Annotated in this window: 112 protein-coding genes (1 of these 112 only partly in view); 43 read left to right on the top strand and 69 right to left on the bottom strand. The window is 66.5% G+C overall.

The window, feature by feature from the left end:
* The 4 genes from DWV11_RS19685 to leuS form a co-directional block, all read right to left on the bottom strand.
* Positions 1-165, bottom strand: the beginning of a protein-coding gene (locus DWV11_RS19685) for a ComEC/Rec2 family competence protein (protein WP_168404775.1). The gene continues 1,482 nt to the left of window position 1, outside the view; 165 of the gene's 1,647 nt are visible here — the first part of the coding sequence; its start codon is at positions 163-165; the stop codon falls past the left edge of the window.
* An 89-nt stretch (positions 166-254) separates the two neighbouring features.
* Positions 255-902, bottom strand: coding sequence for a ComEA family DNA-binding protein (locus DWV11_RS19680; protein ID WP_245953811.1), 648 nt, complete (start codon positions 900-902; stop codon positions 255-257).
* A gap of 301 nt (positions 903-1,203) precedes the next feature.
* Complete coding sequence (locus DWV11_RS19675) at positions 1,204-2,199, bottom strand: DegV family protein (RefSeq protein WP_210725800.1); 996 nt, start codon at positions 2,197-2,199, stop codon at positions 1,204-1,206.
* An 86-nt stretch (positions 2,200-2,285) separates the two neighbouring features.
* On the bottom strand, positions 2,286-4,817 hold the full coding sequence (gene leuS / locus DWV11_RS19670) for a leucine--tRNA ligase (RefSeq protein ID WP_115790581.1): 2,532 nt from the start codon (positions 4,815-4,817) through the stop codon (positions 2,286-2,288).
* Positions 4,818-5,280: 463 nt separating this feature from the next.
* Here leuS and DWV11_RS19665 point away from each other — a divergent pair, with 463 nt between their 5' ends.
* The 4 genes from DWV11_RS19665 to DWV11_RS19650 are packed head-to-tail and all read left to right on the top strand — an operon-like array spanning position 5,281 to position 13,000.
* Entirely contained in the window at positions 5,281-8,448 is a 3,168-nt protein-coding gene (locus tag DWV11_RS19665) for an efflux RND transporter permease subunit (protein WP_115790580.1), read from the top strand.
* On the top strand, positions 8,445-8,921 hold the full coding sequence (locus DWV11_RS19660) for an efflux RND transporter periplasmic adaptor subunit (protein ID WP_115790579.1): 477 nt from the start codon (positions 8,445-8,447) through the stop codon (positions 8,919-8,921). The genes DWV11_RS19665 and DWV11_RS19660 overlap by 4 nt, the downstream gene beginning before the upstream one ends.
* A gap of 1 nt (position 8,922) precedes the next feature.
* On the top strand, positions 8,923-12,066 hold the full coding sequence (locus DWV11_RS19655) for an efflux RND transporter permease subunit (protein WP_115790578.1): 3,144 nt from the start codon (positions 8,923-8,925) through the stop codon (positions 12,064-12,066).
* A gap of 34 nt (positions 12,067-12,100) precedes the next feature.
* Positions 12,101-13,000 carry a hypothetical protein gene (locus DWV11_RS19650; RefSeq protein ID WP_115790577.1) on the top strand — a complete coding sequence of 300 codons (900 nt, stop codon included), beginning with the start codon at positions 12,101-12,103 and terminating at the stop codon, positions 12,998-13,000.
* Between the two features lie 115 nt (positions 13,001-13,115).
* Here the strand turns inward: DWV11_RS19650 and glpK are convergent, their stop codons facing one another.
* The 3 genes from glpK to DWV11_RS19635 all read right to left on the bottom strand — a co-directional run bounded on the left by glpK (position 13,116) and on the right by DWV11_RS19635 (position 17,394).
* Positions 13,116-14,630, bottom strand: a complete 1,515-nt coding sequence (glpK, locus tag DWV11_RS19645; RefSeq protein WP_115790576.1) for a glycerol kinase GlpK — start codon at positions 14,628-14,630, stop codon at positions 13,116-13,118.
* A gap of 49 nt (positions 14,631-14,679) precedes the next feature.
* Positions 14,680-15,429 (bottom strand): MIP/aquaporin family protein, encoded by a 750-nt coding sequence (locus DWV11_RS19640; RefSeq protein ID WP_115790575.1) that lies wholly within the window; start codon positions 15,427-15,429, stop codon positions 14,680-14,682.
* A 174-nt stretch (positions 15,430-15,603) separates the two neighbouring features.
* Positions 15,604-17,394 (bottom strand): glycerol-3-phosphate dehydrogenase/oxidase, encoded by a 1,791-nt coding sequence (locus DWV11_RS19635; RefSeq protein WP_115790574.1) that lies wholly within the window; start codon positions 17,392-17,394, stop codon positions 15,604-15,606.
* 88 nt (positions 17,395-17,482) lie between these two features.
* On the opposite strand from DWV11_RS19635, the gene DWV11_RS19630 reads away from it, so the two are divergent.
* From DWV11_RS19630 to DWV11_RS19615, 4 genes are read left to right on the top strand one after another with little or no spacing between them, the layout of a single operon-like run.
* Positions 17,483-18,445 carry a sugar-binding transcriptional regulator gene (locus tag DWV11_RS19630; protein ID WP_115790573.1) on the top strand — a complete coding sequence of 321 codons (963 nt, stop codon included), beginning with the start codon at positions 17,483-17,485 and terminating at the stop codon, positions 18,443-18,445.
* Positions 18,446-18,472: 27 nt separating this feature from the next.
* Entirely contained in the window at positions 18,473-19,351 is an 879-nt protein-coding gene (locus tag DWV11_RS19625) for an aldo/keto reductase (protein WP_115790572.1), read from the top strand.
* Between the two features lie 58 nt (positions 19,352-19,409).
* A complete protein-coding gene (locus tag DWV11_RS19620) occupies positions 19,410-20,354 on the top strand; it encodes an alpha/beta fold hydrolase (protein ID WP_115790571.1) in 945 nt (314 codons plus the stop codon).
* On the top strand, positions 20,351-21,436 hold the full coding sequence (locus tag DWV11_RS19615; RefSeq protein ID WP_115790570.1) for a glycosyltransferase family 4 protein: 1,086 nt from the start codon (positions 20,351-20,353) through the stop codon (positions 21,434-21,436). The genes DWV11_RS19620 and DWV11_RS19615 overlap by 4 nt, the downstream gene beginning before the upstream one ends.
* A gap of 55 nt (positions 21,437-21,491) precedes the next feature.
* On the opposite strand, the gene DWV11_RS19610 is transcribed toward DWV11_RS19615, so the two are convergent.
* From DWV11_RS19610 to pyrR, 13 genes are all read right to left on the bottom strand, one after another.
* The gene (locus DWV11_RS19610) at positions 21,492-23,663 is read right to left on the bottom strand and encodes a primosomal protein N' family DNA-binding protein (RefSeq protein WP_425452089.1); all 2,172 of its coding nucleotides are present in this window, start codon (positions 23,661-23,663) and stop codon (positions 21,492-21,494) included.
* A gap of 143 nt (positions 23,664-23,806) precedes the next feature.
* Positions 23,807-25,033 carry a methionine adenosyltransferase gene (gene metK / locus DWV11_RS19605; protein WP_115790569.1) on the bottom strand — a complete coding sequence of 409 codons (1,227 nt, stop codon included), beginning with the start codon at positions 25,031-25,033 and terminating at the stop codon, positions 23,807-23,809.
* 75 nt (positions 25,034-25,108) lie between these two features.
* Positions 25,109-26,371: a bifunctional phosphopantothenoylcysteine decarboxylase/phosphopantothenate--cysteine ligase CoaBC gene (gene coaBC, locus DWV11_RS19600; RefSeq protein WP_115790568.1), complete on the bottom strand. Its 1,263-nt coding sequence runs from the start codon at positions 26,369-26,371 to the stop codon at positions 25,109-25,111.
* Positions 26,372-26,397: 26 nt separating this feature from the next.
* Positions 26,398-26,658 (bottom strand): DNA-directed RNA polymerase subunit omega, encoded by a 261-nt coding sequence (gene rpoZ / locus DWV11_RS19595; RefSeq protein WP_074591496.1) that lies wholly within the window; start codon positions 26,656-26,658, stop codon positions 26,398-26,400.
* Between the two features lie 39 nt (positions 26,659-26,697).
* Complete coding sequence (gmk, locus tag DWV11_RS19590; RefSeq protein ID WP_115790567.1) at positions 26,698-27,270, bottom strand: guanylate kinase; 573 nt, start codon at positions 27,268-27,270, stop codon at positions 26,698-26,700.
* Between the two features lie 21 nt (positions 27,271-27,291).
* The gene (gene mihF, locus DWV11_RS19585; protein WP_115790566.1) at positions 27,292-27,618 is read right to left on the bottom strand and encodes an integration host factor, actinobacterial type; all 327 of its coding nucleotides are present in this window, start codon (positions 27,616-27,618) and stop codon (positions 27,292-27,294) included.
* 166 nt (positions 27,619-27,784) lie between these two features.
* Entirely contained in the window at positions 27,785-28,666 is an 882-nt protein-coding gene (pyrF, locus tag DWV11_RS19580; protein WP_115790565.1) for an orotidine-5'-phosphate decarboxylase, read from the bottom strand.
* On the bottom strand, positions 28,659-31,967 hold the full coding sequence (carB, locus tag DWV11_RS19575; RefSeq protein WP_115790564.1) for a carbamoyl-phosphate synthase large subunit: 3,309 nt from the start codon (positions 31,965-31,967) through the stop codon (positions 28,659-28,661). The genes pyrF and carB overlap by 8 nt, the downstream gene beginning before the upstream one ends.
* Positions 31,967-33,226, bottom strand: a complete 1,260-nt coding sequence (gene carA / locus DWV11_RS19570; protein WP_115790563.1) for a glutamine-hydrolyzing carbamoyl-phosphate synthase small subunit — start codon at positions 33,224-33,226, stop codon at positions 31,967-31,969. The genes carB and carA overlap by 1 nt, the downstream gene beginning before the upstream one ends.
* A 4-nt stretch (positions 33,227-33,230) precedes the next feature.
* On the bottom strand, positions 33,231-33,749 hold the full coding sequence (locus DWV11_RS19565; RefSeq protein ID WP_115790562.1) for a PH-like domain-containing protein: 519 nt from the start codon (positions 33,747-33,749) through the stop codon (positions 33,231-33,233).
* A complete protein-coding gene (locus tag DWV11_RS19560; RefSeq protein WP_115790561.1) occupies positions 33,749-35,098 on the bottom strand; it encodes a dihydroorotase in 1,350 nt (449 codons plus the stop codon). Before DWV11_RS19560 ends, DWV11_RS19565 begins: the two co-directional genes overlap by 1 nt.
* Positions 35,098-36,105 (bottom strand): aspartate carbamoyltransferase catalytic subunit, encoded by a 1,008-nt coding sequence (locus DWV11_RS19555; RefSeq protein WP_115790560.1) that lies wholly within the window; start codon positions 36,103-36,105, stop codon positions 35,098-35,100. Before DWV11_RS19555 ends, DWV11_RS19560 begins: the two co-directional genes overlap by 1 nt.
* A complete protein-coding gene (gene pyrR / locus DWV11_RS19550; RefSeq protein WP_115790559.1) occupies positions 36,102-36,683 on the bottom strand; it encodes a bifunctional pyr operon transcriptional regulator/uracil phosphoribosyltransferase PyrR in 582 nt (193 codons plus the stop codon). Before pyrR ends, DWV11_RS19555 begins: the two co-directional genes overlap by 4 nt.
* 189 nt (positions 36,684-36,872) lie before the next feature.
* Between pyrR and DWV11_RS19545 the strand changes: the two genes are divergently transcribed.
* Complete coding sequence (locus DWV11_RS19545) at positions 36,873-38,126, top strand: PrsW family intramembrane metalloprotease (RefSeq protein ID WP_115790558.1); 1,254 nt, start codon at positions 36,873-36,875, stop codon at positions 38,124-38,126.
* Between the two features lie 95 nt (positions 38,127-38,221).
* On the opposite strand, the gene nusB is transcribed toward DWV11_RS19545, so the two are convergent.
* The 14 genes from nusB to DWV11_RS19475 form a co-directional block, all read right to left on the bottom strand.
* Positions 38,222-38,632 (bottom strand): transcription antitermination factor NusB, encoded by a 411-nt coding sequence (gene nusB / locus DWV11_RS19540; RefSeq protein ID WP_074591478.1) that lies wholly within the window; start codon positions 38,630-38,632, stop codon positions 38,222-38,224.
* Positions 38,632-39,195: an elongation factor P gene (gene efp, locus DWV11_RS19535; RefSeq protein ID WP_070349360.1), complete on the bottom strand. Its 564-nt coding sequence runs from the start codon at positions 39,193-39,195 to the stop codon at positions 38,632-38,634. Before efp ends, nusB begins: the two co-directional genes overlap by 1 nt.
* A gap of 206 nt (positions 39,196-39,401) precedes the next feature.
* On the bottom strand, positions 39,402-39,923 hold the full coding sequence (locus DWV11_RS19530; RefSeq protein WP_115790557.1) for a tetratricopeptide repeat protein: 522 nt from the start codon (positions 39,921-39,923) through the stop codon (positions 39,402-39,404).
* A complete protein-coding gene (gene aroB, locus DWV11_RS19525; RefSeq protein ID WP_115790556.1) occupies positions 39,920-41,011 on the bottom strand; it encodes a 3-dehydroquinate synthase in 1,092 nt (363 codons plus the stop codon). Before aroB ends, DWV11_RS19530 begins: the two co-directional genes overlap by 4 nt.
* On the bottom strand, positions 41,008-41,526 hold the full coding sequence (locus DWV11_RS19520) for a shikimate kinase (protein WP_115790621.1): 519 nt from the start codon (positions 41,524-41,526) through the stop codon (positions 41,008-41,010). Before DWV11_RS19520 ends, aroB begins: the two co-directional genes overlap by 4 nt.
* A 47-nt stretch (positions 41,527-41,573) precedes the next feature.
* Entirely contained in the window at positions 41,574-42,773 is a 1,200-nt protein-coding gene (gene aroC / locus DWV11_RS19515; protein WP_115790555.1) for a chorismate synthase, read from the bottom strand.
* Positions 42,774-42,799: 26 nt separating this feature from the next.
* The gene (locus tag DWV11_RS19510) at positions 42,800-43,657 is read right to left on the bottom strand and encodes a shikimate dehydrogenase (RefSeq protein ID WP_115790554.1); all 858 of its coding nucleotides are present in this window, start codon (positions 43,655-43,657) and stop codon (positions 42,800-42,802) included.
* Entirely contained in the window at positions 43,654-45,432 is a 1,779-nt protein-coding gene (mltG, locus tag DWV11_RS19505; RefSeq protein ID WP_168404768.1) for an endolytic transglycosylase MltG, read from the bottom strand. Before mltG ends, DWV11_RS19510 begins: the two co-directional genes overlap by 4 nt.
* Positions 45,413-46,018, bottom strand: coding sequence for a Holliday junction resolvase RuvX (gene ruvX / locus DWV11_RS19500; protein ID WP_115790620.1), 606 nt, complete (start codon positions 46,016-46,018; stop codon positions 45,413-45,415). The genes mltG and ruvX overlap by 20 nt, the downstream gene beginning before the upstream one ends.
* Before the next feature lie 11 nt (positions 46,019-46,029).
* The gene (gene alaS / locus DWV11_RS19495) at positions 46,030-48,708 is read right to left on the bottom strand and encodes an alanine--tRNA ligase (RefSeq protein WP_115790552.1); all 2,679 of its coding nucleotides are present in this window, start codon (positions 48,706-48,708) and stop codon (positions 46,030-46,032) included.
* A gap of 109 nt (positions 48,709-48,817) precedes the next feature.
* Positions 48,818-49,048, bottom strand: coding sequence for a DUF6167 family protein (locus tag DWV11_RS19490; protein ID WP_281269642.1), 231 nt, complete (start codon positions 49,046-49,048; stop codon positions 48,818-48,820).
* A 35-nt stretch (positions 49,049-49,083) separates the two neighbouring features.
* Positions 49,084-49,458, bottom strand: a complete 375-nt coding sequence (locus DWV11_RS19485) for a DUF948 domain-containing protein (RefSeq protein ID WP_115790550.1) — start codon at positions 49,456-49,458, stop codon at positions 49,084-49,086.
* A 145-nt stretch (positions 49,459-49,603) separates the two neighbouring features.
* Positions 49,604-50,230: a 30S ribosomal protein S4 gene (rpsD, locus tag DWV11_RS19480; RefSeq protein WP_115790549.1), complete on the bottom strand. Its 627-nt coding sequence runs from the start codon at positions 50,228-50,230 to the stop codon at positions 49,604-49,606.
* A gap of 240 nt (positions 50,231-50,470) precedes the next feature.
* A complete protein-coding gene (locus tag DWV11_RS19475) occupies positions 50,471-51,898 on the bottom strand; it encodes a replication-associated recombination protein A (RefSeq protein WP_425452091.1) in 1,428 nt (475 codons plus the stop codon).
* A 76-nt stretch (positions 51,899-51,974) separates the two neighbouring features.
* Between DWV11_RS19475 and DWV11_RS19470 the strand changes: the two genes are divergently transcribed.
* From DWV11_RS19470 to DWV11_RS19445, 6 genes are all read left to right on the top strand, one after another.
* On the top strand, positions 51,975-52,634 hold the full coding sequence (locus DWV11_RS19470; protein ID WP_115790619.1) for an acVLRF1 family peptidyl-tRNA hydrolase: 660 nt from the start codon (positions 51,975-51,977) through the stop codon (positions 52,632-52,634).
* A gap of 65 nt (positions 52,635-52,699) precedes the next feature.
* Positions 52,700-53,485: an IclR family transcriptional regulator gene (locus DWV11_RS19465; RefSeq protein WP_115790547.1), complete on the top strand. Its 786-nt coding sequence runs from the start codon at positions 52,700-52,702 to the stop codon at positions 53,483-53,485.
* A gap of 123 nt (positions 53,486-53,608) precedes the next feature.
* The gene (locus tag DWV11_RS19460) at positions 53,609-54,370 is read left to right on the top strand and encodes an SDR family NAD(P)-dependent oxidoreductase (protein WP_210725799.1); all 762 of its coding nucleotides are present in this window, start codon (positions 53,609-53,611) and stop codon (positions 54,368-54,370) included.
* Between the two features lie 63 nt (positions 54,371-54,433).
* Entirely contained in the window at positions 54,434-56,119 is a 1,686-nt protein-coding gene (gene chcC1, locus DWV11_RS19455; protein ID WP_115790546.1) for a 4-oxocyclohexanecarboxylate 2-dehydrogenase, read from the top strand.
* Positions 56,119-56,448 (top strand): Dabb family protein, encoded by a 330-nt coding sequence (locus DWV11_RS19450; protein WP_115790545.1) that lies wholly within the window; start codon positions 56,119-56,121, stop codon positions 56,446-56,448. Before chcC1 ends, DWV11_RS19450 begins: the two co-directional genes overlap by 1 nt.
* A 10-nt stretch (positions 56,449-56,458) precedes the next feature.
* Entirely contained in the window at positions 56,459-57,841 is a 1,383-nt protein-coding gene (locus tag DWV11_RS19445) for an MFS transporter (protein ID WP_245953806.1), read from the top strand.
* 85 nt (positions 57,842-57,926) lie between these two features.
* On the opposite strand, the gene DWV11_RS19440 is transcribed toward DWV11_RS19445, so the two are convergent.
* The 4 genes from DWV11_RS19440 to hisS form a co-directional block, all read right to left on the bottom strand.
* Complete coding sequence (locus tag DWV11_RS19440; protein ID WP_115790544.1) at positions 57,927-58,730, bottom strand: GNAT family N-acetyltransferase; 804 nt, start codon at positions 58,728-58,730, stop codon at positions 57,927-57,929.
* A gap of 81 nt (positions 58,731-58,811) precedes the next feature.
* The gene (gene aspS, locus DWV11_RS19435) at positions 58,812-60,593 is read right to left on the bottom strand and encodes an aspartate--tRNA ligase (RefSeq protein ID WP_115790543.1); all 1,782 of its coding nucleotides are present in this window, start codon (positions 60,591-60,593) and stop codon (positions 58,812-58,814) included.
* A 91-nt stretch (positions 60,594-60,684) separates the two neighbouring features.
* Entirely contained in the window at positions 60,685-61,965 is a 1,281-nt protein-coding gene (locus DWV11_RS19430) for an APC family permease (protein ID WP_115790542.1), read from the bottom strand.
* Positions 61,966-61,981: 16 nt separating this feature from the next.
* Positions 61,982-63,325: a histidine--tRNA ligase gene (gene hisS / locus DWV11_RS19425; protein WP_115790541.1), complete on the bottom strand. Its 1,344-nt coding sequence runs from the start codon at positions 63,323-63,325 to the stop codon at positions 61,982-61,984.
* Positions 63,326-63,533: 208 nt separating this feature from the next.
* On the opposite strand from hisS, the gene DWV11_RS19420 reads away from it, so the two are divergent.
* The 3 genes from DWV11_RS19420 (at position 63,534) to DWV11_RS19410 (ending at position 66,559) form a co-directional block, all read left to right on the top strand.
* The gene (locus tag DWV11_RS19420; protein ID WP_115790540.1) at positions 63,534-64,331 is read left to right on the top strand and encodes a peptidylprolyl isomerase; all 798 of its coding nucleotides are present in this window, start codon (positions 63,534-63,536) and stop codon (positions 64,329-64,331) included.
* Between the two features lie 63 nt (positions 64,332-64,394).
* On the top strand, positions 64,395-65,846 hold the full coding sequence (locus tag DWV11_RS19415) for a DUF349 domain-containing protein (protein ID WP_115790539.1): 1,452 nt from the start codon (positions 64,395-64,397) through the stop codon (positions 65,844-65,846).
* A gap of 110 nt (positions 65,847-65,956) precedes the next feature.
* Entirely contained in the window at positions 65,957-66,559 is a 603-nt protein-coding gene (locus tag DWV11_RS19410) for a hypothetical protein (RefSeq protein WP_115790538.1), read from the top strand.
* Positions 66,560-66,573: 14 nt separating this feature from the next.
* On the opposite strand, the gene DWV11_RS19405 is transcribed toward DWV11_RS19410, so the two are convergent.
* The 9 genes from DWV11_RS19405 to pdxT all read right to left on the bottom strand — a co-directional run bounded on the left by DWV11_RS19405 (position 66,574) and on the right by pdxT (position 76,451).
* A complete protein-coding gene (locus DWV11_RS19405) occupies positions 66,574-68,967 on the bottom strand; it encodes a RelA/SpoT family protein (protein WP_115790537.1) in 2,394 nt (797 codons plus the stop codon).
* A gap of 140 nt (positions 68,968-69,107) precedes the next feature.
* Complete coding sequence (secF, locus tag DWV11_RS19400) at positions 69,108-70,121, bottom strand: protein translocase subunit SecF (RefSeq protein ID WP_115790536.1); 1,014 nt, start codon at positions 70,119-70,121, stop codon at positions 69,108-69,110.
* Complete coding sequence (secD, locus tag DWV11_RS19395) at positions 70,121-71,893, bottom strand: protein translocase subunit SecD (protein ID WP_115790535.1); 1,773 nt, start codon at positions 71,891-71,893, stop codon at positions 70,121-70,123. Before secD ends, secF begins: the two co-directional genes overlap by 1 nt.
* Before the next feature lie 107 nt (positions 71,894-72,000).
* Positions 72,001-72,390, bottom strand: coding sequence for a preprotein translocase subunit YajC (yajC, locus tag DWV11_RS19390; protein ID WP_115790534.1), 390 nt, complete (start codon positions 72,388-72,390; stop codon positions 72,001-72,003).
* Between the two features lie 187 nt (positions 72,391-72,577).
* Positions 72,578-73,654: a Holliday junction branch migration DNA helicase RuvB gene (gene ruvB / locus DWV11_RS19385; protein ID WP_115790533.1), complete on the bottom strand. Its 1,077-nt coding sequence runs from the start codon at positions 73,652-73,654 to the stop codon at positions 72,578-72,580.
* Complete coding sequence (gene ruvA / locus DWV11_RS19380; protein ID WP_115790532.1) at positions 73,647-74,291, bottom strand: Holliday junction branch migration protein RuvA; 645 nt, start codon at positions 74,289-74,291, stop codon at positions 73,647-73,649. The genes ruvB and ruvA overlap by 8 nt, the downstream gene beginning before the upstream one ends.
* A gap of 92 nt (positions 74,292-74,383) precedes the next feature.
* Positions 74,384-74,962 (bottom strand): crossover junction endodeoxyribonuclease RuvC, encoded by a 579-nt coding sequence (gene ruvC, locus DWV11_RS19375; protein WP_115790531.1) that lies wholly within the window; start codon positions 74,960-74,962, stop codon positions 74,384-74,386.
* Between the two features lie 48 nt (positions 74,963-75,010).
* Positions 75,011-75,766, bottom strand: a complete 756-nt coding sequence (locus DWV11_RS19370; RefSeq protein WP_115790530.1) for a YebC/PmpR family DNA-binding transcriptional regulator — start codon at positions 75,764-75,766, stop codon at positions 75,011-75,013.
* Positions 75,767-75,770: 4 nt separating this feature from the next.
* Positions 75,771-76,451, bottom strand: coding sequence for a pyridoxal 5'-phosphate synthase glutaminase subunit PdxT (gene pdxT, locus DWV11_RS19365; protein WP_245953804.1), 681 nt, complete (start codon positions 76,449-76,451; stop codon positions 75,771-75,773).
* Between the two features lie 109 nt (positions 76,452-76,560).
* Between pdxT and asnB the strand changes: the two genes are divergently transcribed.
* A complete protein-coding gene (gene asnB / locus DWV11_RS19360; protein WP_115790528.1) occupies positions 76,561-79,236 on the top strand; it encodes an asparagine synthase (glutamine-hydrolyzing) in 2,676 nt (891 codons plus the stop codon).
* Between the two features lie 279 nt (positions 79,237-79,515).
* Positions 79,516-81,540 carry a M3 family metallopeptidase gene (locus DWV11_RS19350; protein WP_115790526.1) on the top strand — a complete coding sequence of 675 codons (2,025 nt, stop codon included), beginning with the start codon at positions 79,516-79,518 and terminating at the stop codon, positions 81,538-81,540.
* 219 nt (positions 81,541-81,759) lie between these two features.
* Here the strand turns inward: DWV11_RS19350 and pdxS are convergent, their stop codons facing one another.
* The 4 genes from pdxS to thrS form a co-directional block, all read right to left on the bottom strand.
* Entirely contained in the window at positions 81,760-82,686 is a 927-nt protein-coding gene (pdxS, locus tag DWV11_RS19345; RefSeq protein WP_074590850.1) for a pyridoxal 5'-phosphate synthase lyase subunit PdxS, read from the bottom strand.
* 197 nt (positions 82,687-82,883) lie between these two features.
* Positions 82,884-83,513 carry a phosphatidylinositol phosphate synthase gene (gene pgsA, locus DWV11_RS19340; protein WP_115790525.1) on the bottom strand — a complete coding sequence of 210 codons (630 nt, stop codon included), beginning with the start codon at positions 83,511-83,513 and terminating at the stop codon, positions 82,884-82,886.
* A complete protein-coding gene (locus DWV11_RS19335; protein ID WP_425452087.1) occupies positions 83,503-84,078 on the bottom strand; it encodes an HIT family protein in 576 nt (191 codons plus the stop codon). The genes pgsA and DWV11_RS19335 overlap by 11 nt, the downstream gene beginning before the upstream one ends.
* A 48-nt stretch (positions 84,079-84,126) precedes the next feature.
* A complete protein-coding gene (thrS, locus tag DWV11_RS19330; RefSeq protein ID WP_115790523.1) occupies positions 84,127-86,136 on the bottom strand; it encodes a threonine--tRNA ligase in 2,010 nt (669 codons plus the stop codon).
* 204 nt (positions 86,137-86,340) lie between these two features.
* On the opposite strand from thrS, the gene DWV11_RS19325 reads away from it, so the two are divergent.
* Positions 86,341-86,730, top strand: coding sequence for a hypothetical protein (locus DWV11_RS19325; protein WP_115790522.1), 390 nt, complete (start codon positions 86,341-86,343; stop codon positions 86,728-86,730).
* A gap of 125 nt (positions 86,731-86,855) precedes the next feature.
* Positions 86,856-87,113, top strand: coding sequence for a mycoredoxin (locus DWV11_RS19320; RefSeq protein ID WP_115790521.1), 258 nt, complete (start codon positions 86,856-86,858; stop codon positions 87,111-87,113).
* Here DWV11_RS19320 and DWV11_RS19315 read toward each other — a convergent pair.
* From DWV11_RS19315 to DWV11_RS19300, 4 genes are all read right to left on the bottom strand, one after another.
* Positions 87,110-89,449, bottom strand: coding sequence for an FdhF/YdeP family oxidoreductase (locus DWV11_RS19315; protein WP_115790520.1), 2,340 nt, complete (start codon positions 89,447-89,449; stop codon positions 87,110-87,112). The genes DWV11_RS19320 and DWV11_RS19315 overlap by 4 nt on opposite strands.
* A 116-nt stretch (positions 89,450-89,565) precedes the next feature.
* Positions 89,566-90,318, bottom strand: coding sequence for a lipoate--protein ligase family protein (locus DWV11_RS19310; RefSeq protein ID WP_115790519.1), 753 nt, complete (start codon positions 90,316-90,318; stop codon positions 89,566-89,568).
* Positions 90,318-91,121, bottom strand: a complete 804-nt coding sequence (locus DWV11_RS19305; protein WP_115790518.1) for a thioesterase family protein — start codon at positions 91,119-91,121, stop codon at positions 90,318-90,320. The genes DWV11_RS19310 and DWV11_RS19305 overlap by 1 nt, the downstream gene beginning before the upstream one ends.
* A gap of 48 nt (positions 91,122-91,169) precedes the next feature.
* Complete coding sequence (locus DWV11_RS19300) at positions 91,170-91,673, bottom strand: DedA family protein (RefSeq protein WP_115790517.1); 504 nt, start codon at positions 91,671-91,673, stop codon at positions 91,170-91,172.
* Between the two features lie 106 nt (positions 91,674-91,779).
* On the opposite strand from DWV11_RS19300, the gene DWV11_RS19295 reads away from it, so the two are divergent.
* On the top strand, positions 91,780-92,451 hold the full coding sequence (locus tag DWV11_RS19295; RefSeq protein WP_115790516.1) for a hypothetical protein: 672 nt from the start codon (positions 91,780-91,782) through the stop codon (positions 92,449-92,451).
* 69 nt (positions 92,452-92,520) lie between these two features.
* Positions 92,521-93,213 carry an endonuclease/exonuclease/phosphatase family protein gene (locus DWV11_RS19290; RefSeq protein WP_115790616.1) on the top strand — a complete coding sequence of 231 codons (693 nt, stop codon included), beginning with the start codon at positions 92,521-92,523 and terminating at the stop codon, positions 93,211-93,213.
* A 6-nt stretch (positions 93,214-93,219) separates the two neighbouring features.
* On the opposite strand, the gene DWV11_RS19285 is transcribed toward DWV11_RS19290, so the two are convergent.
* The gene (locus tag DWV11_RS19285; RefSeq protein WP_115790615.1) at positions 93,220-93,411 is read right to left on the bottom strand and encodes a DUF1918 domain-containing protein; all 192 of its coding nucleotides are present in this window, start codon (positions 93,409-93,411) and stop codon (positions 93,220-93,222) included.
* Between the two features lie 267 nt (positions 93,412-93,678).
* Here DWV11_RS19285 and DWV11_RS20460 point away from each other — a divergent pair, with 267 nt between their 5' ends.
* The 13 genes from DWV11_RS20460 (at position 93,679) to DWV11_RS19240 (ending at position 99,613) form a co-directional block, all read left to right on the top strand.
* A complete protein-coding gene (locus tag DWV11_RS20460; protein WP_245953803.1) occupies positions 93,679-93,822 on the top strand; it encodes a DUF1016 N-terminal domain-containing protein in 144 nt (47 codons plus the stop codon).
* Positions 93,806-94,123: a PDDEXK nuclease domain-containing protein gene (locus tag DWV11_RS20525; protein WP_281269641.1), complete on the top strand. Its 318-nt coding sequence runs from the start codon at positions 93,806-93,808 to the stop codon at positions 94,121-94,123. Before DWV11_RS20460 ends, DWV11_RS20525 begins: the two co-directional genes overlap by 17 nt.
* On the top strand, positions 94,113-94,343 hold the full coding sequence (locus tag DWV11_RS20520) for a PDDEXK nuclease domain-containing protein (RefSeq protein ID WP_281269640.1): 231 nt from the start codon (positions 94,113-94,115) through the stop codon (positions 94,341-94,343). The genes DWV11_RS20525 and DWV11_RS20520 overlap by 11 nt, the downstream gene beginning before the upstream one ends.
* Before the next feature lie 140 nt (positions 94,344-94,483).
* Positions 94,484-95,086, top strand: a complete 603-nt coding sequence (locus tag DWV11_RS19275) for a TetR/AcrR family transcriptional regulator (protein WP_115790515.1) — start codon at positions 94,484-94,486, stop codon at positions 95,084-95,086.
* The gene (locus DWV11_RS19270) at positions 95,083-96,063 is read left to right on the top strand and encodes a DMT family transporter (RefSeq protein WP_210725798.1); all 981 of its coding nucleotides are present in this window, start codon (positions 95,083-95,085) and stop codon (positions 96,061-96,063) included. Before DWV11_RS19275 ends, DWV11_RS19270 begins: the two co-directional genes overlap by 4 nt.
* Positions 96,064-96,161: 98 nt before the next feature.
* The gene (locus DWV11_RS20210; protein ID WP_168404773.1) at positions 96,162-96,305 is read left to right on the top strand and encodes a hypothetical protein; all 144 of its coding nucleotides are present in this window, start codon (positions 96,162-96,164) and stop codon (positions 96,303-96,305) included.
* Between the two features lie 121 nt (positions 96,306-96,426).
* A complete protein-coding gene (locus DWV11_RS19265; protein ID WP_115790514.1) occupies positions 96,427-96,624 on the top strand; it encodes a CsbD family protein in 198 nt (65 codons plus the stop codon).
* Between the two features lie 74 nt (positions 96,625-96,698).
* Entirely contained in the window at positions 96,699-96,863 is a 165-nt protein-coding gene (locus tag DWV11_RS19960; RefSeq protein ID WP_136017942.1) for a DUF4175 domain-containing protein, read from the top strand.
* Positions 96,864-96,873: 10 nt separating this feature from the next.
* Positions 96,874-97,083 (top strand): hypothetical protein, encoded by a 210-nt coding sequence (locus DWV11_RS19260; RefSeq protein WP_115790513.1) that lies wholly within the window; start codon positions 96,874-96,876, stop codon positions 97,081-97,083.
* 38 nt (positions 97,084-97,121) lie between these two features.
* Entirely contained in the window at positions 97,122-97,634 is a 513-nt protein-coding gene (locus DWV11_RS19255; RefSeq protein WP_136017941.1) for a hypothetical protein, read from the top strand.
* On the top strand, positions 97,631-98,860 hold the full coding sequence (locus tag DWV11_RS19250) for an NRAMP family divalent metal transporter (RefSeq protein ID WP_115790511.1): 1,230 nt from the start codon (positions 97,631-97,633) through the stop codon (positions 98,858-98,860). The genes DWV11_RS19255 and DWV11_RS19250 overlap by 4 nt, the downstream gene beginning before the upstream one ends.
* Positions 98,857-99,276 (top strand): hypothetical protein, encoded by a 420-nt coding sequence (locus DWV11_RS19245; protein WP_115790510.1) that lies wholly within the window; start codon positions 98,857-98,859, stop codon positions 99,274-99,276. Before DWV11_RS19250 ends, DWV11_RS19245 begins: the two co-directional genes overlap by 4 nt.
* Positions 99,263-99,613, top strand: coding sequence for a PRC-barrel domain containing protein (locus DWV11_RS19240; protein WP_115790509.1), 351 nt, complete (start codon positions 99,263-99,265; stop codon positions 99,611-99,613). Before DWV11_RS19245 ends, DWV11_RS19240 begins: the two co-directional genes overlap by 14 nt.
* Positions 99,614-99,646: 33 nt before the next feature.
* Here DWV11_RS19240 and DWV11_RS19235 read toward each other — a convergent pair whose 3' ends face one another.
* From DWV11_RS19235 to DWV11_RS19205, 7 genes are all read right to left on the bottom strand, one after another.
* Entirely contained in the window at positions 99,647-99,883 is a 237-nt protein-coding gene (locus DWV11_RS19235; RefSeq protein WP_115790508.1) for a hypothetical protein, read from the bottom strand.
* Complete coding sequence (locus DWV11_RS19230) at positions 99,876-100,142, bottom strand: GlsB/YeaQ/YmgE family stress response membrane protein (RefSeq protein WP_115790507.1); 267 nt, start codon at positions 100,140-100,142, stop codon at positions 99,876-99,878. The genes DWV11_RS19235 and DWV11_RS19230 overlap by 8 nt, the downstream gene beginning before the upstream one ends.
* A gap of 118 nt (positions 100,143-100,260) precedes the next feature.
* Positions 100,261-100,527 (bottom strand): DUF7218 family protein, encoded by a 267-nt coding sequence (locus DWV11_RS19225; RefSeq protein WP_115790506.1) that lies wholly within the window; start codon positions 100,525-100,527, stop codon positions 100,261-100,263.
* A gap of 78 nt (positions 100,528-100,605) precedes the next feature.
* Entirely contained in the window at positions 100,606-100,902 is a 297-nt protein-coding gene (locus tag DWV11_RS20205) for a YegP family protein (RefSeq protein ID WP_168404770.1), read from the bottom strand.
* 111 nt (positions 100,903-101,013) lie between these two features.
* Positions 101,014-101,352, bottom strand: a complete 339-nt coding sequence (locus tag DWV11_RS19215; RefSeq protein ID WP_115790505.1) for a hypothetical protein — start codon at positions 101,350-101,352, stop codon at positions 101,014-101,016.
* A 164-nt stretch (positions 101,353-101,516) separates the two neighbouring features.
* Entirely contained in the window at positions 101,517-102,020 is a 504-nt protein-coding gene (locus tag DWV11_RS19210; protein WP_115790504.1) for a helix-turn-helix domain-containing protein, read from the bottom strand.
* Between the two features lie 136 nt (positions 102,021-102,156).
* The gene (locus DWV11_RS19205; protein ID WP_115790503.1) at positions 102,157-102,873 is read right to left on the bottom strand and encodes a FadR/GntR family transcriptional regulator; all 717 of its coding nucleotides are present in this window, start codon (positions 102,871-102,873) and stop codon (positions 102,157-102,159) included.
* Positions 102,874-103,093: 220 nt separating this feature from the next.
* Here DWV11_RS19205 and DWV11_RS19200 point away from each other — a divergent pair, with 220 nt between their 5' ends.
* From DWV11_RS19200 to DWV11_RS20580, 4 genes are all read left to right on the top strand, one after another.
* On the top strand, positions 103,094-103,543 hold the full coding sequence (locus DWV11_RS19200) for a hypothetical protein (protein ID WP_210725797.1): 450 nt from the start codon (positions 103,094-103,096) through the stop codon (positions 103,541-103,543).
* Positions 103,544-103,552: 9 nt separating this feature from the next.
* A complete protein-coding gene (locus DWV11_RS19195; protein WP_115790502.1) occupies positions 103,553-104,086 on the top strand; it encodes a hemerythrin domain-containing protein in 534 nt (177 codons plus the stop codon).
* A gap of 450 nt (positions 104,087-104,536) precedes the next feature.
* Positions 104,537-105,700 carry a PDDEXK nuclease domain-containing protein gene (locus tag DWV11_RS19190; protein WP_115790501.1) on the top strand — a complete coding sequence of 388 codons (1,164 nt, stop codon included), beginning with the start codon at positions 104,537-104,539 and terminating at the stop codon, positions 105,698-105,700.
* Between the two features lie 172 nt (positions 105,701-105,872).
* Positions 105,873-106,025 (top strand): hypothetical protein, encoded by a 153-nt coding sequence (locus tag DWV11_RS20580; protein WP_342767760.1) that lies wholly within the window; start codon positions 105,873-105,875, stop codon positions 106,023-106,025.
* Here the strand turns inward: DWV11_RS20580 and DWV11_RS20575 are convergent.
* The 6 genes from DWV11_RS20575 to nrdH form a co-directional block, all read right to left on the bottom strand.
* Positions 105,966-106,397, bottom strand: coding sequence for a type II toxin-antitoxin system Phd/YefM family antitoxin (locus tag DWV11_RS20575; protein WP_342767756.1), 432 nt, complete (start codon positions 106,395-106,397; stop codon positions 105,966-105,968). The genes DWV11_RS20580 and DWV11_RS20575 overlap by 60 nt on opposite strands.
* Positions 106,398-106,523: 126 nt before the next feature.
* Entirely contained in the window at positions 106,524-107,498 is a 975-nt protein-coding gene (nrdF, locus tag DWV11_RS19175) for a class 1b ribonucleoside-diphosphate reductase subunit beta (protein ID WP_074590806.1), read from the bottom strand.
* Positions 107,498-108,286 carry an NUMOD3 domain-containing DNA-binding protein gene (locus DWV11_RS19170; RefSeq protein WP_115790500.1) on the bottom strand — a complete coding sequence of 263 codons (789 nt, stop codon included), beginning with the start codon at positions 108,284-108,286 and terminating at the stop codon, positions 107,498-107,500. Before DWV11_RS19170 ends, nrdF begins: the two co-directional genes overlap by 1 nt.
* A 35-nt stretch (positions 108,287-108,321) precedes the next feature.
* Positions 108,322-110,469 carry a class 1b ribonucleoside-diphosphate reductase subunit alpha gene (nrdE, locus tag DWV11_RS19165; protein WP_115790499.1) on the bottom strand — a complete coding sequence of 716 codons (2,148 nt, stop codon included), beginning with the start codon at positions 110,467-110,469 and terminating at the stop codon, positions 108,322-108,324.
* A gap of 8 nt (positions 110,470-110,477) precedes the next feature.
* Positions 110,478-110,948: a class Ib ribonucleoside-diphosphate reductase assembly flavoprotein NrdI gene (nrdI, locus tag DWV11_RS19160; protein WP_115790498.1), complete on the bottom strand. Its 471-nt coding sequence runs from the start codon at positions 110,946-110,948 to the stop codon at positions 110,478-110,480.
* A 66-nt stretch (positions 110,949-111,014) separates the two neighbouring features.
* Positions 111,015-111,257, bottom strand: a complete 243-nt coding sequence (gene nrdH / locus DWV11_RS19155) for a glutaredoxin-like protein NrdH (protein WP_115790497.1) — start codon at positions 111,255-111,257, stop codon at positions 111,015-111,017.
* 469 nt (positions 111,258-111,726) lie between these two features.
* Between nrdH and DWV11_RS19150 the strand changes: the two genes are divergently transcribed.
* Complete coding sequence (locus tag DWV11_RS19150) at positions 111,727-112,704, top strand: LysR family transcriptional regulator (RefSeq protein ID WP_115790496.1); 978 nt, start codon at positions 111,727-111,729, stop codon at positions 112,702-112,704.
* Positions 112,705-112,754: 50 nt separating this feature from the next.
* Complete coding sequence (locus DWV11_RS19145; RefSeq protein WP_115790495.1) at positions 112,755-113,261, top strand: DUF2004 domain-containing protein; 507 nt, start codon at positions 112,755-112,757, stop codon at positions 113,259-113,261.
* The last annotated feature ends 46 nt before the right edge of the window (positions 113,262-113,307 follow it).

The following is a 113,307-nucleotide window of genomic DNA, read 5'->3' as shown; positions in this document are numbered from 1 at the left end:
ACCGAGACTGCGGCGCCCCGTACGGCGGGCCGGCGCACGCCGCTTGCCGGCCACGAGCAGCAGCACCGCGCTGCCAAGCAGGAACGCCACGATGCCAGTGGTCCAGGCCGGGGACAAATGGTTACCGGCCAAAGCCCCCGTCCAGGCCAGCACCGCTGAAGGCACGAGCCGAAGGTCCAGCCGCGGCCCCGGATCCCCAGCGCCGTGGGCCCCGTCCGAGGCTGCGGGCCCGTGCGCCGGTCTGCGGCCGGACATCAGACTGTCACCAGTGGAAGGAGCGCCTCGAGCATTTTGGGACCGACGCCGTCCACAGCGTCGAGTTCTTCGACGGCGGCAAAGGGACCATGTTCTTCACGCCAGGCCACGATGCGCTCGGCCAGGACCGGGCCCACCCTGGGCAACTCGTCGAGCTCCGCCGCCGACGCAGTGTTGATGTTGATCCTGGCACCTACCATGCCACCGGCACCCGCCCCGCCGCCCGACGGACTGCCGGAGGCAGTAGTTCCACCGGAGCCGGGCGTTGCGGTTTCTTCGCCCTTCAAGGGAACCTGGATTTTGGCGCCGTCCTGGACCACGGCGGCAAGGTTCAGGCTGTCCAGGGACGACCCCGCGACAGCCCCTCCCGCCGCGTCGATTGCCTCGAAAACCCGGGACCCCACGGGCAGGCTGACGATGCCCGGCTTCCTCACGGCACCTGCCACGTGGACCACCATGCGGGCGCCCCCGGAGCCACCGGAACCGGGTTCAGCTCCTGACGGAACCGGACCCGAGACGTCCGCGGGAGTCCCGTCCGCCGGCTGAAGTTGCTCCGCAGGCGGCCGCCCGGCCCACGCCTGCCAGCCAATCCAGAAGGCCAGCAACAGCGCCGGAACCAGGAGCAAGGCCGGGACCCGCCAGGGCACCCGCCACCTGACGCGGGCGCTCCGGCCGCTTTGCGCGCTTTCACAGTCAATGTCCTGCAGCGCGGAGGTTTCCCCGCCCGGGAGGAGAAGGTCCTCCCCCGGCCCGGAAGACGTCCCCGATTCCGCGACGCCCAAACGGGATGTCAGCCGGCGCCTGGCTGCGCGCGCGGCATCGCCGGCTAACGGGTCCTGGTTCCGGCGCGGCATGAATCCGAGCCTAGGTTCCGCCGGGCTGTGCTGCCGCCGCCTGCGGGCGCTATGTGGAAAGCCGCGCCGGCGCAGGGCCTGTGGAGGAACGGAGTTATTGCCCCGGGAGTGCCGCTCCGGGCGTGCTGCTTTCGCCGACAATCACGGCGAGGACACCGAGGCCGGCGTGGGCGCCGAGCACCGCTGGCAGGGCACTGAGCTGGGCCTTGGGAGTACCGGGGCACCGGGCCGCGAGCCGCCCGGCCAGCCCTTCCGCCTCCGCGAGGTTCCCGAAATGGTGGACGGCGAGCCTGGCTTCGCCAAGCGGACGGGCGGCGACGTCGGCGGCCACGATCTCCTCGAGCCGGGCGACCGCCTTCGCGGCGGAGCGGACCTTTTCGAGCGGCACGATCCGGCCGCCGTCGACCGCCAGGATCGGTTTGATGGCGAGCATGGTGCCCAACAGGGAGGCCGCGGCGCCGATCCGCCCGCCGCGGCGCAGCTGCTCAAGGCTCGGCACATAAAAGTAGACCTTGGTGCGGCGGAGCCGTTCCTCCGCGAAGGCGCGCACTTCCTCGGCGGTCCGGCCGTCCGCCGCGGCCAGGAGCGCGCTTTGCACGCCCATCCCCTGGGCCATGCCAACGGTGCGGGAATCGAGGACTTCCACCGGGATTGGAACCCGGCCGGCGGCCAGCGTGGCGGCCTCGACCGTTCCGGAGAGCTCGGCAGAAATATGGATGGACACCACCGATTCGAATCCGCGCGCCGCCGCGGCCAGGTACGCCTGCTCAAATTGGCCGGGCGACGGCCGGGATGTCTTCACGGCCGAGCCCGAGGCCAGCGCCAGGGCCAGGGTGGTGGTGATGTCATCTTCGCCTTCGCCGAAGATTTCCTCGCCCACCATCACGGGCATCGGAACCACGGCCAGCCGGCCGTCGTCGACAAAGGCCTTCACCCAGTCTGCCGGCAGCGCCGCCGCGGAATCGGTCACGACGGCGGTGCGTACGACGGCGGGCGCCGCACCGGGGGCGCGTGCCGGCGTCGTGGACGGGCGCAGCCGCGAGAGCCGCTGTTTCAGCCACAGCCATGCAGGCGGTTCACGGTCCGGCAAAGGGCACCTCCTGGACTGGTCACTGCCGGGTGCGGCGAGGTCGCTGATGCACAAGGCCGCCGGCCGGGAGCCGGCGGCCTTCCCGGCTAGGCAGGGACGATGTTCACCAGTTTGGGGGCCCGCACGATCACCGTGCGGATGCCACGCCCATCGAGTGCACGTTGCACGTTGTCGCTGGCCAGAGCCAGTTCGCGCAGCGCATCTTCGGCGATGTCCGGCGCGACCTCGAGGCGGTCGCGGACCTTGCCCTGCACCTGGACCACGGCCGTGACGGTTTCCTGGACCAGGAGCGAGTCGTCGTGGACCGGCCAACCGGCGTTCGCCACAGAGGCCGGGTGGCCCAACTGGTTCCAGAGGTCCTCGGCCGTGTACGGGGCGAAGAGGCTCAGGATCACAGCGACAGCCTCGGCGGCTTCGCGGACGGCAGGGTCTGCTCCGCCGGCGCCGGAGGCTGAATCTATGGTTTTGCGGGTGGCGTTCACCAGCTCCATCAGCTTGGCCACGACGACGTTGAACTTGTTGTTGTCCAGCAGTACCGCCGCCTCGGCGATGGTACGGTGCGTGACGGTGCGCAGGGCGCGGTCGCCGCCGGAGAAGTCGACGCCAGGCGCGCTGCTGACGTCCTGGCCGAGCCGCCAGGCGCGGGCCAGGAACTTCGCCGAGCCGGCCGGCGAAACATCCGCCCAGTCGACGTCGTCCTCCGGTGGGGAGGCGAACACCATGGTCAGGCGCACGGCGTCCACGCCGAACTTGTCCAGTTGCTCGCCCAGGTCCACGCCGTTGCCCAGCGACTTGCTCATGGCCTTGCCGCCGTTAAGCACCTGGCCCTGGTTCAGGAGGGCGCTGAACGGTTCGTCCGCGTCCAGCAGGCCCATGTCGTGCACTACCTTCGTGAAGAAACGCGCGTAGAGCAGGTGCAGGATGGCATGCTCGACGCCGCCCACGTACTGGCCGACAGGCATCCACTCATTGATCTTCGCCGGGTCGAAGGGGCCGTCGGTGTAATGCGGAGAGACGAAGCGCAGGAAGTACCAAGAGGAGTCCACGAAGGTGTCCATGGTGTCCGTGTCGCGCTGCGCGGCCCGGCCGCAGTTGGGGCATTCCACATTGACCCATTCCGCAGCGGCGGCCAGCGGGGAGGTGCCCTTCGGGGCGAGGGCTTCTCCGCGCAGGTCCTGCGGCAGCGTGACGGGCAGCTGGTCATCGGGGACCGGAACCTCCCCGCATTCGGCGCAATGGATGATCGGGATCGGGGTGCCCCAGAAACGCTGGCGGCTCAGCAGCCAGTCGCGCAGGCGGAAGTTCACGAACTTCTCGCCCGTGCCGAGCTTCTCGAGGATCTCGATGGCGGCCGGGATGGCCTCGGCCTTGGACAGTCCGTCCAACTCGCCGGAGTTCTTCAGGGTGCCTTCACCGGAGGTGGCGACGCCGCTTTCCGCGGGGTCCTCGGCGCCGGTCTCCAGGACAGCCCGGACCGGCAGCCCGAAGGCCTTCGCGAAGTCGAGGTCGCGCTGGTCGTGCGCCGGAACTGCCATGATGGCGCCGGTGCCGTAGTCCGCGAGGACGTAGTCGGCGGCCCAGACGGGCAGCTTTTCGCCGTTGAGCGGGTTGATGGCGTAACGGCCGGTGAACACACCGGTCTTCTCGCGTTCGGTGGACTGGCGCTCGATTTCGGAGAGGGCCTTGACCTTCTCGCGGTAGGCCATGAGTTCGTCATGCTGTTCCGGGGTGACCAGGTCCAGGGCAAGGTGGGCGTCGGCGGCGACGACGAAGAAGGTTGCCCCGTACAGGGTGTCCGGGCGGGTGGTGAAGACCGTCACTTCCTTCTCGGGACGGCGTCCGGCAGCTTCAATGACGAAACGGACGTGGGCGCCCTCGGAGCGGCCGATCCAGTTCCGCTGCATGGCCAGGACCCGCTCGGGCCAGTGCCCCTGCAGCTCGGACATGTCATCGAGCAGGCGGTCGGCGTATTCGGTGATCTTGAAGTACCACTGGTTCAGGGACTTCTTGGTGACCGGAGTGCCGCAACGTTCACAGGCGCCGTTGACGACCTGCTCGTTCGCCAGCACGGTCAGGTCCTTCGGGCACCAGTTGACCGGGGAATCCTTGCGGTAGGCCAGGCCGCGCTCGTAGAAGCGCTTGAACAGCCACTGGGTCCAGCGGTAGTACTCCGGGTCCGAAGTGTGCAGGCGGCGGGACCAGTCGGCGGAGATCGCGTACCGCTTGAACGACGCCGCCTGGGTGTCGATGTTGGTGTAGGTCCACTCGCTGGGGTGGGCGTTGCGCTTGATGGCGGCATTTTCGGCGGGCAGGCCGAAGGAGTCCCAGCCGATCGGGTGCAGGACGTCATAACCCTTCTGGCGCAGGTAGCGCGCGACGACGTCGCCCATGGCGAACGCTTCGGCGTGGCCCATGTGCAGGTCGCCGGAGGGGTACGGGAACATGTCCAGCACGTAGCGACGCTCGCGGGAGCCGTCGTCCAAGGGGGTGAAGACCTTGAGGTCCTCCCACACCTGGGGCCACTTGGCCTCCATCGCTGCGAAGCTGTACACACCCTCCTCGGGGGTGTTCGCCGTTCCTGCCTGTGCTCCGGTTTCGGTCTCCGGGTGAACGCTCACTGCTGCCCTCTTCTGTTCTTCCTTGGCGGTATGGCCTCCTGCTGCAGCCCCGGCACCTGCCCGGACACACAAAAGCCCCTCGACAAGGAGGGGCGGCCGCTCGGTAGTTCCGGTACCGGGCGGCTAGCTAAGCAGAAGGATCGCACGCATGCCCCTACTCTAGCGCACCAAATGCACGGAGCCCGGCCCGGCTGGCGCAGAGCGCCTGCATTCCACGCAGCGATGGCGGGGCAAGAGCGGGCACACACCACGTAAGTACACGGCCGGTCCAAAAACGAGTACCGGATTTCATTGCCAACTTGCAGAAAGGAGTCCAATATGATACCGAGCCTGGGGGGAATGACAAAAGGTCTCACGATTTGGAGACTGAAATGCGCCTTTTGTCTGCTCGTTTCCCCAACGCCTGCGGGAACAGGAGAGCCGTCCCCCGCCCCGCCCGCAGCGAACAGTCCAGGCGTTAGCGATGTTCGGGTGGATTACGCGGTTCAGCCTGCAATTCCGGATCCTCGTGCTCGCTATTGCTGCCGGCACTATCGCCTTCGGAATCGTCAACATTCCCCGTATGGCCGTCGATGGCCTCCCGGAGTTCGCTCCCGCCCACGTTGAGATCCAGACCGAGGCGCTGGGGCTGTCCGCGGCCGAGGTAGAGCAGCTCATCACCACTCCCATGGAGGCGGACCTGCTCAACGGCGTCCCTTGGCTGGAAGAAATCCGGTCCAAGTCCGTCCCGGGCCTGTCCTCCATCGAACTCGTCTTCCGTCAAGGCACCGACTTGATGCGTGCCCGGCAGATGGTTGCCGAGCGCATGACCCAGGCGCACGCCCTGCCCAATGTGTCGTCGCCGCCGCTGATCATGCAGCCGTTGTCTTCAACCAGCCGGCTGCTCATGGTGCGAATGTCATCCAAGCAGCTGACCGGCATCGATATGTCCGTACTTGCACGGTGGAAGATCAAGCCTCGGCTCATCGGGGTCCCGGGTGTCGCCAACGTGTCCATCTGGGGCCAGCGCGAACAACAGCTCCAGGTGGAGGTCAATCCCAACACGCTGCGGGACAAAGGCGTGACCCTGGAGCAGATCATCCAGTCCACAGGCAACGCCGTGTGGGTTTCGCCGCTCAGCTTCCTGGAGGCGTCTACACCTGGCACCGGCGGTTTCATCGAGTCGTCCAACCAGCGCCTCGGCATTCAGCACGTCCTGCCGATCAGGAATCCACAGGAGCTGGCCCAGATCCACGTGGAGGATTCCAACCCCTCCCTTGTGCTGGGTGACGTGGCCACCCTGAAGGAAGACCACCAGCCCCTCATTGGCGATGCCATCGTCGGGCAGGATCCAGGACTCCTTCTCGTCATCGAAAAGTTCCCTTCCGCCAACACCCTCCAGGTAACCAAAGCAGTCGAATCTGCCCTCAAGGACCTCGAACCGGGCCTCACAGGCGTGGACATCGACACTTCGGTGTTCCGGCCGGCCTCGGCCCTGCAGGAAACCGTCGATCGCCTGGGCATCGCCCTGCTCATCAGCCTGATCCTTCTTGTGGCCCTGTTCTGGTTCCTCTTCAGGTCGTGGCGTGCCGCCCTGGTCGCCTTCGTGGCGCTGTCGACGTCAGTCACTGCGGCTGTGCTGGTCCTGGAACTGCAGGGAAGCACCCTGAACATCAGTGTCCTGGTGGGAATCCTCCTGGCGGTGACACTGATTGTGGGTGACGTGGTTGAGGACATCCATGCCCAGCTCCGCGGCTCCCCGCTGCCCGATGGAAGGCAACAGAACGGCGACTTCAAGTCGTATGTGAGTGCCGCCGTCCGGTGGGTACGCGTACCACTGCTGCTCGTGTCCCTCGCCGTCGTCCTGGCCCTGGTGCCCACCCTCTTCAGCACCGGAATCGACGCGGCCTTCTTCCGTCCCCTCGTCTGGTCGATGGCCCTGGCACTGCTGGCGGCGTTCGTCGTCGGAATCAGCGTCACGCCCGTGATGGCTCACCTGCTGCTGAAGCGCGACGCCGTCCGCAGGCATGAATCGAACCGCTTCCGGAAAGCCCGGAGCTACTATGGCCTGGCCCTGGACAGAGGACGCCGCAGGCTCCCCCTCGGCGCTGCGGCCGTCGCCGTCGTCGGACTCGCCGGCCTGCTGGCCGCGTCGCAACTGCCCGGCAACCGCGCGGTAGTGCCCACGCTGCCCGATCGCACGATCCTGATCCAATGGGACGCGATGGCCGGAACGTCCACGTCCGAAGTCAGCAGGATCGCGGCGAGGGCAGCGGACGAACTGCGTACCGTCTCCGGCGTGTCCGGCGTCGGAGGCCACGTTGGCCGTGCCATCACCTCCGACCAAGTGGTCGGCAACAGCTCGGCCGAGCTGTGGGTTTCGGTCGCGCAGAACGCCGACTACTCCCGGGTTGAAAGCGCAGTCCAGGAGATCGTGGACGGCTACCCCGGAATCGCCCACAACCTTGTGAGCTACTCACAGCAGCAAATCGGTGCCACACGCGACGCAATTCAGCCCGGCTTCGCTGTGCGGGTCTACGGCACGGACTCCGACATCCTGGCGCAGAAAGCCGAGGAGGTCCGCAAGGCCCTGACGGGCATACAAGGACTCAACTCTCCGCGCCTGAACTCCACCACGAAGCTTCCTGTGCTGGAGGTCGAAGTTGACCTCAAGGCGGCCCAGACAGCGGGCATCAAGCCCGGCGACGCAAGGCGCGCAGCCGCAACCCTGATGCAGGGCATCGTTGTCGGCAACCTCTTCGAGCAGCAAAAGGTCTTCGAAGTGGTTGTTCGCGGAACCGCTGACGTCCGTGACGACGTGACGAGCCTGCGTGAGCTTCTCCTGGATACTCCAAGCGGCGGCCACGTGAAGCTCGGTGACGTTGCCAAGGTGCGACTCGCAGCGAACGAAACCGTCATCAACCACCACGCCACGAGCCGGTACCTCGACATCGTCGGCGAAGTCAGCGGCCGCCCGTTGGCCGACGTCGAACGCGACATTCAAGCCGCGATCAACACCGTGCAGTTCCCACTGGAGTACCACGCCGAGATCCCGACAAAGTACGCCGACCAGCAGAACGCCGACATGCTCGTACTCGCTATTGGCGGAGCGGCCCTCATCGGTGTGCTGATTCTGCTGCAGACCGCCGTCCGCAGCTGGAAGACAGCCGTGGCCGCGTTCCTTGGCCTCCCCGCGGCACTCTCCGGTGGTTTCCTGGCGGCCTTCCTCGCCGGCCCGTCCGTCTCCTGGATCAGCTTGACGGCGCTGGCTGTACTGCTCGGCGTTGCCGTCCGCAACATAGCTGTCTTCGCCGCAACCTGTGACCGAGGCTGGCGGGAGCACCCCGGCGCCTCCCGGGCCACAGTGGTTCTGGCAGCCGCGAAGGAACGCGTGGCTCCAGTGCTGAAGGCAGCGGCCATCACCGCCGTAGTCCTCATCCCGCTCTCGCTGCTCGGCGGAGCGGCAGGCTCAGGTGCCTTGGCGCCGATGGCCATCATCATCGTCTGTGGTCTGGTGACCACGACACTTTTCGCACTCCTGGTCGTTCCCCTGGTGCTGCTGTGGTTCGGTCCCGAACACGGCCCGGAGGACTGGGAAGCGATCTACCGTGTGGATGTCCCTGTGACACAGGAAAAGGTGGAAGCAAGATGACACGTCGTCCTTCAACCGGCCGCCAAGCGGCGGCCGGCGTGGCCAGTTCGCTCTGGCTGGTTCTCGGCTTGTTCTTCGTGTCGGGCTGCGGCCAAGCTTCGGTGGCGGCCTCCTCGAGCTCTTCGCAGGCCGAGCAGGCTGCCAAAGTCGAGAAGAACGCCACGACCGGGATTGCCAGGATCACGCTCTCGGAGAAGGCCATCGCCCGACTGGACCTCAAGACCACACCTGTCCGGTCCGGGACGGCAGGCGCCGCGCTGAGATTGCCGTATGACGCGCTGCTCTACGATGCCAAAGGCGCCACCTGGGTCTACACCAACCCTGAGCCGCGCGTGTACCAGCGGCAGGCGGTCACGGTGACCCGCATTGATGACGGCACGGTCTTCGCTTCCGCGGGCCCGCCCGCAGGCACCCTGGTGGTGACCAGAGCAGCGGCCGAGCTCTTCGGCGCCGAATTCGACACGGCCCACTGACATGCGCCGCATTGTTGCCGCCAGCCTGAGGTTCCGCTCGATCATCCTGGCGCTCGCAGCGGTGCTCATGGTGGTGGGCGGCGCCCAGCTGAGCACGGCATCCGTCGACGTGTTCCCGGAATTCGCCCCGCCAAAGGTCGAGGTGCAGACGGCTTGCCTCGGCCTGACGGCCTCTGAGGTCGAACAGCTCGTCACCGTGCCGCTCGAAGAAGCGTTCAACGGCGTCGAAGGGTTGGCTGAACTGCGGTCAAAGTCCGTCTCCCAGCTGTCCTCGATCGTCCTGCTGTTCAAGCCGGGCACGGACCAGCTGACCGCCAGGCAGCTCGTTTCGGAGAGGATGGCGACGGTCATTCCGACGCTGCCGACCTGGGCCGCGCCGCCGCTGATGCTTCAGCCGCTCTCCTCAACGAGCCGCGTGATGAAGATCGGGCTGTCATCGGACACACGCTCGCTCATTGAAATGTCCATGATCTCCTACTGGAACATCCGGGCGCACCTGCTTCGCGTGCCCGGCGTGGCAAACGTGGCGATCTGGGGCGAACGGCTCCAGATGCTCCAAGTCCAGGCAGATCCGGCACGGATGCAGGCCCACAATGTGAGCCTGGAGTCGGTCATGACGGCGACATCGGAAGCCCTCGACTCCGGCTTGCTCAAGTACACCCCGGGTTCCCTCTTTGGAACCGGCGGCGCCATGGAGACTCCCAACCAGAGCCTCGGCATACGGCACGTCCAAGCCATCACCACTCCTGCGGACCTGGCCCAGGTCACCGTGGAGGAACGGCCGGAAGGCGCCCTGAAGCTGGGTGACGTGGCCGACGTCGTCGAAGACCACCAGCAGCTGATTGGCGACGCGGTGATCGACGGCGGACCCGGCCTGATGCTGATCGTGGAAAAGCTCCCCTGGGGCAACACCCTGGAAGTTACCAAGGGCGTTGAGGAAGCACTCAAGCAGCTCCAGCCCGGGCTGACGGACATCAAGGTGGACACCACCATTTTCCGGCCAGCCACCTTCATCGAGGAATCCATCCACAACCTCAGCCTGGCGCTCCTCTTCGGCTGCCTCCTGGTCATCCTGGTGCTGAGCCTCTTCCTGTTCCAGTGGCGCACGGCCTTCGTCAGCGTCGTGGCAATACCCTTGTCCCTCGTGGCTGCCGGGCTTGTGCTCTACTGGACCGGAGGCACGGTCAACACGATGGTGCTTGCCGGGCTGGTGATCGCCGTCGGCGTCGTTGTCGACGACGCCATCATCGACGTCGAAAACATCGTGCGGCGGTTGCGCAAGCACCGGGCCCAGGGCGACGGCTCCGGCACCGCACGGGTGGTGGTCAACGCCTCCATCGAAGTCCGCGGACCCATCGTCTACGCGACGCTCATCATCATCGCAGCAACGGTCCCGATCTTCTTCCTGGACGGCCTGACCGGCGCCTTCTTCCGGCCGTTGGCGATCTCCTACACGCTGGCGGTGCTCGCATCGATGGTCGTTGCCCTCACGGTGACGCCGGCTCTTGCGTACATCTTCCTGCGCAACGCCCCGCTGGAGGACAAAGATCCCCCGGTGGTCCGGGTGCTGAAGCGCTGGTACCACAAGGCGCTTCAGCCCGCTGTCAAGCACCCGGTTCCGGGCTATGCCGCTGTGGGTGTGCTGGCCATCGCCGGGATCGTCACGGCGCCATTGCTGGGCCAGTCCTTGCTTCCGGACTTCAAGGAGCGTGACTTCCTGATGCACTGGGTTACGCAGCCGGGCACGTCCAATGCAGAGGAAGTCAGGGTCAGCCAGGCCGCCTGCAACGAGCTCATGACCATTCCCGGGGTGCGCAACTGCGGCTCCCATATCGGCCAGGCGTTCGCCGCCGACGAAGTGGTGGGCGTGAACTTCGGTGAGAACTGGATCAGCGTGGATCCGGCAGTGGACTACGGCGCGACGCTCGCCTCGATCCAGCAGGTCGTGGAGGGCTACCCGGGCATTCACCGCGACGTGCAGACCTACCTCAAGGAACGCATCCGTGAAGTCCTGACGGGCACCGGCTACGCCGTCGTCGTCCGGGTCTATGGCGACGACTTGACGGAGCTAAGGACCCAGGCAGACAAGGTCAAGGAAGTGCTGGCGGGCATACCGGGCGCGATCGGCGCCAAGGTGTCCCTGCAAGTGAACGTGCCGCAGATCGACGTGCAAGTGGACTTGGCCAAGGCTCGGCAGTACGGCCTCAAGCCCGGTGACGTCCGGCGGGCGGCGGCAACGCTGATCTCGGGGGAGGAAGCCGGCGACATCTTCCACGACAACAAGGCCTACGACGTGCAGGTCTGGAGCCCTCCCGCCACCCGCACCAGCGTGAGCAGCGTCGAAAGCCTCCTGATCGACACACCCTCCGGCAAGAGGATTCGCATCGGTGATGTCGCCTCGGTCCAGGTCAAGCCGACTCCGAACGTCATTGAGCGGAACGGGGGCTCGCGCGAGCTCGATGTCAGCGCCAACGTCAAGGAAGGCGACCTGGCCGCCGTCGTCGACAAGCTCAAGGCCGGGCTGGCGACGATCCAATTCCCCACCGGATACAACGCGGTCGTGCTCGGCGAGTACGTCGAGCGCCAAGCCGCAACGCAGCGGCTGCTGCTCTTCGCCGCTGGCGCTGTGGTCATGATCTACCTGCTCCTGCAGGCCGCATTCCGCAGCTGGCGGCTGGCCACGCTCATCATGCTGACGCTCCCGATTGCGCTGGTGGGAGGTGTCCTTGCAGCCTTCCTGGGCGGCGGCATCCTCTCCCTGGGCTCGCTGGTGGGCTTCCTCACCGTGATGGGTATCGCTGCCCGCAACGGCATCCTGCTGGTCAACCACTGCCAACACCTGGAACAGTACGAGGGCGAGGAGTTCGGCCCCTCCCTGGTGCTGCGCGGCGCGGCGGAAAGGCTCTCGCCCATCCTGATGACCACGCTGGCGACAGGCCTTGCCCTGGTTCCCCTGGTGGTCCTGGGGAATCTCCCCGGCCACGAAATCGAGTACCCGATGGCCATTGTGATCCTGGGTGGGTTGGCCTCGTCGACCCTCGTCAACCTGTTCATCGTCCCCTCCCTGTACCTGCGCTTTGCCAAGTCGCGGCGAACCGGAAAGGGCCGCCGGGGCGCACAGCCCGTGCCGGTCCCGGCCGGGTAGCCACGCGCGGCACCGCACCATCGAAAGGAAGCCCATGTTCCCTCGGTTCCGCCGAAGCACAGCAGGCACGTCGGCCCTGCTGCTGCTTGCGGCCACGCTGTCCGTCGCATCCGCGGCCACCGCTGCGGCGACCCCGGCGCCCGACGAATTGTGCGGACCCGGGTCCGCCATCCACTACAACGCAAGCGACTTCACCCAGCCCACGAAGATCAGCAACAAATGGCTGCCGTTGAAGCCAGGAATGCAGTACACCACCACCGGGACGGTCACCTCCGAGGACGGCGTCCACGCGCACTCCGTCGTCCACACCGTCACCGGACTGAGCAAGGTGATCGACGGAGTCACGACCCGTGTCCTGTGGGACCGCGACTACCAGGACGGCCAGCTGCAGGAATCCGAACTGGCGTTCTTCGCCCAGAGCCGGCAGGGCGCGGTGTGGCTCTTCGGCGAGTACCCCGAAGAGTATGAGAACGGCACACTCGTCGGCGCCCCGAGCACCTTCATCCACGGCCTTGCGAAGGCGCAGGCCGGCACCGCCATGCCGGCCAGGCCGTCCCTGACCGCGCCCGACCATGTCCAGGCGTACGCGCCCAAGGTCGATTTCCTGGATTGCGGCAGCGTCTTCCAGAAACACCAGCGCGTCTGCGTCCCCACCGGCTGCTACGACGACGTCCTCGTCATCGACGAATACAACCCCCTTGAACCGCCCGACGCCGGACACCAACGGAAGTTCTATTCGGCCGGTACCGGCCTGGTCAAGGTGACGGCAGTTGGCGGCCCGGACCAGGAATTCATGGACCTTGTCAGCATCCGGACTTTGACCGCGGCCCAGTTGGACCAGGTCAATGCCCAGGCTCTGGAGATTGACGCGCGCGGCTACAAGGTCAGCAGGAGCGTCTACGCCAAGACCGCGCCGGCCACGGTCGGGCCGTGAGCCGGACCGGACCGTGAACCCATCTGCACGGTGAAGGCCGGGGCGGCATCTGCCACCCCGGCCTTCACTTACTCAGCGGGCCTGCATCAGCGGGCTTGCGTCAAGGCGTCCCGCCTCAGCGGACGTCCTCGTCCACCCAGTCCATGGACTTGGTGACCGCCTTCTTCCAGAGGCGCAGCTGCCGCTCCTGCTCCTCCACGGGAAGCTGCGGCTCCCAGCGCTTGTCCTCGCCCCAGTTCGCGGACAGCTCCCCCAGGTCCTTCCAGAAGCCGACGGCGAGGCCCGCCGCGTAGGCCGCGCCCAGGGCCGTGGTTTCCACGACTTTCGGACGGACGACCGGAACGCCCAGGATGTCCGCCTGGAACTGCATGAGCGCCTCGTTGGCGACCATGCCGCCGTCGACCTTCAGCTCGGTGAGCGGAACGCCGGAGTCCGCGTTGACGGCGTCGAGAACTTCGCGGGTCTGGAAGGCGGTGGCCTCCAGTGCCGCACGGGCGATGTGTCCCTTGTTGGCGAAGCGTGTCAGGCCGACGATGGCACCGCGGGCGTCCGCGCGCCAGTACGGCGCGAACAGGCCGGAGAAGGCTGGGACGATATACACGCCGCCGTTGTCATTGACCGAGGCGGCGAGGGTCTCGACCTCCGGGGCCGTGGAAATCAGGCCCAGGTTGTCGCGCAGCCACTGGATCAGGGAGCCCGTGACGGCGATGGAGCCTTCCAAGGCGTAGTGCGGCTTGTCGTCGCCCAGCTTGTAGCCGAGCGTGGTCAGCAGCCCGTTCTTCGAGTGGACGATTTCCTCGCCCGTGTTGAAGATCAGGAAGCAGCCGGTGCCGTAGGTGTTCTTCGCCTCGCCGGGCTGGAAGGCGGCCTGGCCGAAGGTGGCCGCCTGCTGGTCGCCGAGGATGCCGGCAACCGGCACCTCCCGGAGCAGCTGGGAGCTGTGCACCTGGCCGTACACCTCGGAGGAGGAAAGGATGGCCGGCATCATGGAGGCCGGAACCCCGAAAGCGTCCAGGATCTCCTGGTCCCACTGCAGTGTTTCCAGGTCCATGAACATGGTGCGGGACGCGTTGGTGACGTCCGTGGCGTGGACGCCGCCGTCGGGGCCGCCGGTCAGGTTCCAGAGCACCCAGGCGTCAGTGTTGCCGAAGATCAGGTCCCCGGCTTCGGCCTTGGCGCGGGCGCCTTCGACGTTGTCCAGGATCCATTTGATCTTGGTGCCGGAGAAGTAGGTGGCCAAGGGCAGGCCCACCTTCTGCTTGAAGCGCTCCACTCCGCCGTCGGCGGCCAGTTCGTCCACGATCGGCTGCGTCCGGGTGTCCTGCCAGACGATCGCGTTGTAGACCGGCTCGCCGGTGTTCTTGTCCCAGACGACGGCGGTCTCGCGCTGGTTGGTGATGCCGACGGCGGCGATGTCGTGCCGGGTCAGGCTCGCCTTGGACAGCGCGGAACCGATGACCTCCCGCACGTTGTCCCAGATTTCGACCGGGTTGTGCTCCACCCAGCCGGCCTGCGGGAAGATCTGCTCATGCTCCATCTGGCCAGTTGAGACGATGTTGCCCGTGTGGTCGAACACGATGGCGCGCGAGCTGGTGGTGCCTTGGTCGATGGCGATTACGTACTGGTTCACGATGACGTCCTTGTCTTTCCGGTTCGGTTTTGTCTGGTGTGCTTGCAGGCTACTTGGCAGCGGTGGCAATGATGGGGACCCAGAGAGCCACGAGGCCGGCGAGGGTGCCGCCGATCAGCGGGCCCACCACGGGAACCCAGGAGTAGGCCCAGTCGCTGGAGCCTTTGCCCTTGATCGGCAGGATGGCGTGGGCGATGCGCGGGCCGAGGTCACGGGCCGGGTTGATGGCGTAACCGGTGGGGCCACCGAGCGAAACGCCGATGCCGACCACCAGGAGGGCCACGGCCAACGGACCCAGTCCGGAGGGGGTGCCGCCGAAGGTCAGGATGACGAAGACCAGCACGAAGGTGCCGATGATTTCGGTGACCAGGTTCCACGGCAGGGTGCGGATGGCGGGGCCGGTGGAGAAGACGCCGAGTTTGTTGGCGGCCACGGGTTCGGCGTCGAAGTGCTGCTTGTGGGCCAGCCAGCAGACCACAGCGCCGAGGAAGGCGCCGAGCAGTTCGCCGCCGAAGTACGTCAGGGTGGATGCGAAGTCCACGGCGACGCCCGGGGCGTATTCGGCCTTGCCGTTCACCAGGAGGCCGAGGGTGACGGCAGGGTTCAGGTGGGCACCGGACTTGGCGGCAACGAAAACGCCCGCGAACACGGCGATGCCCCACCCCCAGGTGACCATCAGGAACCCGCCGCTGTTGCCCTTCGTTCCCTTCAGGGCCACGTTGGCCACGACGCCGCAGCCAAGCAGGGTCAGCATCGCTGTGCCGAAGACTTCGGACAGGAAAACAATTCCAAGAGACATCTTTGACTCCTCATTTTCAGTTGTTGCGGCCCCGCGGGTTCTGCGGGCCGCAGCATTTCTCTCATACCGGCCGGAGGGGTGGAACCGGCCGGTGGCGGGGGTGTCCGTGAAGCACGGGCTCCCCCGCCCGGATTCCCGCACCGGGTGGGCGGAAACCGCTTTCCACGCGCGGTGTCAGGACACGAGGCTGTGTACCGTGACCCGGTGGAAGCGCTGGAGCACGTCCTGGGCGTGCTTGATCTCACTGGCCTTGCGGCGGCCGTCCCAGCCCAGCGGTCCCGCCAGGACCTCGGCCACTTCGTTGAGCAGTTCCCCGGTGACGAGTCCGCGGAAGGCCAGGGAGGTGCGCCGGATGAGCACGTCCACGAGGTGGCCGATCTGCTCGTGCCCGGCCATGAACTCCAGTTCCCGCACGCTCAATTCGTGGGTGGAGCGCAGCAATTCGTCGTGGCCGGCCTTCAGGTAGCGAAGGACCTCTTCAGCCCGGGTGCCGTAGCGGGCCAGCAGCCCGGCCACCCGCTCAGCACCGAAACCGGGAGACATGTGGCGTTTGATCCAGTCCTGCACGCCTTCCTCGCTCGAGGGGAAGCCGGCGCCGCCGCCGATGGCGAGTTTCGCCGTCGAGACCTTGCGTTCCACCTTCAGTTCGGCGAGCACCTCGTTGCTGAGGTGCTCGGCCAAGGCCCGGAAGGTGGTCCACTTGCCGCCCACCAGGGAGAGGACGACGGCGGACCCCTCCCCGCCGGGGACGCTCCGCTCGATCCGGTAGTCGCGGGAGACGAAACCCGGCTGGGTGTCGTCGTGGCGGGGCAGCGGCCGGACGCCGGAGAAGCTGTAGACAATCTGGCGCCGGTCGACCGTGATGGCCGGGAACACCTTGCCCACCAGTTCGAAGAAGTAATCGATCTCCTGCTCGGTGCAGACGGCGTCCTCGGCCATGTCCGCGTAGACGTCGGTGGTTCCCACCAGGACCCGGTCGCCCATCGGGTAGATCAGCACGATCCGGCCGTCCGTGTGCTCGAAGAAGATTTCCCGGCCGCCGCACGCGGCCAGGAGCTCCGGGTGGTCCAGCACGATGTGCGAGCCCTTCGTGCCGCCCATGAAGGTGCTGGGCTGGCCGAGGGCGTTGTTCGTCAGGTCCACCCAGGCACCGGTGGTGTTGACGATGACGTCGGCACTGAAGGTGAATTCCTCGCCGGTGAGTTCGTCGCGCAGCCGGGCTTCGCCGTCGGCCATGGACACCAGCGAGACGTAGTTGCTGGCCCGGGCGGAGCCGCCGTCGAAGGCGCTGCCGGCTCCGGCCTTCACGCCGTCCTGCAGCACATCCAAGGTGAGCCGCTCCGGGTTGTGGACCGAGGCGTCGAAGTAGGTGGCGGTGTACTTGACCGCAGGGTCCAGGGCCGGCAATTCGGCCAGCGCGGCATCCCGGCCGCGGAACTGGTGCCGCGGGACACTGCCGCCGTCGCGGGAGAAGGAGTCGTACAGGCTCAGGCCGAGCTTGATGAGGAACGCGCCGCGCTCCTTCGGCTTGCCCTGCTTGTGGGTCAGGAAGCGCATCGGGGCGGACAGGACGCCGGAGAAGGTGCTGAAGATCGGGATGGTGGTCTGCAGCGGCTTGACGTAGTGCGGGGCGATCTTCAGCAGGCGGTTGCGTTCGACGACCGACTCGCGCACCAGCCGGAACTCGCCGTTCTCGAGGTAGCGGATACCGCCGTGGATCATGTGCGAGGAGGCGCCGCTGGCGCCCTGGCAGAAGTCGCCGCGTTCAACGAGGGCAACGTCCACGCCTTGCAGGGCCAGGTCGCGGAAGGTGCCGACGCCGTTGATGCCGCCGCCGATAATCAGGACCCGGGCGTGGGGACGGGCGCGCAACGCTGCTGCCGAGGCCCGCTCGCCTGCTGCGGAAGGGGTGTTCGTGGTGTGTCCCAAAACTGCTCTCCTGGGGCTTGGGGTTGTGCGCCGCATCACGCCGGGCGCATCTTGCACACCCATTCTTTGGAATGATGGAAAATGAAATCAAGCTATTTGCACGAACGTGCAGAATGGAGTTGGGATGCCACGGTCACGACACTCTGACGCCCTCAGGGCGGCCCAGATGTACTATCTTCAGGACCTCACGATGGACGCAATTGCACGGGAGCTGCGGACCTCCCGCTCCACCGTTTCGCGGCTGCTGTCCTCTGCCCGCGACACCGGGCTGGTACAGATCCAGATCCGCAGCCCCCTGGACACAGCCCCGCAACTGGAGCGGCTGATCCGCGAGCAATACAACGTGGATGTCCACGTGGTCCCCGTGCTGGACACCCTGAACGAGGCGGAAACCCTGGACCGGGTGGCGATGCAGGCCGCCCGCACCATCGGCCCGCTGGTCGATTCGAACGCGATCATCGGCGTCGCCTGGGGCGCGACCATCAGCGCCGTGAGCCGGCACCTGACCCGCAAGATCACGCACGACAGCATCGTGGTCCAGCTCAACGGGGCCGGAAACATGCAGACCACCGGCATCACCTACGCCAGCGACATCATGCGCCGCTTCGGCATCGCCTACGGCGCCCGGGTGGAACAATTCCCCGTGCCCGCGTTCTTCGACCATGCCTCCACCAAGACCGCAATGTGGAAGGAGCGCAGTGTGCGGCGGGTGCTGGACCTCCAGGACCGGATGAGCATCGCGATCTTCGGTGTGGGTTCCGTCGATTCCTCCTATCCGAGCCATGTGTACGCCGGCGGCTACCTGGACGAGGACGATCTCAAGCTGCTCGCCGGTTCGGACGTGGTGGGCGACGTCGCCACCGTGTTCTTCCGCGCCGACGGGTCCTCGGACGGAATCACCCTGAACGAAAGGAGCACCGGGCCGAGCCACGAGCAACTGCGCCAGGTACGGCGCCGGATCTGCGTCGTCTCCGGCGCGTCCAAGATCGACGGGCTGCGCGGGGCGCTCGCGGCGCGGCTCGCCACCGAACTCATCGTGGACGAGGCAACGGCGCGGCGCCTGGTGAGCTTCGGTGGCTCCGCGTGAGCCCGGTGGATAGGTAGAGTCTTTGCTATGAAACCCTCGCCCCGCCTCAGCCTCAACAACGGCGTCCTGATCGACCAGTTGGGGTTCGGTCTGTACAAGGTCCCCCCGGCGGACGCCGCGGGGCTGGTGTCCACCGCCATCGCCACCGGATACCGCCACTTTGACACGGCCGCCATGTACGGCAACGAGACCGGCGTGGGCAAGGGAATCGGCCGGGCGCTCGCCCCGACGGACGGCTTTGAAGACACTGGCGGATCCGGTGAAGAGTTCCACTCGCTCACCCGCAACGACATCTTCGTTACCACCAAGCTGTGGAACGACGACCAAGGCTACGACTCCACTCTGCGCGCCTTCGACGAGTCGATGACACGGCTGGGCCTGGACCACGTGGACCTCTACCTGATCCACTGGCCGTGCCCCGAGCGGGGACTGTTCCAGGAAAGCTACAAGGCCATGGAAACCCTCTACCGTGAGGGCCGCGTCCGGGCGATCGGCGTCTCCAACTTCCAGCCCGCGCACCTGGAGACCCTCATGTCGTCCGCGGAAGTGGTGCCGGCGGTCAACCAGATCGAACTCCACCCGTGGCTGCAGCAGGGCAAGCTCCGGGCCTTGCACGAGCAGCTCGGCATCCGCACCGAGGCCTGGAGCCCGCTCGGCCGCGGCCACGTGCTGACCGACCCGGCCATCCTGGCGCTCGCCGAAAAGCACGGCAGGACGCCGGCCCAAATCGTGATCCGCTGGCACCTGCAACTGGGCAACATCGTCATCCCCAAGGCGAGTTCCGGTGCCCGCATCGAGGAAAACTTCAGGGTGTTCGACTTCGAACTGCCGGCCGAGGACATGGACGGCCTGGCCTCCCTTGAACGCCACCACCGCACGGGTTCGCACCCGGACAACGTCAACTAAGAGCGCCGCCCATAAAGAGCGCTGCCAACTGGACCCCAGCCGATTTAGGACCCTACGCATGGAACAACTGGACACCGGCCGCTCCGGCCCCGCACCGGACCCGCAGGCGGCGTTCTTCAGCCCGTCCCTGGCCGGGCGGACCCGCGCCTCGGACCTGGAGCTCGACGGCGGCACAGTCGCCTACTGGTCCTACGAACCGGTCAACGCCACACCCGCCACCCGCACCATCCTGGTGATCCACGGATTCCGCGGCGACCACCACGGACTGCTCCGGGTGGTCGACATGCTGCCGGAAATGCGCGTCATTGTTCCCGATCTGCCCGGGTTCGGCAGTTCCGACGCCTTTGTCCGGGACGAGCACACCGTGGAGCGCTACGGAAAGTTCATCTCCGAGTTCATGGCCGCGCTCGGCCTCGGCCGCGACACTATGCTGCTGGGGCATTCCTTCGGCTCCATCATCGCGAGCCATTTCGTCGCCGCTCACCCCGGCACGGTCACGCCCCTTGTGCTGATCAACCCCATCGCCTCCCCCGCGTTGGAAGGCCCCAAGGGCCTCATGACCAAGCTCGCCGTGTTCTACTACCAGCTGTCGGCGAGGCTGCCGCGGCGGCTGGGCCTGGCGCTGCTGCGGAACCGGCTGATCGTACGCGTCATGAGCGAAACCATGGCCAAGACGCGCGACAAGCCGTTGCGCGGATTCGTGCACGCCCAGCACGATGCGTACTTCTCCGCCTTCGCGGACCGGAACAGCCTGCTCGAATCCTTCAAGGCCTCGGTGTCCAGCCACGTCGCCGAGGCAGCGCCCCGGCTGCAGCTGCCGGTCCTGCTCATCGCCGGCGAAAAAGACGAGATCGCCACCCTGCCGGACCAGCACAAACTGCTGGAAAACCTGCCGGACGGCCGGCTCGTGGTGATTCCCGGCGTCGGACACCTGATCCATTACGAGACGCCGGAACCCGCTGCAGCCGCCATCCGCACCTTCCTGGAGGAACATCCCGCGTGAAAATCGTCATCGACGCCCGTTTTACCCGGACCGACCACCACGACGGGATCAGCCGCTACGGCTCAAGCCTCATCGCAGCCACCGCGAAGATCGCCGACGTGACGATGCTGATCAGCGACACGCGCCAGCTCGCCCTGCTGCCGGACGTGCCCCATGCGCTCGTCAACAGCCCGCTCTCGCCGCTGGAACTCTTCGTGGCCCGGGAGGTCAATAAGCTCGGCGCCGACGTAGTGGTCTGCCCCATGCAGACCATGGGTACCCTGGGCCGCAAATACGGCCTCGTCCTGACCCTGCACGACCTCATCTACTATGAGCACCCCGCCCCACCGGGCTTCCTGCCCGCGCCCGTGCGGCTGCTGTGGCGGCTTTACCACAAGGCCTTCTGGCCGCAGCGGCTCCTGCTGAACAGGGCCGACGTCGTGGCCACCATCAGCCACACCACCGAAGCCCTCATCGCCAAGTACCGCCTGACGAGGCGGCCGGTGCGGATCGTCGGGAACGCACCGCAGCCGGGACAGCAGCCACGGAACCCCGAGGGCGGCGCCGACAAGTCCCTGCTCTACATGGGCTCGTTCATGCCGTACAAGAACGTGGAAACCATGATCCGCGGCATGGCCGGCCTGCCCGGGTTCACCCTGCACCTGCTCAGCCGTATCACCCCGCAGCGCCGGGCCGAGCTGGAGGCCCTGGTGCCCGCCGGCGCGGACGTCCGCTTCCACAATGGCGTGACGGACGAGGAGTACAGCGCCCTGCTGGCCAAGGCGACCGCCCTGGTGAGTCTGTCCCGCGCCGAGGGCTACGGGCTTCCCCTGGTCGAGGCCATGGCCTTGGGCACCCCCGTGATCGCCAGCGACATCCCGATCTTCCGGGAGGTGGGAGCCGACGCCGCCAGCTATGTGGACCCGGACTCGCCCGCCGCGTTCACGTCCGCGGTGCAGGAACTGCAGGACGGGCAGTTCTGGCAGAAGCGATCCCGCCGTTCGGTGGAGCGGGCTGCAGACTTCAGCTGGGAGGATTCGGCCCGGCAGCTGCTCGCGGTGGCGGAAGAAGTCGTGGCCCTGCGGGGCCGGAAACGGCGCTGACGGAAACCGTGCCGACCACAGCGGCCCTGAACGCTTCGGCCAGCCGCCACCTCGCCTAAAGCACGTCCACGCCGTCGAGCCTGAGCTGCACGGGACCCGCGGTCCGCTTCGCCGCACTCGCTGCCTTGACGGCGCGCATCTCCTTGGTGGCCTGCGCCGCCTGCCCATAGGGAATGAACAGCAGGGTGCGCACCTCGCCCTCCCCGGCCTGGCTGCCCTGGCGGGCGGCCGACACCGAGAGGGGGGACGGTCCAACGGCGCGCAGCTCCAGGGAGCGTCCGAGGGCATCGGTGAAGTGCACGACGTCGGCGCGCGGCCCGGTCACGGAGGCGACACGCACCGCAGGCGGCAGCTTCAGTTCCTGCCGCAGGTCCAGCTCCCGGGCGGCGAAGCCGGCGGGATCCCAGCGCAGCAAGGCACCCGTGGCCGTGCTGTCGTCCGCCGTGACCACCACGAGTCCACCCTCCGACGCGGGTCGGACCAGGGCCGCCGCGTTGAACCAGCGCCGCACAGTGTCCTCGCCGGCCCGCAAGTTCTCGCGCCGCAGCAATGAGTCTCCGTCCAGGAGCAGCGCTGCCGCGTAGCCGGCATCGGCCACGGGCTCGGCGCCGATCGTGGCAACCACGAGGGCCGGGGAGGTTCCGACCCGGGCCCTCACTTGGTCGCCCGACGATGTAATGACTGCCTTCCCCGGAAAAGCACGGCCGAGTTCCTCGGCAGTGCGCAGCACCCCGGCAGCTCCACGCCGCAGGCGCCTGCCGCCGCAGTGCCGGCAGTGCCATTCGGGAGCGGGGGTGGAGCACCAGCGGCATTGCGGCGGCGAGGAGGGCCCCGTGATGGCGAGGGGTCCCTGGCAGTTGGTGCAGCGCGCCGGTTCCCTGCAGTCCTCGCACACCAGCGACGGGGCGTACCCGGCGCGGGCCACCTGCACGAGCACCGGTCCGCGTTCCAGCCCTTCCTTCGCGGCACGCCACGCCGCCCCGGGCAGCCTGGCGATGCGGGCCAAGGGGTCCCGCTCCTGCTCGAAACTGTCCGCGGTGTTCAGGACCCGCGGGCTCCTGCTGCGCACCACCGGCCGCGGAGCTTCGACCGCCACGGCCCAGCCGGTGCCGGCCAGGCGCTGCAGTTCGGTGCTCCTGCTGTGCGCGGCCATGAGGCAGGCCGCCGATTCCTGCTCGCTGCGCAGGAGCAGGACTTCGCGGCTGTGGGCATAGGGTGCGCGCTGGTCGATGTGGAGGTCGTCGCCGTCGTCCCAGCACACCACCAGGCCGAGAGCCTGAACGGGTGCATAGGCCGCCGAACGGGTGCCGACCGCCACCCCGGCGTCGCCTCGGAGCAGCCTCAGGTAGCTCCGGTAGCGGGGCGTCTGGCCGTCGTCCGCAGTGAGCCGTGCGACGTCTGCGGCCGGGAGGACCTCCAGGAGGGCCTGTTCCATGCGGTCAAGATCACGCTGGTCCGGAACGACGACGACGGCGCCCCGGCCGGAGGACCGTACCGCGGCGACGGCGGCCGCGATCAGTCGAGGCCAGCCGTCCGGGCCGTAGCCCTGCACAGCGGTGAGGACGGCGCGCGGGGATCCGCCGGCCGCGAGGTGCTGGAGGAAGGCGGTGCCGTTGCCGTAGGAGGCCCAGCCTCCCGCAGTATCGCGCCGGATGACAGGGGCCTCCGGGCCGCCTGAGTCGGGACCGTCCGCCACTGGCTCTGCCGCGGCGCTGCCTGCCGTCCCGCTGGCCGCCGTCCCGCTGGCCGTCGTCGAGGCAGGGTCGAAGAGCTCGTCGCCGGCGAGGTAGCCCTTCTCAAGGCCGGCAACGCGGGGCGGGATAGCGGTGCGCAGCACATCGCTGAGTGTTCCGGCGTACCGTGCGGCGACCGCCGACGCCAAGGCCAGCAGGGACGGTCCGAGCACCGGGACAGCGGACACGACCTTGAGCAGGGGCACGAGCGCCGGGCCGCCCGGGGCGCCCGCCTTTCGCTCGAGGATGTATCCGCTCAGTTCCTGGCCGTTGAAGCGCACCTTGACGCGGACGCCGGGCAGCGCGGAATCCGCCAACTTGGCCGGCACACTGTAATCGAAGGGCCGGTCCAGGTGCGGCAGCGGCGATTCGATCAGCACCGCGGCCACGGGATCCACCGCAGCGGGCTCGGGGCCGCCCGCGGTGGCTTGAGCAGGGAATCCCTGCAGTAGGGAAGGCTGGCGTGCTGACGCCATGGCAGGGGGGGTCGCCACAGACGTGCCCTCCGCCAGCGGGAACAATCCGTCCTCGCCCATCGTGGTCACCCCCCTGTCATCCGGCTCCGGCCCTTGCTTTGCTGGCACCAGCAAAGCAAGGGGCACTGACAATTTCAGCGCGGCGTCGCCGGCGGTGCGGATCAGGCGTTGAAGAATTCCTTCAGCTCCGCCACGCGGTCCAGGCGTTCCCAGGTGAAGTCCGGCTCGTCCCTGCCGAAGTGGCCGTGGGCGGCGGTCTTGGTATAGATCGGACGCTTCAGGTCGAGGGCATCGATGATGGCACGGGGACGGAGGTCGAAGATCTCGGCGATGGCTTCGCTGATCTTGGCGGGGTCTACGGTTTCCGTGCCGAAGGTTTCCACGTAGGTGCCCACCGGACGGGCCTGGCCGATGGCGTAGGCGATCTGGATCTCGGCGCGCTTGGCCAGTCCAGCGGCCACGACGTTCTTCGCGACCCAGCGCATGGCGTACGCCGCCGAACGGTCCACCTTCGACGGGTCCTTGCCTGAGAAGGCGCCGCCGCCGTGACGTGCAAAGCCTCCGTAGGTGTCCACGATGATCTTGCGGCCGGTCAGCCCGGCGTCGCCCACCGGTCCGCCGATGACGAACGCCCCTGCAGGGTTCAGGATGTTGGCCACATGGGAGATATCCAGGTTGGACACGGCCAGGACGGGGTCGATCACGTGCGCGGCCAGGTCGGCGCGCAGCCGATCCAAAGGGGTTCCCTCGGCGTGCTGGCTGGAGATGACCACGGTTTCGACCGACACGGGACGGTCCCCGTCGTACCCCACGGTCACCTGGGTCTTGCCGTCCGGGCGCAGGTACGCCAGTTCGCCGCTCTTGCGGACGTCAGTGAGCCGCTCGGAGAGGCGGTGGGCCAGCCAGATCGGCGTGGGCATGTAGGACGGGGTCTCATCGCTGGCGTAGCCGAACATGATGCCTTGGTCGCCGGCGCCCTGGAGGTCGTAGTCGTCCTCCTGGCGGCCCTCACGGGCCTCAAGCGAGTTGAACACGCCGCCGGCGATGTCGTTGGACTGCTGACCGATCGAGACGGACACGCCGCAGCGGGCGCCGTCGAAGCCGTTGGCCGAGGAATCGTAGCCGATGCCCAGGATGGTCTCGCGGACGATCTGCGGGATCTCGACGTAGGCGTCGGTGGTGACTTCGCCGGCAACATGCACCAGGCCCGTGGTGGCCATGGTTTCCACCGCGACGCGCGATTCCGGGTCGGCGGCCAGGAGGGCGTCGAGGATCGCGTCGCTGATCTGGTCGCAGATCTTGTCCGGGTGTCCTTCAGTGACTGACTCTGAGGTGAAGAGCCGGAGCTTGGACGGATTTCCGTGGGCGTGGTGCAGGGGTAAAGTCACGTGACTACCTTACTTGGTTGAGGGAAAACGGCCGGTGCCGTGTGTCCCCGTGCTAAGGATGCGGCCGGAGCGGCGTCAGCCGGCGGGCGATACTCGCTCGAGCTCGGCGCCGATCCGGTCGATGACGGCGGCGGCGACGTCGGCCTTGGACCCGGCGGCCGACTGCGGTCCGGCGCCGTGCCCTGAGAGGATCACCACGGACGTCTCGTCCTGGCCGAAGACCCGGCCGATGCCGACGTGGTTCACCACCAGCAGGTCGCAGCCCTTGCGGGCGAGCTTGGCGCGGGCGTGTTCCAGGACGTCGCCATCGGCGTCGCCCGTCTCCGCGGCGAAACCGACGATGAGCTGGCTGCTGTGCTTGCCGCCGACGGCGGCGCTGCCGCGCTGTTCGACGAGTTCGCGGAGGATGTCGGGGTTCCGCACCAGGCGGAGCAGCGGCGCGTCCTGGTCGTCCTTCTTCTTGATCTTGGTGTCGGACACCTCGGCGGGCCGGAAGTCGGCGACCGCCGCGGCCATGATCACGACGTCGGATTCCGGTGCGGCGGCCAGCGCGGCCTCCCGCAGTTCGAGTGCCGATTCGACGCGGACCAGTTCCACGCCCGACGGCGGTTCGACGTCCATGTGGGCGGCCAGGAAGCGTACCCGGGCTCCCGCGTCGAGAGCGGCCTGGGCCAAGGCAGCGCCTTGTTTGCCGGAGGAACGGTTTCCGAGGAAACGCACGGGATCGAGGGCTTCGCGGGTGCCGCCGGCGGTGATGGTGACGGTGCGTCCGGCGAGGGGCCCGGGTGCGTTGCCTGCCGACGGGACCGCAGCAGCGCCTGCGAGGGCCAGTGCGGCGTCGAAAATCACTTCGGGTTCCGGCAGCCGGCCGGGGCCTGAGTCGGCACCGGTCAGGCGCCCGACAGCGGGTTCCAGCACGGTGGCGCCGCGGCTGCGCAGGGTTTCCACGTTGGCCCGGGTGGCCGGGTGCTGCCACATTTCGCTGTGCATCGCGGGGGCGAACAGCACCGGACCGTGCGCCATGAGGAGCGTGTTGGTGAGCAGGTCGCCGGCCTGGCCGGTGGCCGCCTTGGCGAGCAGGTCCGCCGTCGCGGGGGCCACCACGATGAGGTCCGCCTCGTGGCCGAGCCGGACGTGGTTGACCTTCTCGACGTCGTCGAACACGCTGTTGCTCACGGGCTTGCCGGAGAGCGCCTCCCAGGTGGCCGTCCCGACGAAGCGGGTGGCCGCTTCGGTGGGGATGACCGTGACGTCGTGTCCGGCTTCAGTAAAAAGCCGGAGGAGAGATGCAACCTTGTAGGCTGCGATCCCTCCCCCGACTCCGAGGATGATGCGCACGTGGCCCCCGTCTACAGGCAGACTGCCTACTCGGCCGATTCGATCGGCGTGGATACGAGCAGGCCCTCGTTGATCTCGCGCAGGGCGATGGAGAGGGACTTCTCGTTCAGCTTGGTGTCAACGAGCGGGCCGACGTATTCGAAGAGGCCCTCGTGCAGCTGGGCGTAGTACGCGTTGATCTGGCGTGCACGCTTGGCGCCGAAGATCACCAGGCCGTACTTGGAATCGGCGGCCTTAAGCAGCGAGTCGATCGGCGGGTTGATGATGCCTTCAAGGTTCGTGGACACGAATTCTCCAAATTCTAGCGGGCTGACAGGTCCCGGCGCTTAGCGCTGGTGCGGGGTAAGCCCCATGAGTGAAACAAGCTCGTCCGCTGCCCGTCGGACGTCATCGTTGATGACGGTGTGGTTGAACTCCGGTTCAGCGGCAAGTTCCAGTTTAGCGGTTTCCAGGCGGCGCTGCTGTTCCTCGGGGGTTTCCGTGCCGCGTCCGACCAGCCGGCGCACCATTTCCTCCCAGGACGGCGGTGCCAGGAAGACAAAGTTCGCGTCCGGCACGGCCTCCTTGACCTGGCGTGCACCCTGGAGGTCGATCTCAAGCAGCACGGATTTGCCTTCGGCGATGGCTGCCTCGACGGTGCTGCGCAGGGTTCCGTAGCGGTTGCGCCCGTGCACCACAGCCCATTCGAGGAGCTCACCGTCCGCAATCAGGGAATCGAACTCGTCGGCGCTTTTGAAGAAGTAATGGACACCTTCCGTCTCCCCCGGACGCGGGGCCCTGGTGGTGGCCGATACCGACAGCCAGACTTCCGGGTAGTTGTCGCGGATGTAGGTGGATACGGTTCCCTTACCGACGGCGGTGGGGCCTGCGAGGACGGTCAGTCCCGGTTTCTTGCTCACGTGATCCTTCGGGGTGAGGCGCTAGACGCCGTGTTTGTCTTCCATAAAATCTATCAGCGCCCGGGATTGGTGGACGCCAAGGCCCCGGAGCCGGCGCGAGGTCGCGATGCCGATCTGTTCCATGATCGCGGCTGCACGGACCGGGCCGATCCCCGGTACGGCTTCCAGCAGCTCGGCCACCCGCATCCGCGCCAGGGCCTCGTCTTCGGCCGCGAGGCTGATCAGCCCGGCGATGCTTAGCTCGCCTTTCCGGAGGCGCTCCTTGTACTGGGCCCTGTGCGCCCTGGCTTTGGCCGCTTTCGCAAGGGCATCGCCACGTTCCTGTGCAGACAAAGCCTTAAGAGCCACTGGTTCTCCCCATTCTGTGCACCACTTTGCGCGCAGCGCAGTGGACTACCCCGAAGCTACCGGCATCCGCGCCGTGAAAGCAACGCGGAGCCGGTGCCCGCCTTGGTGGCGGGAACCGGCTCCGTGTGCAAGGAGCGCCCGACGGCGGCCCGCACCCGGGCGGGGCTCAGGCGCCGAGCAGTCCGTCCCGGGTCTCCTCGGTAGCCGCACGCAAGCCCGCCACGGCGGGTCCGGCGGCCAGGATGCCGCGGCTGGAGGTTGCGAGGACGGCCGGATAGGCCGCCCCGAACGTGCTCCGCAGGTCCGCTGCCGTGGCCCCCTGGGCGCCCAGACCAGGCGCCAGAAGCGGCCCGTTGACGGCGTTGAGGTCAAGGCCAAGGTCCGCCAGGGCGCTGCCGATGGTCGCCCCGACCACCAGGCCTACCGAACCCAAGGCGCCGTCATAGCGTCGGTTCTCGGCGGCAGCCGCTTCCACGATGCGCTTGGCCACGGATTCGCTGCCGCCTACGTGCTGTACCGACTTGCCCTCGGGATTCGAGGTGAGCGCCAGGACGAAAACACCCCGCCCGTACTCTGCGGCCAGGTCAAGGGCCGGGCGCAGCGACTCGAAGCCCAGGTACGGGCTCAGCGTCACCGAGTCGGCGGCGAGGGCCGAACCGTCACGCAACCAGGCATCCGCGTAGGCAGCCATGGTGGAGCCGATGTCGCCGCGCTTGGCGTCGGCAATGCTCAGCACCCCGGCGGCGGACGCGGCGGCCAGCGTGCGCTCCAGGACGGCCATGCCGGCGGAGCCGTGGCGCTCGTACAGGGCCACCTGCGGCTTGACCGCGGCAGCGAGGGAAGCCACGGCCTCCACAACGGTCAGCGAGAACCGTTCCACGCCGGCGACGTCGTCGTTCAGCCCCCAGTCGGCCAGCAGCCCCGGGTGCGGATCGATGCCGACGCACAGCGGGCCGCGGGCGGCCATGGCGGCGGCCAGCCGGGAACCGAAGGGCTCCCGGCCCGCCGGTTCCGCAGCTGCCCGCTGGTCAACCGTGGACTCAGGCATTGACCGATTCCTTGGCTGCGGCCAGGTTGGCGGCGTGCTCCTGCAGGCTGGTGACCGACCATTCGTAGGTGCGCTGCGCCTCGATCGCCTGGACGGCTGCGTTGAATTCGGCCACCGTGGTGATGCAGGGAATGCCGATCGAGGTCGCTGCGGCACGCAGCTCATAGCCGTCGCTGCGGGCCTCGCCGCCGGAAGGCGTGTTGAAGACCATGTCGATTTCACCGGCAACGATGAGGTCGGCGATGGTGCCCTCGCCCTCGGCGCTGGAGCCTTCGGCCACCTTGCGCACCGGGGTGGCCTGGATGCCGTTGCGGCGCAGGACATCGGCGGTGCCGCCGGTGGAGACGATCTCGAAGCCGAGATCGGACAGGCGCTTGACGCCCATGATCACCGAGCGCTTGTCGCGGTTCGCGACCGAGACGAAGACCTTGCCTTCGGTGGGCAGGGCGTTGCCCCCGCCGGCCTGGCTCTTGGCGAAGGCCGTGTCGAAGTGCTTGTCGATGCCCATGACCTCGCCGGTGGAGCGCATTTCCGGGCCGAGCAGGGAGTCGACGACTTTGCCCTCCGGGGTGCGGAAGCGGCTGAACGGCAGCACGGCTTCCTTCACGGCGATCGGGGCGTCGAACGGCAGGGTGGAACCGTCACCGGTCTCCGGCAGCATCTTGTAGGCGCTGCGGAGCTGGTTGATGGTGACGCCGGTGCCGATCAGGGCGGCAGCCTTGGCCATCTGCACGCCGGTGGCCTTGGACACGAACGGCACCGTGCGGGAGGCACGCGGGTTGGCTTCCAGGACATAGAGCACGTCCGAGGCGAGGGCGAACTGGATGTTGATCAGGCCGCGCACGCCCACGCCTTCGGCGATGGCGCGGGTGGCGGTGCGGACCCGGTCGATGACGTTCTTGCCCAGGGTGATCGGGGGCAGCACGCAGGCGGAGTCGCCGGAGTGCACGCCGGCTTCCTCGATGTGCTCCATGATGCCGCCGAGGTACATATCCGTGCCGTCGAAGAGCGCGTCGACGTCGATTTCGACGGCGTCCTCGAGGAAGCGGTCGATCAGCACCGGGTGGTCCGGGGTGATCTCGGTGGCGTTGGCGATGTAGCGGGACAGGTTGGCTTCGTCGTAGACGATCTCCATGCCGCGGCCGCCCAGCACGTAGGACGGACGGACCAGCACGGGGTAGCCGATCTCGTCGGCGATCTTCTTGGCGTCCTCGAAGGAGACGGCGGTGCCGTTCTTCGGGGCGATCAGGCCGGCGCTGTCCAGCACGCGGGAGAATTCGCCGCGGTGCTCGGCGAGGTCGATGGCCTCGGGCGAGGTGCCCAGGATCGGGACGCCGGCGTCGGCCAGCTGCTGGGCCAGCTTCAGCGGGGTCTGGCCGCCGAGCTGCACGAACACACCCATGACGCCGCCGGTGCGCTCCTCGGCCGCGATGACTTCGAGGACGTCCTCGAGGGTCAGCGGCTCGAAGTACAGGCGGGTGGACACGTCGTAGTCCGTGGACACCGTTTCCGGGTTGCAGTTGACCATGACGGTCTCGTAGCCGGCCTTGCGCAGCGCCATCGAGGCGTGGACGCAGGAGTAGTCGAACTCGATGCCCTGGCCGATGCGGTTCGGGCCTGAGCCGAGGATGATCACGGACGGCTTGGCGTGCAGGCCGACTTCGTCCTCCTCGTCGTAGGCCGAGTAGTGGTACGGCGTGTAAGCGGCGAATTCGGCGGCACAGGTGTCCACGGTCTTGTAGACCGGGCGGACGCCGAGGGCCTGGCGGACACCGCGGACCACGGCTTCGCTGTTGTGCGTCAAGGCACCGATCTGCTCGTCCGAGAAACCGTGGCGCTTGGCGTTGCGCAGCATGTCCTCGGTGAGGGCACCGGCCTTGCGGATCTGCGCGGCAGTCTCATTGAGCAGCTGCAGCTGGTCCAGGAACCAGGGGTCGATCTTTGTGGCGGCGTACAGTTCCTCGACGGTGGCGCCGCCCAGCAGGGCGCGCTGGACCTGGTAGAGGCGTTCCGTCGTCGGGCGTTTGGCCTTCTCGATGAGTTCGGCCACCTCGTACTCGGGCACGTGGCTGAAGTCCAGCTGCGAGCCCTTCTGTTCCAGGGAGCGCAGGGCCTTCTGCAGCGCTTCGGTGAAGTTGCGGCCCATGGCCATGGCCTCGCCCACCGACTTCATGGTGGTGGTCAGCGTGGGGTCCGCGGCCGGGAACTTCTCGAACGCGAAGCGCGGCACCTTGACGACGACGTAGTCGAGGGTCGGCTCGAACGAGGCCGGCGTCTTCTGCGTGATGTCGTTCGGGATCTCGTCCAGGGTGTAGCCCAGGGACAGCTTGGTGGCGATCTTGGCGATGGCGAAGCCGGTGGCCTTGGACGCCAGGGCGGAGGAACGGGAGACGCGCGGGTTCATTTCGATGACGACGACGCGGCCCGTGTCCGGGTGGATGGCGAACTGGATGTTGCAGCCGCCGGTGTCGACGCCGACTTCGCGGATGACGGCGATGGCGACGTCGCGCAGCTTCTGGTACTCGCGGTCGGTGAGGGTCAGGGCCGGGGCCACCGTGATGGAGTCGCCGGTGTGCACGCCCACGGGGTCGAAGTTCTCGATCGAGCAGACAACAACGACGTTGTCGTTCTTGTCGCGCATCATCTCGAGCTCGTATTCCTTCCAGCCGAGGATGCTCTCTTCGAGCAGTACCTCGGTGGTGGGGCTGTATTGCAGGCCCTGGCCCACAATGCGGCGCAGGTCGTCCTCGTTGTAGGCCAGGCCGGAACCGAGGCCGCCCATGGTGAAGGACGGGCGGACCACCATCGGGTAGCCCAGGTCCTCGGCGGCGGCGAAGGCCTCATCCATGGTGTGGATGATGTGGCTGCGGGCGGACTCGGCGCCGCAACGCTCCACGACGCCCTTGAACTTCTCGCGGTCTTCGCCGAGTTCGATCGCGGCGATGTTCGCGCCGATCAGTTCCACGTTGTACTTGGCCAGCACGCCGTTCTTGTCCAGCGCGATCGCCGTGTTCAGGGCCGTCTGGCCGCCCAGGGTGGGCAGCACCGCGTCCGGGCGCTCCTTGGCAATGATCTTTTCGACCACCTCGGGGGTGATCGGCTCGACGTAGGTAGCGTCGGCGAATTCCGGGTCGGTCATGATCGTGGCCGGGTTGGAGTTCACGAGGATGACCCGCAGGCCTTCCTCCTTGAGCACGCGGAGGGCCTGGGTTCCGGAGTAGTCGAACTCGGCAGCCTGGCCGATGACGATCGGGCCGGAGCCGATGACAAGGACGCTCTTGAGATCTGTACGCTTCGGCATTACTTGGTGTCCTCGCTGGTCTGAGCCGATGTGGCCTGGGCCGATGTGGTCTGGGCGGAGTTCCTGGTGCTGTCCATCAGGTCGATGAAGCGGTCGAAGAGGTACGCGGCGTCGTGCGGACCCGCGGCGGCCTCGGGATGGTACTGGACCGAGAAGGCGGGGATGTCCAAGCAGGACAGGCCTTCAACGACGTTGTCGTTGAGGCTCACGTGGCTGACCTCGACGCGGCCGTAGCGCTCTTCCGGCGCCGTGCTGGCCCCGTCCATGGGGGCGTCGACGGCGAAGCCGTGGTTCTGCGAGGTGATTTCCACCTTGCCCGTGCGGCGGTCCATGACGGGCTGGTTGATGCCGCGGTGGCCGTACTTGAGCTTGTAGGTGCCGAAGCCGAGGGCACGGCCGAGGATCTGGTTGCCGAAGCAGATGCCGAAGTACGGGAGCTTCTCGTCCAGCACGGAGCGCAGCAGCTTGACCTGGGCGTCGGCCGTGGCGGGGTCGCCGGGGCCGTTGGACATGAAGAAGCCGTCCGGGTTGACGGCCTTGACGTCCTCGAGGGTGGCGGTGGCCGGGAGCACGTGGACGCGGACGCCGCGTTCGGCGAAGCGCACCGGGGTCATCGCCTTGATGCCGAGGTCGATGGCCGCGATCGAGAAGCGGGCCTCGCCCTCCCAGCCATGGTCCTTCGGCTCCACGACGTAGGCTTCGTCGATGCTGACTTCCTCTGCCAGGCGTGCGCCTTCCATCGGGGCGCTGGCCTTGACGGTGGCGAGCAGTTCGCTTTCGGCGGCCTTGGCGGCCTCGCCGGAGAAGATGCCGGCGCGCATGGTCTTGTTTTCGCGCAGGTGGCGGGTGATGGCACGGGTGTCCACGCCCTGGATGCCCACGATGCCCTGCTCCACCAGTTCGGCGTCGAGGCTGCGCTCGGACCGCCAGTTGGAGGGGCGGCGGGCGGCGTCGCGGACCACATAGCCGGCAACCCAGATCTTGCGGGATTCCGCGTCCTCGCTGTTCACGCCGGTGTTGCCGATGTGGGGTGCGGTCTGCACCACGAGCTGGCGCGCGTAGGAGGGGTCGGTGATCGTTTCCTGGTAGCCGGTCATGCCGGTCGCGAAAACGGCTTCGCCCAGGGCAGTGCCCGTGGCACCGTAGCTGCGGCCGCGGAACACGCGGCCGTCTTCGAGGACCAGCACTGCGGGAGCGGCGCTTGCCGCTGCGCTGGCGTCAACGTCGTTCGGATGTGTCGCTGCGTTGTTGTCCGTCACTGTCTTACTTTCCACTATCGGCTTGCGCCTGGGGGTTTGCGGAGATCAATTCTTGAAGTGCGTTGATGAGCGGCTGCTTGTCGGCGGCATGACGGGTACGGAATCCCGTATCCAGTGTGCGGCTTCCCAGGGTCCAGCTGATGACCACGAGTCCGTCCTTCTCGACGAACTTGCCGGCCATCCCGCTGTCCTGGCGTTGGGACTGGAGCGCCGCGCGCGGCACGAACAGCGGCGGGAAGCCGTCCCGGTCGAACAGCACTCCTTCGGGGTGCACGCTCGCTTCGGCGTTGCCGCGGAAGCCCAGGCCGTGGACGGCGATCCGGTCCAGCCAGTCCCCCGCCGTCGTGGTGGCCACGTACTGGCCTGAGACGACGACGGCGGCCGCGCCCAGTTCCGCCGGAACCGGAGGGGGCTGTTCGACGTCGGCCTGCCGCCGGAGCCTGGAGCGCCAACCGAGAGCGATGAGCCCGAAGGCGACGGCGCACAGGACCAGGACCAGCAGCAGGGAGGCGAACTCGTTCATCAGTTCCCGCTGACCGCGCCGGCGGTCTCCGGGTGGCGGTAGGGTACGTTCAGCTTGCCGCCGAGCACCGTGGGGTGGCCCTTGAAGAAGGTGGCGATCACGGCACCGGGAAGTTCCCTGCCCTTGAACGGGGAGTTCCGTCCCATGGTGGCCATCTTGTCGGGATCAACCGTCCAGCGGGCCGCGGGGTCCACGAGGATGATGTTGGCCGGTTCACCGGTTTCGAGCGGGCGGCCCTGGTCCTCCAGCCGGCCGATGCGTGCCGGGACCGTGGAGGTGACGCGGGCGAAGTCGGCCCAGCCCATCAGCCCGGTTTCGATCATGGTTTCCTGCACGACGGACAGCGCCGTTTCCAGCCCGGTCATGCCCATGGCCGCTTGTGCCCATTCGCATTCCTTGTGCTCGCTGGGGTGCGGGGCGTGGTCGGTGCCGATGACGTCGATGGTGCCGTCGGCGAGTGCTTCGCGGAGGGCCAGGACGTCCGTTTCGGTGCGCAGCGGCGGGTTGACCTTGAAGACGGGATCGTAGCTTCGGACGAGTTCGTCGGTGAGGAGGAGGTGGTGCGGGGTGACCTCGGCGGTGACGTCGATGCCGCGGGACTTGGCCCAGCGGATGATCTCGACGGATCCGGCGGTGGAGACGTGGCAGACGTGCAGGCGGGAGCCGACGTGCTGGGCGAGCAGGACGTCCCGGGCGATGATGCTTTCCTCGGCGACGGCCGGCCAGCCGCCCAGGCCGAGCACCGCGGAGACGGCGCCTTCGTTCATCTGGGCACCGGCAGTGAGGCGCGGTTCCTGCGCGTGCTGGGCAACGACGCCGTCGAAGGCCTTCACGTATTCCAGGGCGCGGCGCATCAGCACGGGGTCGTGGACGCAGATCCCGTCATCGGAAAAGACGCGGACGCGGGCGCGGGAATCGGCCATGGCACCGAGCTCGGCGAGCTGCTCGCCGGCCAGGCCGACGGTGACAGCGCCCACCGGGCGGACGTCCACCCAGCCGGAGTCGCGGCCGAGGCTGTGGACCTGTTCGACGACGCCGGCCGTGTCCGCCACCGGGTTGCTGTTGGCCATGGCGTGGACGGCGGTGTAGCCGCCGAGCGCGGCGGCCCGGGTGCCCGTTTCGACCGTTTCGGCGTCTTCGCGGCCGGGTTCGCGCAGGTGGGTGTGGATATCCACCATGCCAGGCAGGGCCACGAGGCCCGCGGCCTCGATGACGGTGGCGTCCGCCGCGGCTTCATGCGTGGCCGCACCGTTCCCGCGCGCGGCGATGACCCCGTCGCGGATAAGGAGGTCCTCGGCGTCCCCGCCGAGGATGGCAGCGCCACGGATCAGGTAAGTGTTCTCTGCCATCAGTGGCTCTCCTTGCTGGACTGGGTGGTTGCGGGAACTGTTTCGCGGGTGTCCCCGGAGAGCAGCAGGTACAGGGCTGCCATGCGGACTGAGACGCCGTTGCGCACCTGGTCCAGGACCGTGGAGCGTGGCGAATCAGCGGCAGCCGAGGAAATTTCCAGGCCGCGGTTCATGGGGCCCGGGTGCATGATGATGGTGTCCTTGAGGCCGAGTTCGTCCAGGGCGCGCAGGCGGGTGTCGTCAAAGCCCCAGCGCCGGGAGTATTCGCGGGTGGACGGGAAGAACGAGGCGTTCATGCGTTCGCCCTGCACCCGGAGCATCATCATGGAATCCACGCCGGCCTGGAGCGTTTCGTCGAGGTTGTAGCTGACCTTGCAGGGCCATTTCTCGACACCGATCGGAAGCAGGGTGGGAGGCGCCACCAAGGTGACGTCCGCGCCCAGGGTGCGCAGCAGCCAGACGTTGGAGCGGGCCACCCGGGAGTGCAGAACGTCGCCGGCGATGGCCACGCGCATTCCGCTCAGGTCCGTGCCCTGCGATTCGGTGCCGTGCAGGCGCGCCCAGTGGCGGCGCATGGTGAAGGCGTCCAGCAGTGCCTGGGTGGGGTGTTCGTGGGTGCCGTCGCCGGCGTTGATGACGGCGGCGTCGATCCAGTCGGTGGCGGCCAGGCGGTGCGGGGCACCCGAGGCCCAATGCCGGATGACGACGGCGTCCGCACCGATAGCGGCGAGGGTCTGGGCGGTGTCCTTAAGGGATTCGCCTTTGGACACCGAGGAGCCCTTGGCTGCGAAGTTGATGACGTCCGCGGAGAGGCGCTTGGCGGCGGCTTCGAAGGAGATCCGCGTGCGGGTGGAGTCTTCGAAGAAGAGGTTCACCACGGTGCGGCCACGCAGGGCCGGGAGCTTCTTGACTTCGCGTTCGCCGACGGCGGCCATTTCCTCGGCGGTGTCGAGGATGCGGATTGCGTCGGCAGCACTGAGGTCCTGGGTGGAGAGCAGGTGCTTCATGCGCCGGCCTCGATCACTACCTCGTTGACCGGGGCGCCGTCGACGGTGTCCAGTTCCTCGAGGTGCACGCGCACCTTTTCGGAGGAGGCGGTGGGCAGGTTCTTGCCCACGTGGTCGGCCCGGATGGGAAGTTCGCGGTGGCCGCGGTCCACCAGGACGGCGAGGCGGACGATGCGCGGACGGCCGAGGTCGACAATGGCGTCGAGGGCGGCGCGGATGGTGCGTCCTGAGTACAGGACGTCGTCGATCAGCACAACCACCTTGTTGTCGATGCCGGATTTCGGCAGCTTCGTCGGGTACGGGGGGCGGGCCGGTTGGCGGGAAAGGTCGTCACGGAACATGGTGACATCGAGCTGGCCGACGATCCCGGCGGCGTCGACGGCGGGGTCCGCGGCGGCGATCTTGTTGGCGAGGCGCACTGCCAGCGGGTAACCGCGGCGCGGGATGCCCAGCAGGACCAGGTCCTTGGAACCCTTGTTGGCCTCGAGGATCTCGTGGGCGATACGAGTGAGTGCACGGTCAATATCGCCCTGGTTCAATACAACCCTGGACGGCACCGGTGCTGCGACTTCAGTCATCGCTCGTCTCCCCTTTCCCCGCCTCACAGGACGGAATTAAAAAAGGAACAATTGCCTTCCAAAAGTATCACAGCGGCGTCCTGCTGCCGGTGGTGTGAAGGCCGCCGTCATGAGTTTTCGATCACAGCGGCCGGGCCGTCGAGCGGGGCACGCTTGGGCGGGAGCGCGAGGGCAAATAGGCTCGTCCGCATGACGACGAACCACCCCGGGCATTACGGCGGCCCGCAGCCGGATCCACGCGTGCTCATGGAGGCCGGGGCCAATCCGACGTGGTTCGGCCGCGTCGATCCCCGGAACTACCAGCCGGCCCCCGGCACCCCGGGCGGGGTGCCCGGCCAGCCCTGGCTGCCTCCGCTGCCCGCTCCCCGGCGCCGGACGACCGGCACACTTCCCCTGCTCATCGCCGGGGCAATCCTGGCATTCGCCAGCCTCCTGCTGATCGTGCCGTTCCTGCTCGGGAACACCGGCGCCGCCGGCCTCGGGATCGGCTTCATGGTGTCCCTCCTTCCGCTTTCAGCCGTGCTGCTGACCGTGTCCTTCATCGACCGGTGGGAGCCGGAACCCAAGCGGCTGCTGGCCTTCGCGTTCACCTGGGGCGCGGCTGTGTCCATCGCCGGAACCCTGCTGATCCAGCCACTGTTCGCGGCGGTGGCACCACGGACGAGCGAGGCGGACTTCCGCTTCTTCATGGCCACGGTGGAGGCCCCGGTCGTGGAGGAATTCACGAAGTCACTGGGGCTCCTGCTCCTGCTTCTGGCTGCGCGGAAGTACTTCGATGGTCCCGTGGACGGCGTGGTGTTCGCCTTCACGATCGCCGGCGGCTTCGCCTTCACGGAGAACATCCTCTACTTCGGCCGGGAGATCGCCGGCTCCGCGGATCCGGGGACGGACCTCGTGCGGATCTTTATCCTGCGCGGAATCATGTCGCCGTTCGCCCATGCCATCTTCACCGGCACCACGGGCCTCATCATGGGCTTCGCGGCCCGCAAATGGCACGCCGGCTACTCGGTGCTCGCCTTCTTCGTGGGGCTGCTTCCTGCCATGTTCCTGCACAACCGCTGGAACAGCATGGGCGGAGACTTCCTCGTCCAGTACATCCTGGTGCAGTTTCCGATCTTCCTGGCCGCCGCCGTCGGGATCATCCTGCTCCGGCTCGCGGAGAGCAAGCTGACCCGGCAGCGGCTGCTCGAATATGCCCGGGCCGGCTGGTTCTCGCCGGTGGAGGTGGACATGCTCGCCACGGGCCGGGGCCGGCGGCAGGCCATCCGCTGGGCCCAAGGGCGGGGCCGGGAGCCCCAGATGCGGCAGTTCGTCAGGGCGGCCACCGCGCTGGCCTGCACCAGGCAGCGAATCCTCAGCGGACGCGACGTCGAGCAGCACCAGGCGGACGAGTTCCACCAATTGGGCGAAGTATCCGCCCTGCGGGCGGCCGTGCTGGGCTGACGCTGCCGGGCTGAACCCCGCGGGAAAGACCCGGAACAACAAAGGAGGCGGGCATCCCATTCGGGATACCCGCCTCCTTTTGCATGCAGGGGCAGTCAGGCCAGCAGCGACGGCTTCAGCTTTTGGAGCCGGCCAAGGAGCCCGTTGATGAATGCCGGGGACTCATCGGTGGACATGGTCTTGGCGAGGGCCACGGCTTCACTGACGGCGACGCCATCGGGGACGTCCTCGTTGTAAAGCAGTTCCCAGGCACCGATCCGCAGGATGATGCGGTCCACCGAGGGCATGCGCTCCAGGGTCCAGCCCTGGGCGTAGGTCTGGAGGAACTCATCGATGGTTGCCTGCTTGGCCAGCACGCCCTCGACGATGTCCATCGTGTAGGGATTGACGATCAGGTCGGTCTTTTCGCGCCGGGCCCTGAGGACCTCAAGCGCAGGGGCGGAGCGCTGTTCCGCCTCGAAGAGCACTTCGAGGGCCCTGGTACGGGCCTTGCCACGGGCGCTCACTAGTCGTTGACCCGGCCCAGGTAGCTGCCGTCACGGGTGTCGACCTTGACCTTGGTGCCCTGCTCGAGGAACAACGGAACCTGGATCTCGTAGCCGGTTTCCACGGTTGCGGGCTTGGTGCCGGCGGAAGAGCGGTCGCCCTGGAGGCCCGGCTCGGTGTAGGTGATTTCGAGGACAACGCTCGGCGGCAGTTCGAGGTACAGCGGGGCACCTTCGTGCATGGCGATCAGGACCTGCTGGTTTTCCAGCATGAAGTTCTTGGCGTCGCCGACGACCTCGCCGGACACGGTCAGCTGGTCGTAGTCCTGGACGTCCATGAAGACGTAGTCGGCGCCATCCTGGTACAGGTAGGTGTAGTCGCGGCGGTCAACCGTTGCGGTCTCGATCTTGGCGCCGGCGTTGAAGGTCTTGTCGACCACCTTGCCGGAGAGAACGTTGCGCATCTTGGTGCGGACGAAGGCACCACCCTTGCCGGGCTTGACGTGCTGGAACTCGATGACGTTCCAGAGGTTGCCCTCCAGCTTCAGGACGGTTCCGTTCTTGATGTCGTTTGTGGTAGCCACTCGTATCCTCTTGGTTTGTTGCGCCAGACCGCTATGCCCGCCAGGGATGCCATACAGGCCGCCGGCGCTTATTTGTCAAAAATCCCGTACTTCGTGAAAAGTCCTCAACCATTCTAGCGGCAATGTCCACCTGCCGCCGTCGCGGATGCTGTGACGTCCGTCGTCGGAAGAACCCCGGCCCGGCCGGGCAACACCACGGTCAGGGCTCAGGAGGCCAGTTCGAGCACGTTCCGGGCCCGCTGCAGGGCGACGGCCGAAGAATAGATCAGGGACGCGTCGGCGGCCTGGGCGACCCGCAGGTCGAGCGCCTTGGAGAAGGACTCCGCGGCGGCGGCCACATTGCCGGCCACGAAGTGGGCCCGGCCCAGGAACTGGTGGACGAGCGGCTCGCGGCTGGTGCCGTGCACTTCGGCCAACAGCTGCCGGAACAGTTCCACGGCGCGGTCGAAGCGGTTGGTGGCCCGGTGCAGTTCGGCTTCGTAGATCCGCAGCTTGAAGGACTCCGGGTCGTTACAGCGTGCCTCGGCCAGTTCCTCCGCAGCGTCACCGAAGTGGCCTTCCAGCAGCAGGGCCATGATGCGGTCGGCGGGGTCCGTGGATTCGGCGAGGGCGGCTTCCATGGCGTCTTCGTTGACGATGTGCGGCAACAGCGTGTCCGGGTTGATGCGGACACCGGGGAACCCGCCGGTGGGCCAATCCGTCATGCCTTCAGGGGTTATCAGTGTCATGATGCGATTTCCTGGTAGGCGGCAAACAGCAGGGAGGTGTCCGGCACGTCGAGGATGCCGGGCTTGGCGATTCCATCGAGGACCACGAAGCGCAGGAGGTCGCCGCGGGACTTCTTGTCCCGGCGCATCCCGTCGAGCAGGCCCTGCCAGCGGTCCTTCCGGTAGGTGACCGGAAGGCCGAAGCCCTCGAGGATGCTGCGGTGCCGGTCGGCGTCGGCGTCGGAAAGCCGCCCGACGCTGCGGGAAAGCTCCGCGGCGAACATCATGCCCACCGACACGGCAGCGCCGTGCCGCCAGGAGTAGCGTTCCACGAGTTCGATGGCGTGGCCCAGGGTGTGGCCGTAGTTCAGGATCTCCCGCAGGCCCGATTCCTTCAGGTCCTCGGAGACGACCCTGGCCTTGACTGCGATGGCGCGTTCGATCAGTTCACGCACGACGGCGGACTCAGGGTCCACCGCTTCGGAACCCTTGTTCTCGATCAGGTCAAGGATGGCGGGGTCCGCGATGAACCCGCATTTGATGACCTCCGCCATACCGGAGATGAATTCGTTCTTCGGCAGGGTGCGCAGGGTGTCGAGGTCGGCCAGGACGGCTGCCGGCGGGTGGAAGGAACCCACCAGGTTCTTGCCCTCGGCCGTGTTGATGCCGGTCTTGCCGCCCACGGAGGCGTCCACCATGCCGAGCAGGCTGGTGGGCATGTGCACCACCTTCACGCCGCGCAGCCAGGTGGCAGCGACGAAGCCGGCCAGGTCAGTCACGGCGCCACCGCCCACGGAGACCACAGCGTCGGAGCGGGTGAAGTCGTTCTGGCCCAGCACCTGCCAGCAGAACGCGGCCACCTGGATGTGCTTGCCTTCCTCGGCGTCCGGGATCTCGGCCGTGACGGCGGTGAAGCCGGCGGCGTCCAGTTCGGCCCGCACGGCGTCGCCGGTGAGGCGCAGCGCCCGGGGGTGGATCACCAGGACACGCTTGACCCGTTCCCCGAGCGTTGCGGGAAGGGAGGACAGCAGGCCCCGCCCGATCACGACGTCGTAATTGTCAGTGGCCGCCTGTCCGGTGACCTTGATGATGGTCGATTCAGTGCTCATTGTTGAACTTCCTCTTTCACGGCCATGAAGCTTTGCAGTGCTTCCTCGACCCGCAGGGCGATCTCCGCGACCGTGCCGCTGCGGACGTCGATGGTGATGTCCGCCAGACGGGTGTAGACCGGCCTCCGGGCGTCGAACAGGGTCTGCCAGCGGGCCATCGCGTCGCCGGCCAGCAGCGGGCGGCCGCTGTTCCGGGCGATGCGTTCGGCCACCGTATCGGCGTCGCATTCCAGGTAGACGGCAGTGCAGCCGCCCAGCAGCTGCTGGGTACCCGAGTCCAGGACGGCGCCGCCGCCGAGCGAGATGACGGCGCCGTCCTGCCGGGAATCCTCGACGGCGCGGGCCACCGTGCGTGCCTCGATTTCGCGGAAGGCGTGCTCGCCGCGACCGGCGAAAATGTCCGCGATCGTGCCGTGCTGTTCGACGATGACGGCATCGGTGTCGATGAAGGGCAGGCCCAGATGCTGTGCGAGCTGCTGGCCAATGACGGACTTGCCGACCGCCATCGGACCCATCAGCACAATCACGGAGCGGCTACCGGGACCGGAAATACCATGGGCCACTAGTTGCCGACCGTGTCCAGGGTTGCCGGGATGTTCTCCAGGTACGCCTTCAGGTTGCGGGCGGTCTCGGTCACCGAGTCGCCGCCGAACTTCTCGGTGACGGCCTCGGCCAGCACCAGCGCCACCATGGCTTCGGCCACGACGCCGGCGGCCGGGACGGCACAGACGTCGGAGCGCTGGTGGTGGGCCTTGGCGGGTTCGCCGGTGCGCACGTCGATGGTCCTCAGGGCGCGCGGCACGGTGGCGATCGGCTTCATGGCTGCGCGGACACGGAGCACCTCACCGATGCTCATGCCGCCTTCGACGCCGCCGGCGCGGTTGGTCTTTCGGATGATGCGGCCGTCCTCGTCGCGGAAGATCTCGTCATGCGCGGCCGATCCGCGGCGGGCCGCGGTGCGGAAGCCATCGCCGACTTCGACGCCTTTGATGGCCTGGATGCCCATGAGGGCGGCGGCGAGCCGCGCGTCGAGGCGGCGGTCCCAGTGGACGTAGCTGCCCAGCCCGGGCGGCAGGCCGTAAGCGAGGACCTCGACGACGCCGCCGAGGGTTTCGCCTTCCTTGTGCGCGGCGTCGACCTCAGCCACCATGGCGTCGGAAGTTTCACGGTCGAAGCAGCGCAGCGGGTCCGAGTCCAGCGCCAGGACGTCGGAGGGCAGCGGCAGCGGCCGGCCTTCCGGGACCGAGACGCTGCCGATGGACACCGTGTGGCTGACGAGTTCGATGCCGAGCTGCTTGAGGAAGCGCGCGGCAACGGTGCCCAAGGCAACGCGGGTGGCGGTTTCGCGGGCGCTGGCGCGCTCCAGGACGGGACGGGCCTCGTCGAAGCCGTACTTCTGCATGCCGGTGAAATCGGCGTGGCCCGGGCGCGGCCGGGTCAAGGGGGCGTTGCGTGCCTGGTCGGCAAGCAGTTCCGGGTCCACCGGGTCAGCAGACATGATCTGCTCCCACTTGGGCCACTCGGTGTTGCCGATCTGGATCGCCACCGGACCACCCTGCGTGACGCCATGGCGGACACCGCCGAGGATGCTGACTTCGTCCTGCTCAAACTTCATGCGGGCGCCGCGGCCGTAACCAAGACGACGGCGGGCCAATGCCTCGCGCAGGTCATCACTGGCAAGTTCCACACCGGCGGGGACGCCTTCAACAATTCCGAGCAGTGCCGGCCCATGGGATTCTCCGGCAGTCAACCAACGCAACATATATCCAATCCTGCCATGTAAGGGGGCTAGTAGACCCGCCGGGGAAGCCCGACTGAGTCGCACATCACATCTATGACATCGGCACCGACGCCGAGGCCACTGAACAGCCTGATCTGCTCGACTGCCTGGTACAGGAGCATCTCCAAGCCCGGGACCACAGCTCCACCGCGCCGCTGCCATTCTTCGGCGAGCCGGCTGGGCCATGGGTCATAGGCGACGTCCAGCAGCACTCCGGCGCCTCCCCCGGTGCCCGTTGCCGCCAGTGCGTCGGCGATGCCGTCGGCCGCCCGGGGCGGCAGGGTGGAAATCACCAGCCCCGCCCCGGCGATGCCTGCCGCGGCAGCTTCCATGGGAAGCAGCTCGATGGCCAGCCCGACGGCGTCGGCGGCCTTGACCGCTTCACCCGCCCGCCCGGCGTCGCGCACGTACACCCGGGCAGTGTCGCAGCCGAGCTCGCGGAGCGCCGCGATCGCCGCGGCGGACGTCCCGCCGCCGCCGAGCACGGCAGCGCCGGGCCGCTCGGCGACGCCCGCATACCGGACCGCGTGGACAATCCCGGCGACGTCGGTGTTGTAGCCGACCCGGCGGGGAACCCCGCCATCGTCCTCGAACGCCACGGTGTTGATCACGCCAAGGTGCGCACCGGCTCCCCGCACTTCGTGCACCTCCGCGACCATCGCCGTCTTCAGCGGCATGGTCACGGACAGGCCGCACCATTCCGGCTGACCGGCGACGCCTGCCATGAATTCCGGCAGCTGCTCGGCGGTCACGTCGATCGCCGTGTAGCTGATGTCCGCGCCGAGCTGCGCGTAGGCGGCACGGTGCAGGGCCGGCGACTTGGAGTGGCCGATGGGGTGCCCAAGCACGGCGGCACGGCGGCTCATACGCAACGTCCCGGGTTGGCGGTGCACCACGCGGTGTACTGGGCGACGTACTTGTTGTGCTCGGCCAGCGTGCTGGAGAACTTCGTTTCCTTCGTGTCCAGGTTGATGGTCACCCAATAGAGGTAGTTGTTCGCTGCGGGCTTGGCTGCGGCGTCAATGGCCGTCTTCCCCGGGGAACCGATGGGGCCTACCGGGAGTCCGGGAATCGCATAGGTGTTGTACGGGTTGCCCTTGTCCGCCTTCTGCTCGTCCGTCAGGTGGAAGGTCTTGGTGCCCAGGCCGTAGGTGACCGTGGCATCGGACTGGATCAGGCCGTTCGTTTCCTTGTTGCTCGGCTTGAGCCTGTTGTAGATGGCCCCGGCGACGTTCCGGTAATCGGCCTGGCCGCCCTCGGCCTGTACGATGCTTGCCACGATGATGGCCTGGTACTGCTTGGTCGGGTCGGTGATCCCCTGCGCCTTGAGCTCGTCCATGGTTCCGGTGACGAGCTTCTGCAGGATGTCCTTGGCACTGGTGCCCAGCGGGAAGCGGTACTCGCCCGGAGCCAGGAAGCCTTCAAGGTTCTTTGCCTTCGCAGGCACGCCGAACTGCGCCGGACTGTCGCTCAGCGCCTTCAGCTGGTCCAGGGGTATCCCCGAGCCCTGCGAGATGGCGTCAAGGGACTCGCCGATACGCAGGCCGGCGTTCAGGGCGAAGTAGATGACTTTCCCCGCGTCGCTCTTGATCAGGACCGCCACGGCGTCCGCGTTCTTCATTTCCTTGCGGAAGGTGAAATCGCCGGGCGACAGCTCGCCGCCGGACGCCGAGAACGCCTGGAGGAACGTGGCGGAGTCAGCGACGATTCCTTCACTCTGCAATTGGTCCGCAACCTGCTTCGGCCCGGCGCCGGGCATCACCGTGACGGACACCGATCCGGTTCCAGGTCCGGGATAGTCCGTCACTTTGTCCATGCCGAGCAAGGGCTTGAGGAACTGGGCGCCAAGCGCCACGGCGGCGACAAACACCGCGAAAGTCAGGAACAAAGCCAGGCCCCGACGGCGGCGGCGGACCTTCTTGGAAGGCTTGGATTCGGGCTCAACGGCGGCCAGCACAGGGTGCGGCTCGTGGCCGTCATGGTGGTCTTCCGCGTGGAAGTCCGTGTACCCGTGGTGGGAAGCGGCGTCGTGCTGGTGAGCCTCGTCGTCATGGCCGTGATGCGGGTCCTGGTAGGCGTACGCCGGTTCCCCGGGATGGAGTCCGTGGGCCTCGTGGCCGTCATAGGCGGAGTGGTCCCGGCCGGCAGGTTCTCCGGAAGCGCCGTGGTGCGGGTGGGGTTCCGCGTACACGGCAGGAACGTGATCCTCGACGGCTTCCTCGGACACCGCAGTCAGGGGCGGCTCAACAGGCTGGGCGGGCACCACCGGCACTGCATCAACGTCAGGCGCCGATGCGGCAGGCCCGGCGTGAACGACGGGTGCGATGTCCGTTGCGGGTTGGGGCTGCCCGTCGGGAAGAAGCGGCGCTGTATGCGCCCCATGGGCTGCGTGGTCCGGGCGTCCGGCACCCTCCGCAGGGTCCGCAACATCCTGGCCGCCAAAGGGGCCGCCGAAGCCCGGGGTGTCGGGGACTTCGGGGGCAGGGGCGTCGGAAACAGCCGGCACCGGCGCTGGGAGGGGAACCAGCAACTGCTGTTGCGTTTCCAGATAGCGCTCCCTGGCTCGCAGTTCGCGGCGCGTCAGGGGGCGTCCGGCGGGCTCGGGTGTTTCACCGGAGGGGTCATGATTGACCGGGCTCACGATTGCCTTCCGCTCGTTGGGAATCTGTCTCAGTTGCTGGACCGGACCCGTCCGCGGCGGCTCCCCCGGCCTGAGCGGACTCCTGGACCGGAACGGGCGCTGGCACGCGCCTGCCGACATCCTGGCCCCTGGATTTCTGCATCTCGATGGCGTGCTGCAGGATTCCAGCCGCAGCAAGCTGATCCACCACTTTACGGTGTTCCTTGCTGCTCAATCCAGCGTCGCGAAGGTTCCGATGGGCCGAAACCGTGCTGAGTCGTTCGTCGATCAGGTGGACGGGCACCTCCAATCCCGCCTGCCTGAGGGCCTCCGCAAGCAACTGCGCATACTCGGTGGCCATGCGGGCAGACGGACCTTCCTGGCCTTTCAGGGTCCGGGGAAGCCCGACAAAAACCTGCACGGCACCTCGTTCGCTTGCCTGCCTGACGATGACACCGACGTCGGAATTCTTCTTCGCATCGCGCTTCAGCGTCCTGATCGGGCTGGCGAGGATGCCGTCCGGGTCGCAGGCCGCAAGCCCGACCCGGACGGTTCCGACGTCGACCCCCAGTTTGACGCCCCGGGGGTAAGCACTGTTATCCGGCATGGAGTCCGGGATCACCGCGCGGTAATCGCGTCCACGACGGCGGCGAGGGCGGGCCCGATCTTGGCGGCGTCGGTGCCACCGCCCTGGGCGACGTCGTCCTTGCCGCCACCGCCGCCGCCAAGGATGCCGGCGGCCAGGCGCACGAGCGCACCGGCCTTCACGCCGGCGCCGCGTGCGGCTTCGTTGGTGGCCACGATGATGACCGGGCGGTCGTTGCTGACACCGGCCACCGCGACGGTGGAAGGTTCCGAGCCGAGCCGGTTGCGCAGGTCCATGGCAAGGGCGCGGAGGTCGTCCGCTCCCCCGACCTGGCCGGCGTCGTGCGCGATGACACGCACGCCCGCTGCGTCCCGGGCGCCGGCGAGCAGGTTGGCGGCCTGCGCGGCGAGCTGCTCCTTGCGGAGGCGGTCGAGTTCCTTCTCGGTGGCCTTGAGCTTGTTCAGGGTCGCGGAGATGCGGTCGGCGAGCTGGCCGGACGGAACCTTGAGCATTTCGGTCAGCTCGGTGACGAGGGCACGCTCAGCAGCCAGGTGGCGGAAAGCGTCGAGGCCGACGAAGGCCTCCACGCGGCGGTTTCCGGATCCCACGGACTGCTCGCCCAGCAGCGAGAGGCTGCCGATCAGCGAGGTGTTCGCCACGTGGGTGCCGCCGCAGAGCTCGCGGGACCACGCGCCGTCGATCTCGACAACACGCACTTCGCTGCCGTAGTTCTCGCCGAACAGGGCCATGGCGCCGAGCGCCTTGGCCTCAGCGAGGCCCATGACCTTGGTGTCCACGCTGAAGTTGTTGCGGATCGCAATGTTCGCGACTTCTTCAATCTCGGACTTCGTGGCGGGGCTGAGGCCCTCGCCCCAGGCGAAGTCGAAGCGCAGGTAGCCGGCCTTGTTGAAGGAGCCGCGCTGGGTGGCTTCCGGGCCGAGGATCTGGTGCAGGGCGGCGTGCACGATGTGCGTGCCCGTGTGCGCCTGCTCGGCAGCGTGGCGGCGTTCGCGATCGACGGCGGCGCGCACCAGCGACGCTTCGGCGATCTCGCCTTCGCGGACAATCGCCTTGTGCACGCTCAGCCCCTTGACCGGGCGCTGCACATCGAGGACCTCGACCACGAAGCCGTCGCCGGTGATGAGGCCCTGGTCCGCGGACTGGCCGCCGGCTTCGGCGTAGAACGGTGTCTCGGCGAGGACGAGTTCGATCTCATCACCTGTGGAGGCGTGGCTGAGGCGCTTGCCGCCGCTGACGATGCCGCGGACGCGGGACTCGCTTTCCAGTTCGCCGTAGCCGGTGAAGACGGTGGCGCCCTCGGCCAGGAGTTCCTGGAATACAGCGACGTCGGCGTGGCCGCCCTTCTTGGCCTTGGCGTCGGCCTGGGCGCGCTGGCGCTGTTCGAGCATGAGGCTGCGGAAGCCGGCTTCGTCGACCTTGAGCCCGGCCTCTTCGGCCATTTCGAGGGTGAGGTCGATCGGGAAGCCGTAGGTGTCGTGCAGGGTGAAGGCGTCCTCACCGGAGAGCGGGGTGCCGGCGGCCTTGGAGGCCACGACGGCCTCTTCGAGGCGGGCGGTGCCGGATGCGATGGTGCGCAGGAAGGCCTTTTCCTCGGCGTAGGCGATGCGGCTGATGCGGTCGAAGTCGGTCTCCACCACCGGGTAGACGCCCTTCATGGCGTCACGGGAGGCGGGCAGGAGATCGGGCAGGCAGGCCTTTTCGACGCCAAGGAGGCGCATGGCGCGGACAGCACGGCGGATGAGGCGGCGCAGAACGTAGCCGCGGCCTTCGTTGGAGGGGACCACGCCGTCGGAGATCAGCATGAGGGCCGAACGGATGTGGTCGGCCACGACGCGCATGCGGACATCGTCGGCGTGGTGCGGGTCGTCGTCGGACTCGGCGGAGGTGTATTCCTTGCCGGAGAGTTCGGCGGCCTTGTCGATGACCGGGCGGACCTGGTCGGTCTCGTACATGTTCTCGACGCCCTGCAGGATCATGGCGAGGCGTTCCATGCCGAGGCCGGTGTCGATGTTCTTCTTGGGCAGTTCACCCACGATATCGAAGTCCACCTTGGAGCGCACGTTCTCGATCTGGTACTGCATGAACACGAGGTTCCAGATTTCGATGTAGCGGGTTTCGTCCGCGAGGGGACCGCCTTCGACGCCGTAGGCAGGTCCGCGGTCGTAGTAGATCTCGGAACAGGGGCCTGCGGGGCCCGGCTGGCCGGTGGACCAGTAGTTGTCGGCCTTGCCCATGCGCTGGATGCGCTCGGCGGGGATGCTTGTGTTCTTCAGCCACAGCTCCTTGGCCTCGTCGTCCTCCTCGTAGACCGTCACCCAGAGCCGCTCGGCAGGCAGGCCGTAGCCGCCGTCGTCAACGCTCTTGGTGAGCAGCTCGAAAGCGAACTTGATGGCGTCTTCCTTGAAGTAGTCGCCGAAGGAGAAGTTGCCGCACATCTGGAAGAAGGTGCCGTGGCGGGCGGTCTTACCCACTTCTTCGATGTCGCCCGTGCGGATGCACTTCTGGACGCTGGTGGCGCGGGTGAAGGGGGGCTCTTCGCGCGCAGTCAGGTACGGGATGAAAGGAACCATGCCGGCCACGGTGAAAAGCAGCGAGGGGTCGCTGGACACAAGCGACGCCGAAGGAACAGCGGTGTGGCCCTTGCTGACAAAAAAGTCCACCCAGCGCTTGGTGATCTCCTGCGACTTCATTAGCTGATTACTTACCCTTCTGAAACCTGACTCAATGCGCGGGCGGCAGACGCCGTTCCCGCAGCTTCCAATTCTGCCCTGTTGTTGGCGGTAGGGCGAACCGCGGCGGCTAGTGGCGGGCGGCGCCGTCGTCATCCAGGCCCAGCGCGGCCCGGAGTTCGCTCTCCCGTTCGCCCATTCCTGCCCGCACGGCATCCGCGAAGTCGTAAATGCCATCGGCCAGCCTGCCCACAGCCCGGTTGAGGCCTTCGGCGCCGAGGCCGTTCTTCGCTTCACTGATCTTGCGGAACGCGATCACGCCGATCGCGACACCGATTCCCATCCAGACGATTCTTTTCACGGTTTTCCTGACTTACGGGTCCTGGTTGGTGGGGTTCAGCGGCTGCGGCGGCCGGACGAGGGCTTGCGGCGGGCGGTGAACGCGGAGCGGACGCCGTAGCTGAAGGCAGCGACTTTGATCAGCGGGGAGCCAAGAGTGGCCGCGACCAGCGAAGAAAGGGCCGAGATGTTGGCCGAGGCATCCGAAACGTTCGAGGCAATCCCGTCGACCTTCTTCAGCTGCTGGTTGGTGGTGGAAACAGTGGCCGTCACTTCGTCCATCAGCGGAGTGGCACCATCGCTGAGGCTGCGGATGGAGGTGCGGACTTCGTCGAAGACCCGCCCGAGCTTGAGGATCGGCACTGCCAGCAGGAGGACAAGGAGTGCGAAAACCCCGGCTGCGATCAGTCCTGCGATGTCGCCACCGGTCATGTTCTCTCATCTCCTTGCGTCGCGTGTCTGGCGGGCCGGCCTGCGGAAACACCGGTGGCCGTCCTGCTGTTCTCCCCCAAGTACCTTACATACAAAGAAGCCCGCGGCGCGTGCCACGGGCTTCTTTGTATACGTTCGCTGGAATCTAGCGCGCGTAGAATTCGACGACGAGCTGCTCTTCGCAGGTCACGGGGACCTCGGAGCGCTTCGGGCGACGGACCAGGCGTGCCTGGAGGGCGTCAAGCTTGACGTCCAGGTAGGCCGGGACGGTCGGCAGAACATCGCGGTGCGCACCTGCTGCAGCAACCTGGAACGGGGCCATGGTTTCGCTGCGGCTGTGGACGTGGACGAGCTGGCCTTCGGAAACGCGGAACGACGGGCGGTCCACGCGGACGCCGTCAACCAGGATGTGGCGGTGCACAACCAGCTGGCGGGCCTGGGCGATGGTACGGGCGAAACCGGCGCGCAGCACGAGGGCGTCGAGACGCATTTCGAGCAGTTCGATCAGGTTTTCACCGGTCAGGCCCTTGGTGCGGCGTGCTTCTTCGAAGGCACGGGTCATCTGGGCTTCGCGGATGCCGTACTGGGCGCGCAGACGCTGCTTCTCGCGCAGACGAACGGCGTAGTCGGAGTCCTGCTTCTTGCGGGCACGACCGTGTTCACCGGGGCCGTACGGACGGCGCTCCATGTACTTGGCGGCCTTGGGAGTCAGGGCGATGCCGAGCGAACGCGAAAGGCGTGCGGTACGGCGAGCACGAGTGTTGTTAGCCACTTGTGTCCTTCCAAAATACTGCGGTGTGTTGATGTAACTGGCCTCCAGGTGGGAGAGCATCGGCCAACCGCTGCCTTTTGCTACTGCCCCGCGGCACAGCACCGTCAAAGGAACCTTCGAAGATGATTGTGCCCGGACCATGCCAGACAAGCATCAATCCTAGCATCCCGCGGCAAGAGCGGCCGCCGGACGTGCGGGTTCTCGGCGCAGCCGCCCGTCCCGGCACCGCCCTCCCCGCGGCTACTTTCCCCGGACGATCTTCCGCAGCCTCTCGAGCCGGGGCGCGATCTCCCGCTCGGCACCGTTCGCGGTGGGGTTGTAGTAGTCCTTGCCCACCAGATCGTCCGGCGGGTATTGCTGCGTGGCCACACCATGCGGGGCGTCGTGGGCGTATTTGTAGCCCTGCCCGTGGCCCAGGCCCTTGGCGCCCTGATAGTGGGCGTCGCGCAAGTGCATCGGGATTCCGCTGCCCAGCCCGGCCCGGACGTCGGCGATTGCCGCGTTGATGCCCATGTAGGCAGCGTTTGACTTGGGCGCGGTGGCGAGGTGGACCACTGCCTCCGCGAGGATGATCCGGCCCTCGGGCATTCCGATGAGCTGGACGGCCTGGGCGGCGGCGACCGCCGTCTGCAGGGCCGTCGGGTCCGCCATGCCGATGTCTTCGGACGCAGAGATCACGATGCGGCGGGCGATGAAGCGCGGGTCCTCCCCGGCCTCCAGCATCCGCGCCAGGTAGTGCAGGGCGGCGTCGACGTCCGAGCCCCTGATGGACTTGATGAACGCGCTGGCCACGTCGTAGTGCTGGTCCCCGGCCCGGTCATACCGCACGGCCGCGGAATCCAGCGCGCGCTCGGTGTGCCGGAGTTCGACGAGCAGCGCGGAATCCGCGCCGGCACCCGCGGGGCTGCCGCCGTCGTCATCCTTCTCCGCACTGCCCTGCCCCGGGTGGTCGTGCCGGTCACCGAAGGCGACGCCCGCCGCCGCTTCCAGCGCGGTCAGTGCACGTCGGGCATCCCCGGCCGAGAGCCGGACGAGGTGTTCCAGCGCGTCGGGGCTGAGTTCCACAGTGCCACCGAGGCCGCGCGGATCACTGACGGCGCGCAGCAGCAGTCCTTCGATGTCCTGGTCGGTGAGCGGCTTCAGGGTCAGCAGCAGCGACCGCGACAGCAGCGGAGACACCACGGAGAACGAGGGGTTTTCGGTGGTGGCCGCCACCAGCACCACCCAGCGGTTCTCGACGCCGGGCAGCAGCGCATCCTGCTGCGCTTTGTTGAAGCGGTGGATCTCGTCGAGGAAGAGGACCGTGGTGGTCTTGTACAAGTCCCGCGCGGTCAGGGCCTCGTCCATGACGCGGCGGACGTCCCGGACCCCGGCCGTGATCGCGGAAAGCTCCACGAACTTCCTGCCCGGGCCGCGTGCGATCACATGAGCGAGCGTGGTCTTGCCGGTGCCGGGAGGACCCCAGAGCAGCACGGAGCTGGGACCGGCCGGGCCTGCAGCCTCGGCTCCTGCGGCAAGCTGGCGCAGCGGTGAGCCCTGGCCCAGCAGGTGCTGCTGGCCGACCACCTCGTCAAGGTTCTTCGGGCGCATCCGGACGGCCAGCGGCGGGGCCTGCCTGCCGTTGTCGCCGGTGTCCTGGTCCGTGTAGCGGCTGCCGGTTTCGTCCATGCCGTCGGCGCCTGAACCAAAGAGATCTTCCACACGGACTAGGCTACTCATGGATTCCGGCGAAGGAGGCATCGCGATGGACAGCGCCCGGTCCAAGGCGGCACGATCCCGGACCGCGATCGTTCCCGCGGCCAGGCTCGCTGGCTGGGTGGAGCGCTTCGCCGCCGGCCATGGCAGCGTCCGGGAGGAACCGGACGACGGCGGGCTGTTGTTGCGGGCAGCCGACGGCGCCACGGCCCTGCTGCAGGGGCCGTGGCCCGACGACGGGCGTCCCGGACGCGGCGCCGACGGCGTGCAGCGGCTGATTTCACTGGCGTCCCAGGAGCGGAAAACCGGCCTCGTCCTGGTGCGGCGCGGCGGATTCGCAGTGGGCGTTGCCAGCGGAGGGAAGCTGCTCGCGTCCAAGACCGGCAGCCGCTACGTGCAGTCCCGTTCCTCGGCCGGGGGCAGTTCGCAGCAGCGCTTTGCACGACGCCGGGAGAACCAGGCGAATGCGCTCACGGCGGCAGTGGCACAGCATGCGGCCGGGCTCTTCGCGGGGCAGGGCGTGGAATACCTCGTCCCGGGTGGGGACGCCGCACTGGCCGCGGCTGCCCTTGCCGACCCGGCCATGAGGGAATATTACGGCCGGACCCGGCTGCCGTTCCTGGCTGTTGCGGACCCCAACGCGGGCGTCCTCCGCAAAGCTGCCGCTGATGCCTGCTCCATCCGGGTCGAGGTCACGGACCCCGCGTAGGCCCGCCGGCGTTCACACGCCGGAGGAGGATTACCATTGAGCGGGCATCGACGCGAGGAGGAACGGTGGCCAACTCCACATCGGGCGAATCGATCATCGGCCGCTTCGTGAGAATCGTGAGCGCCTTCGATGACCGCCACCCTGCCATGAGCGTTGCCGAGCTGGGGCGCCGGACCGGCCTGCCGGTCACCACCACGTACCGGATCGTGAAGGACCTCCTGTTCGAGCGGCTGCTGGAACGGGAACCGGGCGGGGAGATCCGTCTGGGCACCAGGATGTGGGAGCTTGCCTCCCGAGGTTCCCGGACGCTGGGCCTGCGCGAGGCGGCCCTGCCTTTCATGGAGGACGTCCAGGCCGTGGTGCAGCATTCCACCACCTTGGGCATCCTGGATTCGGATGAGGTCCTGTACATCGAGCGGCTCGCCTCGGACAGGACCATCGTGGACATCACCAAGATCGCCGGGCGGCTGCCGGTCCACGCGACGTCGTCGGGCCTGGTGCTGTTGGCGCACTCCCCCGCGTCCTACCAGGATTCGTTCCTGGCCCGCCCGCTGACGAAGTTCACCGAGACAACCCTGACCGAGCCGGCCGCCCTCCGCCGCCACCTGGCGGAGATCCGGCAGCGCGGTTTCGCCGCCATGCCCGGAGTGATCGTGCCGGAGTCCAGCGGCATTGCCGTCCCGGTGTTCGGCCAGGACAACACTGTCGTTGCGGCGCTCAGCGTGGTAGTGCCGCGCCATGAGGAAAACGCCTCCGCCCGGGTGCCCGTCCTCCTGGCCGCCGCGCGTGGAATCTCCCGCGCCCTGGGCTGGCGGGGCGAGCTGAAGGGCACGCTCCGGCAAAGTCACTGACCACGACCGCTGAAAAGCTGCTCTTACCGTTCATCGGTAATCGTGTGGCTGCCGTCACAGCTCCCCTGCCACGCTTGCCGGGACGCAGCAACGACGCTGCAGGAGCACAAGGAGCACCACCACATGAAACCGATTCAGAACCGGGTGGCAGGTAAGACCGCCATTGTCACCGGCGGGCGGGGCGATCTGGGCGGCGCCACGGCCGCCCTCCTGGCCGAGCACGGCGCGAAGGTTGCCAGCCTGGACGTCGCGGGCATCCCCGCCGCCGCCTCCCATGAAAACATCAGCCAGTTCGACGTCGATGTCACCAGCGAGGCCAGCGTCGCTGAGGCCGTCCGGCAGGTCCGCGACGAACTGGGCACACCTGACATCCTGGTCAACGCTGCCGGCATCATCGGCCCGGCGGGAGCTTCGCATACCGCGTCGACGGCGGACTTCGAGCTGATCTTCGACGTCAACGTCAAAGGCGTCTGGCTGATGACCAAGCATGTGGTCCCCGGCATGATCGAAAAGGGCGCCGGGAGCATCATCAACTTCTCCTCAATCCACGGCATCACCGGCGGCCGGAACGTGCCTCTCTACCACGCCACCAAAGGAGCCGTGAGGCTGCTCAGCAAGTCGGACGCGGCGGCCTACGGCGGCTACGGGATCCGGGTGAACTCCATCCATCCCGGGTCGATGAACACCCGGATGAGCCGCCGCTCGGCCGAACAATCGGACATCGGCCCCGAGGCCTACTACAAGCAACTGGTCGGTTCCAACCCGCTGCCGCGCCAGGGTGAACCAGACGAGGTCGCCTACGGCGTTCTCTACCTCGCTTCCGAGGAATCGCGCTTCACCACCGGCTCGGAGCTGGTCATCGACGGCGGCTACACCGCCGTCTGACGGCCCGGCCGTCCCTTTCCCGTGCCACAGCGGCACCCCACATCCTCTTGAAAGGCAACATCCATGAAATTCGTCAACGGCAACCCCGCGGACACGTACGACGTCGTGGTCGTCGGTTCCGGCGCAGGCGCACTCACTGCGGCGGCCACCGCTGCCCGGGCCGGCAAGTCCGTCGTCGTCCTCGAAAAGAGCCACCTGCTCGGCGGAACCTCCGCCGTGTCCGGCGGCATGCTGTGGGTGGCGGACAACCATCACGCCAGGAAAGCCGGAATCACGGATTCCAAGGAGGCAGCCGCGGAGTATGTACGTGCCGTGGCGCGGGGCAGGGGCCGCGAGGAACTGATGGACGCCGCCCTGGCCTATGGGGACCGGATGCTTCGATTCGTCGAGGACGAATGCGGTGTCCGGTTCATCTTCCTCGACAACTTCCCCGATTACCGGCAGGACCTGCCGGGCGCCCTGGCGGGCGGGCGCACGGTGGAACCCGAACTGTTCAACAGCACCGAAGCCCTCGGCCGCCTGCGGGACCATGTCCGCAGCGACGGCCGCGCCCCGTTCACCATGCAGGAATACGAGGAGTGGGGAGCCTTCACCAAGTTCCCGTGGGATGAACTGGCCCGCCGTCAGGACGGCGGCCTTGTAGCCAAGGGCCAGGCCCTCGTTTCCATGCTGCTCGCCAGCCTGGTCCGCGACGGCGCCGCGCTGGCCACAGAGGCACGCGGGCACCGCCTGCTCACCGACGGCGGCCGGGTGACCGGCGTCGAACTGGAGACCGGCGAAACCTTCCATGCCCGCGATGGCGTAGTACTGGCCACGGGCGGCTTCGAATGGGACAAGGCCCTGGCCGACTCGATGCTCGCGTCCCGGCTCTACACCATGTGCTCGCCGCCATCGAACACCGGCGACGGGCTGCGGATGTCCCAGCGCATCGGCGGCCAGACCCGCGGCACGCGCGAAGCCTGGTGGGCACCGATGTCCATCACCGGCGACACCCGGGATGGAGAGCCGGTGGGTACGCTGCTCCGCTTCGAACGGCAAGGCCCGGGTTCCATCATGGTGAACCGCCATGGCCGCCGCTTCGCCAACGAGTCCCAGAACTACAACGACCTCGCCCGCAGCCTGCAGTCCTGGGATTCCGCCGCCAACCGCACCCTGAACACGCCGGCGCACGTCATCGTGGACCACGGCTACCTGGAGCGCTATGGCATCCTGTCCCACCGCGCGGGCCAGCCGACGCCGGACTACCTGATCGAGGCGCCCACCTTGGCTGAACTCGCGGCGAAAATCAATGTTCCGGCGGAAAACCTGGAAGCCACCGTGGCCCGCTTCAACGAATTCGCGGCCAGGGGCGAGGACCCCGATTTCGGCCGCGGCGAGAGCGCCTACGACAAGTACTGGGGCGACGCCGACAGCCCCTGGCCGAATCCCTCGCTGGGTCCGCTCGAGTCCGGGCCGTTCTACGCCCTCGAAGTGGTGAACGGCGCCTTCGGCACCAACGGCGGCGTGGTCACGGACGGCCGGGCCCGCGTGCTCGACGTCGACGACCGCCCGATCCCCGGCCTGTTCGCCGCGGGAAACACCACAGAGAACGCCTACGCCGCCGGTTACCCGGGTGCCGGTGCCACCCTCGGACCGATCATGACCATGGGCTACCTCGCCGGCTGCACGCTGGCCGACCGGTCGCCGGACTATATGCCTATCGGCGAAACCGCCGCAGCGCAGCCGACCACGCATCTCGTGGGCGCCTGATGATCCGCCACACCGTCCTCTTCCAGTTCACCTCGGATTTCCCGCCCGCCGAGCGGCAGGCCTGGATTGACGGCCTCAACAATATGGCCGGGAAGATTCCCGGCATGTTCAACCTCAGCCACGGCCCCGATGTCCTCGGGACGGAGCGTTCCTTCGACTACGCCATCGTGGCCGACTTCGAAACGGTTGAAGACATCGCGGTGTACAACACACATCCGCTCCACGAGCCGCTGAAAGCGTACTCGTTCCCCAACAGCCGGCAGATCCTCGCGGTGGACTTCCACCTTCCGGATGCGGCGCCGGCGCCGCTTGAGACAGCGCAGTCCTGAGGAGATTCCCGTGACCACAACCCCTCCACCGCAGTTCCCGATGCAGCTTCCCCGCAAGACTCCCCGGAAGGCGGCCCTGGCGTCCTTCCTCGGCAGCACGCTGGAGTACTACGACTTCTTCATCTACGGCACCGCCGCCGCCCTCGTGTTCCCGCATCTGTTCTTTCCGTCGGCAGACCCGGCGATCGGGCTGATCGGGGCTTTCGCTACCTTCGGTGTCGCGTACGTGGCCAGGCCCTTTGGCGGGCTGGTGATGGGCCACTTCGGCGACAAGCTGGGACGCAAGAAGATCCTGCTTCTGACATTGGGCATCATGGGCCTGGCCTCGCTGGGCATCGGCTTCCTGCCCACCTATGAGCAGTTGGGGGTCTGGGCACCCATTCTCCTGGTGGCGGGCCGGCTGGCGCAGGGCTTTTCCGCCGGTGCGGAATCGGCCGGTGCTTCCACGCTGACGCTCGAACACTCGCCCGAGGGCAGGCGTGGGTTTTTCACCAGCTTTGTGATGACCGGGTACGCCTCCGGCATGGTGCTGGCCACGCTCGTGTTCATCCCGGTTACCGCCCTGCCCCGGGACGCGATGATGGACTGGGGCTGGCGCGTCCCCTTCTGGCTGTCCATCGTGGTGTTGGCCATCGCCTACTGGGTGCGCACACACCTGGAGGAAACACCGGTCTTCGAGGAAGCCCAGGAACGCCGCCAGGTTGCTCCGCTACCCATCAGGGATGTCCTCCGTTTCCAGGCCCCGGATGTGCTGCGGGTGGCGGGAATGTCCATCATGTCCGTGATGCAGACCATCTTCACGGTCTTCGGACTCGCCTACGCCAGTTCCTCCGCGGGCTTCGACCGGGCATCCATCCTGACGGTCAACGCCGTCGCCATCGGGTTGTCCATGTTCGCCATGCCGCTGGCAGCGAAGCTTTCTGACAGGATCGGCCGGCGTCCCCTGCTGCTGACCGCCGCGATCGGATGTTCCATCACGATCTTCCTGTATTTCCTCGCACTCGCAAGCGGCAACCTCGTCCTGGTCTTCCTCGCCGCCTTCCTGAACATGACCGTGTTGTACTCCGCTTTCAACGGAGTCTGGCCTGCATTCTTCGCCGAACAGTTCGCGGCGCCGGTGCGGTACACGGGCATGGCACTTGGCAACCAGTTCGGCCTGGTCCTCGCCGGGTTTGGCCCGATGATCGCCGGAATGCTGCTCGCTCCCGGGATCTGGGGCTGGATCCCGGTGGCCGTCTTCGGCACCGTCTGCATGCTCATCGCGGCAGGGGCCACCTTCTTCTCGCGTGAAACTGCCGGGACGCCCATCGAGCGCCTTGGCGCACCATACCTGGCGGGCACCGGCCGGCGTCAGCAGGCGGAGGCACAACGGCCGGTCCCCCAGAACCGCTGAGCCCGATTGCCTTGCGGCGCTCCCGGCGTCGTGCCGGCGAAGCCAGCGGCCTTCAGAAGCCCCGTCTCAGCGGCCCGCCCGGTTGTCAGCAGCCCGACAGCGCCCGCTGCAACGGCGCCTGGCGGTACAGGTACCGTCCGCGCTCGACGAACCCGGCTCCGGCATACAGGGACTGCGCCGCGGTGTTGCCGGCGGTCACCATGAGCCAGAAGTCCGCTGCGCCATTGTCGACGCCGGCCGAAAGCAGAGCGTCCAGGATGCGCCGCGCGTACCGTTGGCGCCGGTGTTCCGGGCCGGTCGCCATGCAGTAGATCCCGCCCCAGCCACCCGGGATATCCGCCCGTAAAGCACCCGGCGGCAGGGCGAGGCGTCCGACGGCGGCGGGCACGCCGTCGTCGGCCCTCAGCAGGGCATACAAGGAGGGACAGCCAGCGAGGATGCCGCGGGCGATTTCCAGTTCCGTGTCACCGCCGCGGCCGTCCACCGTCCACCAAAGCCTGAGCCATTCCTCCGAGGGTGTGTCGGAGATCTCGACGCCGGGCACGGCCCCGGGCGGGATGCCTTCCGCTCCGCGGGTCATGATGAAGGTTTCCGACTGCCGGGTGAAGCCTCCGGCGTCGAGAAGGGCGTTCAGCTCCGCACTGCGCGGATCGTCGAATACCTGGAAGATCAGCGGCAGCCGTCGGCTCCGGTACCAGAGTGTTGCGGCGCGTAGCGCGGCGGCATCCGCAACGGCGGCGCGCGGCCATACGGAATTGGCGCGCTGGGTGACGCCGCCGGCGGAGCGCATCACCCAGCCGGCCACTTCCTCCCGGTCCGGAGCGGGCCAGGCCCGGTCCATGAGCTCTTCGAGCAGCCCTGCTTCAACAGGATTCGCTTCGCCTGCCATCGGCCCTCCCACACTGAGAACTTACGCTGAAAGCCAAAGCTCCCCGCTCCGCGGCTGCGGAACGGGGAGCTTCGGTGGTCACTATTCCGAGGTGGCTGCCGGCTTGGCCTCGGGCTTGAAGTCCACGCCCGCTTCCTTGCGCTGCTGGGCCGTGATCGGCGCAGGCGCGGCGGTCAGCGGGTCGAAGCCGCCACCGGACTTCGGGAAGGCGATGACATCGCGGATCGAGTCGACACCGGCCAGCAGCGAGACAACGCGGTCCCAGCCGAGGGCGATGCCGCCGTGCGGGGGTGCACCGTACTTGAAGCCCTCCAGGAGGAAGCCGAACTTCTCCTGTGCTTCTTCGTGGCTGATGCCCATGACCTTAAAGACACGTTCCTGGATGTCGCCCTGGTGGATACGGATGGACCCGCCGCCGATCTCGTTGCCGTTGCACACGATGTCGTAGGCGTAGGCCAGGGCCGCTTCCGGGTTCTCGTCGAAGTTGTCCAGGAATTCCGGCTTCGGCGAGGTGAACGCGTGGTGCACGGCAGTCCAGGCAGAGTAGCCGAGGGCGACGTCGCCGGAGGCGGTGGCCTGGGCAACGGGTTCGAACATCGGGGCGTCGACGATCCAGACGAAGGCCCAGTCCTTGGGGTCGATCAGGCCGGTGCGGTGGCCGATCTCCACACGGGCCGCACCGAGCAGCGCACGGGACGGGGACGCTTCGCCGGCGGCAAAGAAGATGCAGTCGCCAGGCTTGGCGCCGACGGCATCGGCCAGGCCGGCCCGCTCGGCGTCGGTCAGGTTCTTCGCCACGGGGCCGGCGAGCTCGCCGTCTTCCTTGTACAGCACGTAGGCCAGGCCCTTGGCGCCGCGCTGCTTGGCCCATTCCTGCCAGGCATCCAGCGTGCGGCGGGGCTGCGAAGCGCCACCGGGCATGACGACGGCGCCGACGTAAGGAGCCTTGAAGACACCGAAGTCGGTGTCCTTGAAGAAGTCCGTCAGTTCGGTCAGCTCGAGGCCGAAGCGAAGGTCCGGCTTGTCGGAGCCGTACTTGGCCATCGCGTCCCAGTAGGTCATGCGGCGGATCGGGGTGGGAACCTCGACGTCGATGAGTTTCCAGAGCACCTTGATCAGGGCTTCGCCGAGCTCGATGATGTCGTCCTGCTCAACGAAGCTCGCCTCGATGTCCAGCTGGGTGAACTCGGGCTGGCGGTCCGCACGGAAGTCCTCGTCGCGGTAGCAGCGGGCGATCTGGTAGTACTTCTCGAAGCCGCCTACCTGCAGCAGCTGCTTGAAAAGCTGCGGGGACTGCGGCAGGGCGTACCAGGAACCCGGCGCCAGGCGGGCGGGGACCACGAAGTCGCGGGCGCCTTCCGGCGTCGAGCGCGTCAGGGTGGGGGTTTCGATCTCCACGTATCCCTGCTGGTGCAGCAGTTCGCGGGCCACCCGGTTCGCTTCAGAACGCAGGCGCAGGTTGCGGGCGGGACCCGGCCGGCGCAGGTCCAGGTAACGGTGCTTGAGGCGGGCCTCTTCGCCGACCTCGACGTGCTCGTCGATCTGGAAAGGCAGCGGGTCCGAGGTGTTGAGGATCACGACCTTTTCGGCGATGACCTCGATCTCGCCCGTGGCCAAGGCCGGGTTTTCGTTGCCTTCGGGCCGCTTGTTCACGGTGCCGATGACCTGCAGCACGTATTCGTTGCGGAGCCCGTGGAAGACCTCTTCCTCGCGGACGACCACCTGGGCGACACCGGAAGCGTCCCGGAGGTCGACGAAGGCCACACCACCGTGGTCACGGCGGCGGCCCACCCAGCCTGCCAGGGTAACGGTCTGTCCAATGTGCTCGGAACGCAGCGATCCGAGGTCATGTGTGCGCAGCACAGCATTCCTTTCAGCATGATTTTCGGCCGATCGTGGCTAAACGATCCCGTCTGAGTTTACCCGCCCGGATGCAGCACAGCCGCCACCGGGCTCAGGACCGGGTGGCAGCCAGACGCAGCCGGACCAGCCGGTACACGATCCCAGCGGCGAAGACCGCCGCCCCGGTGAGCAGCGACAACGGCGGAAGGGTCGCCACGAGCAGCACGCACGCCAGCGCCCCCAGCACCTGGAGGGCCTTCGGGTAGCGCCGTTGCCCGGCTTTTTGCGTGAAGGCGGCAAGGTTCGCCACCAGGTAATAGAGCAGCACGCCGAAGGAGGAGAAGCCGATCGCGCCGCGCAGGTCCGCCACCGCGATCACCAGGCAGACGACGACGGCGAGGACCACCTCGGCCCGGTGCGGGACCTTGAAGCGCGGGTGCACCGCGGCCAGCCAAGCGGGCAGTTCAGCGTCCCGGGCCATGGCCAGGGTGGTCCGGCCGATACCGGCGATGAGCGCCAGCAGTGCGCCGAGGGCCGCAAGCGCTGCCGCGAAGGAGACGAGGGGAACAAGCCAGGTCCAAGGACCGGCGGCGACGGCGGCAGCGAGCGGCGTGGCGGTACCGGCGACTCCCTGCGGTCCGAGTGCCGCCAGGATGCCGGTCGCGACAGCGGCATAGACCAGGACGGCGATGCCCAGCGAGATGGTGATTGCCCGGGGAATGGTCCGCTCGGGCCGGATGACTTCCTCACCCATGGTCGCGATCCGGGCGTACCCGGCGAAGGCGAAGAACAACAGACCCGCCGACTGCAGGATCCCGTACCAGCCTCCGGCGAGCAGTCCGCCGTCGAACATCCTGCCAAAACCCGCCCCGGTGGGGGACGCCGCGCCGGCAAGGCAGGCGGCCACGAGCAGCACCAGCACCAGGAGCACGGCGGCCACGATGATCCGCGCCAGCCGGGCGGTCCTGGTGACGCCGCGGTAGTTGACCGCAGCCAGGCACAGTACCGCGGCGATGGCGAGGGGCCGTTCCCAGCCGGCGGGTGCGAGGTACGTGGCGAAGGTGAGGGCCATCGCCGCACTGCTCGCCGTCTTGCCGATGACGAAGCCCCAGCCGGCCAGGAAGCCGGGCCATTCCCCCAGTTGCTTGCGGCCATACAGGTAGGTGCCCCCGGAGGACGGGTATGCGGCGGCAAGCTGGGCCGAGGAGGTGGCGTTGCAATAGGCAACGAACGCGGCGATCAGCAGGCCTACCAACAGTCCGGCACCTGCGGACCGGGCCGCCGGTGTGAAGGCGGCGAACACGCCGGCGCCGATCATCGATCCCAGGCCGATCGTCACGGCGTCGGCGGTGCCGAGGCGCCGGGCGAGTATTCCGCCGGCGTTGCTTGTCATCGCCGCTACGCCGTCGTCAGGCGGTGGTGATGCGGACGTTGAGATCCTCGGCCGGCGGAGACCAGCTGGCCGGGTCCGCGTCGGTCTGCTCACCGCTGCGGATGTCCTTGACCTGGTGCTTGCCGTCGTCGTCCATGAACCAGACGAAGGGGATGCCCCGCCGGTCGGCGAACTTGATCTGCTTGCCGAACTTCTCGGCCTTCGCGGCCACCTCGGTGGCGATCCCCCGGGCACGCAGCTGCGCAGCCACGTCCTGGGCGGCCGCCCAACTGTCGTCGTTGTTCAACGCGACGAGCACGGCGGTCGGGACCGAACGGGAGGCCGTGGCCAGTTCCTGGCTGAGGATCCGGGACACAAGGCGTGTGACCCCGATGGACAGGCCGACGCCCGGGAAGGTGCGGTTGCCCTTCCGGGCAAGGGCGTCGTAGCGGCCGCCGGAGCAGATGGAGCCCAGCTGTTCGTGGCCGACCAGCACGGTCTCGACGACGGTGCCCGTGTAGTAGTCCAGGCCGCGGGCGATGCTGAGGTCAGCGACCACCTTGCCGGGGGCGCGCTGAACGGCCGCTTCGATGACCTGTTCGAGTTCGCTGAGTCCTTCCTCGAGCAGCTCGTGGCTGACGCCGAGGGCACGGACCTGGTCCACGAAGGACGTGTCTTCAGTACGGATCTTCGCCAGGCTGAGGGCGAGCCGGGCCTGGTCGTCGCTGGCACCGAGCTCGCTCTTGAGGAGCTCGGCTACCTTCTCCTCGCCGATCTTCTCGAGCTTGTCGATGCTGCGCAGCACCCCGGCCGTGTCATCGAGGCCGATGCCGCGGTAGAAGCCTTCGGCGAGCTTGCGGTTGTTGACCCGCAGGCGGAAGTCCGGGATGGGGAGGGCGCTCAGGGCCTCGGCGATCACCAGGGCGATCTCGACGTCGTAGCGGAACGGCAGTTCACCGTCGCCGACGACGTCGATATCCGCCTGGGTGAACTCGCGGGCGCGGCCTTCCTGCGGGCGTTCGCCGCGCCAGACCTTCTGGATCTGGTAGCGGCGGAACGGGAAGGTGAGGTACCCGGCGTTCTCGACGACGTAGCGGGCAAACGGGACCGTCAGGTCGAAGTGCAGGGCCAGCGCGTTGGGGTCGTCCTTGCCGGTGCCGGCGGATTCTTCGTCTTCCTGGAGACGGCTGAGGCCGTAGACCTCCTTGTCGATCTCGCCCTTGCGCAGCAGCTGCCCGACGGTCTCGACGGCGCGGGTCTCAATGGAGGAAAAACCGTGGAGCTCGAAGACGCGGCGCAGGGTGTCCAGCACATGCAGCTCCACCAACCGCTCCTGGGGAAGCCACTCGGGGAATCCGGACAGGGAGGCGGTACGTGCCATGGTGGAATTTTCTCCTCAAACGTTGCGCGCGGCGGAACGGACCCGGAACCGGCGCCGAATCGGCAGCCGTGTCCTGCCTGCGTCCAGTCAGTCATGCATAAACTATGTGCGGCAGCCAGTTTATGCTTCCCGGCGCCCGCACATCCAATGCGGCGGGGACCGGGCAGGCTGGCGTGAATGGTAGCTGTCCAGACAAGCAGGAGGACTCTTGGCAACAAGGCCGCGGGAGACCCGTGAAGCCAAACGGCGCATCCGCCAGATGGAAGCCAAACGCGAGCTACGGCAGGAGCAGGGCAAACGCCGCCGCCTTGACAATATTGTCGCGGCCACCGGCGGTGCCGCCCTCCTGGCTGCCGCCGTCGTCCTCCAACTCACGGTCTTCAACTCCAACCCGACGGAAGCGGAATACGGCGCCGCCCAGGCGGGCCTGAACTCGCCGTCGGCCAGCCCGTCGCCGTCGAACGGACCGGACATCCCCAAACCCGAGACTGCGGCCGGAAAGACGTTCACCGGCGAGCTGAAGCTCAACGGCGCCACCGTCGGGGTTTCGCTGGACGGCAAGAAGGCCCCGCAGGCCGCCGCCGTCTTCAAGTCCCTGGCCGACTCCGGCTACTACAAGGGCCTGTTCTGCCCCCGGGTCACCACGGGCAACACCTTCGCCGTCCTGCAGTGCGGCGGCAAGCAGCCTACCGACACCAGCGACGACAGCGGCTACCGCTGGGGTCCCTTGGAGAACACCCCGGCGGACAACAAGTACCCGGCCGGCACCATCGCGGTGGCACGCAGCGGCGACAACGCCTACGGAAACGGGCACCAGTTCTTCATCGTCTATAAGGACACCGTCATCCCGTCGGACAGCGCGGGCGGCTACACAATCGTGGGCAAGGTAACCAGCGGCCTGGACGCGGTGGCGAAAATCGCCAAGGCAGGGATCAAAGACGGCGGATCCGCCACAGACGGCGCCCCTGTGGCAACAGTCACGATAGACTCGTTTTCCCTGAAGTAAACAGCCGGGCAACCCGCACGGCGCCTTACCTTAGTAATCCCTCCAAGCGAAAGACTTTTAGCGGTGACACACAGTCAGCAATCCGACGAAACTGCAGTAACGGCCAACGAAGCGGAACAGCTCCCTGCCACGGAAACGCCCACGCCTGTTGCATCGGAGGCGCCGCGTCCCGCCGCCCCCTCGCCGGCAGCGTTCGCAGCCCGTCCGAAGGCCGCACCGAGCGTCATCCCCGCGGCACCTGCTCCCGCGCCGTCCGCCGTTTCGCTGGCGGAGGCATCCAAGTGGGGACGTGCGGAGGAGGACGGCCACGTCTTCCTGACCATCGACGGCGCTGAGCAGCCGGTGGGCCAGTACCCCGGTGTGAGCCGTGAGGAGGCCCTGGGCTACTTCGCGCGCAAGTTCGAGGACATCCTGGCCCAGGTGGTACTGCTGGAACACCGCGTCGAATCCAAGGCCCCGGCCACGGACATGCAGAAGACCGTGAATCACCTCCGCGAGCAGCTGGCCGAGCGCAACATGGTGGGTGACATCCGCTCCGCCGAGGCCCGGCTCGATACCCTGACCGCGCAGATCGCCGAACTCGAACAGTCCGAGAAGGCCGCGCATGAAGCCGCGCGCACCGCTGAACTCGCCGCCCGCGAAGCCATCGTCGCAGAGGCCGAAGCCATTTCCGGCCAGGACCCGTCCCAGGTGCAGTGGAAGACCTCCAGCGCCCGCATGAACGAGCTCTTCGAAAGCTGGAAGACGGCCCAGAAGAACGGCATCCGGCTCGGCCGCAGCAACGAAGATGCCCTGTGGAAGCGCTTCCGCGCTGCCCGCACCGTGTTCGACCGCCACCGCCGGGCCTACTTCTCCCAGCTGGACAGCACCAACTCCGCGGCCAAGGCCGCCAAGGAGAAGCTGATCGCCGAAGCCGAGGCCCTGTCCGACTCCACCGACTGGGGCTACACCGCAGGCGAGTACCGCCGCCTGATGGACCAGTGGAAGGCCACCCCGCGGGCGAGCCGCAAGGACGACGACGCGCTGTGGTTGCGCTTCCGCGCCGCCCAGGACGTCTTCTTCAGCAAGCGCCAGGCCGCGAACGAGGAAATCGACCAGCAGTACGCAGCGAACCTCGTGGTCAAGGAAGAGCTGATCGCCGAGGCCCAGGCCCTGCTGCCGATCACCGACCTCGCGGCCGCCAAGAAGGCCCTGCAGTCCATCCGGGACCGCTGGGACGAGGCCGGCAAGGTACCGCGCGCCGACATGGGCCGGATCGAAGCGGGCCTACGCAAGGTGGAGGACGCAGTCCGGGAGGCCGAAGACGACAAGTGGCGCCGCAGCAACCCGGAAACCAAGGCGCGCACCAACAGCGCCCTTGCCCAGCTCGAGTCCGCGATAGCCGGGCTGAAGGACGACCTCGCCAAGGCGGAAAAGTCCGGCGACGCACGCGGCATCAAGGAAGCCCGGGAAGCCCTCGAGGCACGGCAGGCCTGGCTCGACCAGATCCAGCGCTCCGCCAGCGACCTCGGCTAAGCCTTCCGAACCGGCTGTTCCACGCACCGCCGTACAGGCCCGGTTCCGGTTATCCACATAACCGGAACCGGGCCTGTACGCGTTAAAGGGCGCAGGGCCATGATGGCTCAATGAATGCGCCAACGCCGACGGAGCCGGGGCCTCCGTTCCAGGAGCTGTACTCCCCCAACGATGTGTTCAGCCACGGCGAACTGCAGTCCATGGCGTTCGACGGCGTGCTGCAGCCCTTGTACGGCGACAGCTTCACGGCACCGGGCGTGAGTGCGACGCCGCGGCTGCGCGCCCGGGCGGCCGGGCTGGTGGTGCCGGAGAACATCCGGCAGAAGGTGGTGGCCGGGCGAATGACGGCGGCGTGGATCTTCGGCTGCGGAACCGTCCCGGAGCGGCTCTCCCTGCTGGTAGACGCCAAGCACCGGGTCTCGAGCCTGCGGTCGACGCGGGGCTGCATTCTGCACGAAGTCCGGCTCGGGCCCCTGGACGTGGTGAGCATCGGCGGACTCCTGGTCACGAGCCCGCTGCGAACCGCCGTCGACGTCGCTCTCCATGTGGAGGCCGAGCGCGCCGTTCCCGCGCTCCAGGCCCTCCTGGACAAGGCCGAACTGGGAATCCGCCTCCGCCTGCTCGTCCTCGCCGTCGAGGCGACCCAGAGGGTGCCGCATAAGAGGGCGGCCCTGGCCAAGCTGGCGCTGCTGTCGGCACCTGCGGCGGCATGAGCGCCGTCGGGGTGCTAGCTGCGGCGCCGGTTGCCGGTGGTGCGGTAGACGTCGAAGACGCCGTCAATCCTGCGGACCGCGCTCAGGACGTGGTGCAGGTACTTCGGGTCGCCCATTTCGAACGCGAAACGGGAGATCGCCACCCGGTCGCTGGAGGTGTGAACGGAGGCGGCCAGGATGTTGACGTGGTTGTCCGAGAGTACGCGGGTCACATCGGACAGCAGCGACTTGCGGTCAAGCGCCTCCACCTGGATCTCCACGAGGAACACGCTGGACTGGGTGGGCGCCCACTCCACGTCCACAATCCGGTCCGGCTCGTCCCGAAGCCCGGCCACATTGGTGCAGTCGGTGCGGTGCACCGAGACCCCCGAACCGCGGGTAACGAAGCCCAGGATGGGATCGGGCGGCACCGGGGTGCAGCAGCGTGCCAGCTTCACCCAGACATCGCCGACGCCGCGGACGATGACGCCCGAATCCGAGTAGCGGGTCTTCGCCACCTGGGTGGGGACACTGACTTCGTCCAGTTCCTCGTCCGGCGATTCCTGCCCGCCGAGGTGCTCCATGAGCTTTTCCATGACGGACTGGGCCGAGGTGTGCCCGTCGCCCACCCCGGCGTACAGGCCGGAGATGTCCACGTAGTGGAAGTCCTCGGCCACGGTGGCCAAAGCGTCGTGGGTCATGAGGCGCTGGAGCGGCAGGTTCTGCTTGCGCATCGCGCGGGTCAGCAGGTCCTTGCCGCGTTCTATCGCCTCTTCGCGGCGTTCCTTGCTGAACCACTGGCGGATTTTGTTGCGGGCCCGGGCGCTCTTGACGAAGTGCTGCCAGTCCTGGCTGGGGCCGGCGCCTTCGGCCTTGGAGGTGAAGATCTCCACCCAGTCGCCGTGGTTGAGTTCGCTGTTGAGTGGAACGAGCTTGCCGTTCACCCGGGCGCCGATGGTCCGGTGGCCCACCTCGGTGTGCACCGCGTAGGCGAAGTCCACCGGCGTGGAGCCGGCCGGCAGCGCCATGACCTCGCCCTTGGGGGTGAACACGAAGACTTCGCGGGCGTTGATTTCGAAACGCAGGGAGTCGAGGAACTCGCCCGGGTCGGAGGTTTCCTGCTGCCAGTCGACAAGGGACCGCAGCCAGCCCATGTCCCCGTCGCGGGGGCTGCCGGGCCCGACGGCGGTCCGGTTGGGCTGGTCTTTGTACTTCCAGTGCGCGGCCACACCGTATTCGGCGCGGCGGTGCATCTCGTGCGTGCGGATCTGGATTTCCACGGGCTTGCCGCCGGGTCCGATCACCGTGGTGTGCAGCGACTGGTACATGTTGAACTTCGGCATCGCGATGTAATCCTTGAACCGGCCGGGCAGCGGGTTCCAGCGCGCGTGCAGGGTGCCAAGGGCGGCGTAACAGTCCCGGACAGTGTCGACCAGGACGCGCACGCCCATCAGGTCGTTGATGTCGTCGAAGTCCTTATCGCGGACCACCATCTTCTGGTAGATGGAGTAGTAATGCTTGGGCCGGCCGGTGATGGTGGCCTTGATCTTCGCCAGCCGCAGATCGTCGGCAATCTGGTTGCGGATGACGCTGAGGCTCTTCTCGCGCTCCGGGGTCCGGTCCCCCACCATGCGGACGATTTCCTCGTACACCTTGGGATACAGGGCCGCGAAGGACAGGTCCTCGAGTTCCCACTTGATCGTGTTCATGCCGAGGCGGTGCGCCAGCGGCGCGAAGATTTCCAGGGTCTCGCGTGCCTTGCGCGAGGAGGACTCCGCGGACACGAACCGCCAGGTGCGCGCGTTGTGCAGGCGGTCGGCGAGCTTGATCATCAGGACGCGGATGTCCTTGGCCATCGCGACGACCATCTTGCGGACGGTCTCGGACTGGGCGGCATCACCAAACTGCACCTTGTCCAGCTTGGTCACGCCGTCCACCAGCATGGCTACTTCGGGTCCGAAATCCCGGGTGAGGTCACCCAGGGTGTAGGGGGTGTCCTCAACGGTGTCGTGGAGCAGGGCCGCGGCGAGGGTGGTCCCGGTCATGCCGAGCTCGGCCAGGATGGTGGCAACGGCGACGGGGTGGGTGATGTAGGGATCGCCGCTCTTGCGCTTCTGGCCCTGGTGGCTGCGCTCGGCTACGGCGAAGGCCCGCTGGATGAGGTCGAAGTCTTCCTTGGGGTTGTTCACCCGTACGGTGCGCAGCAGGGGTTCGAGGATCGGCGAGTAGCTGGCGACCCCGCGGCCGGTCAGCCGCGCAAGCCGGGAACGCGTCCGTTCTCGCCGGCCCGGGAAGGTCGGGCGGATGCCGAAGCTGTCCACAGGCACCCCGCCTGCGGTGCCTGCCGACGGCGCAGGGGCAGTTCCGGAGGCAGGGCCCAAGCCGCTGTCCCCGCCTGCCGGTGGCGCCGACGTCGTACGTTCCTCCACAGAAGTCCCCTCACGAACGGATTAATTATCCCAGTCTATTCCTGCCGGGGCATCCGTCGGGAACAGCCGGCAACATGACGGAAACGCCACGGGCCGGCCACCGCGGCATGCGGTGGCCGGCCCTGATCGAAACGCAGCACTCAGGTAGTGGCGGGCTCACTTTCGGCCGCTGCGGCGCCCGCGCGGCGGGACGCGACCTTCTTGGCCTGCTTGACCAGGTCCGGCTCGCCCTGGCGCAGCCAGGCGTACAGCGGCGCGGCGATGAAGATCGTAGCTGCCGTGCCGATCAGGATGCCGACGAACAGTGCCAGCGACAGGTCCCGCAGGGTGCCTGCGCCCAGCAGTCCGGCACCGATGAACAGGATCGCGGCAACCGGCAGGACGGCGACCATCATGGTGTTGATGGAACGGACCAGGGTCTGGTTCACGGCGAGGTTCACTTCGCCGGCGAATGTCCGCCGGGTGGAGGTGGCGATATCGGAGGTGTTTTCGCGGATCTTGTCGAAGACCACCACGGTGTCGTACAACGAGTAGCTCAGCACTGTCAGGAAGCCGATGATCGCCGAAGGCGTCACTTCGAAGTCGCTCGCCGAATACACGCCGGCGGTGATGACCATGGTGACCACCATGCCCGCGAGGGCGGAGACGGACATCTTCCAGGTGCGGAAGTACAGGGCCATCAGGACGGCGGCGAGGCCGACGAACACGGCGAGGCCGATCAGCGCCTGCTTGGTGACGTCCTGGCCCCAGGTGGGACCGATGAAGGTCGACGTGACTTCGTTTTCCGTGACGCCATAGGCGGAGGTGAGGCCCTCCTTGATCCGCAGCGTCTCGTCGTCGCTGAGCTTGTCGGTCTGGATCCGCATCGTGTTGCCGGCGACGTTGGCCACGCGCGGCACGGCGCCGGCAACGACGTTGTGCACGGCCTTCTCGCCCAGCGTCGAGTCCGTGGTCTTGACGTTCGAGACGGTGAACTCGGAACCGCCGCGGAACTCGATGCCGAGGTTGAAACCGCCCTTGACCGCCGGCAGGAGGATGGACACGGCGATCGCGACGGCGGCGATCAGGAACCAGATCTTCTTGGCACCGACGAAATCGTAGGAGCGCTTCCCGGTGTAAAGCTCGTTACCGAAGCGTGCAAAGCTGCTGGTCATTACTTGCCTTCCTTGGTTCCGCTGGAAGAACTGCTGCCCTTCGAAGATCCGGACAGTTCGCCCTGCTTCTCGGCGAGGCGGCGTTCGGCAATGGTCATGCGGCGTTCGGCCTCAGCAGCGGCACCGGCGTTGCGCGGACGCACGACGGCGGGCTTCTCCGTGGGCGTGCGGAGCCGGCCCGCACCGCGGTACAGCGGCACCGCGCCGAGCCGTGCCGGGTCCAGCCCGGAGAAGCGGTGGCCTTCGCCGAAGAACTTCGTACGCGCCAGCACCTGCAGGGTGGGGTGCGTGAACATGAAGACCACGAGGAGATCGGCGAGGGCGGTCAGGCCGAGGGTGAAGGCGAAGCCGCGGACGTTACCGACAGCCACGAAGTAGAGCACGAGCGCGGCGAGGAGGTTGACAGCCTTGGAGGCCAGGACCGTGCGCTTGGCGCGCTTCCAGCCGTTCTCGACGGCGGAGACCAGGCCCTTGCCCTCGCGCAGTTCGTCGCGGATGCGTTCGAAGTAGACGATGAACGAGTCCGCGGTCTGGCCGATTGCGACGATGAGGCCCGCGACGCCGGCGAGGGAAAGCCGGTAATTCTCGGTCCAGCCAAGGATGGCGATGGCGAGGTAGGTCAGGCCGCCTGCCACGACGAGCGAGGCGATGGTGACGAAGCCGAGTGCGCGGTACTGGAACAGGGAGTACACCACCACGAGCAGCAGGCCGATGATGCCGGCCAGCAGGCCCAGCCGCAGCTGCTCGCCGCCGAGGGTTGCCGAAATCTGCTCTTCGGACTGGATGTCGAAGCTGATGGGCAGGGCACCGTAGCGCAGTTGGTCGGACAGGGCCTTGGCGGTCTGTTCGGTGAAGTTGCCGGTGATCTGTGGGCGGCCGTCGGTGATGACCGCAAGCGAACGGGGCGCGGAAATGACCTGGTCGTCCAGGACGATGGCGAACTGGGCCTTGGGGTCGTTGCCGCCCTGCGCCTGGGACGCGACGTAGTACTGGTTGAGTCGCTCGGTGACCGCTTTGAAGGTCTTGGTGGCGGACTCGTTGAAGGTGATGTTCACACCCCAGTCATTCGTCACGGAACCCTGCGCGCCCTGGACCGGGCCGAAGGTCGAGGACGTGATGTCCTGGCCCTTCACCTCCACGGGACCGAGGATGTACTTGACGGCCGGGGACTGTGCGGTGGCCGGTTCACACGTGACGAGCGGCTTGGCGGGATCGGAGCGTTCCTGCTTGTCCTGCGAGGGGTTGACGCAGTCGAGGGCTTCGAAGGCCTTGTAGACGTCGGCCGTGACCCAGTTGTTGTCGCTGGCGTTGGTGGGCTTCGCCGTCGGCTTGGGCAGGTCCGCGTCTTTGGTCCGGGAAGCCACCGGCACGGCAGCGCCGTCACCGGCCGCGATGACCGGGCGGAAGTTCATGTCGGCGGAAGCCTGGATCAGGGCACGGGTTTCCTTCGAGGGGGTGCCCGGAAGGCTGACCACCACGTTACGCCCGGACTGGGTGCTGATTTCGGCTTCGGCGACGCCGGAGCCATCCACGCGCTGGCGGATGATCGCCACGGCCTGATTCAGTTGGTCCTCATTGATTTCCGAGGAGCCCTCGACCTTGGGCGCCAGGATCATCTGGGTACCGCCCTCGAGGTCCAGCGCGAGCTTCGGAGCCCAGCTTGCGTGGCCGGCGATGACACCGCCGCCAAGGACGGCGGTCAGTGCGGCGAAAATTGCGACAAGCCAGATCAGCACCCTGCGGGCTGGGTTCTTGCGGCCGGTTCGTGCCATGTTCGATCTTCCTGTTGTGACGGATCTACCGCCGGCCGTCACTTGTAAGCGCCGGCCGACGGCAGGTCATTGCCTTGGGAACGTGTCCGCCCTGAAAAGGCGCAGGACTAGCTGTCCTTCTTGTCCTCACCGTTGAGGCGCTTGATGGACTCTTCCGGGGTCTCCGCAGGATCCGCCGCGGGACCGGCCTGTGCCTGCTCACCGAGGGAAGAGGCGTCGTCCGGGACCTCGACAGCGGCGGCCTCGGGGGCTTCGATCACCTTGGTCACGGCCTGGCGGTGCACGGTGGCAAAGTTTCCGGGGGACAGCTCGAGGACCACTTTGTTCTCGGCGTCATCCATCGACACGATGCGGCCGAACAGCCCGAAGCTGGTCATCACGTCTACGCCCGGGGCGAACTGGGACTGCAGCTTGGTCTGCTGCTCCCGGGCCTTCTTGTTGCGGCGGAACATCATGAAGATGAAGACGCCAAGAAGGACAAACAGCAGAATGTTCATTACATCCACGGGGAAGTTCCATTTCTTTGCATACGTTGAGGTTCACGGCATCGCTCCCCTGGTGGATCCGGAAGCGGGGAAATCCCCCGACAAACCGGACGGTGCGCCGCCGTACGGCGGGCATGGCTCCATGGGCTCGAACGTGCCGAGCGTCATACCAGTCTAGGGGGAAAAGCTGGGAGCAGGGTTACAAACCGGATTCGATGGGCTGTTCCGTGTTGTCTTCCTGACCGAACAGGTCCAGCGGGTCCTGCCCGAATACACCGGGCGGCACAGCGTAACCGAGGTGCGTCCAGGCCGGGGCCAGCGCGATCCTCCCCCGCGGGGTCCGGCCCAGCAGGCCCTCCCGCACCAGGAAGGGTTCGGCCACGGTTTCGACAGTTTCAGGCTCCTCGCCGACGGCGATCGCCAGGGTAGAGAGTCCCACCGGGCCGCCGTTGAACTTGGTGATGAGCGCATCGAGGACCGAGCGGTCCAGGCGGTCCAGCCCGCGCTGGTCCACCTCGTACATGTCAAGGGCAGCCGACGCCGAGCGGGCGTCGATCTGCTCGACGCCGTGCACCAGCGCCCAGTCGCGGACGCGGCGGAGCAGGCGGTTGGCGATACGGGGCGTTCCGCGGGAACGGCCGGCGATTTCGCGGAAGCCCGCCGAATTCACCTTGAGGTCGAGAAGTCCCGCGGAGCGCCGGAGGACGAGTTCGAGCTCCTCAACCGAGTAGAACTCCAAATGCCCGGTGAACCCGAAGCGGTCACGCAGCGGACCCGGCAGCAGGCCCGCACGGGTGGTAGCGCCCACCAGGGTGAAGGGCGGCAGCTCCAGCGGAATGGCCGTTGCACCGGCGCCCTTGCCCACCACGATGTCCACCCGGAAGTCCTCCATGGCCATGTAGAGCATTTCTTCGGCCGGCCGGGACATCCGGTGGATTTCGTCGAGGAACAAGACCTCGCCCTCGGACAGGGAGGAAAGGATCGCGGCGAGGTCGCCGGCGTGCTGAATGGCCGGGCCACTGCTGATCCGAAGGGGCACGTTCATCTCTGCGGCGATGATCATCGAGAGAGTGGTCTTGCCGAGGCCGGGCGGGCCGGAGAGCAGCACATGGTCGGCGCTGCGGCCGCGGATACGTGAGGCTTCCAGGACCAAGGCAAGCTGCTTGCGCACCCTGTGCTGGCCAACGAAATCGTGCAGGTTCTTCGGGCGGAGGGCGGCCTCGATGATGCGCTCTTCCGGTTCCTCGCCACCGGAGACGAGGGAAGGTTCAGCCACGGCTGCCTACCCTGTTGCCGGCCCGCGCACCGTCCTGGCCGAGCCAACGCAGCGTGGCGCGCAGGATCTGGGCGACGTCGCCGGCCTGGGCGAGGTCCGGGGAATCGGCCATGGCCTTGTCGATGCTTCCACCGGCGTCTTTCTCGGACCAGCCAAGGCTGGTCATCGCGGCGACCACCTGCGGCTTCCAGTCGGCCTGCGCGACGGCGGCCTGGACGGGGGCCGGGCCCGTACCGTGTGGCACGAGCTTGCCGGACAGTTCAAGGACGATCCGCCCGGCAACCTTCGGGCCGATTCCGGGAACTTTGGTGAACGCCTTGCCGTCCCCGCTGTGCGCGGCCACGCGGATCGTCTCGGGATCGTGGACGGCCAGGACCGCCAGGGCCAGCCGCGGCCCGACCCCGCTGACACTGAGCAGGACCTCGAAAACCTCGCGCTCGTCGTCGTCGGCAAAGGCGAAGAGCGTCAGGGAGTCTTCCCGGACGATCAGGGAGGTGAACAGCTTCGCTTCCTCGCCGACGTGCAGGCGGCTGAGGGTCTGCGGCGTGGCGAAGACGGCCATTCCGGCGCCGTTGAGGTCGATGACCGCCGTGGAGAGTCCCACGTGCGCCACCGTTCCGCGAAGAAAACTGATCAAAGCCGGCTCCTGAACCCAAACTCGCCGTCAAGCCTGGTGCCAGGCGACGATCCGAACATATCTACGAATACCCTAGCAAGGGCGGGCGACATTCAGCGGCCGCGGCGCGCTTTCTCCTCGGCTTCGGCCCAGGCGCGCTGTGCGGGTGTCAGGGCGCTGCGGCCCGGTCCGGTGGTGGCGACGGCGGCTCCGCTCCCCGCCCGCCAGGCGTGCGTCACCGCCAGCGCGAGGGCGTCCGCCGCATCGGCGGGGCGCGGCGGGGCGTCGAGGCGCAGGATCTTGGTAATCAGCTTGGTGACGGCGTCCTTGTTCGCACCGCCGCTGCCGGTCACAGCGGCCTTGACTTCCGACGGCGTGTGCAGCGCCACCGGGATGCCGCGGCGGGCGGCGGCGGCGATGACGACGCCGGACGCCTGCGCCACGCCCATCACCGTGCTGACGTTGAGCTGCGAGAAGACGCGCTCCACGGCCATGACGTCCGGCTTGTGCAGGTCGAGCCATTCGTCGATCGCCTCGGCGATCACCAGCAGGCGCCGGTCCAGTGTTTCGTCGGGCGACGTCCCTACGACGCCGACCGCGACCATGGTCGCCCGCCGGTTCCGTTCGACGTCGACCACCCCGATGCCGCAACGGGTAAGGCCCGGATCGACTCCTAATACGCGAAGAGTCAATTCCGGGCCTTCCTGTTTGCTGCTTGCTCGAGCTCCCAGCTTATTGGGTTATTCGGCGTCGAGGGCCGCCTGGACCTCATCGCTCATGTCGGCGTTCGTGTAGACATTCTGCACGTCGTCGAGGTCTTCGAGGGCGTCCACGAGCTTCAGGAACTTCTTGGCACCGTCGAGGTCGAGCTGGACCTCCATGGACGGCACGAACTCGGCTTCGTCGCTTTCGTACTCGATGCCGGCCTCGCCCAGGGCGTCGCGGATGGCCTGCAGGTCGCCCGGTTCGGAGTGGACTTCCCAGTTGTCGCCGCTGTCCTTGACTTCCTCGGCACCGGCGTCCAGCACGGCCATCAGGACGTCGTCTTCGCTCAGGCCGTTCTTCGGCAGGCTGACGACGCCCTTGCGGGTGAAGAGGTAGCTCACGGAACCCGGGTCGGCGATGGTGCCGCCGTTGCGGGAGATCGCCAGGCGCACTTCGGAAGCCGCACGGTTCTTGTTGTCCGTCAGACATTCGATAAGCAGCGCCGAACCCTGCGGGCCGCGGGCCTCGTACATGATCTCGGTGTAGTCGACGACCTCGCCGGTCAGGCCGGCGCCGCGCTTGATGGCGCGGTCGATGTTGTCGTTGGGCACCGAGGTTTTCTTGGCCTTGGTGACGGCCAGTTCCAGGCCGGGGTTTCCGGCGAGGTCAGGGCCGCCCATGCGGGCTGCAACTTCGATGTTCTTGATCAGCTTGGCGAACGACTTTGCACGCTTCGCGTCAATGACGGCTTTCTTGTGCTTGGTGGTCGCCCATTTGGAGTGGCCTGACATGCTCTTACGCTTCTCCTCTGATCATTCGAATGAAAAGTTCGTGGATGCGCTTCTCGCCCGTCACTTCCGGATGGAAGGAGGTGGCCAGCAACTTGCCGGAGCGCACGGCAACAATTCTAGCCAACCCGTGCAAAGTGTCCGTGTGGCGTGCCTTATCCGGGTCCACCTGGGCCAGGATTTCGACCTCCGGGCCAACCCTTTCCACCCACGGGCCGCGGATGAACACGGCGTGCACCGGGTCCACGCCCGCCTCGCCCGCGCTGAAGTCCAGGCCCTTGAAGTCCAGATCGGTCTCGAAGGATTCGCGCTGCCGGCCGAAGGCGTTGCGGCGCACCGTGATGTCCAGGCCGCCGAAGCTTTGCTGCGGCCGGCCTTCCAGGTCCTTGGCCGGGTCCGCGATCTCGTTGGCCAGCAGGATCATGCCGGCGCAGGAGCCGTACACCGGCATTCCGCCGGCGATCCGTTCCTTGATCGGTTCGGCGAGTTCGAAGATGCGGGACAGCTTGTCGATCGTGGTCGACTCACCGCCGGGAATCACCAGGCCGTCGACGGCGGCAAGTTCCGACGGGCGGCGGATGCCGACGGCGCGTGCGCCCACTGCTTCGAGGGCGTGGAGGTGTTCGCGCACGTCGCCCTGCAGCGCGAGCACACCAACCAGCGGGGAGGAAATCTGCGGATAGTTCACCAGAACATTCTAGGGGTGGAAGGCACGCGGACCGGCCGCCGGGAGGCCCGCCGACGCTCAGCAAGTAGCATGGACAAGGATTCAGAGGACGATTGAAGAGGTAGGCACTATGTGCGGAATCGCCGGTTACCACGGTTTTGGGGAAGACGAAGCTCTGCTGAAGGTCATGAATGACTGCATCGAGCATCGCGGCCCCGACGGCGAGGGCTACTTCACCGAAGGAAACGTGGGACTCGCCCACCGCCGGCTGTCCATCATCGACGTCGCACACGGCCAGGAACCGATGATCAGCGCCGACGGCGACACCGTGCTGGTCTACAACGGCGAGGTCTACAACTACCTGGAGCTCCGCTCCGAACTCGAGGGACTGGGCCGTACCTTCCGCACCCAGTCGGATACCGAAGTGGTGCTGCAGTCCTACGAACAGTGGGGTACCGAGGCGTTCGACCGCTTCAACGGCATGTTCGGCCTTGCCATCCTCGACAGGAAGAAGAACGTCACGGTCCTGGCCCGCGACCACTTCGGCATCAAGCCGGTGTACTGGGCCAACGCGGGCACGGACGAGGCACCGAAGATCATCTTCGCCTCCGAGATCAAGCCCCTGCTGCAGAGCGGGAAGATCGAACGCAAGCCCAACGAGCGCATCCTGTACCGCTACCTTCAGTACCGCATCCACGACGACTCCGCAGAGACCTTCTTCGACGGCGTGTCCAAGCTGCAGCCGGGCGAGATGATGACCATCGACAACGCCACCGGCAAGTACACGATCAGCGCCTTCACCCGGCTGCGGGAGGAACTCGAAGAGCTTTCCAAGATCAACCGGCCCTACACTCCCGAGGTCACCGAGGAGTACCGCACCCGCTTCACCGAAGCCATCCGCATGCGCCTGAAGTCCGAGGTCCCGCTGGGCTCGGCCCTGTCCGGCGGACTGGATTCCTCCGCCGTCGTGGTGACAATCAACAAGCTCATGCAGGAGAAGGCCGAAGCCACGGACTCCCTGGGCGCCAAGCAGAACACCTTCAGCGCCGTCTTCCCGAACTCGATCAACGACGAAGAGCACTACGCCGACGCCGCGATCGCCAAGTGCAGCGGCAACATCCAGGCGCACAAGATCCTCCCGACGCCGGACGGTTTCGCCGCGGACCTGGACGACTTCGTGCGCACCATGGAAGAACCCATCATCTCCTCGGGCCCGTACGCCCAGTACTGCGTGATGAAGGAAGCGTCCAAGCACGTCACCGTCCTCCTGGACGGCCAGGGTGCGGACGAGATGATGGCGGGCTACATCCCCTACTACTTCGCCTACCTGCGCCAGCTCAAGGCCAAGGGCGACTACAAGACCCTCCTGAAGGAAGCCACCTCCTCCCTGGACATCTTCTACCGCCTGGGCCGCTTCCGGCTGCAGGGCAAGCTCACGGCAAAGAAGACCGTGGCCATGTCCTCCCTGCTGAACAAGAGCTTCACCGGCCGCTTCAAGGGCGAAAGCTTCAGCAACATCCCGGACAACATGAAGCTGCGCCTGATCGACGACCTCTTCCACAAGTCACTGCCCTCGCTGCTGCGCTACGAGGACAAGAACACCATGCGCTTCTCCCTGGAAGGCCGCGTGCCGTTCCTGGACAAGGAAGTGGTCAAGTTCCTCTTCAGCCTGTCCGATGAGGCCATCATCAAGGGCGGCTGGAACAAGCGGATCCTGCGCGATGCCACCCGCGGCCTGCTGCCGGAGAAAATCAGCAACCGCCGGAACAAGATCGGCTTCACCACTCCCGAGGCCGAGTGGTTCAAGCTGATGAAGGAGCGGCTGTACAAGATCTTCATGTCCAACTCCTTCGCCGAGCGTCCGTACTGGAACCGCGAAGCCGTCCTGACGGCATTCGAGGAGTACCTTAACGACAAGAACGACGCCGACACCATGATCTTCTGGCGCCTGCTGAACGTCGAGCTGTGGTTCCGTGAGTTCATCGACACGAACGAGGCTCCGGCGGACGTCAAGGAGAACAAGAGCGACTACGAGGCGAATCCGGGCAAGAACCTGGACATCACGGTTCCGGAAGCCGTGGGCGGCGAAACCTTCCGCCGCTACCCGCTGCAGACCGGCGTGTTCAAGCGCGAAACCGACCTCGACCCGGAGGTCCTTTCCTACGTGAACCGCTTCTTCGACGGACTGGAGACCGCCGACGAGGCAACCCGCAAGGCCGTCACTTCGACCCCGTGGTACCTGCTGGTGAGCGAGAAGATCGTGGCCATCACCCAGGGCCGTTCCTTCCCGGTGTGGGAAATCAAGGTCACCCCGGCCGCCCGCGTGCTGAGCAAGTTCGTCAAGCGGACCCCTGCCGGCATCGGCCTGGGCAGCCCGTGGTCCATGCAGATCGCCATCAACGAGGTGGGCCTGCCGCTGATCGTGAAGGCCGCGGCTGCGAGCGTGGTTGGCAAGCTGCAGGGCAAGAGCGGCGTGTTCTACGACGTGGTCGGCCACAACATCAATGCGATCGACGGTGCCACGCCGTACAGCCTTGGCTCATCCGCCAACTCGGTGAAGCTGGCCCCGAAGGACCCCGAGGCGGTCGCACGCCGGATCAGCGCCTTGGTCCGGGAGCGGGTCCCCGCCGAGTACGCCGCGAACTTCGCCGGGACGTCGATCATGGACGCCAACGACCTCGGCGTGGTGGCGATGGGTCACGACACCGACCTGCCGAAGGACACCATCCAGGCGATCTTCAAGGATAACCCGCAGGGCCAGGGCGCCCAGGCGACCCCGATGTCCCTCGTCTTCAAACAGGGCTAAGTGTTCAAGCAGAATCAGGGGTCCTCAAGCAGGAGTTAACCGCCGGGCCTCCAGGCTTTGCGTTCGCGCTGGGCCACACGGCCCATAAGCCTGGGGGCGCGGAGCAGCCGTGCGGCCTTGGGCGCGCGGAGGCGGGAGTACTGTTCAAGCAGCCCGACGACGTCGGCACCCTGTTCCGCGCCGCCGGATTCCGGCAGAGGGCTGATTGTTGCACTCTGTTTGTTGCACTCTGCGGACCCTGCCTTGTGAGCGGGACCGCACTCATGAAAGTGTTCCTTCATGACGATTTCCCGCAGCAATCCCCTGCTCAAACCCAGCGACCTTCCGTACCAGTTGCCGCCGTTCGCAGCGATCGACGATGGCCATTACGCGGAAGCCATCGAGGCCGGACTGGCCGGGCAGCTTGCCGAAATCGATGCGATCCTCGCCGTCCCCAAGCCAGCGGACTTCTCGAACACCGCCGAGGCCATGGAACGCTCGGGCCAGTTGCTTGGCCGTGCGGTCAGTTCCTTCTTCACCATGGTGTCGGCCGACGCCAGCGAGTCCATCCGCGAGCTTGAAACGGCGCTCATGCCCAAGCTGGCTGCGCACCGGGACGCGATCTACCTCAACAAGGGGCTCTACGAGCGCTTCGCTGCGATCGACACCGCCGGCCAGGGCGCCGAGTCGCGGCGCCTGGTGGAAGAGTATCTACGCGAGTTCCGGCAGTCCGGAATCCAGCTGGACGCCGCGGGCCAGGAGCGGTTGCGGGAGCTCAACGCGGAGCTCTCGCGCCTCGGCACGGAGTTCGGCCAGCGTACCAAGGAAGCGATGAAGGCGGCCGCCGTCCTGGTGGACGACGCCGCAGACCTGGTCGGACTCCCGGAAGACGATATCGCCAGCGCAGCCGAGGCCGCCCGCGTAGCCGGCCACGACGGCAAGTACCTGCTGACCCTGATCCAGCCGAGCAACCAGGCGGCGATGGCCTCGCTCGAGAACAGGGAGCTGCGGCGGCGCCTGTACGAGGCATCCATCGCCCGGGGCACCGACGGCGGCCCGCTGGACGTCCGCGGGCTGGTACTGGACTTGGCGCGGCTGCGTGCCGAGAAAGCGGCCTTGCTGGGTTTCGCGAACTATGCCGAACTGGTGGTCGAGCGGCAGACGGCACCGGACTTCGCCGCCGTCGAGACCATGCTGAACCGCCTGGCGCCGGCGGCCGTCCGTAACGCCGACGCCGAGGCCGCCGCTCTGGCGGAGAATGCCGGTCACCCTCTGGAGGCGTGGGACTGGGCTTTCTACTCCGCCAAGGTGCGGCGCGAACGGTACGAGGTGGACGAACAGGCCTTGCGGCCGTATTTCGAGCTGGACCGGGTGCTCACGGAGGGTGTCTTCTTCGCGGCGGGCAGGCTCTACGGGCTGACGTTCCAGGAACGCAGCGACCTTGCCGGGTATCACCCGGACGTGCGGGTGTGGGAAGTCTTCGACGCCGACGGCACGGGCCTGGGCCTGTTCCTGGGCGACTACTACACCCGGGACACCAAGCGCGGCGGAGCCTGGATGAATTCCCTGGTGGAACAGTCGGCGCTGCCGGCTGCCAAGCCGGTGGTGATCAATACCTTGAACATCTCCAAGCCGCCGGCCGGGGAAGCAACGCTGCTGACCCTCGACGAGGTCCGCACCGTGTTCCATGAGTTCGGGCACGCCCTGCACGGGCTGCTCTCCGCCGTCACGTACCCGCGCTTCTCCGGACCGGAAGTGCCCCGGGACTTTGTCGAATACCCATCGCAGGTCAATGAAATGTGGATCATGTGGCCGGAGGTGCTGGCCAATTATGCCCGCCATTACCGCACCGGCGAGCCGCTCCCCCAGGACACTGTCGCCCGGCTGGAAGAATCCCGGCTCTGGGGCGAAGGCTTCGCCACCACCGAGTACCTTGGAGCGGCGCTGCTTGACCTTGCCTGGCACGTACTGGACGGGTCCGGCATCCCCGAGGATGTCCTCGCCTTCGAGGCGAAGGCCCTCGCCTCCGCCGGCGTGGCGCACCCGCTGATCCCGCCGCGTTACCGCACGGGGTACTTCCAGCACATCTTCGCCGGCGACGGTTACGCGGCCGGGTACTACTCCTACATCTGGAGCGAGGTCCTGGATGCGGACACTGTGGAATGGTTCAAGGAAAACGGCGGCCTCACCCGCGCCAACGGAGACACCTTCCGAGCAGAACTCCTCTCCCGCGGAAACAGCCGTGACCCACTGGATTCCTTCCGGGCCTTCCGGGGCCGCGACGCCGACATCACGCCCCTACTAAAGCGCCGAGGCCTCGAGTAACCAGCATTTCCCTTCTCCTTAGACAACGACGACGCCGGTCCCCACTAAAAGGTGAGGACCGGCGTCGTACGTGTTGGCGGTTCAATACGAATGACGGTGTGATCCGGCAGCGTGCGTAAAAGGGGCCCCGCGCCCCGGCTTCGCCGCGAAGCGGCCTAGCAGGGGCGCGGGGAATAGCACGCAGAGGATCAGCGCCGTTATTCGCCGTAAGGCGAAGGCTTACCAGCCGCGCTCTGCGAGGCGGTGCGGCTGGGGGATCTCGTCGACGTTGATGCCCACCATGGCTTCGCCCAGGCCCCGGGAGACCTTGGCGATGACGTCCGGGTCGTCATAGAAGGTGGTGGCCTTCACGACGGCGGCCGCGCGCTGCGCCGGGTTGCCGGACTTGAAGATACCGGAGCCGACGAACACGCCGTCAGCGCCCAGCTGCATCATCATCGCGGCGTCAGCCGGGGTGGCGATGCCGCCGGCGGTGAAGAGCACCACCGGGAGCTTGCCGGTGGCGGCGACTTCCTTGACCAGTTCGTACGGGGCCTGCAGTTCCTTGGCAGCAACGTACAGTTCGTCCTCGGGCAGGGCCGAGAGCTTGGCGATTTCGGCGCGGATCTGGCGCATGTGGCCGGTGGCGTTGGAGACGTCGCCGGTGCCGGCTTCGCCCTTGGAACGGATCATGGCCGCGCCCTCGTTGATGCGGCGCAGGGCCTCACCGAGGTTCGTGGCACCGCAGACGAAGGGAACGGTGAAGTTCCACTTGTCGATGTGGTTGATGTAGTCGGCCGGGGTCAGGACCTCGGACTCGTCGATGTAGTCCACACCCAGGGACTGCAGCACCTGGGCTTCGACGAAGTGGCCGATGCGGGCCTTGGCCATGACCGGGATGGACACGGCTTCGATGATCTGATCGATCATGTCCGGATCGGACATGCGGGACACGCCGCCCTGGGCGCGGATGTCAGCGGGAACACGCTCGAGGGCCATGACCGCCACGGCACCGGCATCCTCGGCGATGCGGGCCTGCTCGACGTTGACAACGTCCATGATGACGCCGCCCTTGAGCATCTCAGCCATGCCCCGCTTCACGCGGCTGCTGCCCGTCACGGACGCTGCGGACGAGCCGGCTTCGTTGCTTACATCTGGTGTAGACACAAAAACCCCTATGGGTAGATAGAAGACCTTCTGCCCGGGCGCATGCGGACGGGAACCTCTCACGCGCGCCGGATTTCCAGGTCGTTTTGACCAAGTACTTCCATACTAGTCCCCTGCGGAGGGGCGCTTGCACTTCGTGACCCGGCGCCGGAAGGGCCGCCTGCCGGCCACTGTTCGGAACGGCGGCGAGGGTCCGCTCAGGCGGAGGCGCCGCCGTCGACCGCTGCCAGGGACTGCCGGCGGACGGCCGCCATCCGCTGCACTACTGTGATGGCGGTGGCGACGGCGAGGGCCACGAGGGTCACGAACAGGACCACAGGCGGCAGGCCGAGCCCGGTGAGGCCGGTAACCATGAGGACCGAGATGAGCCGCTCGGCGCGTTCGGCGATGCCCACGTTGGCGCGGAAGCCGAGGGATTCCGCCTTTGCCCGGGCATAGGAGACCACCATGCCGAGCACCAGGCAGGCGAGGGACGCCAGGGCAATCGGCCGGTCGGCGCCGCCGGTGAAGAACCAGATCGAGACGCCCGCGAAGATCGCGCCGTCGGCGATGCGGTCCAGCGTGGAGTCGAGGAAGTTCCCCCAAGTGCCGCTGCGGTGCAGTTGGCGGGCCATGATTCCGTCAACGACATCGGACAGCGCGAAGACAGCGATCAGCAGGGAGCCCCACCAGAGCTCACCGACCGGGTAGAGCGCCAGGGCGCCCAGCACGACGCCGGCGGTGCCGACGATGGTCACGGTGTCCGGGGAGACGCCGCGGCTGAGGAGGAAGCGGGCTATGGGCGCGAAGAGCGCGGTGAAGAAACCGCGGGCGTGCCTATTGAGCATCCGTCTCCCCCGGCCAGGCGTCGGCCACCTGCTGCCTGACTTCGTCGAGCGTCTGGGTGATGGCCTTGGTCTGGGCGATGATCGGGAAGAAGTTGCCGTCCCCACCCCAGCGCGGAACCACGTGCTGGTGCAGGTGCGCCGCGATTCCGGCACCCCCCGTGACCCCTTGGTTCATGCCCAGGTTGAAGCCGCTGGGGTTGGCCACCTTCCGCAGGACCCGCATGGCGGTCTGCGTGAGTTCGGCCATTTCCGCGGTTTCCTCGGCCGTGATGTCCGTGTAGTCGGGCACATGCCGGTAGGGGCAGACCAGCAGGTGGCCGGGGTTGTAGGGGAAGAGGTTGAGCACCACGAAGCAGGTCCTGCCGCGGTACACGATCAGCGATTCCTCGTCGCTGCGGGCCGGCGCCACGCAAAAGGGGCAGTCATTCTGGTTCTTGAACTGCTGCTGACCGCCTTTGATGTAGGCCATGCGGTGCGGAGTCCACAGGCGCTGGAAGGCGTCGGGAACGCCTGCCAGGCCGAAGTCATCGGTAACTTCGGCATCGCCGGGGTATTCAGGGCTCACGCCTGTGTCCTCCTGCACTGTTCTCCTGACGCGGACGCTGGCTGCCCGTCAGCTCTCGCGGTTCTTGACGGCGTCGACGATCCGGCGGACTGCCTCGGCGACCGGTACGCCGTTGTCCTGGCTGCCGTCGCGGAAGCGGAACGACACGGCCCCGGCTTCAGCATCCTCGCCGCCGGCGATCAGGACGAAGGGGATCTTGTCCTTGCTTGCGGTGCGGATCTTCTTCGGGAAGCGGTCCGAGGAAATGTCCACCTCGGCGCGGATGCCCGCCGCCTTGAGCTGGTCCACGACGTCGAACATGTAATCGTTGAACGCCTCGGCAACCGGAATGCCGACCACCTGGACCGGAGCGAGCCAGGCCGGGAAGGCGCCGGCGTAGTGCTCTGTGAGCACGCCCATGAAACGCTCCACCGATCCGAAGAGCGCACGGTGGATCATGACCGGGCGCTGGCGGGTGCCGTCGGCTGCCTGGTACTCGAGTTCGAAGCGCTCGGGCAGGTTGAAATCCAGCTGGATGGTGGACATCTGCCAGGTCCGGCCCAGGGCGTCCTTTGCCTGCACGGAGATCTTCGGGCCGTAGAACGCCGCTCCGCCCGGATCCGGGACGAGCTCCAGCCCGGAGGCCTCGGCCACCTCCGCCAGGGTGCGGGTTGCCTCTTCCCAGATGGCGTCGTCACCGACGAACTTGTCCTCGTTCCTGGTGGACAGTTCCAGGTAGAAGTCGTCCAGCCCGTAGTCCTTCAGCAGGCCCAGGACGAAGTTCAGGGTGGAGGTGAGCTCATCCTTCATCTGCTCTTTGGTGCAGTAGATGTGGGCGTCGTCCTGTGTCATGCCACGGACACGGGTCAGGCCGTGCACCACGCCGGACTTCTCGTAACGGTAGACGGACCCGAACTCGAAGAGCCGCAGGGGCAGCTCGCGGTAGGAACGTCCGCGCGAGCGGAAGATGAGGTTGTGCATTGGGCAGTTCATCGGCTTCAGGTAGTAGTCCTGGCCGGGCTTGCGCACGGTGCCGTCCTCGTTGAGTTCGGCATCGATGTGCATCGCCGGGAACATGCCGTCGCGGTACCAGTCAAGGTGACCGGAAACCTCGTAGAGGTGTCCCTTGGTGATGTGCGGCGTGAAGACGAACTCGTAGCCGGCATCCACGTGGCGCTGCCGGGAGTAGTCCTCCATGGCCTTACGGATGATGCCGCCCTTGGGGTGGAACACGGGCAGGCCGGAGCCCAGTTCGTCCGGGAAGGAGAACAGGTCCAGTTCCGCGCCGAGCTTGCGGTGGTCGCGGCGCTCGGCCTCGGCGATGCGCTCCTGGTAGGCCTTGAGGGCATCCTTGGTGGGCCAGGCGGTGCCGTAAATACGCTGCAGCTGCTGGTTGTTCTGGTTGCCCAGCCAGTATGCCGCCGAGGAACGGGTGAGCGCGAAGGCGTTGGAGATGAGCTTGGTGTTGGGCAGGTGCGGGCCGCGGCAGAGGTCGCACCACACGGTGTCGCCACTCTTGCGGTCCACGTTGTCGTAGATGGTGATGTCTCCGGCACCGACCTCGACGTTGACGCCCTCGCCGGCGTCGGAGGCGTCATTCTTCTTGCCGAGCAGCTCGAGCTTGTAGGGCTCGTCCTTCATCGCTTCGCGGGCCTCGTCCTCATCGACCACGCGGCGCACGAACTTCTGGTTCTGGTTGATGATCTTCTGCATCATCTTTTCGAGGGTGCGCAGGTCCTCCGGGGTGAAGGGTTCGGCAACGTCGAAGTCGAAGTAGAAACCGTCGGTGATGTACGGGCCGATGCCGAGCTTGGCGTCGGGGCGCAGCTGTTGCACGGCCTGCGCCATGACGTGGGCGGTGGAGTGCCGGAGGACGTTGAGTCCGTCCGGGGAGCCGATGGTGACGCCTTCGATGTCTGCGCCTTCGGGCAGCACCTGGTCCAGGTCCTTGAGTTCACCGTTGACCCGGGCGACGACGACGTCGCGCCGTTCGAAGAAGAGTTCCGCCCCGGTAGTCCCCTCCGTCACCTTGGTCTCTTCGCCATCGACGATGAGGGTGATCTGCTGGGCATCTGACACGGGGTCTCCTATTCATTGTTGAGGCTTCATAGCTTGTGGCGTACGGGGACCACAGCCAGCCACCGTCCATCGTATCGGTTTGGCCGAGGGCGTCCAAAGCTGCCGGGCGGGGCCCCGCGCCGCGGTCCGGGCCGGCTGCCGGAAACCGGATCCGGAACTCTTTTGGGGGTGGACTGCGGGGAGGCCGGGGAGCAGGATTGTGGCATGAGTACCCACGACGCATTCCTGAAGCAGGCAAGCATCACGGCAACCGAGGCCACGCTGGTGGCCAGTTTTGAAATAGACGGCAGTATTCCGGCCTCGGGCGCATATGTAGTGGGCCTCATGGCCGCCAGCCCGGACTACTCCTCGCAGCGCAGGCTCGGCGTCGAATTCATGAACGGCGAAGCGATCGCGTTTTTCGCCTTCAACCATGACCAGGGCACCGAGGAAAACTTCGACCTCAAGGACGTTTGGCACACCAGCAACACGATCACTGCCAACTTCCCGATTTCGGCCATCAACGGCTTGGGCAAGGGCCATGTGATCACCGCGTTCAGCGAAGCGGACGGCCGGGAGTTCCAGTCCGGCGTTCCCGTCACCGAAAGCCTCTGAAACGCCAGGGCCTGCTGCCCGGACGTCATGTGACGTCCGGCGCCTTCCGTTGCGCAGGGGAATAGCCGCTCCCGGGGTACCGTTGATCCGACTGGTTCATAACAAAACGGCGACAGGAGCACTCTGTGGACTTCACCCCCGATTCCGGCACGATCACCATGTTTTCGACCACTTGGTGCGGCTACTGCAAGCGGCTGAAGAAGCAGTTGGATGTCCAAGGCATCGGCTACACCGAGATCAACATCGAAGAGGTCGACGGCACTGCCGAAATCGTGGAGCAGATCAACGGTGGCAATCGCACCGTTCCCACGGTCCTGTTCCCGGACGGCTCCGCTGCCACCAACCCGTCTGCCGCCGAAATCGTGGAGCGCCTCGCAGCCTAAGCGGTTCCAACCGCCCCGGTACTGGCCGGAGTGGCACGAACCGGGGCGGCAGCCGCCTCCAGCCGTATGATCACGGATTTCGACGCCGGGGTGTTACTTCCCTCGGCCGTCGAGTCCAGCGGCACCAGGACATTCGCTTCGGGGTAATAGGCGGTGGCGCACCCGCGCGCACTCGGGTAGGCAACCAGGCGCAGTTGACGCAAAACCCGGTCGACGCCGTCGGCCCCTTCGCTGTGGACGTCCACGTAGCCGCCGTCCGCGAGCCCAAGGTCCGCGAGGTCCTGCGGGTGGACGAAAAGCACCATCCGCCCCTTCTTAACCCCCCGGTACCTGTCGTTCATGCTGTACGTGGTGGTGTTGAACTGGTCATGGGAGCGCACGGTCTGCAGGAGCAGGCGCCCGGCCGGAATATGGATCGTCTCGAGCTCGTTCACCGTGAACATGGCTTTGCCGCTGGCGGTGGGGAAAGTCCGGGAGTCCCGCGGCCCGTGTGGCAGGACGAAGCCGTCCCGGGTCCGGGTCCGGGCGTTGAAGTTCTCGAAGCCCGGTACGACATGCGAAATGTGGTCCCGGATGCGGTCGTAGTTCGCGCTGAGGCCTTCCCAGTCAACGGGGACCTTGCTGCCGAGCACGGCGCGTGCCAGTCCACAAACGATCGCCACTTCGGACCTGGCGTTGGCCGGGACCGGCTCCAAATTCCCTTCCGAACGGTGCACCGCGCACACTGTGTCCTCCACGGTGACGAACTGCGGCCCCGAGGCCTGCCTGTCGATCTCGGTGCGTCCCAGGGTGGGAAGGATCAGTGCCTGTGCGCCGGTCACCGCATGTGAGCGGTTGAGTTTGGTGGAGATCTGCACGCTGAGCCGGGTCCTGCGCACCGCGGCTTCAGCGGCTTCGGTATCGGAGATGGCGTGCACCAGGTTTCCGCCGAGCGCGACGAGCACCTTGATGCCGCCGTCCCTCATGCCCCTGATGCTGTCCACGGCATCGACGCCGTCCGCCCGGGGCGGCTCGAAAGCGAACTCGCGCTGCAGCGCGTCGTGGAACCACGGCGGCATCTTCTCCCAGATGCCCATCGTCCGGTCGCCTTGGACGTTGCTGTGCCCCCGGATGGGCGAGGGCCCCGCGCCTGCCTTGCCGATGTTCCCGCGCAGGAGCAGCAGGTTGATGATCTCCTTGATCGTGGCGACGGCTTTGCGGTGCTGGGTCAGCCCCATGGCCCAGGTGATGATGACGCGCCGGGCGTCCAGGTACCGTTGCGCGAGTTCGTCGATCTCGGCCGTACTGAGGCCGGTCGCTGCCAGTACTTCCCGTTCATCGAGGTTTTCCAGGTGCGCCCGGAACGCTTCCAGGCCTTGGCAATGCTTCCCGATGAAATCGTGGTCCAGGACCGTTCCGGGGGCAGCTTTTTCGGCGTCGAACATCCGCTTGGACAGCGCCTGCAGCAGGGCCATGTCGCCGGCCAGCCGGATTTGCAGGAACTGGTCGGCGAGGTCGGTCCCTCGGCCCACCAGGCCACGTACGGTCTGCGGATTCCTGAAGTTGATCAGTCCGGCCTCCGGGAGCGGATTGACGGCCACAATCGCAGCGCCGGCCTGTTTGGCCTCCTCCAAGGCCGTGAGCATCCGGGGGTGGCAGGTTCCCGGATTCTGTCCCATGACGATGATCAGCCCGGCTTTCGCGAAGTCGGCGTAGCTGACCGCGGATTTGCCGACCCCGATGGTTTCCGTCATCGCCAGGCCGGACGATTCATGGCACATGTTGGAGCAATCCGGCAGGTTGTTGGTGCCGAAGGCGCGGGCGAAGAGCTGGTAGACGAAGGCGGCTTCGTTGCTGGTGCGGCCGCTTGTGTAGAAGGCTGCTTCGTTGGGGTAATCCAAGGCATTCAGTTCGCGGGCGATGATCCGGAACGCCTCGTCCCACGTGACGGGGTGGTAGTGCCCGGAGCCTTCCGGCTTGTAGACGGGCTCTGTCAGCCGGCCCTGCTGTCCAAGCCAGTACTCCGTGCGGGAGGCGAGGGATCCGACGTCGTTCACGTCCCAGAAGGCCGTGGGGACGGTGAGCATGCCGGCCTCCCAGCCGACTGCCTTGGCACCGTTCTCGCAGAATTCCGCCGCTTTCCGGTGCGCCGGATCCGGCCAGGCGCAGCCCATGCAGTCGTAGCCGTCTTTCTGGTTGACGGCCCGCAGGGCCTTCCATGCGCGGCCGACGCCCATTTCGCCCGCAGCGCGGTGCACCGTTTCGGCGATGCTGGGCAGCCCTGCTGCCGAACGCTCCGGAGCGGCGACAGAGAGCCGCGCGTCGGAATCTTGGACTTCCGGTGCTTTCCGTTCCACCGGTGCACCACCTCCCTCGCCGGGAAGACCAGGGGAATCGCTCGTTCCGCACCAAGCCTAGACCCGGCACCGGCCGGCGACAACGCCCGGGCCGCCCGCAGCGTCCAGGTGGCGCGTCAGCCCAGCAGCGTCCGGAAGTCGCCGTCGCGCAGTTCGGCGTGCTCCGCGTACACCTTGATGATGGCGTCCTCGACGGCCGGGACATCCACCCCGGGCAGGAGGTCGTCCGCGGCGCCCGCGGTGGCAGGATCCCAGTCGAGGCCAAGCGCCTCGTAGCTCGCCGTCAGGACCTCCCGGATCGGCGCCGAATCCTGGACCACCACCACCGAACTGAACAACCACGCACCGGAGACCACGCGCTGGGCGGTGCCGATCAGCTTCACCCGGTGGGCCGGAAACTCGGTGTCAACACCGTGCACGCTGAACTCGCCGGGGCAGTACTCCCCCGGGATCTCGCCGACGGCGGCATGGACTCCGACGCTGCGCAGCGCAGTCGCCAGCATCTCCCCGAAGTACCCGAAACGCGCCTTCGCTCCGGCGATCGCGTCATGGTGCGGTTCGACGTGGTCCACCACGAGGGTGCCCCGGTGGTAGGCCGCGGCCCGACCTCCGGCCTTGCGCACCAGCGGCTCGAAGCCGAGCTCCCGGCAGGCCTGCGAGGCGCACTCGAAGCCGAGCAGTTTGGCGTCCCGCTGTCCGAAGGCGACGGTCGGCTCCGGACGGTACAGCCTGAGGGTAGGCTCCAGCTGCCCGCGGCGGGCGCGGTTCAGCAATTCGATGCCGAAATCGAGGTCTTGGGCGGCACCCAGGGATTCGCCCTGCCGCATGACGGTCAGGGTTCCGGCGTAGCCGCTTGCCGGGGCGGCCATCAGCTGCGCCTCAGGGTCAGGATCTGTTCGGCCCTGCCGAAGGGGCCTTCGAGGTCATGAAGCACCGTGGATGTCAGGCCGATCCCGTCCGTGCCGAAGGACACCTTGTTGTCCAACCCGAGCCACTCCCCTGCGGGTTCCCGGTACATGTGGATCTGCAGGTCGAGGTTCGGGAACAGATAGCTGTTCTTGCCGGGCGAGACGCGCGCGGCGATCCCGTTCGCGGTGTCCACGAGGCCGATGAGGCGGGCGAAGTCGCGGCTGTCTCCGGCGTCGGTCAGCGGCACATCGGTGTGGATCCAGACCTTGCCGGATCCTGCTCGGTGGCCTTCGGCGATGCGCATCTCGAGGGAGCGGATGTAGCCGCCTGGCCACACGCTGGCGCCGTCCCAGGGCTTGCATTCGTCGGGCGGGGGCATGGTTTCGTCTTCGATGGCGGCCACGGCGCTGGAGTCACTGGTGGCCATCCGCCAGGCAGTGGCGCGGATGGCGGTCCGTCCTGCGGCGGTGAGTTCGGCCTGTATCAGTTCGATGGTCCGGCCGGGGCGCAGTGTGGTGCTGGCGATCGCGAATTCGCCGCCCGGAATCAGGCCCAGGATCTCGTAGCTGATGCGGGCGATCCGCATGTCGTCGCGGGGTTCGTGGCGAAGAAGTGCCTCGGCGAGGATTCCCGAGGCCGGCGCCATGTGCTGTTCATGGGGGTTCCAGGCTCCTTGGACGTGGATCGTGGAACGGTAGCGGCCGCCACCGAGGGACTGGTAGTAGAAGTTGCCTTCCGCGAGTTCAGGAAGCTCAGTACTCACGCATGCCCTTTCAGCGCCCGGTTACGGGATCCTCGTCGTTGCTGGAACTCAGACCACTGTATCCCCTGCGGAGGGGGCATCTGCCGCCAGTGCGGACCGGCGCCGCCGGCGCACAAGCAGTACCACCAGCACACCACAAGCGATGGCCAGGAAGAGCAGGCCGGTGAGGGGTGAAACGGCCGCAAGGGCCAGCCAGGCGTCGATCGCTGCGAAGCCGATCGTCGCGTAGAGCAGCGCCCACGCCGCGGAGCCGACGACGGCGGCCGGGAGGTAGCGGCGCAGGGGCATCACGGCAGCGCCGGCGGCGAAGTTGATGGCCGTCTGGACTCCCACCGTGAGGAAGGACAGCACGACGGCGAACGGTCCCCAGCGCTGGATGAGCGCCTGGGCTTTGGCTGCCTTTGAGGTGTGGAAACGGGCGGCGAAACGGCTCCGTTCGACGCCGGCCGCGGCCCCCCTGCCCAGCCAGTACGTGACGTTGACGCGGATCATCACGATGCCGAACAAGATAGCCAGTGCCATGCCGAACGGCAGCTTCAGAATGTCGTCCATGCTCCGGCCTCCCAGCCAATCACGCGCCTCGATCCGCGCTTCGGTACCCCCGTTGACCGCGTGATGAGCCGGGCCTAACCTGAGGTTCCAGGACAAAGGAGTCACCATGAAACGCCTTGCTGCCATCCTCGCGGCGCTCGTATTGCTTCCTCTGACTGCTCCCCCGGCCGGGGCCCAGCCCAACATCTACCACACCATTTACAACAGTCACGGTTCGGCGAACCTGGACCAGACAAACGGCTGTGAGCGGGTGGAAATCTTTCTCTCTTCCAGTGTCGCAGCTTTTGCAAGCCAGCCGGGACCGGTCAACAAGCAAGGGCTCACAGGAGTCTTCGTGCGGGTTTCTGACGCATGCGCCGGCATTGCTGCGGCCGCGGCTCCAGGCGGTTCGGTGCTGTTCCAGGCTGACGGCCAGAACTTCGCACCGCTGGTCACCGACCCCCGCCTCGAATCGGCATCCATCGCCACGGAACTGGCCGGCACCGATGGCGACGGCAACCCGGTGACGATCCGTGTCGCGGCCTCGTGGACCGGCGTCGGGCCCTTGGAACACAGCACGGTAAACACCCATGATCATTTCCCCGACGTCGGCAACGTCAGCGCGACCGACAACAACCTCCGCAGGGCCGCCGTGGCGACGCTGCACGTCGAGGCAGGACCCTATTCGATCTCCGGAACGGATTCGAATGCGGTGCTGGAACGGGTGAAGTCACGGTGTGTGGAGGTGGCCCGGCCGGGAGTGGAAGAATTTTTCCCCTGCTTCGGATTCCCCGGCTAAGCCACGGAAAGCTGCTAACTTGGGCGAAGGGACAATTCGCTGTTGCCACTCCAAGGAGGTCTTCTTCTGATCCGGGTAATCAGCTACAACCTCCGCAAGCACAGGGCAAGCAATGAGTTGCACCAGCTCGCCCACGAGTTCGATCTCGACGCGCTATGCCTGCAGGAGTGCGACGCCGCCGACCTTCCCGCGGGGCTCGGTCCGCTGCGCTTGGCCGACTCCACCAAGGGAAACCGCCTGGGCTTGGCCATCTACTACCGCCCCGAACGCTTCAACCCGCTGGAGAGCAGGTCCTTCGCGCTGCAGAAATCCATCCACGACCGGGTCCTGGCACCCGCGCACGAACGGTTGCTCGGCACCAGGATGACCGACCACACCACCGGGCACGAACTGGTGATCGGGTCCTTCCACGCCGCGCCCCTCACGGCATCGAACTCGTTGCGCCGCAAGCAGATCCACGCCGCCCACTCCGAGTTGATGGCCATGGGCGACGACCTCATGACCCTCATGGTCGGCGACTTCAACTACCCGTTCTTCACGGACAAGCTGCACGCGCACGTCAAGAACTCCGGCTACTCGGTGTCCCTGAGCGACCGGAAGACCTACCTCCGGTACAAGGTCTTCCGCGGCCACTTCGACTTTGCCACGTCCCTTGGACTGGACATCAGCAAGGTGGAGACCCTCCCGCAGGGCAAGTCTGACCACCTGCCGATCATGGTCACCGCAAAATACGGGCGGGAACCGGCAGTCCTGGCGGGCTAGCGGCGGTCAGCTGCCGGTTTTGCGCTCGACGGCGAAATCGCCGCCGGGATAGAGCATCGTTTCGTGCCCGTCATCGAAGCGCACGAAATAGGGCGGAGCCCCGTTCTCGCCCTTCACTTCGAGAATCTCCCCGTGACGATCGGTCGATCCTACGGTCCTGCCCCGGATGATGATCCGGTCTCCCTGGGAAGCCTCCACGGCAACCACCTCCGTACATCAGCGTAGAAGCCTCCGGGCGCCGAGGGAATGGGATCCGGCCTACAGAAACCGGGTGGCCAGCTCCGACGGCATCCGCCGGCAATGAATGTCGGTGGTGCGCGTTAGTTTCCGGATGAACCCGATTCCCCGGAATTCCACCCGGGAATCCTCGGAAGGCTGGGGCAGCAAGGTCGTCACCCGGCTCTCCGCCGATGTGCGCGCTGCGTACCCCGACGCCAAGGGTTTCTCGCCCCGAACCTGCGCTACATGAAGTCCTTCGCCCAAGCCTGGCCCGATTTCCCGATGTTGCAACAGCCCGTTGCAACATTGCCGTGGGGGCACAATCTGGTCCTCAGCGGGCCTTGGCCGAAGGTTGGTCCGCAGTGCCCTGGCTTTGCAGACCGACAGTAGGGCACACGACCGCGCGGGCAAGGCCGTCACCAACTTCAAGGACACCCTGCCCCCGCCCGGTTCGGACCTGGCCCTGCAATCCTTCAATGACCCGTATGTCGTCGATTTCGTGGCGATGACCGGAGGGCGGGATGAGCCGGACCTGGAACACCAATTCGTGGTGCATGTCGAGAGGTTCCTGCTCAAGCTTGGCCGCGGCTTCGCCTTCGTTGGCCGCCAGGTGCGGCTCACGGTCGATGGCGAGGAGTTCTATGCCGACTTGCTCGACAACGTCAAGCTTGCGCTGCTTTGTGGGCGTTGAGCTCAAGGCCACCGCCTTCAAACCCGAATACCTTGGCCAGATCAACTTGTACATGTCCGCCGTCGATGACCTGCTGGGGCATCCGGACGACCAGCCGACCATCGGATTGCTGCTGTGCCGGACCAAGAACAACGTGGTGGCCGAATATGCGCTCCGGGGGTTCAGGCAAACCGATCGGTGTCGCAGAATGGGAAGCCGAAATCGTGGCCTCGCTTCCTGAAGAGTTTGCCTCCACGCTGCCCAGCATCACCACCTTGTTGGAATCCGAACTCCGCCAGCGGGCTCCGGGCCAGGGGATGGCGACATGACGAGCTAGGTAGGTAGGCTGGTCTACCTACCTAGGAGACGGGAGTCCCGATCATGCCCGCAACAAAGCAGGACCTTCCCGCAAGGCCGCAGCCGCGCAAACCCGCACGCGATGCCCTGCTGCGTGCTGCGGCCCGGCTGTTTTATGCCGACGGGCTCGCCGGGACCGGCATTGACGCCATCACTGCGGAAGCCGGCGTGGCCAGGAAGAGCCTCTACAACAACTTCGCATCCAAGGCCGAACTGGTCGGCGCCTACCTGGAGGCCAGGCATGCTGAATGGCTTGAGCTCTACCGCGTGCGGCTCGAAGGCGCAGCCGATGCCAAGGAACGCATGCTGGCCGTTTTCGATGCATACGCGGACCATGCGGAGATGGCCTACGAGCACGGCTTCCGCGGCTGCGGGCTTCTCAACGCCGCCGCCGAACTGCCCGCACGCGATCCCGGCAGGGAAGCTGTCCGCCGCCACAAGGAAGAGGTTGAGGCTTTGCTGTCCGAGCACCTCGCGGAACTCCTCCCTGACGCCGGACACGTCGCGCCGATGGCCCGCCACCTGGCATTCCTGCTTGAAGGGGCGATGGCACGCGCGGGACTCGAAGGAAACGACCGGTGCATCCAGGAAGCGCGCCGGATCGCCGCGGAGCTGGTCGGCTCATGACGAAAACCACGGCAGCCGCAGGGCGCGGATGGGGTGCCCTGGCGATCCTGTTTTCGTCCATCCTGTGGGGCACTACCGGAACCGCAGCCAGCTTTGCCCCCGGGGTTGGCTCTTTCGCGATCGGAGCGGCGGCGATGGGCATCGGCGGCCTGCTCCAAGCCGCAATCGCCGTCCGGCCCATCAATGCCTGCCGGCCCGCACTGGCCCGCCGCCGGCCCGTTATCGCCGTCGGCGCAGTTGCCGTCGCGGTCTACCCGCTCGCCTTCTACTCCTCGATGCGGCTGGCCGGAGTGGCAATCGGAACTGTCGTTTCACTGGGTTCGGCTCCACTCATGTCCGCCGTCATCGAACGCATCATGGACAAGCACCCTTTTAGCTCCCGCTGGGCCCTCGGCACAGCGTTTGGGCTGTGCGGCGCCTTGTTCTTGTGCCTCGCCGGCCCCGTCCACGCAGGGTCCGGCCCCGAAATCTCCGGCTGGGCCATGAGCCTTGGCATCGGCCTTGGGTTGCTCGCCGGCCTCAGTTACGCCGTCTATTCCTGGGCGGCCCACCGGCTGATTGACATGGGGATCCCGTCAACGGCGGCCATGGGTTCGGTCTTCGGCGCCGGAGGCCTGCTGCTGGCGCCCGTGCTTGCTGTCACCGGCGCCCCGTTCCTGGATTCGTGGCAGAACTTCGCGGTGGGCGCCTACATGGCGGCAGTACCCATGTTCGCCGGATATGTCCTCTTCGGCTGGGGTCTTGCGCGGGTCGGCGCCGGGACCGCCACGACCCTGACCTTGTCCGAGATCGTCGTGGCCGCTGCGCTGGCCGTGCTGGTGGTGGGCGAGCAGTTGTCCGCACTGGCCTGGACCGGCGCTGCGCTCATCACGGGCAGCCTCTTCATCCTGACGCTACCCGTCTCCCCCCGCCGGCGCGCCGGAAATTACGCGGCCGACGGCGGGACGCACGTCCCGGAGCCTGCACCCCACCGCTGAACTGCGGCTGCCCCGAAAGCCCGCCCGCCGCCGTCGGGCGTTTCACCGATCTGTATCCCGGCGTACCCTGAAGCTACCCTGCGGTTCGGAGAGAACATATGCATTCACGCCCATCGCACACCACCCGAAAGCACAAGCGCAGCTGGCTGTCCGCCGCTGCCGTCGGCGCAGTCCTCCTGTTCGCCGTCATGGCCTGGCGCAGCCTGCGGATGCCGGAACCACGGCCCCGGCGGGACTCCTGAAGCTTTCCCGCAGCGATCCTCCTGATAGCAAGCAGCCTTTCGCAGAATTAGTAAGCATGCTTATAATCGGTCTTGGGTGCAGAAAGCACCGATTGCTGAAAGCGACCATAGGAGAAACCCCATGGGACTGGATGACAAGATCAGGAACAGCGCCGAAGAAGCCGCCGGCAAGGTCAAGGAGAAGGCCGGCGAAGCTACGGACAACGAACAGCTCGAAGCTGAAGGCCAGGCCGATCAGGTGAAGGCGAACGTGAAGCAGGCCGGGGAAAAGGTCAAGGACGCGGCGAAGGACGCCACGGACTCGCTCAAGCGGGACTGACGTCCACACAGGGCCACGTCCCGCTTTACCGGGAACGCAAGCGGCCGTTCCCCATACGAAAGGAAGCACCCGTCATGAACACTCTGTTGGTGATCGCGGGCGTCATCGCGATCGTTTTGTTGCTCGTTGGAGGAATCAACCAAGCCCTCAGTTTCCTCCTGTGGGTCGGCCTGATCTTGCTGGTCCTCGCCGTGCTCGGCTGGATCCTCGGCCGCTCCAGGGGTAGCCGGGTACCCTAGCGGGGCAGGCGTGCGCGCGTTCCGCGGCATCCTCGGGATCCTGGTCATTCTATGGCTGGTCTCGGGGATCGTCGCGACAGCCCAACGGGGATATTTCAGGGAACCGCCGGAACGGTGTTCACAGGCGGCGACCATTGCGGTGGTCATCGTGGCCGGTCCCCTGAACTACCTCGGCCTGAATCCCCGGGTGGGGTGCGAACTGCCGCAGCCCTCGCCCTGACCGGCACCATCCGTTCCCGGGAAAGCTGAGGAACGTTCTTGAATTCCCCCACTCAAGCAAGACCGGTTCTACCGGCGCCAGGACGGCCAGGCGGACGGATAGCGTCCGCCGCCGTCCTGCTCTTCGCCCTCGGCCAAGCCCTCAGCGGCTGTTCGGCTCCCCAGGGCCAGGTGGCGGCTACGGCCGTCAACCAAGGCTCGTCCGCCGTCGGCACCAGTGTCCTCGCACTCGACCTCCTCGCACGGGAGCGGGCCGGAACTCCTGCGGTCGGGACCAGCCTTGAAGACATGGCAGGTGAACTCGAGGATGCCCGCAAAGGGCTCTTGGACAGCGTGCCCGCCACGGCCGCGGAGCGCGGCCTGCATCGCGAGGTGATCAGTGCCCTCGTACGCGCGGAGGCCGCGTTGGGCCTCGCCCGGCAGGCCTTGGCTGCAAAGGACTCCCGTGGCGACACAGCGGACACCCCTGGGTTCCGCGCCGCGCAGACGGCACTGGCAGCTTCGGCGAAGGAGCTCAAGGGACTGCGCCAACGCCTGGGGACCGGACGGTGAAGCGCCTCCTCGGCGTCGCCCTCGGGATCCTGACGGCGATCGGCGGATTCGTCGACATCGGCGACCTGGTGACGAACGCCGTCGTCGGCTCGCGTTTCGGCATGTCGCTGATCTGGGTGGTAGGCGTCGGAGTGGTGGGCATCTGCCTGTTCGCGGACATGTCCGGCCGGGTGGCCGCCGTGTCCGGGCGGGCCACCTTCGAAGTCATCCGTGAACGGCTGGGCCCGCGCGCAGGCCTGGCCAACCTTGGGGCTTCCTTCTTCATCAACCTCATGACCGTGACAGCCGAAGTCGGCGGCATCGCCCTGGCCCTGCAACTGGTCACGAGCATCCACTATCTGCTGTGGATTCCGTTGGCGGCCTTCGCGGTGTGGCTGGTGATCTGGCGGGTCCGGTTCAAGATCATGGAGAATGTCGCCGGGCTGCTCGGCCTTTGCCTGGTCGTATTTGGCGTTGCCCTGTTCCTGCTTCAACCGGACTGGGGACAGCTGGCCGGCCAGGCACTATCCCCCGCCGTCCCGCAGACGGAAAACGCGGCGGTGTACTGGTTCTATGCGGTGGGCCTGTTCGGCGCGGCCATGACGCCATATGAGGTGTTCTTCTTCTCCTCGGGGGCGGTCGAGGAAGGCTGGAAGCGCAAGGACCTCATCCAGTCACGGATCAACGTGCTGGCCGGCTTCCCGCTGGGCGGATTGCTCTCGGTCGCGATCGCGGGGTGCGCCGCCGTCGTGCTGATGCCGGCGGGCGTGGAGGTGACGTCACTGTCGCAGATCGTTCTTCCGGTGGCCGACGCCGGCGGGAAGCTGGCCCTGGCCTTCGCCCTCGTCGGCATCCTGGCGGCGACATTCGGAGCCGCGCTGGAAACCACCCTCTCCAGCGGCTACACGCTCGCACAGTTCTTCGGCTGGTCCTGGGGAAAGTTCCGCAGCCCAGGGCGCGCCGCACGCTTCCACCTCTCGATGATCGTGTGCCTGCTCGTAGCACTGGGGGTGCTGGCCACCGGCGCGGATCCGATCCTGATCACCGAATACTCGGTGGTCTTCTCTGCGGTCGCACTTCCCCTGACCTACCTGCCGATCCTGATCGTCGCCAATGACCCGCAATACATGGGATCGGACGTCAACAGCCGTGGGATCAACGTGGCAGCCAATGTCTACCTGCTGATCATCCTCGCCGCATCCCTCGGCGCAATTCCCCTCATGATCGTCACCGGGGCCGGAGCATGAACAGAGCGCAGAACGCACCCGTCCACCTCAAGCCCGCGCCGCCTGCCGCAGGCCGTGTCCTGGATGCCCAGCTCCACCTGCTGGACCGCCAGGTGATCGACGCCGAGGGCCTGCCCGTCACCACCGTCGACGATCTCGAACTGGAGGGAGTCGAAGCCGACAGCCCGATGACCGCGGGCGACCCGCCGCCGGTGATTTCAGCCCTCCTCACCGGACCGGTCCTCGGCACGCGGATCTTCGGCGGGCGTCCGCCGTCGAGCCGGCTGATCCGGCTGCCGTGGAAGGACGTGTCCGCCGTCGACGTCGCGATCAAGCTGGGCGTCCGCAGCGAGGGCCTCGACGCGGGTTGGGTGGAGCGGTGGATCCGGGACAAGATCATCATGCGGATACCGGGAGGAAAGCATGATCCTCACTGACGTCCTCGGCTCACGCGTAACCAGTTCCGACGGACGCTACCTGGGGCGCGTAGCCGACGCACGGTTCGTCCTCGACCAGCCGCCACCCGGGCAGCTGTTGGCCGGGGCCCGCCTGCTGGGCCTGATTGTCAGCCCGCACTCGGCCGGGTCCTTCATGGGCTATGAACGCAACAGCGTCAACCGGCCCTGGCCGTGGGCCCAGCTCCTGAAGTGGTGGCACCGGGGGTCGTTCCTCGTCCTGTGGGAGGACATCGAGGTGATGGGACCGGAGACAGTGACCCTTCGTGAAGGGTTCAGCGCCTACGACCCAGGACTGGACGGAACCGGCACGGCATAGCCGCACCGGTTCCTCCGCTCCTGCATCGCAGGGCTACTCATCCGGCGCACGGATCGCGATATCGGGGTCGTTGCCTTCCGTTTCGTCCTCCCGGGCGCTTTTTCCGTCCTCCGGGTACTCGCCCGCGGTGTAGTCGTCCTCGCCGGGCCGGGGATCCCTTTCTTCGGCGACAGCGCCGCCCTCGCCGTAGTCGCCTTCGGTGTAGCGGCCCCGCTCTTCGTCTTCGGGCGGCAGGTTCCGCCGGTCTTCAGTGCGCGCTTCCTCAGACATGGCTCCGCCGCCCCGTGATCAGCCCATAGATCAACAGGACGATCACGGAGCCGCCTATCGCCAGAAGCCAGGTCCGCCAGGAGAAGAACTCCTGCAGGCCGCCGCCGAAGATGAGTCCGCCGATCCAGCCGCCCAGCAGCGCCCCGAGCACTCCAAGGATCAAGGTGATGAACCACCCGCCGCCTTGCCTTCCGGGGATGAGCAACTTGGCGATGGCACCGGCAATGAGGCCGAGCAGGAGAAATCCGAAGAATCCCATGATGTTCTCGCTTCCTTGTGGGTCTGCCGTGCGGCCCGTTACCGCCCGACGGCGGCCCGCGGCTTTCGCGGGCCTGTTCAGGTGTTTCGGTGGTTCTTTGCACAGTGGTTGCGCAGTGTCAGTGGTTGCGGAGTGCGTCGATCAGTTCTGATTTCGTCTTGGAGGAATATCCCTTCAAGCCCAGTTCCTTGGCGCGGGCCTTGAGCTCGGGGACCGTGCGCTCGTCGTAGTCCTTCGCGTTGGCGCCCCTGCTCCCGACCTTCTTTCGGCCTTCCTTGGCTGCGGCGTTGGAAATCCGGGCGGCCTTTTCCTTCGAGGCGCCTTCGTCGCGGAGTTCCTCGTAGAGTTCCGGATCCTTCAGGCTCGGATTCTTCTTTCCTGGCATGCTTTCACCCCCTTGGCGGTGGATAGGGCTGCGGTTTCCGGCGGGACCTGAAAGGCGTCCGCGTGGAGTGACGGCAGGCTAATGGCCGTCGTTGCTCCACACGCCATGCGCGGCCCGGCCATGGTCCGGCACCAGGCGGAGTCCGTGGGAGTGCCGGATGGAGGCCACTTTGTCATGCCCGTGACTGTCATGTCCGCGGCTGCGGTCGCGGATCAAGCCCGTCCCGGCAAGCTCCCTGGTCCGCCAGATCCCTTGGACCGCGGCCTGCTTGCTGGGGAACGTAACGGACATCGCCAGCAATTCGCCGTCGCCGCCCACCAACGCCACCCGGAAACCGCCGTCGGGCGCGTCAACCAGTTCGAAATACCCAGCCATACTGTCCGCCTCCTTGTTCATCGATGTGCACCCATGCATGAAAAGGACACTAGTAAGTCTACTTAGCAATGTCTTTCGCGGACACCCCCGGGTGACACCCCGCAAGCCTGGCTAAACGGCGGCGCGGGCCACCGGGTGACTCCGCTCCTCCAGACAGGCGAGGACGGTGCCGGGCTCATGGGTCGTGAAGGTCCATGGTGCGCCGGCGAACGTGACGATCCGGACGTAGTCGTGCGCCGCAAACCGCGTGCGCACGCGCCGGACTTCCGAGATGTCCTGCCGCCGGAGAGTCCAGGGCCCGAGGAAGCGCCCCATGCCGTACCCCCGTCCGAACTCAAGGGCGTCGGCTGTAGGGCGCAGGACCACGATCCGCAGCATAGGCGAAGCCCAGGGGCTCCCCGAACCCCGGAAGCCCCCTGGCGAGTACTCCCCCGCCTTCAAACCGCTCATCTTCAAGGAACAGCTTGGGCGGCCCGGGTTCCTTCCGAAGATTGATGACAGCCACACCGGCACCGGCCCAAGCGACCATCACACCGGAAATGACGAACTGCACGGCAGTCGGGGTAATGGACGCGAAAGCGAAAGCTCCGGACAAGACCCCGCACCCGCGGAGGCTAAATGACGACCTGCACCGTGAAGCCGCCCGCTGCGTCGCGCCTCGTCCTGGCGGCGGTCGCGACGGCGGACGGGATGTCCTCGAAGCTCCGGGAGTGGACGAGCATTCCCGGAATTTCGTCCACGGTCACCGCGATCTTCCCGTCCGCGGCCTCCTTGATGCGCGCGGTGAGGTTCGCCTGGCGGTCCATCCGGAGGTCGTGAGCGGATCCTGGCCGGCGGAGCGAGTAGAACGGGGTCGAACGGCGTCGAGCACCCTTGGGCCGGTCGCACTGGATGATCTCCTCCTCTTCGAGGAGTGCCAGATGTACGAAGAGGGTGGCCCTGCAGACATCCACCTCCGTGAGGATATCCGAGAGCCTGCTGGCACCGTGCCGGGCGAGATAGCTGATGATCTGGGCGTGAAGCCGGGTGTGCCTGGTTTTGCCTGTCGGGGCGGCGCCGGAAGCGGTTGAGCCCGGCATGGTCGTTTGGGCCGGCTCCTGGATGGCTGTCTGGGTCATGGGGTGTCGCGCTCCTTGCTTTCTCCTGCGCACGGCACGTCATTGTGCCTGCGCGGTTCCGGATATGACGGATCGCCCCGGAACCGCCGCGGTTTCAGCGGATCCGGGAAGGTCAAGCGGGTGTTTTCTTGGTTGGCTAGATCTCCTGGGAGTCCTTGGCCGTAACTGTCTCGAGGGCGAACTCGACTCCCTGCAGGTGCAGCATCATGGCCAGGGTGGCCTCGTCCGCCGAACCGCGCTCGATCGCCGCAAAAATCGCGTGGTGCTCGGCCCCGGATTCCTTCCTGCGGTCGAGTACTTGGTTCAGGGTGTTGGACTGCTTTGACATCGCGTCTTCAATGTCGGCCTGCATGGCGGCGAACACACCGTTCCCGCTGGCCCGGGCGATCCGGGCATGGAACTCTGAGTTGAGTGCCACCCACTGGGAGAGTTCTTCTTCCACGTCCATGGCCTCAAGGATCTCCCGCAGTCCTTCAAGGTCCTCGGCAGTCCTGCGCTGCGCGGCCAGGCCCGCCGCGGGTATCTCGATGTGGGGCCGCGCCTCCAACAACTGGTGCGCCGAATACTTGCCCAGACGCAGATCCTGCACCGCCTGGTCGGCGATGACGAACGTTCCCTTGCCGGTCTGGGTTGCCGTCAGCCCGAGCGATGCCAATGACCGGAGGGCCTCCCGGACCATCGTCCGGGATACGCCGAACCGCTGCGCAAGCATGGCCTCGGACTCAAGCTTCGTTCCCACCGGAAGCGTCCCGCTTTCGATGGCCGAACGCAGGGCCGCAAGGACTCCCTCAGCGGCCCCCACCCGCACAACGGGTCCCTGACCAACTGTCCAGCTGTCCAACAGGTTGTTCATGCCTCGACCTTGTCATGCAGCACACATGGCGGTCAAGAAATGTCCGGAGAATGTCACCGCCCGGTTTCTTTAAGACCACCGGAAGCGGGACCAAAGGCTCTGCCGGCCTGTCCGATGCCTGCTGACAATTGAACCCAGGACGCGATTGACCGTCCGCTTCATCACGCTGGAGGACCGGGAAATGCGAGCAGGCTTATTGATCGCCCAAGGTTTTGTGGCCGTGACCGCAATCCCCGGCGGATTGTTCATGGTGCTGGGCGCATGGCTGGGCCCTGAGTCACTGGGGTTACCGGCTGAGGTTTACCTGCCTCCCGCCTTGCTCGAAGGCACGCCCTTCAGTTCCTACCTGGTCCCGGGCCTTCTGCTCGCTGTCATCGTAGGCGGCACGCAGCTGTGGGCCTTCCTTCTCACGATCCGCAGGATGCGCTGGGCGGAATTCCTTGCAGCCGTGGCGGGATTCGCACTCCTCATCTGGATCTTCGTCCAAATGGTGTTCGTTCCTTTCAGCTTCCTTCAGGCCCTCTACTTCACCGCCGGGCTGGCGGAATTCGGTTTCCTGATGGTTCTGCTGGGGCTTGTCCCCACGCCCGGGCATTCGGGCGTCGAGAGCGGACAGTCCGCGTCAACGCCGCACGGGCGTTCTGCCGGCGGCAATCCGAAGGAGGCCTAGTGAGGAACCATGGATAAGGGAAAGAGCAAAGACAGCACTTCCGAAGCGCAAGCACTCCAGGCAGTTGAAAGACACCACACGGAAATGCTCAAGCAACTCACCGCGCTGGTGTCGGTTCTCATGGAGGCTGTTGAAGCAGTCGATGCCGGCGCCGCCGAATCCGCCCACGGTGCCCTCCTGGCCTGGTGCGACGGCGAGCTGATCCCGCACGCCCTTGCCGAAGAAGGACCCCTGTACTCCGGCCCGCACGCCCTGCCGGAGGGAAAGCTCCTCGTCGACGGGATGCTGGCGGAACACAAAGTGATTGTCGACCTCGTAGAGGAACTGCGCATTTCCAGCGGCTTGTCCGCTGTCGTCGCCGGAGCCGTCATCCAACGGGTGTTCGCGCTCCACCTGGAGAAGGAGAACCACCTCCTGATGCCCTTCATTGCCGCGTCCCCTGAGCTCTCGCTTGCGGAGTCCGTCAAGGGACTTCACGAGTTGGTGGGCGGCCCCGCACATCAGCACGAGCAGTCGCGCGACGACGGCACGCGCCATCATTGACCGCCGCCCGATCCTGCAAGCGGCGTTCCTGCAAGCGGGGGCCGGCGCCGGAAGCTGGAAGCCGCTGTGGGACTTCGGCCCCTAGTGCCCAAAAGCGAAATCAGGCAGAGTGGATCGCGCCTCGAAGGTGACCGCACCTCAGGGCGTGGGAGGCAGAGAAGCTTGACGGAAAGCAGGATCATGGCCCGCAAACGCGCCCCGCAGCCACATGAGGCTCCGGGGCGCCGCCTTGGTCAGCCCGGAATCTGAATCCGGGCAGCTTCCTGCGGGATCGGGTTCGTGGGACAAGGCGTCCGGCCCCGCGGTTCTGTGGACCGTACCGGCCAGGTGCAGTTCATCGACGGCCTTGTGTAAGGCATTGCACGATCTCCACGGTCCCTACGTCCGTCAATATGTCAGACCCGATGGGTAGCTTGAAGGCAAGCAAAGCAATCGTGGAAAGGTCCAGCCATGCCGACTCCGAGTAAGCAGAACCCGGCAGATTCAAAGGGACTGGGCATCGGTCCCGGCACCCGGAAGGACGCCACCACCGGCGCCTCATTTCCCGGGACCCCGGCAAAAAGCGGCATGCCCGCCTGGTACCCCGAACTGCTTGCCTCCGTATCGCGGCAGGTCACCACAGGCCGTTCGAAAGTTATCGCTGCCGCAAACAAGGAACTCTTGAACAGCTACTTGGCGATCGGGCGCGAGATCCTTAGCCGGCAAAGCAGCGAAGGCTGGGGGACGAAGATTATTGATCGGTTGTCGGCAGACCTCCGAAGCCAGCATCCCGACGCCACGGGCTTCTCGCCTAGAAACCTGAAGTACATGCGGGCGTTTGCAACAGCTTGGGCGGCGGAATCAATTGTGCAAGCGCCGCTTGCACAATTGCCGTGGTATCACCACATCGCCCTCCTTGAGAAGCTCGACAATCCTGAAGCACGCCTTTGGTACGCTGCGGCCGCCGTCGAACATGGCTGGTCCCGCAACGTCATGGTCCATCACATCGAGACCAAGCGTATGGAGCGTTCCGGCAAGGCGATCAGCAACTTCGTCGCGACCCTGCCACCAGAGGATTCTGACCTGGCGCAGCAGTCATTCAAGGACCCGTACGTCTTCGATTTCGTCTCCATGTCGGACAGGCGAAACGAGCGCGAGCTCGAAAACCAACTCGTGGACCACATCCAAAAGTTCCTGCTGGAACTCGGCCAGGGCTTTGCTTTCGTCGGCCGGCAAGTGCGCCTGGTCATCGATGAAGACGAGTTTTTCACGGACTTGCTCTTCTACCACCTAAAACTCCGCGCCTATGTGGTCATCGAACTCAAGGCGAGCAAGTTCGACCCGAGCTACCTCGGCCAGCTCGGCATGTATATGGCCGCGGTGGATGACCTGCTGGCGCACCAGGACGACAAACCCACCATCGGCCTGCTGCTGTGCAAATCCAAAAACGACCTCGTGGCTGAGTATGCCCTTCGGACGACACAAATGCCCATAGGCGTCTCCGAGTGGAAGACCGAAATTGTGGAATCATTGCCCGAAGAATTCGCAACGACCTTGCCCAGCATCGAAGAGCTCGAAGCCGAACTCTCGCAGGACATCAGCACCACAACGGTTACTCACGGGGACTCACCGTGACAGGCACTTTGCAGGACACATTCATCCGGCGGGCTCTTCCGAAGCCGACCGGAGGGCCTCATCCTCGACCTCCTGGGCGAGCTCGGCTGGGAAACCCAAAGCCGGCGATCAGATCGTACCCGGCACCGGGGAACGGGACAGCTGGGACGAACTGCTCATCCGGCCCCGGCTCATGGACGCATTGCAGCGGCTCGGCTACCGCACCACCGGCGGCATCTCCTTCACCACGCTGCTGAAGTTCGGACGCAGCAAAGCCGAAAGGGACTCAGGAACCGAGCACCTGTTGCTTTCGGACCGACGGAACATCATTGTCGTTTGTCGATGAGGCCCACCGTTCCCACTCCGACGACCTCGGTGGCTGCGCCGGCCACCTGGGCGATGCGTTCCCGACCGCCACGCTTATCTGTAACCCGGACGGCCGGGCAGTGCCCTTGAGGCAGGAGGCCGCGGGTCCTGTCCCAACAGCGTGATTGCGCCCTGGATTCCTTTCTGTTCTTGCGGATGTACGCAGCGAGGCATCGAAAGCGGCGACATCCTCCTGCTCCTCGAGCGCGTCAAGCATCTGTTCGTAGCGCTCCGGGGAAATGATCACCGCCGCCCGGTGACCCCGCCGTTCAATGAACACCGGCTCGTCAGCAACAGCGTTCAGCAACGCTGGAAGATGGGCACGCGCATTCGACACGCTGACTGTAGTCATAGACAAGAATCTGCATTAAGAGGATTCAGATGTGCAGATAGGTTGATCCGCCCAGCTCCGCGACAAGCAAAACGGCGGCCGGCCAGCCAAAGCCAGCCAACCGCCGTCGCTCATCTCCAGGAAGAACTAGAACTCCCAGTCCTCGTCCTCGGTGTTCACGGCCTTGCCGATCACGTAGGAGGAACCGGAACCACTAAAGAAGTCGTGGTTCTCGTCCGCATTCGGGGACAGCGCCGAAAGGATCGCCGGGTTCACGTCGGTGACGGAGGCCGGGAACATGGCCTCGTAGCCGAGGTTCATGAGGGCCTTGTTGGCGTTGTAGTGCAGGAACTTCTTGACGTCCTCGGCCAGGCCGACGCCGTCGTAGAGGTCATGCGTGTACTGGACTTCGTTTTCGTACAGCTCGAAGAGCAACTCGAAGGTGTAGTCCTTGATTTCCTGGCGCTTCTCCTCGGAGACCTTCTCCAGGCCCTTCTGGAACTTGTAGCCGATGTAGTAGCCGTGCACGGCCTCGTCGCGGATGATGAGGCGGATCAGGTCAGCCGTGTTCGTAAGCTTGGCACGCGAGGACCAGTACATCGGCAGGTAGAAGCCCGAGTAGAACAGGAAGCTCTCCAGCAGGGTGGAGGCCACCTTGCGCTTCAGCGGATCGTCGCCCTGGTAGTAGTCCATGACGATCTGCGCCTTCTTCTGCAGGTTCTCGTTCTCGAGGGACCAGCGGAAGGCGTCGTCGATCTCCTTGGTGGAGCACAGGGTGGAGAAGATCGAGGAGTAGCTCTTGGCGTGCACCGACTCCATGAAGGCGATGTTCGTGTACACGGCCTCTTCGTGCGGGGTGAGCGCGTCCGGGATCAGCGACACCGCACCAACGGTGCCCTGGATGGTGTCCAGCAGCGTCAGGCCCGTGAACACGCGCATGGTGAGCTGCTGTTCCTCCGGGGTGAGCGTGTGCCAGGACTGGACGTCATTGGACAGCGGCACCTTCTCCGGCAGCCAGAAGTTGTTGACCAGGCGGTTCCACACCTCCACGTCCTTGTCATCCTGGATACGGTTCCAGTTGATCGCTTCGACGTGGCTCAGGAGCTTCACTTTCTCCGTCATTACTCTGTTTCACTTTCTCGCGAGAGTTTGGCTGCCTGCGCATCATCGATGCAATGCTGGCAAGTGGGCTTCACAATGCCCTTGTTGGTGTGGTGCCTGGTGTGGGCGCTTCTTTGGCTGGAAGGCATCGGCCTGCCTTTGCGGACCGCTGACATCTTAGCCCGGGTTTCTTTGCTGGCTTTCTTGCCGAAGTTCGGATTCCCGGGGCCCATCCTGGATTCCGACAACGCCTTCCGGGCCTCTTCACTCATCGTATGCCCGAAGCCCGGATGGTCCTCCCCAAACTTGCCGAAGTTTGGGTTGTCGGCCCCGGAATAGGTTCCCTTGCGGTCAGCTGCCCACTTTGCTCGTTGTTCGTCCGTATGCCTTCCACCAAAAAACGGATTCGCAGCTCCCGGCCGGCTAAGGCCCTTTCGCCCGGTGCTCCTGATACGCGCGGCTTCGCGCTGCTCCTCCGTCCAAGCCATTCCGGTCGGCCCAAGTCCGCCTTCGGCAAGGCTGAGCAGCCTGTTCCCGTCTGCCTTGAGGTAGGCAATCCAATCAATTTCTGCCTGACCCAGCTCCGGCAATCCTTCGATCCAGTCCAGCTCGTCTGCGATGACCTCTACAGGATCATGCTTCCGAAGCCACTCGTAGAACGGGGTCTTGCGGCCGGTAGCGGCAACGCGAAGGTGCTGATGGAAACGACGACTGGCCGTCTTGGTTGTGATACCGACATAGCGGTACTCAACATCCCGCCGAAGCCGGATGCCATAAACCAAACCGCCTGTCGCCGTCGTCGTTTCCATCAGTTCAACTCCCTAAAATCAACCGATTTCAGTTGTCACAAGGCACACGAAACACAACCCTCCACCTCGGTCCCTTCCAGCGCGAGCTGGCGGAGGCGGATGTAGTAGAGCGTCTTGATGCCCTTGCGCCAGGCGTAGATCTGGGCCTTGTTGATGTCACGCGTGGTGGCAGTGTCCTTGAAGAACAGCGTCAGGGACAGGCCCTGGTCCACGTGCTGCGTGGCGGCGGCGTAGGTGTCGATGATCTTCTCGTAGCCGATCTCGTACGCGTCCTGGTAGTAGTCCAGGTTCTCGTTGGTGAGGTACGGCGCCGGGTAGTAGACGCGGCCGATCTTGCCTTCCTTGCGGATTTCGATCTTGGCGGCCACCGGGTGGATCGACGAGGTGGAGTTGTTGATGTAGCTGATGGAGCCGGTGGGCGGCACGGCCTGCAGGTTCTGGTTGTAGATGCCGTGCTCCATGACAGAGGCCTTCAGCTCGCGCCAGTCATCCTGGGTGGGGATGTGGTGGCCGGCGAACAGTTCGCGGACGCGCTCGGTTTCCGGAACCCATTCCTGCTCGGTGTACTTGTCGAAGAACTCGCCGCTGGCGTACTTGGAGTCCTCGAAACCGCCGAACTTCTCCCCCGTCTCGATGGCGAGCTTGTTGGAGGCCCGCAGCGCGTGGAACAGCACCGTGTAGAAGTAGATGTTCGTGAAGTCCAGGCCCTCTTCGGAACCGTAGTGGACCCGCTCGCGGGCAAGGTAGCCGTGCAGGTTCATCTGGCCGAGGCCGATCGCGTGGCTCTGGGCGTTGCCCTGGGCGATGGACGGCACCGAGTTGATGTAGGACATGTCCGAGACGGCGGACAGGGCGCGGATGGACGTCTCGATGGAGGCGCCGAAGTCCGGGGAGTCCATGGTCTTGGCGATGTTCATCGAGCCCAGGTTGCAGGAGATGTCCTTGCCGACGGTCTCGTAGCTGAGGTCCTCTGCGTAGATGGACGGCGTGGACACCTGCAGGATCTCCGAGCACAGGTTGCTCATGGTGATCCTGCCGGCGATCGGGTTCGCCCGGTTCACGGTGTCTTCGAACATGATGTACGGGTAGCCGGATTCGAACTGGATCTCCGCAAGGGTCTGGAAGAACTCGCGGGCGTTGATCTTGGTCTTCTTGATCCGGGAGTCGTCCACCATCTCGTAGTACTTCTCGGTGACTGAGATGTCGGAGAACGGCACGCCGTAGACGCGTTCGACGTCGTACGGGGAGAACAGGTACATGTCCTCGTTCTTCTTGGCCAGCTCGAAGGTGATGTCGGGGATCACGACGCCGAGCGAAAGAGTCTTGATGCGGATCTTCTCGTCAGCGTTCTCGCGCTTGGTGTCCAGGAAGCGGTAGATGTCCGGGTGGTGGGCGTGCAGGTACACAGCTCCCGCACCCTGGCGGGCGCCGAGCTGGTTGGCGTAGGAGAAGCTGTCTTCGAGGAGCTTCATCACGGGGATGACGCCCGAGGACTGGTTCTCGATCTGCTTGATCGGTGCGCCGTGCTCGCGGATGTTGGTCAGCGACAGCGCCACGCCGCCGCCGCGCTTGGACAGCTGCAGGGCGGAGTTGATGCCGCGGGCGATCGACTCCATGTTGTCCTCAATGCGCAGCAGGAAGCAGGAGACCAGCTCGCCGCGCTGGGCCTTGCCGGCGTTAAGGAACGTGGGGGTGGCCGGCTGGAAACGGCCGTCGATGATCTCGTCCACCAGGCGGGTGGCGAGTTCCTCGTTGCCGCGGCCCAGGTGCAGCGCCACCATGCAGACGCGGTCTTCGTAGCGCTCCAGGAACCGCTTGCCGTCGAAGGTCTTCAGCGTGTAGGAGGTGTAGAACTTGAAGGCGCCCAGGAAGGTCTCGAAACGGAACTTCTTCTTGTAGGCACGGTTGAACAGCTCGCGGATGAAGTTCATCGTGTACTGGTCGAGGGTTTCGCGCTCGTAGTACTGGTTCTTCACCAGGTAGTCGAGCTTCTCTTCCAGGTCGTGGAAGAACACCGTGTTGTTGTTGACGTGCTGCAGGAAGTACTGGTGCGCAGCCTCGCGGTCGGCTTCGAACTGGATCCTGCCGTCCGCCCCGTAGAGGTTCAGCATCGCGTTGAGCTCGTGATAGCCCAGGCCCTTGTAGGCCTCGGGAAGCGGCTTCTTGTCCTGGCCGGTTTCCACGGACGGCGTTACTTCTGTTTCTGCGACAGTAGTGTCCAAAACTTGTCCAATCCTTGGTTTACCCGGTCGACGTCTTCCGGGGTTCCCATAAGTTCGAATTTATAGAGGTGCGGAACCTTGCACTTCGCCGCGATGATGTCGCCGGCGGCACAGTAGTTGTCCGCGAAGTTCATGTTCCCTGCTCCGATGACGCCGCGGATCAGCGCCCTGTTCTGCGGGTTGTTCAGGAACCTGATCACCTGCTTGGGCACCGAGCCTTCGCCGTTGGTGCCGCCGTAAGTCGGCACCACAAGCACATAAGGTTCTGATGCGAGCAGCGGTGCATCCTTGGCGTAAAGGGGGATCCGGGCCGCGTGCCTGCCCAGTTTCCGGACAAAGCGCCGGGTGTTCTCCGAGGTGGAGGAAAAATAGATGAGGTGACTCCTCGTCCTGACGGTTTCACCGTCGGTACGTGCAGGTGCTGTTGCCAGCGCTGCCATGGGGGTCACCTCACCTCGTGTAAATCCTTGGCGGTGGCCTGTACCGGGAACTGGGTCCAGGAAAAGCTAGGCCACCGAAGCTGCCGCGACGGCCAGTTCTTCGATCTTGTCCGGGCGGAACCCCGACCAGTGGTCCTTCTCGGTCACCACAACGGGGGCCTGCATGTAGCCGAGGGCCTTCAGTCGCTCAAGGGCTTCGGCATCCTGGGAGATGTCAACGCTCTGGTAGGCGATGCCCTTCTTGTCCAGCGCCCGGTAGGTCGCGTTGCACTGAACACAGGCCGGCTTCGTGTAAACCGTGACGGTCATGATCCCTGTCCCCTCAGTTGGAGTCTTCTTCGTATTCAGCAGGCCTATGCCGGAAGCTCCTGAATCCGATGCCGGCCCGCTTGCTGCTATGGCAGCTGTAGCTCTTGTCTGTCTTGTGCTGGTTTCCCGCCCAATCCGTAAATCGATACTACATGTAGTGCAAGCAGCTGGCGCGGACCCCAAGATGATGTATTACAAGTATGTCATTTAACACACCGGTAGTCCACAGGCAGGGGCAGGAAAAATGGCCGGAAATCCGCCAAAAGTGGTAGTTCAATCCACACCCTGTGGATTGGTTAACCACATTTAATTCCCCGCGTGTCGCAGTGTCCCCGGCGTGTCGTGGACAGCGCGCCACGTGTCCTGGACCACGGCACTCCGCGGCCAGGCCCCGCCTGGAACCCTGCGGCCGGGGCCCGGCTACACTGGCTTGGCACGGAATTCGCCCGCCCCAGCCAAAGGATCACTGATGGTCAACCTCCTCCACCTGCGCACTCTCCTCGAGGTGACGCGGCTTGGATCCTTTGCTGCCGCGGCCACACGGCTGGGGTACACCGCGTCGGCGGTCTCCCAGCAGATGGCTGCCCTGGAACGGGACACCGGCGTCGAACTCTTCCACCGCTCCGCCCGCAGCGTGGTACCCACCGAAGCCGCCTTCACCATGGTGCGGCACGCCTCGAAGGTGCTCACCGACGTCGAGGCGCTGCTCGCCGCGGCGTCCAGGAGCCAGGACTCCCCCGCCCAGGAACTCAGGCTCGGCATCTTCCCCAGCCTGGCCACCTACGTGCTGCCGGACATCCTGCGGAACCCGCGCTGGAACGACCTCGGCATCGAGCTGCGGGTCTCCGTGGCCGAACCCGCGCAGACCATCCAGGGCCTGCGCACCGGCGGTGACCTCGACGTCGCGCTCGTCTACCAGGTGGGCCAGTCGGGACTGGCGTGGCCGCACACCCTGGACCGGCAGTGGATCGGCGACGACGACTTCCGGGTGGTCCTGCCCGCGTCCTGGGGGATCCGGGAGGATGCCGAAATGCAGGCCGCCCAGCTCTCGGACATGCCGTGGATCATCCACCACCCAGGGACAAGCGACGCACTGGTGATCGAGCGGCTTTTCGCCAGCTGCAACCTCCACCCGCGGGTGGTGGCCTACAGCGACGACTTCCACGCCAGCCTCGAAATGGCGGCAGCGGGCCTGGGCGCCGCGCTGGTACCGGAACTGGCGCTCCGGCACCGGCCCGCCGGCGTCGTCGTCCTGGACGTGCCGGACATCCGGCTGGCCCGGAACGTCTTCGCATTGCTCATCAACGAAAAGCGCACTGCGCAGGTGCAGCTCTTCACGGAACTGCTCGCTGACACACTGCGCGGGGCGTCCCTGGCCCCCACGGCAAAGGCTCAGCCGGCGGCCGGGCGCCCGGCCGGGAAGCCACGACCGCAGCGCAGCCAGTGAATTTCCCGGGATGCTGGAACAGGCTGGTTCTTTGGGTCTAGATTGTTGGCATGAGCAAGGTAGCGAGCAAACATTTCGGGGAGATTGAGCTCAACCACGGGCGTGAACACTGCTACGTGGCCTCGCATGAGCTCGCTGGAACTCCCCTGGAACTTGACCTTAATGTGGGTGCCCACGACCACTTCGACGAGCGGGCCCTGCACAAGGTGGACTACCGTCTGGGCTATCTTCCCGAACTGGTCGAGCAGGTCCGCGACATGATCGCCGACGAGCTCGAACAGGAGGGCACCAACTCGCAGCAGTTCCTGCACTTCCATTCCACGCAGCTCAAGGAAGAGCAGCTGGAAGCCGTGTTCGGCGTCCGCGACAAGGACGAACTGACCCACGACGTTTTCCTCAAGGCGCTCAAGCTCGGGCACGTAGGCATCTACCCCGGGCAGCCGGAGCGCTACTTCGTCCTCGACTTCACCCTGGGCTCCCACTTCACGGACGAAATCCTGGTAGCGGCCGCCGATGAAGATGGAGTGGTGGACGACGAGATCCTCTGGGAATCCTGAGGATCCGCTTCAACAACGACGGCGGCCGCCCACCTTCCGGTGGGCG

Origin of the sequence: Arthrobacter silvisoli (assembly GCF_003369445.1) — a bacterium.
Classification (GTDB): Bacteria; Actinomycetota; Actinomycetes; order Actinomycetales; family Micrococcaceae; genus Arthrobacter; species Arthrobacter silvisoli.
This window is presented reverse-complemented; position numbering and strand designations above follow the sequence as displayed.

What these genes read in the sequence shown, in the direction of transcription:
- DWV11_RS19195 (WP_115790502.1), top strand. Translation starts at nt 103,553, where the DNA reads ATGGATAAGGGAAAGAGCAAAGACAGCACTTCCGAAGCGCAAGCACTC.
- secD (WP_115790535.1), bottom strand. Translation starts at nt 71,893, where the DNA reads ATGGCACGAACCGGCCGCAAGAACCCAGCCCGCAGGGTGCTGATCTGG.
- DWV11_RS19215 (WP_115790505.1), bottom strand. Translation starts at nt 101,352, where the DNA reads ATGAGCGGTTTGAAGGCGGGGGAGTACTCGCCAGGGGGCTTCCGGGGT.
- aroC (WP_115790555.1), bottom strand. Translation starts at nt 42,773, where the DNA reads ATGTTGCGTTGGTTGACTGCCGGAGAATCCCATGGGCCGGCACTGCTC.
- ruvX (WP_115790620.1), bottom strand. Translation starts at nt 46,018, where the DNA reads ATGCCGGATAACAGTGCTTACCCCCGGGGCGTCAAACTGGGGGTCGAC.
- DWV11_RS19520 (WP_115790621.1), bottom strand. Translation starts at nt 41,526, where the DNA reads ATGGGTCCGATGGCGGTCGGCAAGTCCGTCATTGGCCAGCAGCTCGCA.
- DWV11_RS19350 (WP_115790526.1), top strand. Translation starts at nt 79,516, where the DNA reads ATGACGATTTCCCGCAGCAATCCCCTGCTCAAACCCAGCGACCTTCCG.
- nrdF (WP_074590806.1), bottom strand. Translation starts at nt 107,498, where the DNA reads ATGACGGAGAAAGTGAAGCTCCTGAGCCACGTCGAAGCGATCAACTGG.
- DWV11_RS19640 (WP_115790575.1), bottom strand. Translation starts at nt 15,429, where the DNA reads ATGTCTCTTGGAATTGTTTTCCTGTCCGAAGTCTTCGGCACAGCGATG.
- DWV11_RS19530 (WP_115790557.1), bottom strand. Translation starts at nt 39,923, where the DNA reads ATGACACTGATAACCCCTGAAGGCATGACGGATTGGCCCACCGGCGGG.
- DWV11_RS19560 (WP_115790561.1), bottom strand. Translation starts at nt 35,098, where the DNA reads ATGGCAGAGAACACTTACCTGATCCGTGGCGCTGCCATCCTCGGCGGG.
- DWV11_RS19235 (WP_115790508.1), bottom strand. Translation starts at nt 99,883, where the DNA reads ATGTCTGAGGAAGCGCGCACTGAAGACCGGCGGAACCTGCCGCCCGAA.
- carB (WP_115790564.1), bottom strand. Translation starts at nt 31,967, where the DNA reads ATGCCGAAGCGTACAGATCTCAAGAGCGTCCTTGTCATCGGCTCCGGC.
- aroB (WP_115790556.1), bottom strand. Translation starts at nt 41,011, where the DNA reads ATGAGCACTGAATCGACCATCATCAAGGTCACCGGACAGGCGGCCACT.
- DWV11_RS19510 (WP_115790554.1), bottom strand. Translation starts at nt 43,657, where the DNA reads ATGAGCCGCCGTGCCGCCGTGCTTGGGCACCCCATCGGCCACTCCAAG.
- DWV11_RS19270 (WP_210725798.1), top strand. Translation starts at nt 95,083, where the DNA reads ATGACGAAAACCACGGCAGCCGCAGGGCGCGGATGGGGTGCCCTGGCG.
- nrdH (WP_115790497.1), bottom strand. Translation starts at nt 111,257, where the DNA reads ATGACCGTCACGGTTTACACGAAGCCGGCCTGTGTTCAGTGCAACGCG.
- DWV11_RS19450 (WP_115790545.1), top strand. Translation starts at nt 56,119, where the DNA reads ATGATCCGCCACACCGTCCTCTTCCAGTTCACCTCGGATTTCCCGCCC.
- DWV11_RS19410 (WP_115790538.1), top strand. Translation starts at nt 65,957, where the DNA reads ATGAATGCGCCAACGCCGACGGAGCCGGGGCCTCCGTTCCAGGAGCTG.
- pgsA (WP_115790525.1), bottom strand. Translation starts at nt 83,513, where the DNA reads ATGCTCAATAGGCACGCCCGCGGTTTCTTCACCGCGCTCTTCGCGCCC.
- yajC (WP_115790534.1), bottom strand. Translation starts at nt 72,390, where the DNA reads ATGAACATTCTGCTGTTTGTCCTTCTTGGCGTCTTCATCTTCATGATG.
- secF (WP_115790536.1), bottom strand. Translation starts at nt 70,121, where the DNA reads ATGACCAGCAGCTTTGCACGCTTCGGTAACGAGCTTTACACCGGGAAG.
- DWV11_RS19370 (WP_115790530.1), bottom strand. Translation starts at nt 75,766, where the DNA reads ATGTCAGGCCACTCCAAATGGGCGACCACCAAGCACAAGAAAGCCGTC.
- DWV11_RS20205 (WP_168404770.1), bottom strand. Translation starts at nt 100,902, where the DNA reads ATGGCTGGGTATTTCGAACTGGTTGACGCGCCCGACGGCGGTTTCCGG.
- pyrR (WP_115790559.1), bottom strand. Translation starts at nt 36,683, where the DNA reads ATGACTGAAGTCGCAGCACCGGTGCCGTCCAGGGTTGTATTGAACCAG.
- DWV11_RS19150 (WP_115790496.1), top strand. Translation starts at nt 111,727, where the DNA reads ATGGTCAACCTCCTCCACCTGCGCACTCTCCTCGAGGTGACGCGGCTT.
- hisS (WP_115790541.1), bottom strand. Translation starts at nt 63,325, where the DNA reads ATGGCACGTACCGCCTCCCTGTCCGGATTCCCCGAGTGGCTTCCCCAG.
- DWV11_RS20580 (WP_342767760.1), top strand. Translation starts at nt 105,873, where the DNA reads ATGGACGCATTGCAGCGGCTCGGCTACCGCACCACCGGCGGCATCTCC.
- DWV11_RS20210 (WP_168404773.1), top strand. Translation starts at nt 96,162, where the DNA reads ATGCATTCACGCCCATCGCACACCACCCGAAAGCACAAGCGCAGCTGG.
- DWV11_RS19620 (WP_115790571.1), top strand. Translation starts at nt 19,410, where the DNA reads ATGGAACAACTGGACACCGGCCGCTCCGGCCCCGCACCGGACCCGCAG.
- DWV11_RS19460 (WP_210725799.1), top strand. Translation starts at nt 53,609, where the DNA reads ATGAAACCGATTCAGAACCGGGTGGCAGGTAAGACCGCCATTGTCACC.
- DWV11_RS19145 (WP_115790495.1), top strand. Translation starts at nt 112,755, where the DNA reads ATGAGCAAGGTAGCGAGCAAACATTTCGGGGAGATTGAGCTCAACCAC.
- DWV11_RS19660 (WP_115790579.1), top strand. Translation starts at nt 8,445, where the DNA reads ATGACACGTCGTCCTTCAACCGGCCGCCAAGCGGCGGCCGGCGTGGCC.
- DWV11_RS19240 (WP_115790509.1), top strand. Translation starts at nt 99,263, where the DNA reads ATGATCCTCACTGACGTCCTCGGCTCACGCGTAACCAGTTCCGACGGA.
- DWV11_RS19655 (WP_115790578.1), top strand. Translation starts at nt 8,923, where the DNA reads ATGCGCCGCATTGTTGCCGCCAGCCTGAGGTTCCGCTCGATCATCCTG.
- DWV11_RS19545 (WP_115790558.1), top strand. Translation starts at nt 36,873, where the DNA reads ATGACGACGAACCACCCCGGGCATTACGGCGGCCCGCAGCCGGATCCA.
- DWV11_RS19245 (WP_115790510.1), top strand. Translation starts at nt 98,857, where the DNA reads ATGAACAGAGCGCAGAACGCACCCGTCCACCTCAAGCCCGCGCCGCCT.
- DWV11_RS19635 (WP_115790574.1), bottom strand. Translation starts at nt 17,394, where the DNA reads ATGCGGCGCACAACCCCAAGCCCCAGGAGAGCAGTTTTGGGACACACC.
- DWV11_RS19205 (WP_115790503.1), bottom strand. Translation starts at nt 102,873, where the DNA reads ATGAACAACCTGTTGGACAGCTGGACAGTTGGTCAGGGACCCGTTGTG.
- pyrF (WP_115790565.1), bottom strand. Translation starts at nt 28,666, where the DNA reads ATGCCTGAGTCCACGGTTGACCAGCGGGCAGCTGCGGAACCGGCGGGC.
- DWV11_RS19170 (WP_115790500.1), bottom strand. Translation starts at nt 108,286, where the DNA reads ATGGAAACGACGACGGCGACAGGCGGTTTGGTTTATGGCATCCGGCTT.
- DWV11_RS19430 (WP_115790542.1), bottom strand. Translation starts at nt 61,965, where the DNA reads ATGACAAGCAACGCCGGCGGAATACTCGCCCGGCGCCTCGGCACCGCC.
- DWV11_RS19565 (WP_115790562.1), bottom strand. Translation starts at nt 33,749, where the DNA reads ATGAACGAGTTCGCCTCCCTGCTGCTGGTCCTGGTCCTGTGCGCCGTC.
- DWV11_RS19230 (WP_115790507.1), bottom strand. Translation starts at nt 100,142, where the DNA reads ATGGGATTCTTCGGATTTCTCCTGCTCGGCCTCATTGCCGGTGCCATC.
- DWV11_RS19650 (WP_115790577.1), top strand. Translation starts at nt 12,101, where the DNA reads ATGTTCCCTCGGTTCCGCCGAAGCACAGCAGGCACGTCGGCCCTGCTG.
- DWV11_RS19555 (WP_115790560.1), bottom strand. Translation starts at nt 36,105, where the DNA reads ATGAAGCACCTGCTCTCCACCCAGGACCTCAGTGCTGCCGACGCAATC.
- DWV11_RS19300 (WP_115790517.1), bottom strand. Translation starts at nt 91,673, where the DNA reads ATGGACGACATTCTGAAGCTGCCGTTCGGCATGGCACTGGCTATCTTG.
- DWV11_RS20575 (WP_342767756.1), bottom strand. Translation starts at nt 106,397, where the DNA reads ATGACTACAGTCAGCGTGTCGAATGCGCGTGCCCATCTTCCAGCGTTG.
- DWV11_RS19310 (WP_115790519.1), bottom strand. Translation starts at nt 90,318, where the DNA reads ATGGCCGCCCCGGCAAGCGGCTACGCCGGAACCCTGACCGTCATGCGG.
- DWV11_RS19325 (WP_115790522.1), top strand. Translation starts at nt 86,341, where the DNA reads ATGAGTACCCACGACGCATTCCTGAAGCAGGCAAGCATCACGGCAACC.
- DWV11_RS19485 (WP_115790550.1), bottom strand. Translation starts at nt 49,458, where the DNA reads ATGACCGGTGGCGACATCGCAGGACTGATCGCAGCCGGGGTTTTCGCA.
- DWV11_RS19295 (WP_115790516.1), top strand. Translation starts at nt 91,780, where the DNA reads ATGAAACGCCTTGCTGCCATCCTCGCGGCGCTCGTATTGCTTCCTCTG.
- DWV11_RS19475 (WP_425452091.1), bottom strand. Translation starts at nt 51,898, where the DNA reads ATGGACGAAACCGGCAGCCGCTACACGGACCAGGACACCGGCGACAAC.
- nrdI (WP_115790498.1), bottom strand. Translation starts at nt 110,948, where the DNA reads ATGGCAGCGCTGGCAACAGCACCTGCACGTACCGACGGTGAAACCGTC.
- asnB (WP_115790528.1), top strand. Translation starts at nt 76,561, where the DNA reads ATGTGCGGAATCGCCGGTTACCACGGTTTTGGGGAAGACGAAGCTCTG.
- DWV11_RS19265 (WP_115790514.1), top strand. Translation starts at nt 96,427, where the DNA reads ATGGGACTGGATGACAAGATCAGGAACAGCGCCGAAGAAGCCGCCGGC.
- DWV11_RS19210 (WP_115790504.1), bottom strand. Translation starts at nt 102,020, where the DNA reads ATGACCCAGACAGCCATCCAGGAGCCGGCCCAAACGACCATGCCGGGC.
- DWV11_RS19275 (WP_115790515.1), top strand. Translation starts at nt 94,484, where the DNA reads ATGCCCGCAACAAAGCAGGACCTTCCCGCAAGGCCGCAGCCGCGCAAA.
- DWV11_RS19440 (WP_115790544.1), bottom strand. Translation starts at nt 58,730, where the DNA reads ATGGCAGGCGAAGCGAATCCTGTTGAAGCAGGGCTGCTCGAAGAGCTC.
- DWV11_RS19190 (WP_115790501.1), top strand. Translation starts at nt 104,537, where the DNA reads ATGCCGACTCCGAGTAAGCAGAACCCGGCAGATTCAAAGGGACTGGGC.
- chcC1 (WP_115790546.1), top strand. Translation starts at nt 54,434, where the DNA reads ATGAAATTCGTCAACGGCAACCCCGCGGACACGTACGACGTCGTGGTC.
- DWV11_RS20460 (WP_245953803.1), top strand. Translation starts at nt 93,679, where the DNA reads ATGAAGTCCTTCGCCCAAGCCTGGCCCGATTTCCCGATGTTGCAACAG.
- DWV11_RS19470 (WP_115790619.1), top strand. Translation starts at nt 51,975, where the DNA reads ATGGACAGCGCCCGGTCCAAGGCGGCACGATCCCGGACCGCGATCGTT.
- DWV11_RS19630 (WP_115790573.1), top strand. Translation starts at nt 17,483, where the DNA reads ATGCCACGGTCACGACACTCTGACGCCCTCAGGGCGGCCCAGATGTAC.
- DWV11_RS19625 (WP_115790572.1), top strand. Translation starts at nt 18,473, where the DNA reads ATGAAACCCTCGCCCCGCCTCAGCCTCAACAACGGCGTCCTGATCGAC.
- alaS (WP_115790552.1), bottom strand. Translation starts at nt 48,708, where the DNA reads ATGAAGTCGCAGGAGATCACCAAGCGCTGGGTGGACTTTTTTGTCAGC.
- DWV11_RS19225 (WP_115790506.1), bottom strand. Translation starts at nt 100,527, where the DNA reads ATGCCAGGAAAGAAGAATCCGAGCCTGAAGGATCCGGAACTCTACGAG.
- DWV11_RS19665 (WP_115790580.1), top strand. Translation starts at nt 5,281, where the DNA reads ATGTTCGGGTGGATTACGCGGTTCAGCCTGCAATTCCGGATCCTCGTG.
- DWV11_RS19960 (WP_136017942.1), top strand. Translation starts at nt 96,699, where the DNA reads ATGAACACTCTGTTGGTGATCGCGGGCGTCATCGCGATCGTTTTGTTG.